Source organism: Empedobacter sp. UBA1574 (assembly GCF_002322895.1).
Taxonomy (GTDB): Bacteria; Bacteroidota; Bacteroidia; order Flavobacteriales; family Weeksellaceae; genus Empedobacter; species Empedobacter falsenii_B.
In genome coordinates this window covers 1-115,343 of record NZ_DCOI01000027.1, presented here as the reverse complement: position 1 = coordinate 115,343, position 115,343 = coordinate 1, and the positions used below count along the sequence as shown (strand labels likewise).

The following is a 115,343-nucleotide window of genomic DNA, read 5'->3' as shown; positions in this document are numbered from 1 at the left end:
GAAGCTTGATCGCAATCAAATGGACATGAATTTTCAGGAAGTAAATTTGAATGGTATTGTACAAAAAAGTGTTGAGCCGATAAGATTTATTGTAGAAGAAAGAAATGGTACAATATTTGAGGAATACAACGCAGAACAATCATTTGTAAAAGGAGATCCCTTCCATTTAGAGAATATCGTTATTAATGTATTGGATAATGCTCGAAAATACTCTCCAAACACACCAGAGATTAGAGTAAAAACATACAACAAAGACAACAATTTTTTAATTGAAATTTCTGATAAAGGAATGGGAATGTCGCAAAACGTTCTGAAAAAAATATTTGAACAATTTTATAGAGAAGAAACGGGAAATATACACAATGTAAAAGGTCATGGACTTGGGTTGGCTTATGTCAAAAAAATCGTTCAGCTTCACGGCGGACAGGTTTGGGCAGAAAGTTCAGCAGGAAAAGGAAGTACTTTTTTCATTAAAATCCCTCTAAAATCATAGATCAATGAGTGATAAACAACGATTACTTTTAGTAGAAGATGATCCAAGCTTCGGAAGTGTATTAAAGGATTATTTGGTTATAAACGATTTTGACGTAACGCACGCAATCGATGGTGAGGACGGTCTTACCAAATTTAAAGAAAGTGATTATGATCTATGCATCCTTGATGTAATGATGCCTAAAAAAGATGGTTTTACATTAGGAAAAGAGATCAAAGAACTAAAAAGTGAACAACCAATTATATTTTTAACAGCGAAAAACATGCGCGAGGATGTTTTGAATGGTTACAAAATTGGAGCAGACGATTATGTCTTAAAACCATTTGATTCAGAAGTTTTATTGTACAAAATAAAAGCTGTTTTACAACGTAATTCTGGCGAAGAAGAAAAATTTGAACAAGAAGATTTCAAAATTGGTAAGTTTACGTTCAATGCAAAATTGAGACAATTAATTTACGATGGTAAATCACAGAAACTTTCGCCAAAAGAAAACGAATTATTACGTTTATTGGCAGTTTACAAAAATGATTTAATGCCTCGTGAGATTGCCTTAACACGTATTTGGCACGATGATAATTACTTTACATCACGTTCTATGGACGTATATATTGCGAAATTACGTAAGTATTTGAAGAAAGATCCAGCAGTAGAAATCGTGAATATTCACGGTGAAGGATTCCGACTTTTAATTCAGGAATAAGATTAATCTTTATAGAAAAAAACCTCAACATAGTTGAGGTTTTTTTGTGGTATTGTACCGTCATTTACAATAATACATTTCCAATTTTGATAGGTTTGATCTAAGACTGATTGTAGACATTCGTCCATATAAATAGACTGATTGTAGCAAGGAACAATAACCGAAATAAGAGGTTGTTGCATGATGTGTATATTAAGTGTTTCTAATTTAGCTGTTTACAATGTTACTTCATTTGTAAGAATATACAAGTTATTATTTGATGGCATTGCTCTTCTATTTTTTAAGCGTATTTATTTATCATTATTTATTTTATACGATAATTAAGATATTCTTAATGAAAAGTAGATTTACTAATTATAGCTTATGCTTTCTTATTTATAGGAATGTGGTGAGTGTATAGTGAAAAGGATGAAAGAGTTTAGCTTGTTCGTTGTCTTGTGTCACAATGGATATGCCGACAAAAGGAAAAATTGTTGATGAGTTTTGTTGTTCTTGTATTTGTGGTGATAATTTAATTTCTGCAAGTGGTGTAGCAAGGTTATCTATTGGAACATAGAAATTTTGAAAATTGATAAGATTTAACTCTAATTCTTCGGTGCAAACCAACCATCCTATACTGATTTCTAAAAAAGCGTTTGGGAATTTGGATTTGTGTTGAAATACTAGGCCTGCTTGTATTTTTAATTCATTTGTTTGGGCATTATATTCCACATAAAACGGGGATAGTTTGCACTTTTTGTTGAGTGAACGATGTTGTAATTTACCATTTTTGTAGGCTTCTACTAGTGCTGTGTACATGGTAGATTGATTGGTTTCTTTTTTTATAGTAGAAAAAAATGAAACCAATTGGTTGTGAAAAGTTCCGTCTTTTTGTTTCCAGTTGAATGGTAGTATGTGTTTCTTGAATGATGCGGAAAACATCGATAATTCTTTGAAACGTCTCTTAACTTCTATTGTATTTGGATGTTGTTGTGCTGAACTATTAACAAATCCGCCTGCATATTTTTTGACAAAAGATTTACCATTACGTTGAAAAAAAATTAAATTTCCTAATTTACCATTTATATTAAATTCATTATCTGTTTTAGCCATAAATTTACTATATTTAACTATTGAAAATCAATTAATTAAATTTAGCGAATTTATTTCTATTTTTCTCCTTTTTAATTATTTTTTACTTCTTCAACTGTATTCCTAAGTTATTTTTATAGTAGTTCTATGCTACCTCTGTGCTACCTTTATGTCGCCTCTAAGCCGACTTAAAGAGGAGGTTTGTTATAGGAATTTGTGATGATACTTCATGTATATTAGCTATAATGATGCTGAATAAATTTGTGGATTGCTTAATTTTGATTTTGATTTGTTTTATACAAACAGATTGTTTAGTGTTTCTTGCTAAATGTAGATTAGTAGAGGTTAGCTATTAGGTTTTGTTGTAAAGTAAAGTTGTTACCGATTAATATGAGCTTTTTCTAATTATAGGTATTTATATCCTTTAAATAGTCCTAATTTATATAGTAATTTTAGTAATCTTGATTTTTTTAGTAACTCTAATTTAGTAGAAATGTTGTCATTTCCATTTTATTAGTTTTAAAGATGTTCTAAAGCCAATATCTTTAATATAATTTATATACGAAATATCAAACGTTGAGTATTTCAAAATAAAAAAAATATGATTTTTAATTCTTTTATGAATTAGTTTCTTTTGTGAATTATTTAGCTTTTTTTTTAAAGTTTCTTTAATTTGCTAACCTCCTTATTATTAATATTTATAAGATTTGAATGATTTTTTGCTAACTGTGAATATATTCGGAAAAAGTATAAACGGCAGTAATCTGATTGATATAATAAACTGGGATATTGTTGATAGCAAAGCTAAAAATTAAAAGTACCACCAATAGAAATGGAAAGTAGAGAAAATTAATATCTAAATTAACACCGAAATAAATTAAAAAGACGACTAACAAAATAAGTTTCAATCCTAGATTGAAACTTATTTTATACATACCAGCCATTAGAAGCGCTTCTTTAGGGAAATTAATTTTAGAAATAATTCCCTTTCCTGCGTTTACAGAAACCATAGAGCTTTGAACTGTATCAGCAAATACACTCCATAAAATTGTACCAATCACAACAAACAAAGGATAAGGAATACCAACTCCTTGTACTGAAACAACACCTGATCCATTTAAAAACAGCCACACTAATTAGTTAATAATAACTGGAGCAAATGCCAAAAAATACCCAAATAAGACTGTCTATACTGTGCTTGTATGTCCCTTTTAGCCATCTGAAAAGCTAAAAAGTGAGAATTTGATATATCTTTAAATATATTTTTTAATTCCTTGAGGAAATGTGTTTTTTTTGTCAGAAGAGTAAACTACTGTTTTTAAACTCATAAAAACTTTTTAGGTTAAGGTTTTAAGTTTATAGATTAATTTCTTCATTAACCTATAAAACCCTTTTTTAATTATATTGTTTTTCGTAATAATTTTGATAATCGCCAGATGTTACATTGTCCAGCCATTCTTTGTTTGATAAAAACCAATCAATTGTTAGGCTCAAACCTTGCTCAAACGTCACACTTGGTTTCCAGCCTAATTCTTCGTTGATTTTAGTCGCATCAATTGCATAACGTAAATCATGTCCTGGACGATCTTTCACAAAAGTGATTAATTGTTCTGAAGTTCCCGCTTCTTTACCTAATTTTTCGTCCATTTGTTTACACAATTCTTTTACCAAATCGATATTTTTCCATTCGTTGAAACCTCCTACATTGTAAGAATCTCCATTTTTTCCCTCGTGGAAAACCAAGTCAATCGCTTTTGCATGATCGATTACAAATAACCAATCGCGTGTATATTTTCCATCTCCATAAATAGGTAGCGGATTTCCGTTCAAAATATTATGAATACACAACGGAATTAATTTTTCTGGAAAATGATTTGGCCCATAATTATTCGAACAATTTGTCATCACAATTGGTAAACCATAGGTATCATGATAAGCTCTTACAAAATGATCCGAAGATGCTTTTGATGCCGAATATGGTGAATGCGGATCATACGATGTTTCTTCCGTAAAGAATCCTTCATCACCCAAAGCGCCAAAAACCTCATCTGTAGAAACATGATGAAAACGTTTTCCTTCGAAATTATTGTTCCAAATTGTTTTTGCAGCATTCAATAAGTTTACTGTTCCAATCACATTTGTCATCACAAAGTCTAATGGATTTGTGATCGAACGATCCACGTGAGATTCGGCAGCTAAATGAATAACACCATCTGGCTGATGTCTTTCAAAAACTTCTAATATATGTTTTGCGTCAGTAATATCAGCTTTTACGAATTCATAATTTGATTTACTTTCGATATCTTTCAAATTCTCTAAATTTCCTGCATATGTCAATGCATCAAGGTTGATAATCTTCGTTTCAGGATATTTTAAGACAAATTCTCTTACAACGTGAGAACCGATAAATCCAGCTCCACCTGTAATTAAAATAGTTTTCATAGTATTTTATAGTTGTTATTTTTAATCGTTTCCAAACAAATCGCGCGTATAAACTTTCTCTTTCACGTCAGCTAATTCAGGTGCATTTCGATTCGAGATAATCACATCACATTCTTGTTTAAAAGCTTCAAAATCATTCATCACTTTCGATCCAAAGAAAGAATCTTCTTTCAGAACTGGTTCATAAACCACCACTTCAATTCCTTTTGCTTTGATACGTTTCATTACTCCTTGAATTGCTGATGCTCTAAAATTATCTGAACCTGATTTCATAATTAAGCGGTAAACACCAACTTTTTTAGGATTTTTTGCAATGATAGAATCTGCAATAAAATCTTTTCGCGTTCTGTTTGCATCAACAATTGCTTGAATAATATTATTCGGAACTGCATCATAATTAGCCAATAATTGCTTCGTATCTTTTGGCAAACAATATCCTCCATAACCAAACGATGGATTGTTATAATGCGAACCGATACGAGGATCCAAACCAACTCCTTCGATAATTTGTTTACTATCCAAGTTGAATGTTTGTGCATAACTATCTAACTCATTAAAATAAGCGACACGCAACGCTAAATAGGTATTCGAAAATAATTTGATTGCTTCTGCTTCTGTTGAATGTGTAAACAATGTCGGAATATCTTTCTTAATTGCTCCTTCTTTTAACAAATTAGCAAAAACTTCTGCTCTTTCACTTTGTTCACCGATAATAATTCTTGATGGATACAAATTGTCGTATAAAGCTTTTCCTTCTCGCAAAAATTCGGGAGAAAAAATAATATTTTGATAGTCTAATCGTGATTTTAAATCTTCAACAAAACCAACCGGAACAGTTGATTTTATAATAACTACAGCATTCGGATTATATTGCTTGACATCCTTTATAACCGATTCTACGCTTGATGTATTAAAATAATTTGTTTTTGGATCATAGTCCGTAGGCGTTGCAACAACCACATATTCTGCATTTGCATACGCAGTTTCTTTGTCTAAAGTCGCAAGAAAATTAAGCTCCTTATTCTGCAAAAAATCTATAATTTCTTTATCTTCAATTGGAGATTTTTTTGCATTGAGCATTGCAATCTTTTCTGGAACAACATCTAACGCCACTACCTCATTACGCTGAGCTAATAAAATTGCGTTAGACAGACCAACGTAGCCTGTCCCCACTATTGCTATTTTCATTTATGGTTATTTAAAATTAGTTTAAGAGAACAAATTTAGTGAAATTCTCTCAATTCGAACACCAATTTACTAAAAATGAGCAAATAGACAAGTATATTTACTTTTACAAAATTGTGAAAATTGTTATTTCATTTTTAACTAACCGTTTATCTTATTCCTCATCTGTCAAACTGGAAAAAATATCAGTCAAAATTAGTTCTGTCTTAATATTCAAATTAACTTTACAAAAGTTAAAAATATAAACGTAATGTCTGTAAATAAAGAAATCAAACGTATCACTACCGAAACTGTGCGTAACATGAAATTTACCGGAGAAAAAATTTCGATGTTAACGGCTTACGATTTTACAATCGCTTCGCTTGTAGATGCGGCTGGAACTGAAGTTATTTTAGTTGGTGATTCTGCAGCGAATGTAATGGCTGGTCACGAAACTACTTTACCAATTACTTTGGATCAAATGATTTACCATGCTCAATGTGTCGTTCGAGGAGCTAAACGTGCTTTGGTTGTGGTTGATTTACCTTTCGGAACTTATCAATCTGATCCACAAAAAGCCTTAGAGTCTTCTGTTCGAATCATGAAAGAATCTGGTGCACATGCGATCAAATTAGAAGGTGGAAAAGAAATTGAAGAATCTATTCGTCGTATCGTAAATGCTGGTATTCCTGTTATGGGACACTTAGGTCTTACACCACAATCTATTTACCAATTTGGTTCATATAAAGTACGTGCAAAAGAAGATGCGGAAGCAGAAAAATTAATTAGCGATGCTAAATTATTAGAGGAATTAGGATGTTTTTCATTAGTAATGGAAAAAATTCCAGCTGATTTAGCTGCTAAAGTAACAGCCTCTGTTAATATCCCTACAATTGGAATTGGTGCAGGTGCAGGTTCCGACGGTCAAGTTTTAGTTGTACATGATATGTTGGGATTAAACAACGAATTCAAACCAAAATTTGTTCGTAAATATTTAAACTTAGAAGATCAAATTCACCAAGCAATTGGACAATATGTTCTGGATGTAAAATCGGGCGACTTTCCAAATGTGAATGAACAATATTAAATAAGTCATGAGTAATAAGTTTTGAGTAGTGAGTTTTTCAATAACAACTTGAGGAAATTCTAACTCAAAACTTTTATCTCACCACTCAAAACTCACTCATGAATCCAAAAATTTTATTCGAAGATAATCATTTGTTAATCATCAACAAAAAAGCAGGTGAATTAGCACAAGGAGACGAAACAGGCGATATTCCGCTTATCGATAGTCTGAAGAACTATATAAAAGAACGCGATAACAAACCTGGAAATGTTTTCTTAGGGTTGGTGCACCGTTTGGATCGTCCAACTTCTGGTGTGTTGATTTTTGCTAAAACTTCGAAAGCGTTAACACGAATGAACGAAATGTTTCAGAAACGAAATATTGACAAAGTTTACCGTGCAATTGTTCAAAGTAAACCGTCAAAAGACTTCGAAAGATTAGAACATTATCTAAAGAAAAATCCAAAAAATAATAAAACAACTGTTTATTCTAAACCAACGCCTGATGCTAAAAAAGCAATTTTAGAATACACCTATTTAGGTGCTTTGGATACTTTTCATTGTGTCGAAGTGAAGTTATTTACAGGTCGTTCACATCAAATTCGCGCGCAACTTTCTTCAGTTGGTTGTCCTATCAAAGGCGATTTGAAATACGGCGCTAAACGTTCTAATCCTGATGGAAGCATTTGTTTACATGCGCATCGCATCACGTTTGAGCATCCTGTCAAAAAAGAAGAATTGACAATTGTAGCTCCTGTTCCGAAAGATGCAATTTGGCAAGCAACGAACAAATTTAATTCGTAAATTTGTCGCTTATTTGTTTGTTAAATGAACAGCATTTTTTATTTCATAATTTTTCAAATTTCACGTTTACCACTTTCGGTTTTATACAGATTTTCGGACTTTCTGTTCTTTCTGTTGTACACGGTTATTGGTTATAGAAGACGTGTCATTAGAACAAATTTAGAAAACTCTTTTCCTGAAAAATCTCACGAAGAAATCAAAGCAATTCATAAAAAATTCTATGCAAATTTTTGTGATTATTTGGTCGAAACTTTAAAAAGTTTTTCTATTTCTCAAGAAGAATTGGACAAACGATTTACATATTCTAATCTCGACGTTTTTAATGAAATAAAAACTGAAAAACGAGATGTCATGTTGATGTGTGGGCATATTTTTAACTGGGAATGGTTTATTGGAACGGTGAAACATTTACCAACAAAAGAAAGTGCAGCTGTTTATCATAAAATTCGAAATCCATTTTGGAACGATAAAATCAACGCTATGCGTGGGCGTTTCGGAACAAAAGCATTGGACATGAAAGATGTGTTGCGTTTTATGATGAAAGCTCCAAATGATGGAGAATTAGCCTATTTATTTGTCGCAGATCAAAGTCCAAAACAATCGGCTGTTCATTATTTTATTGATTTTCTCAATCAGAGAACTCCCGTATTTAATGGTTTTGATAAAATTGCACGCCGCAAAGATATGGCTGTTGTCTTTTGTCAAACCGAAAAAATAAAACGCGGTCATTATCACACAACTTTTATTCGACTACAACCTCAACGAGATAAATTTGAAGAAAATGAAATTGTTCATCAATTTTTTCATCATTTAGAACAAACTATTCAACAACATCCAGATAATTGGCTTTGGAGCCACAAACGTTGGAAATATGCCGATTTGTAATTTTTAAATATTCATGAAAACAGCAATTGCAATCCTAAATTGGAATGGCGAAAAATTATTGCCTCAATTTTTACCTTCGGTTATTAACAATTCTAAAAACGCAACAATTTATGTAATTGATAATGCGTCGACTGACAACTCTATCGAATTGTTGACAACTCAATTTCCTTCTGTCAAAATCATTCAGAACAAAGGAAATTATGGTTTTGCACAAGGCTATAACGAAGGTTTAAAAGAAATTGATGCAGAATATTTCTGTTTATTAAATTCGGATGTCGAAGTAACTGAAAATTGGATAGAACCAATTGAAAAATTGTTTGACAACAATCCTGATATCGCCGCAATTCAACCCAAAATATTAGACTACAAAAACAAAGAATATTTTGAATATGCGGGTGCTGGAGGAGGTTTCATTGATAAATTTGGTTATCCATTTTGTCGCGGACGTGTTTTTTCAACTTTAGAAAAAGACAATGGGCAATACAACGATACCGCACAAATTTTTTGGGCAACCGGTGCAAGTTTATTCATCCGAAAAAAAGATTTCTTTGATCAAAATGGTTTTGATGAAGAATTCTTTGCACATATGGAAGAAATCGATTTGTGTTGGCGGTTAAACAATGCTGGGCGAAAAATTTATTATTGTGGAGAATCAACTGTTTATCATTTGGGCGGTGCAACTTTGGATAAATCCAATCCAAAAAAATGGTATTTAAATTACCGAAATAGTTTGTGGATGATGCTTAAAAATCTACCTGCAAACAAACTTTTTCCGATGCTTTTCACACGTCTTTCAATGGATGGAATTGCTGCTGTTGCCTTTTTACCCAAACAAGGACTTCCACATGTTTGGGCTGTTTTCTTATCACATATGCATTTTTATTTTGGTTTTATAAAAATGTATAAAAAGCGTCAACAAAATCAAATAAAAAATTATTCAGATAAAGAGTTATTGCCATTTCAATATTTCGTGCAAAAACGTCAGTACTTTAAGGATTTAAAATAATCTATCTTCAAATATTAAATCATTTCTTAAAATTTCTATAATTTTTTAAGTCTATTATTGTAGAAATAAAATCTTTTACTATCATTGTAGAACAAATCAAACTACAATGAAAAAATTATTTACATTATTTACTTATTGCGTTCTACTTACAACTTCGTCTTTTGCACAAAAACTTGAAGTGAATTATCAAGAAATTATTGATGTTAACGTAGATGAGCTAAAGAAAAATATGAAAGTTGAAACTTCTGGTTCTGTTAGTTTACCAAAAGACTTTTATGACAATATGTATAAGAGCCTGTCGGAACCTAAAGATTTTACACTAACAATTAATGATAATTTATCTACGTATAAAAAAGTTGAAAAAATTAGTAATGGTCAAGGTAATGGAGGCTTTTCTATGTCTGTGAGTTTTTCTGGTGGAGGAAATGGAATTGTAAAAGATCTATCAAAAAAGGAATATTCGAAAAGCGCTAATTTGATGGATAAATCGTATTTAATAAAAGATAAATTAACCGAGTACAAATGGCAATTGACACGTGAAACTAAAAAATTAATTGGTTTTGATGTCAAAAAAGCAACTGCAGTTATTGATAGTACAAAATCTGTTGTTGCTTGGTATACTCCGAGTATCGCTGTCAAAGACGGACCTTCTATGTACAATGGTTTACCTGGATTGATTTTAGAAATGGAAATTATCAACACTTCAAAATCTGATAAAAAATCTTTTGGAAATGTAACTATAAAAGCTACAGAAGTTAAAGAAGTTCCAGATATGAAACCGATAGAAAAGCCAAAAGAAAAAAATGTAATTACAGAGAAAGAATTCAAAGAATTATCTGATAAGCAAATGGAACGATTCAAATCGATGCGCTCAGAAACTATTGATAAAAAAGATTAATTTTTTTAATTACTCATTAAACATTTTATACTATTTCTTGTCTAAGAGCTATAATCACATTTAAAATGAAAAAAATAATTTCAGTTTTTATTTTTCTATTTAGTTTTTCTGCCTTTGCGCAACAAGAAAAAGTAGAAATTTCGTACACAACGCGTATTATTTTACCAGACGATTTTACGTTTCAACCTCCTGGTGGCGGTAATGGACGTACGATGCCAAAAGAAATGCAAGAGCAATTCAAGAAAAATATTCAAGAGCCGCAAGAAGCTAAGTTGACTATTTTGGGAGACGAATCCTTGTATAAAATGGTTGAAAAAATATCAAATGATCAAAGTCAAGGATTACGAGGTCCACGTGGTGGCGGAATGCGAATGATGTCGATGAATGGAGATAATATTTATAAAAATAGTACAAATCATTTGCTATTAAAAGAGCAAAGCATGATGGGAAAAAACTATGTTGTAAAAGATTCTTTGCAAAATTTTGATTGGAAATTAACACGAGAAACAAAAACAATCTTAGGGAATGAAGCTAAAAAAGCAACTGCTATTATTGATAGCGTTCAGACAACAGTTTGGTACATTCCAACATTAAAATATAAAACTGGTCCAGAAAATTATTGGGGATTACCAGGTTTGATTGCAGAAGTACAAACAGAAATTAACAGAGGCATGTTTAAAGGCTCTAAAATTATTTCTTTGACGGATATCAAAACATCAACAAATTCAAAACCAATCGAAAAACCAAAAGATAAAGGTGCTATTTCGCAAACAGAATTTGATAAATTGATGCAAGAACAACGCTCACGTTTTGAAGAAATGCGAAATTCTGGCGTAAATAAACGAGATTAAGATTTCTTAAAATTCGATTAATTTTCATAAAAAATTGGTTCAATTTCATATTATAAAACTTATATTTAATTCTAAATTAATCTTAAGAAATAAAATACTATGAAAGCTTTAATCATCGTAGATATGCAATACGATTTTTTACCAGAAGGTTCCTTAGCTGTGAATGATGGAGATAAAATTATCGAACGCATAAACAAATTACAAGAAAAGTATGATGTTGTTGTGGCAACGCAAGATTGGCATCCTGCAAATCACAAAAGTTTTGCTTCTCAACATACAGATAAACAACCTTTTGATGTAATCGAATTAGGTGGAAATCGTCAGGTTTTGTGGCCAGATCATTGTGTACAAGGCACTAAAGGAGCAGAAATACACAAAGATATCAAGCAAAATAAAATAAGTGCAATCATCCGAAAAGGTATGAATCCAGAAGTTGATTCGTATAGTGCTTTTTTTGATGTGAATAAAAAGAATCCAACAGGGCTAAATGGATTCTTAAAAGATCATAATATAACGAGTGTATACATTTGCGGCTTAGCAGCAGATTATTGTGTATATTACACAGCAAAAGATGCTTTAGCATTGGGATATACAACATATATTTTAGAAGGAACAACAAAGGCTATTAACCAAGAACTTTTTGATGAATTGAAAGAAGATTTTATCAAAAAAGGAGGAAATGTCTCGACGTATTTATTATAATATTATCAATAAATCGCTAGATAAAAATGTTATTTGAAAATCCTTAACTTTTTGAATGACATTTTATTTTTAAAATAAATTCAAAAATTATCTGTAACATTAGTCTACAAAAGCAGACTAATTAGACAAATACAACAATTATGAAAAAAGCAATCTTAACATTTGCCTTAGGAATTATTACAGCTACAATTTCTATCGCGCAAGACAATAAAACACAAAATATCGATGCAACTTATGTAATGGAAGTTAAAATGGACTACGAAAAAACCATGAAAACTATTCCAGAAGCATACAGAGCTCAAGTTGGAGGAATGCTAAAAGCTGAAATTGATGCAGGAATTTTTATGACTTACTTCTTTAAAAGTAATTCCAAAAATTCAACATTTACATTAGAAGAAAAAGTAAATAACGGACAAGGTGGATTAGGAATAATTGCTCAACAAATGGCTGCAATGGATAATAAACCAACTTATAAAGACTTTACTGTAACTCCAAATTTGTATTACAAAGAAGTTGATATGGGTGTAAAACAATATTTGATTAAAGATCAAATTCCAGATTACAAATGGAAAATCTCGCGTGAAAAAACTGATATAGCTGGTTACAAAGCGACAAAAGCAGAAGGCGTTATGATGGATTCTATTCCTGTGACAGCTTGGTATGCGCCAGAAATCCCTATAAAAGATGGACCAACTTCATTAGCTGGATTGCCAGGTTTGATTATAAAAGCTGAGTTTGAAATGAATGGAGCTAAATTAATTTACACATTGAAAGATTTAAAAATTTCTGAAAAAGAATTGAAAATTGCTTTACCTACAAAAGGAGAAGTTGTTACACAAGATCAATTTATGAAAATCGTAATGGATATTCAGAAAAAAATGCAAGAACAAATGAATGGAGGTCTAGACACTAAATAATTCATTCAAAACATATAAAAACACATCTGTTTCTAACACATAAACAGATGTGTTTTACAAAAAACTCTATTTGAGTCATCAACTAAAAAATACATATGAAGAAATTACTCTATCTAATTTTATTTACTTCTGCAGCTCAAATCTCGTTTGCGCAAGAATGTAAATTAAAAGGATCTGTTGCAAATGATGCTGGAATTCCTGTTACAGACGCTTCTGTCTCTATTTTTGATAGTAAAAACGAAGGCAAAGGTTTTGTTTTTACAAGCAATATGGGTGAATTTGAATTCAAATTGCCTTGTGGACAAAAATATGACATCGAAATTGAGCAAGCTGGTTACGAAACATATGTTGAGAATGTTGATTTGACTGAAAATGTCAACAAAAAAATAAAGCTTAAACAAGGAAAAGAAATTTCCTTAAAAGAAACAATTGTAAAAGCTCAACAAGCAATCAAAGTAAAAGGTGATACAATTGAGTTTGATGCAGATTCTTTCAAAGTTGGAAATGAGGAAACATTAGAAGATATTCTTAAAAAATTACCTGGAATTGAAGTTCAGAATGGTAAGGTAATGTACAAAGGTAAACCAATGTCGCAAGTAACAGTTGGTGGACGTGAAGTTTTGGGTGGTAACGAAAAATTATTGAACAAAAATTTACCTTCGGATGCGGTTTCTAAAATACAATTAAACACAAAGTTCAAATCAAATCCTTTTGCTTCTTCCTTACAAGAAGATGACGAACAATTCTCGTTAAACATCGAACTAAAAGATGATATGAAACGTCTTGCATTTGGTAATGTAACACTAGGTGGAGATGCAGACAAACATACAGATGCACAAGCAAAGATTTTCTATTTCTCAGAAAAAACAGACGGAACATTAATCAATGATTTTAATACATTCGGGAAACAAGTTTTTGATCAAGATGATTATATGAGCTTCTTTGGTGGATATTCTGAATTTAATTCTGAAGGAAGTATCTATTCATTAAGAGGAAATTCGAACAATCTAAACTTGATGACAAAAAATGATGCGCCGAGTATGAATACCTATAATGGTGCTGTCCATTTTGGTGTTGAACCAAATAAGAAACTAAAAATCTCTGGGTTTGGTTTACTTAATACAAATAACATTCGTTACAATTCTAAATCTGAGCGTTATTACAACAACATCGAAACACCTTATACAACTGTCGATCAGGAACAAAATAAGAGCAATATTTTTATGGGAATGTCGCGTTTGCGTTTAGATTATAATCCGAATGATAAAGGACAAATTAAATATCGCTTAAACTTTAATTATTTAGATAGCGAGAATGAGCAATTAGTTGATAGCTATTATAACGATCAAAAAAATAGCTTTAGAAATGTAAATTCTGAACAAAAGAATTACTCTTTATCACAAACTTTATCTTACATCCGTAAAGTTGGACGCGATGATAATGTTGGTTTATATTTCCGTCATCAATATCAAAAAGATACGCCAGATTACAATGTTTTATCAACAGCAAATCCGTTCTCGTCTTTTAATTTGTTCAAGAATTTATCTCAAGTAAATAATCAATATAATATCAATCAAGATCAAAACTTTGTTTTGAACACTGTTCAATTATACGGAATCTACAATCACTTGTTGACAAATACATCTAACCTTAAAATTAAAGTTGGAACAAATTTTAGTACGCAAGATTTTGAAAATAAAATCTATGATTTTCAGAAATTAATGAATGATAATTCATTAATCAGTAATACAGATTTAGATTACAACGAGACTTTTGCCGATGTAACATTGACAAAAAAATTAGGAAACTTTCAAGTAGATGCTGGAGCTGGAGTTTCGTTCTTTAATGAGAAATCGAAATACCAAGATGGTGAAAAATTAAATCGTTCGGAAACGAAATTTTTACCTCACCTGAATTTGCAATACAAGTTCAACAATGCAACAAGTGTTCGCGCTAGTTATACACAAAACTATAGCTATCCGTACACAAAAGATTTTAATGACTCGTATACCATTCAAAGTTATCAATCGATTTTCTATGGAAATAGAAACTTAAGACAAGCTTTGACACATACAGCAAGTCTTAATTTTAGTCATTTTAACTCGTTCACATTCTTTAATATTTTTGCGAATTTAAGTTATACGTTACAAGAAAAAAGTATACAAACACAATCTGTTTTAAACCGTGATTTTATCATCTCTGGAAACGATACAATTGTAAATAACTACCAGTTCAATACCTTAATTAATTCTGGTAATAACCAAGAAACTTATTCAGGATATTTCATGATTGGGAAGCGTTTTGCTAAATGGTACAATGCACGATTAACAGGTAATATTTCTACTTCTAATTATTATACCATTACACGAAATATTGAATACAAAAATGGTGTTGTAACAAATGATAAATTAAACAATGTTAACAACAAGAGTTTTAATCAAACTTATAATTTAGAGAACTCATTTACATTCAAAAAGAAATTTGAATTGAAGGCTGGGGTTAATTTAAACCTAAGTAAATATCAATCATTATCTGAACAGAAATTTACGAACTGGCGTCCATATGGAGAAGCTGCTTGGTCCGCTACAAGTAAATTATTAGTTCAGACCGATTTCTCTTATCGTTTACAATACCGCGATGGAGTAGAAATAAACACAGCAAAAGAATGGAATGCTTCTGCACGATATAATATTGCGAAGAAAACTTATTTAACTCTTACAGGTGGAAACTTATTAGGAAATAACGTAATTGTTTCGAATGGATTTAATGATAACTACATATCGACTACAACTAAAAATGTTTTGGGAAGGTATTTTATCGTGAGTTTACGATATAAGTTCTAAAATAAATGAATTAAATAGTAAAAGCCCTTCAATTGAAGGGCTTTTACTATTTAATCACTTGTGGATAATCAAACAAATTATTCGGATCATATTTCTTTTTCAACTTTTGTAATCGAACCAAATTATTCCCGAAATAAGCATTATTTGCATCAGGAAAATTGATATCTGGATAATTTCGGTATTGTTTTACATTTCCAAGATTTCTTAACAATTGTTGCACTTCTTCAAATGATTTTGTCAACTTTTCTTCTTGCGAAGGCAAATCCCAATATGCTTGTAATTCGCTCAAATAATTAATATCACGATGTGGATAAGCAGAATCTGAAGCTTTGACTTCATTTATTTTTCCTCCCAAAGTATTGATCTGATAAATCATTCCTTTAGAAGCAACAACTTTTGCAAAAATATCTTCCAAACCTTTTTCTATATCTTCAATTCCTGTGTACAAACCAGCCGAAGAATTTTTGAAATAAATTGGTTCTGTTACACCATAATAATTTTTGAGTGCAACAGCCAGATTTCTATTTTTCATCGGTTTGTAATCATTCGCTAGTGGAATTAAACTCGAAAATGTTTTCTCAAAATCAGTTTGATTTGTTGCAAAATTGGTAAATAAAATCGTTAAAAATTTTCCATTCAACACAAAAGCCGAAAAAGCATCGTTGGGTAACTTTTCCGTTGCTTGAAACCAAAGTAGAATTAATTTGACAAATTTATCAGAAGTCAAATTATTAAACTTCATGCGATATCCACTGAAAGATTGTGGTGCTGGATAAGTTTTGAAATGTAATTCCGTCACAACTCCAAAATTTCCATTTCCTCCTCCTTTACACGCCCAAAGTAAATCTGGATCTTTATCAGAGTCGATTGTATTTCCTTTGTAATCGATCATTTTTACACGAAGCAGATTATCACAAGTCAAACCATATTTCCGACTAAAAAAACCATAACCACCGCCCAAAGTCAAACCACCAATAGCGACAGTTCCACACGAACCAGCTGGAATAATTCTTTTCTTAGGTAAAAAATTCGCATAAATCTCTTGCAACAAACAAGCTGGTTGTAATTTCACTTTATTCTCTTGCAACCACGTAATTTTCTTCATCAATCCAAGATGAATCAACAATCCGTTATCAACATTCGAAAAACCTTCAAAACTATGTCCTCCACTTCGAATGGCAATTTTTAGTTTCTTTTCGTTTGCTAATGCAATTGCTTTTTTTATTCCAGTTTCAGATTTACAAACTGCTATAATTTTCGGAAACTTCTCAATTCTTTTGTTGAATGATTTTCGGTATTGATCATATTTTGCATCATCTTTTGTCAAGATTATTAAATCATCATCCAAAAAATCATCAAACGAATAAAAAGACATAAAAAAAATTCCTAAACTACCTGTACCAAGCAGTTTTAGGAATTCTCTTTTTGTATAATTTGGTTGTAACATAACTAAAATTGGTTTAGCTAAAGATACAACTATTTGATATTATTCTCTTTTAACCAATTTCTATAATTCTCAGCATTTTTCAAATGTTCCTGATAATCATTGGTATAAATGTGGTAACCTGGTTTTTTAGGATCTGCAACAAAGAAAATAAAATCGTGATTTGCTGGTGATAAAACCGCATCAATTGCTCCTAAATTTGGTAAACAAATTGGTGCTGGTGGCAAACCTTTGTTACGATATGTGTTGTACGCATTCGAAGACCACGTCCATTTTTTGTACACACGTTGTACTTTTTGATCCCAACCATTTTCCATTTTGTACGCATAAATAGATGTTGGATCGGCTTCTAAACGCATATCTTTCGCCAAACGATTCATATATGCACGTGCAACTTTTTGTTGTTCATCCATATTATCAGATGATTCCAACTGTACAATAGACGCCAAAGTTGTCACTTGCAAAGGTGTCATGTTGAGCGCTTTTGCTTTTGCCAAACGATCTGCATTCCACACTTTGTCGTGCTGCGCCACCATTTTGTCCACAAACTTTTCTGGTGTTAATCCCCAATACACGAAATACGTTTCTGGAATAAAATATTGTTTAACTGTTTCGTCGTTTAACGTTGTATCGTTTTTTTCTTTCACAAAATCGCGAATAGCTGTCAAAACTTCGATAGAGTCCATATCAATTTGTTTGGAAACTGAACCCGCCAAATGATAAATTGTTGGCTCATTTTTGATACGAAGCTTCACTTCTTCTTGCTCTCCCCCTTGCAAACGATCAATAATATCGCGGTTAGAATCTGAGCTTGATATTTTATATTTTCCAGATTTTATCGTTGCTGGATAATCTGCATCTTCTGCATATTGTTTGAACAATTTTACATCCTTCAAAAATGGTTTTAAAGAATCTAAAACTTGTTCAAATTTAGCTCCACGAGAAATATAGATATAACCATCTTTGGTTGCATTCCCTTTGAAACCGTCTATAAATGTACATCCTACAAATGCGAATGAACAGATTAATATTAATACTAAATTTAATTTTTTCATTGGATTGAATTAAATTTCAATTTCACCTTCAAAAACTTTTACTGCTGGTCCATTTAACCAAACATTGACAAAGTTATGATTATTTTCTTCAAAATTTACAGATAAATCTCCACCCATTGCTTTTACTTTGATATCTTTTTTGTCTACCAAATTTTTGACATAAGCAGAAATCGCAGCTGCCGTAATTCCTGTTCCACAAGCCAAGGTTTCGTCCTCTACTCCACGCTCATACGTACGAATTGCAAGACTATTATCTGGCATAACTTCAACAAAATTTACGTTAGAACCTTTCTCAAAATAAGGCGCACCATTACGAATTGCTTTTCCTTTTTTGTAGACATTAATATCTTTCAAATTCTCCACAAATTCTACGTGATGCGGGGAACCTGTGTTCATAAATAAATATTTGTCGTGATCTTCTACTTCATTTACATCAATCATCTGTAAACGAATAACTTCTTGATCTACGATACCATGATGCAAACCATCAATCGCATTAAATGTCATTTTGTCATTGGCAACATCCAAATCATTTGCAAATCGAATAATACAACGTCCTCCGTTTCCGCACATTGTACTTTCGTTTCCATCCGAATTGAAATACACCATTCTGAAGTCTGAATTTTCATCATTTTGTAACAAAATCAAACCATCAGCTCCTATACCAAAATTACGATCACATAGCCTATTAATCAATTCTGTAGAGATTGGAAACGTTTTTTCTCGATCATCAATCATGACAAAGTCATTCCCAGCTCCTTGATATTTATAAAATTTTAATTTCAACTTCTTTAATTTTAAACAAAGTAAAGACATTTTTGTCACTCTTAACTAATGTTATAAAAGATTTATAATATAGTGTTAACATGCGTTAAACGGTTTGAAATGTTAAAATTTTGGTCTTAAATTTGATTAAATCTAAAACATTAAAAACTTATATAATAAAGATGAAAAAATATACAGGATACTTATTAGTTGGATTAGTGAGTTCTATGACAACTATGGGAGGTTTTTATTTGATGAACGAAAATGGAAGTAATCCATTTATTACAAACGCAAGTCATCAGAAAAACGGAGACTTTGAATTTGTAGATTATAAAGGAAATTATGGCTATGATGCGCCAAACTTTGTGCAGGCATCTAACAAAGCAGTACATACGGTTGTGAGTATCAAAAATTATTCGAATCAAAGACAGCAACAACAGCAACAAATGTTTGATCCTTTTGATTTCTTTTTTGGTCAACCAGAACAACAACAAAGAAGAAGACAACAACAGCAACCAGATCAAGATCAACCATCCGGAATGGGTTCTGGTGTAATTATTTCTCAAGATGGATATATAGTTACAAATAATCACGTGATACAAGGTGCTTCTAAGATTGAAGTGACTTTGAATAATCAAAAAAGTTATATTGCTGAATTAGTTGGAACTGATCCAAGTACAGATATTGCCTTATTGAAAATTAGTGAAAAAGGTTTACCATTCACAAAATTTGTCGATTCTGATGCCATTAATGTTGGAGATTGGGTGTTAGCAGTTGGTAATCCATTTGGATTGACTTCTACTGTTACAGCAGGTATTGTTTCAGCAAAAGGGCGTAGCATTAATATTTTAGGTAAAAATTCTGAATCACCAATCGAATCGTTTATTCAAACCGATGCAGCGATTAATCCAGGAAACTCTGGTGGTGCTTTGGTGAATGCAAACGGAGATTTAATTGGTATTAATACAGCTATTTCTTCGCCAACAGGAGCTTATTCTGGTTACGGGTTTGCTGTTCCTGCAAACTTGGTAAAAAAAGTTGTTGAGGATATCAAATCGTACGGAATTGTACAACGTGGATATTTAGGTATCAAAGGTTTTGATTTATCGAATGAAGATGCTGTAAAACAATATAACAAACAGTTCAAAAAGAACATTAAAACCGATAATGGAGTAATGGTAACTGAATTGGTTGCGAAAGGATCAGCAATTGATTCTGGAATCGAAGAAGGAGACATCATTACAGCTGTTGATGGAAAACCAATTACATCTTTCTCTTCGTTATCATTCATCGTAGGTAGCAAACGTCCTGGTGACAATGTTGCACTTACTGTAAGACGTGGAAACTCTGAGAAAACATACAACATCACATTGAAAGATGCTAAAGGAAGCACTAAAGTGAGAAGCAAATCTGACTTAACGCCAACTGAAGTTCTTGGTGCAGAATTTGAGCCATTAACAGAACGTCAAAAAGATAGTTTCGGAATTAATTATGGTGTCATGGTAAAACATTTAGATAATGCAGGAAAATTAGCAGCAGCAGGTGTTCAAGAAGAATTTATTATCTTATCTATCAATGATAAAAATGTAAGTTCACAAGACGATATCGAAAAAATCTTAAAAAATTATAAAGGTCGCGTGTCAATTAAATTTGCAGATTATTACGGACGAATCTATACAAAAGGATTCACGATGGATTAAAATTTTGAGTAGATTTTAAATTTTAATAAATCATTATAAATAGCTACAACAAGATAAGTTGTAGCTATTTATATTTACATTATATTTGTTTAACGAAAAACTATCCCATATTTATTAAAAAAATTATTCTTTCACTCTTTCTTTTGTTTAGTTCTTTTTCTTATTAACAAGAAGTTCTATGGGGACCAACCTTAAGCTACTCTAATCAATCTGGAAACTTTGGTAAAGCAGGTTTATTTTTTCTTTTCGGCTTAGGTGATAATATGGTTGATTTTAAATTAGACTCAAATGCTAATATGGGATATATGCGAGATAATTTTCACGTAATTCCTGAAGTTGGCATTACAGGATATGTTGCCGCGAGCCAGTTGATGTATATTTTTCCATTTGTAGAAAGTGAATTTACACCTTATACAATTACTCCAAAAGCTGGTATTTCATTAGCTTCTTTTGTAGATTTTGGTTTTGGATATGGTTTTAAGATTAATAAAAAAGATAGTTTTAAACCTATCAAAGGTTTTCAATTTTCAATTGGAGTAAATATACCTCTCAATTTGAAATAAAAAATCATTAATGATGATGAAAATTTATTTTTTGGGAGAAAGCTAAATAATTCATTAATTTTATCACATGAAAAAGTTCATCGCAATCTTTGTTTTTATCATTAGTTTTCAAGCGAAAGCACAACAAAATTTATCCGATTATTTTACAATTAATCTTGGTTATGAATATTGGAACGGAAATTACGGAAAAGTTGGAACAGATTTGTTCTTAGTACAAGATAATAACAATATTTTGACGTTTAGCGCCAATGCTAATTTGGGTTATATGAAAGACAAATTTCGTGTAATTCCAGAAGTTGGAGCTGGATATATGTTCAATTTTCGCAACAATACTGGTGATCCATATAGCTCTAACTTTAACTCTGCTTTTTATGTTATCCGTACTGAAGTTTCTCCGTGGACAATTACTCCAAAAGCTGGTATCGCAGTTTTGAGCATTGTAGAGTTAAATGCTGGCTATTCTTTCGAGTTTAGAGAAAATAAGGATTTTAAAGATATGAGCGGTTTCCGAGCTGGATTAACTATTCACTTGCCGACTCAGCTTTTTTAGCATTTCTAATACTTTTACGCAATTCTTTCAAACGAATATATAAATCTGAAGTCGACGCATTTTCTTCAATTGCATTAAAAATAAAGACACCTTTATCAATATAAAAGAAGATGATAGCTTCGTGATCTGCTACTTTAAAAGCATTTGTAATCCCATTTATTTTGTTCTCAACCCAAGATAATTTGCATGTTTTCAAATCAAAAATATGATCTTCATTACCCAAAATATCTTTGAAGATTAATTGTTCTCCTTGCGCATACAACACACCACTTCCTTGAAAAGATTTCATTTTAAGAAATCTACCTTGCGGACGCCCAATATTATAACGTACAACAGCCTTTAGATCTACCTGATCTGGTAAACTTTTCAGCGTATGTTGTTCATTTTTCTCTCTGACTTTCGCATCAGATACGGCAATAACAAAGAATATCGAAACAAAAATTCCGAAAATCAAAAATATTATTAGGATTGATATGATTGGTGCCATAATATATTAAATGTTAAGTAAAGTTATAAAAAAGCTTGAATTAATATCTAAATAAACCTTTTTTTTTACCTTAGCTTCGCAAACTGATAAAAATTACGAATGAATAAATTAATTTGGTTGTTATTTCCCGCCACAATCTTTGCTCAAAAAGGAGAAACACAAATAAAAGTTAATGCGTTAACAATGCCACTTGCAATGGTAAATCTTGGTGTTGAACATGCAATCACAGATAGAATAACTTTACAAGCTGACGGTTTTATCTCTCCTTGGAAATCATTTGCAGGTAATCATTTACAAATGTATATGGCTTTTGGTGAAGGTAGATATTACTTTGATAAATCTTTTAGTAAATTTTATATAGGTCCAAACATTGGAGTTGGTTTCTTTGATATTCAAAAATGGAATTATTGGAACACTGATAAATATCAACGTGGAGTAGCAATCTTAACAGGAGCTACAATAGGTTATCAAGTAAAAATTAACGAACATTGGGGATTAGATGTTTTTGTTGGTGGAGGACACTCTCAAGGAAATTACAAAGGATATTATAAAGAAGATTCTCCTAATTTGGGACGATATGATTCTGCGCAATCATTTAATAAAAGTGGGGAGTGGCTGCTTTACAAAGGCGGTGTAATGCTTACTTATAAATTTAAACGAAAAAAATCCAACTAAAATTAGTTGGATTTTTTATATCTAGTATTATTTTACTCTTACACAGGCGTATTCATATCGAAAGCCTCTAGATATTCGGCAACACGTTTTACAAACATACCTCCTAAAGCTCCATCCACAACACGGTGATCGTAAGCATGAGATAAGTACATTTTATGACGAATTGCAATCATATCTCCTTGCGGAGTTTCGATAACAGCAGGTTTTTTCACAATTGCACCAACAGCCAAAATAGCTACTTGAGGTTGAGGAATAATTGGCGTTCCTAATGTATTTCCGAAAGAACCAATATTTGTAATTGTATACGTTCCTCCCTGTATTTCTGCTGGTTTCAATTTATTATTACGCGCACGATTTGCTAAATCATTAACCTGAGAAGCTAACCCCGCTAAATTAAATTGATCTGCATTTTTGATAACAGGAACAATTAAATTTCCACTTGGTAAAGCAGCCGCCATTCCAATATTGATATTTTTCTTCTTAATAATTTTATCTCCAACAACCGAAGCATTAATCATTGGGAAATCTTGAATTGCTTTTGCTACAGCTTCGATAAAAATTGGCATGAAGGTAATTTTCTCACCATGTTTTTTCTGAAATTCATTTTTATTTTTATCTCTCCACAACACAATATTCGTCATATCAACTTCTACGAAAGACGTTACGTGAGGAGCAATTTGTTTTGCTTGTAGCATATTTTGCGCAATAATTTTACGCATTCTATCCATTTCGATAATTTCGTCTCCTTCACCAACAGAAATTGGCGCAGATTGCACTTGCGGTGCTTGAGGTTGAGCAACTGGTGCAGCAACAGAAGTCGTAACAACTGTTTTCGCTGGTTGATTTCCTCTATTTTTAACGAAATCCAAAATATCATCTTTCGTTACACGTCCGTCTTTTCCTGAACCTAAAATTTGATCTAACTCAGCCTGAGAAACACCTTCTTCTTTCGCAATAGATTTTACTAAAGGAGAATAAAATTTATCATCTGACGAAGTAATAAGCGTTTCAGTTTTGATTGTTGCAACTTCAGCTTCGATAGATTTTGCTGCATCAGCAATTTCCTGATCGCTATTTGTATCTACTTCTTCTACCGAATCAGCTTGTTCTACAACTCTATCAACAGACAAAATTGCGATAGGCTCACCTACTTTTGCAATTTTGTCTACTGGAACTAAGATTTCTTTTAAAACTCCTGCAACTGGCGAAGGAACATCAGAATCTACTTTATCTGTTGCGATTTCTACAACCGATTCATCTTCACTAATCGAATCGCCAATATTTTTGATCCAATTTGTTACAGTAGCTTCCATTACACCTTCTCCCATAGAAGGTAGAATTAATTTATAGTCAGACATTCTTGTGTTATTTGCTAAATACAAATCTAAACATTTTTTCGATTCAAAAAAATACTGTTAAAAAGATTAATGTATTTTATTTTTAAATTATTCGCATTAATATCATAAATAATTATCAATTTAATAATTGATCTAACATTTATAAGATTATTTTTAATGATTTGATAGTTTTGATTGCATAAAAAAATCCCCCAATCTAAGATTGAGGGACTTTTTGAAATATTAAGAATGATTCTTAAGCTTCGTAAGTTGCAGTACCGTTGTTTACTTGAGGTTCTTTGATTACACCAAAGCTTTTCTCAAAGTTAGTTACGTTTTCTGCTAACGATTGAGATAATTGTTTTGCTTGTAATGGAGACAAAATAATTCTTGATTTTACTGATGGTCTAGCACCTGGTAAAAATTGAACGAAATCTACAACGAACTCAGATGGTGAGTGGTTGATGATTGCTCCTGTAGCATAAACACCTTGAGCTACTAATTCGTTTAACTCAATGTTTAATCCTTCGTTTTGTTGATTTTCTGACATTATAATTCTTGTTTTGCGTTTATTAATTCCTCGTATTCACGGTTAGATCCTACGATGATGTTTTGATACTCTTTTAATCCAGTTCCGGCAGGAATTAAGTGTCCAACAATAACGTTTTCTTTTAATCCTACTAAACCGTCTACTTTACCAGCTACAGCTGCTTCGTTAAGAACTTTTGTAGTTTCCTGGAACGATGCCGCAGACATGAAAGATTTAGTTTGTAAAGATGCTCTTGTAATACCTTGTAAAACGGCTTCTGCTGTTGCAGGTAAAGCCTCACGAGCTGTCACTAAGTTTTTGTCTTCACGTTTTAATTTAGAGTTTTCGTCACGTAATTCGCGAACTGTGATGATTTGTCCTGGACTTAATGTGTCAGAATCACCAGCATCTTCTACGACTTTCATTCCAAATAAACGATCGTTTTCTTGCATGAAATCGTCTTTGTGCTCTAAACTATCTTCTAAGAATCTTGAATCTCCTGAGTCTACAATACGAACTTTACGTAACATTTGACGTACGATAATTTCGAAGTGTTTGTCATCAATTTTTACCCCTTGTAAACGGTATACATCTTGAATCTCGTTTACTAAGTATTCTTGAACCGCTGTTGGCCCTAAGATTCTTAAAATATCTTCTGGTGTAATTGCTCCATCTGATAAAGGCTCACCTGCACGTACGAAGTCATTTTCTTGAACTAAGATCTGTGCTGATAATTTAACTAAGTAACGACGGATTTCACCATTTTTAGATTCAACGATGATTTCACGGTTACCACGTTTTATTTTACCAAAAGAAACAACTCCATCCATTTCACAAACAACTGCTGGATTAGATGGATTACGAGCCTCTAACAACTCTGTAATACGAGGTAAACCTCCTGTAATATCGCCAGATTTAGCTGACTTACGAGGAATCTTAACTAAGATTTTACCTGCATTAATTTTTTCACCATCATTTACCATTAAGTGTGCACCTACTGGTAAGTTATATGTTTTTTCTTCACCATCAATCGTGATAACTCTTAACGCTGGAACTAATTTTTTATTACGTGATTCAGAAATAACTTTTTCTTGGAATCCTGTTTGCTCATCGATTTCAATTTGGAAAGTTACCCCTTGCTCTAATTGTTCGTATTCGATTTTACCAGTAGATTCTGCGATGATTACCCCGTTATAAGGGTCCCAACTTGCAATCTCTTGACCTTTTTGAACTTTAGCTCCGTTTTTAACAGATAAGATAGTACCATAAGCGATGTTAGTTTGTTGACGAACGTTTCCTAAATCGTCAATTACTTTCATCTCTGTAGAACGAGAAACAACTGTATCTACTTTGTTACCTGCATCATCTGTCGATTCAACAGTACGTAAGTCATCAAACTCAATTGTACCATCAACTTTAGCATTAATTGTATTTTGCTCAGAAACGTTACCCGCAGTACCCCCAACGTGGAAAGTACGTAATGTTAACTGTGTACCAGGCTCACCAATAGATTGCGCAGCAACTACACCAACTGATTCACCTTTCTGAACACCTTTACCTGTAGCTAAGTTGCGTCCGTAACATTTAGCACAAATTCCAGTTTTTGCTTCACATGTTAATGGAGAACGAACTTCTACATTTTCAATACCAGCTGCTTCTAAGGCATCACCAATATCTTCTGTAATAATGTTACCAGCAGAAATGATTAATTCACCATTATCTGGGTTGTAAATATCATTTAATGAAGTACGACCTAATACACGAGAAGATAAACTTTCGATGATTTCTTCTTTTTTCTTAAGTGCAGATACTTCTAAACCTCTTAATGTACCACAATCTTCGTGCATTACGATAACGTCTTGCGCAACGTCAACTAAACGACGAGTCAAGTATCCAGCATCGGCAGTTTTTAAGGCAGTATCGGCAAGACCTTTACGCGCACCGTGCGAAGAAATAAAGTACTCTAAGATAGACAGACCTTCACGGAAGTTAGAGATAATTGGGTTTTCGATGATATCCCCACCAGTAGAACCAGCTTTTTGAGGTTTAGCCATCAATCCACGCATACCTGATAACTGACGAATTTGCTCTTTAGATCCACGTGCTCCAGAATCAAGCATCATGAATACAGAGTTAAATCCTTGTTGATCTTCTGTCATACGTTTCATTACAATTTCTGTTAATGTCGCGTTTGTTGTTGTCCAAACATCAATAACTTGGTTGTAACGTTCGTTATTTGTAATAAGACCCATGTTATAGTTCATCTTAATGTTCTCAACTTGGTTGATCGCACCTGAGATAAGGTCTTTCTTTTGTTCTGGGATTAAGATATCTCCTAATGAGAATGATAAACCACCCTCGAAGGCATTACGGTATCCTAATTGTTTCATATCATCTAAGAAAGCAGCCGTTGTAGGGAAATCTGTAATCTTGATAATTTTATTAATAATTGTACGTAACGATTTTTTCGTTAATACTTCATTAATATAACCTACTTGTTTCGGAACGATTTGGTTGAATAACACACGTCCTACAGAAGTTTCGATTAATTGATTTTCTATCAACTCCTCTCCTACACGAATTGTTCCTTTTACACGAATTGGCGCGTTTAAGTCAACAGCTCCTTCGTTGTATGCAATTTGAACTTCTTCATCTGAATAGAAAGTTAATCCTTCTCCTTTTACTGTAAATTGGTGGTCTGTACGACGAATTTTCGTCATGTAGTAAAGACCTAAAACCATATCCTGAGAAGGTACAGTAATTGGAGAACCATTTGCAGGATTCAAAATATTTTGAGAAGCCAACATTAATAATTGTGCTTCTAAAACAGCTTCTGGTCCTAATGGTAAGTGAACAGCCATCTGGTCACCATCGAAATCGGCATTGAAGGCAGTACACACTAATGGGTGTAAACGAATTGCTTTACCTTCGATTAATTTCGGTTGGAATGCTTGGATACCTAAACGGTGTAACGTAGGGGCACGGTTTAATAAAACTGGATGACCTTTGATTACATTTTCTAAAATATCCCAAACAACTGGCTCTTTTCTATCGATAATTTTCTTAGCCGATTTAACTGTTTTTACAATTCCACGCTCGATTAATTTACGAACTACGAATGGTTTGTATAATTCAGCTGCCATATCTTTTGGTAAACCACATTCGTGTAATTTAAGTGTTGGTCCAACAACAATTACAGAACGAGCAGAATAATCTACACGTTTACCTAATAAGTTTTGACGGAAACGACCTTGTTTACCTTTTAATGAATCAGATAATGATTTTAACGGACGGTTACCATCAGCTTTTACAGCAGATGCTTTACGCGTGTTATCAAATAATGAATCAACCGCTTCTTGTAACATACGTTTTTCATTACGTAAGATTACTTCTGGCGCTTTGATTTCCATTAATCGTTTCAAACGATTGTTACGGATAATTACACGACGATATAAATCATTTAAATCTGATGTTGCAAAACGACCACCATCTAATGGAACTAACGGACGTAATTCTGGTGGAATAACCGGAATAACGCGCATTACCATCCATTCTGGACGGTTTACGTGGTGCATATTTGACTCACGTAACGACTCAACAACTTGTAAACGTTTTAACGCTTCTGTACGACGTTGTTTAGAAGTTTCGTTGTGTGCTTTGTGTCTTAATTCGTAAGATAACTCATCTAAATTGATACGAGATAATAGGTCTTCTAATGCTTCAGCACCCATTTTCGCAACGAATTTATTAGGATCTGTATCTTCTAGATATTGATTCTCGATTGGAAGAGTTTCTAAGATATCTAAATACTCTTCTTCTGATAAGAAATCTAATCTATTTAATTCTTCACCTTCTGGTCCTTTTGCGATACCTGGTTGAATCACTACATATCTTTCATAGTAAATTACCATGTCTAATTTCTTAGATGGTAATCCTAAGATGTAACCAATTTTGTTTGGTAATGAACGGAAATACCAAATATGTGCAATTGGCACAACAAGATTGATGTGTCCAATACGCTCACGACGAACTTTCTTTTCAGTAACTTCAACCCCACAGCGGTCACAAACGATACCTTTATAACGGATTCTTTTATATTTTCCGCAGGCACATTCGTAATCTTTTACAGGTCCAAAGATACGCTCACAGAATAACCCGTCACGCTCTGGTTTGTGCGTTCTATAGTTAATCGTTTCAGGTTTTAAAACTTCACCTTTAGATTCTTGAAGAATCGATTCTGGAGAAGCTAACCCGATACGGATTTTTGAGAATTGACTTGTTTTATTTTTTGTTGACATATAGAAATGTATCTAACAATTATATTATTATAACGAAAAAGGTAGAATAATAGGTTGCCCTATTATTCTTCCAAGTTTATGTCTAATCCAAGACCTTGTAATTCATGTAACAATACGTTAAATGATTCTGGAATACCAGGTTCTGGCATTGGCTCTCCTTTTACGATTGCTTCGTAAGTTTTCGCACGTCCAATTACGTCATCCGACTTAACTGTTAAGATTTCGCGTAAGATATTAGATGCACCGAATGCTTCTAATGCCCAAACCTCCATCTCTCCGAAACGTTGTCCACCGAATTGTGCTTTACCTCCTAATGGTTGTTGAGTAATTAATGAGTATGGTCCGATAGAACGCGCGTGCATTTTGTCGTCAACCATGTGTCCTAATTTCAACATGTAAATCACCCCTACAGTAGCTTTTTGATCAAAACGTTCTCCAGTATTACCGTCATATAAATATGTTGTACCGTGTTTTGGAATACCTGCTTCTTCTGTGATGCGATCGATATCAGCGATTTCAGCACCATCGAAGATAGGTGTAGCAAATTTTTGACCCATTTTAAGTCCAGCCCATCCTAATACCGTTTCATAAATCTGACCGATATTCATACGAGATGGTACCCCAAGTGGATTAAGTACGATATTTACTGGCGTTCCGTCTTCTAAGAAAGGCATATCTTCGTCGCGAACGATACGTGCAACAATACCTTTGTTACCGTGACGTCCTGCCATTTTATCCCCTACTCTTAGTTTACGTTTTTTCGCAATGTAGATTTTTGCTAATTTAACGATACCTGCAGGTAACTCGTCTCCAACAGAGATTGTAAATCTTTCGCGGTTAAGTGCTCCTTGTAAATCATTGTACTTAATTTTGTAATTATGTAACAATTCTTTTACTAATTCGTTCTTATCCTCGTCTGTTGTCCAAAGAGACTCTGCTCCAGTTAAATTTAAGAAATCTTCAACATTAGATAAGATTTTTTGTGTGTATTTTACACCTTTCTTGATTACTTCTTCGTTCAAGTCGTTGTAAATACCTTGAGAAGTTTTTCCGTTTAATAAAACGTATAATTTCTCTAATAAAATCTCTCTTAATTCGTTGAATTTAACGTCGTACTCAGCTTCTACACTATCAATAATAGCTTTGTCTTGAGAACGTTTACGTTTATCCTTAATACTACGTGAGAATAATTTTTTGTCGATAACAACACCACGTAATGATGGAGAGGCTTTAAGAGAAGCATCTTTTACATCACCTGCTTTGTCACCAAAGATCGCACGTAATAATTTTTCTTCTGGAGTTGGATCAGATTCTCCTTTTGGAGTAATCTTACCAATCAAGATATCACCAGGTTTTACTTCTGCTCCAATACGGATCATACCGTTTTCGTCTAAGTCTTTTGTAGCCTCTTCCGAAACGTTAGGAATGTCTGAAGTTAATTCTTCCATACCTAATTTTGTATCACGTACATCTAATGAATACTCATCGATGTGGATAGATGTAAACCAGTCTTCGCGAACAGCTTTCTCAGAGATTACAATGGCATCCTCGAAGTTGTATCCTTGCCAAGGCATAAAGGCAACAACCATGTTACGACCAATTGCTAATTCTCCTCCTTCTGTTGCATAACCTTCAGATAAAACTTGTCCTTTCTCTACACGATCACCAACTTTTACAATTGGTTTCAACGTAATTGTAGTTCCTTGATTCGTTTTTCTGAATTTTGTTAAATTATATGTTTTCTCAGCAGTATCGAAGCTTACTAATTCTTCGTCTTCTGAGCGATCATATTTAATTGTTATAATGTCAGCATCAACATAAGTTACTGTACCTTCACGTTCTGCATTTACTAAGATTCTTGAATCTTTTGCAACTTGTTTTTCTAATCCAGTACCTACAATTGGTGCTTGAGGTTTTAATAATGGAACTGCCTGACGCATCATGTTCGATCCCATTAACGCACGGTTGGCGTCATCATGCTCCAAGAAAGGAATTAATGATGCTGAGATAGATGCAATCTGGTTAGGTGCAACGTCAATTAAATCAACTTCTGCTGGCGTTACAACAGGGAAATCCCCATCTTCACGAGCAGTTACACGTTCAGTAGCAATAGTACCATCGTCTGTCATGTCGATATTGGCTTGAGCAATTACTTTTGATTCCTCCTCTTCCGCAGTTAAATAGATTGGTGCTGATTCGACGTCCACTTTTCCATCTTCTACTTTTCTGTACGGTGTTTCGATGAACCCTAAGTTATTAACTTTAGCGAATACACATAATGACGAAATCAAACCAATGTTTGGTCCCTCAGGAGTTTCAATTGGACATAAACGTCCGTAATGAGTGTGGTGTACGTCACGTACCTCGAATCCCGCTCTTTCTCTTGATAAACCTCCAGGTCCTAATGCTGATAAACGACGTTTGTGTGTAATCTCTGATAATGGATTTGTTTGGTCCATGAACTGAGATAACTGGTTCGTTCCGAAGAATGAGTTGATAACAGATGATAATGTTTTAGCATTAATCAAATCGATTGGTGTAAACACCTCGTTGTCACGAACATTCATTCTTTCACGGATAGTTCTAGCCATACGAGCTAAACCTACTCCGAATTGGCTAGCCATTTGCTCACCTACCGTTCTTACACGACGGTTAGATAAGTGGTCGATATCATCCACCTCTGCTTTAGAGTTGATTAATTCGATTAAGTATTTAATAATCGAAATGATATCTTCACGAGTCAATACTTGTACGTCCTCGCTAATGCTTAAGCCTAATTTTTTATTTAATCTGTAACGACCTACTTCACCTAATGAATAACGTTGATCAGAGAAGAATAATTTGTCAATAATTCCTCTTGCTGTTTCCTCATCTGGTGGCTCAGCGTTACGTAATTGTCTATAGATATACTCTACTGCCTCTTTTTCAGTATTAGTAGGGTCTTTTTGTAAAGTATTATGGATAATTCCATAATCAGCAGAATTGATGTCTTCTTTGTGTAATAAAATCGTCTTAACACCAGAATCTACGATTTGATCGATGTGATCTTTCTCTAAGATTGTTTCACGGTCTAAGATAATTTCATTACGCTCGATAGATACAACTTCTCCTGTATCTTCATCTACGAAATCCTCGTGCCATGTATTTAATACACGTGCAGCAAGTTTACGACCTACAACTTTCTTTAAATTAGCTTTATTAACTTTTACTTCTTCTGCTAAGTCGAAAATTTCTAAGATATCTTTATCTCTTTCGTATCCGATAGCACGTAATAAGGTAGTTAATGGTAACTTTTTCTTACGATCGATGTAAGCGTACATTACGCTGTTGATGTCTGTTGCGAACTCAATCCAAGATCCTTTGAAAGGAATGATACGAGATGAGTACAATTTTGTACCATTCGCGTGGAAAGATTGTCCGAAGAATACCCCAGGAGAACGGTGTAATTGAGATACAATAACACGCTCTGCACCATTAATAATGAATGATCCTGAAGGAGACATATAAGGAATTGTTCCTAAGTATACGTCTTGCACTACAGTTTCGAAATCTTCGTGTTCTTCGTCCGTACAGTACAATTTAAGACGAGCTTTCAATGGTACGCTGTACGTTAATCCTCTTTCGATACACTCATCAATTGTGTAACGTGGTGGATCTACGAAATAATCTAAGAATTCTAAAACAAACTGATTGCGAGTATCCGTAATTGGAAAATTCTCAGCAAATGTTCGGTAAAGACCTTCATTTTTTCGTTGGTCAGGTCTTGTTTCCAACTGGAAAAAATCTTCAAACGATTTGATCTGAATGTCAAGGAAATCTGGGAACTGAGCGACTGCTTTTGCAGAAGAGAAGTTCAATCTTTCTTTTTTCTCAGTCGAGTTGCTTAATGTTGCTTTAGTGGCCAATTTCGAATGAATTTTGGTTTATATAATGACTTTATGCGTAAAAAGGTTTAGACCTAACACGTCCTGTGTTAGGTCCAAACCTATATTTTTGAGTAATAAAAATTACTTCAATTCTACTACTGCACCAGCTTCTTCTAGCTGTTTCTTTAAAGCTTCAGCTTCGTCTTTAGAAACTGCTTCTTTAACTGTTGCTGGAGTTGAATCTACTAAATCTTTAGCTTCTTTTAATCCTTTTCCAGTTAATTCTTTAACTAATTTAACAACTGCTAATTTAGATGCACCTGCTTCTTTTAAGATTACGTCGAATTCTGATTGCTCTTCAGCAGCTTCACCTGCTCCACCTGCAGCAACAACTACAGCAGCAGCAGCTGGTTCGATTCCGTATTCATCTTTTAAGATTGTAGATAATTCATTAACTTCTAAAACTGTTAAGTTTACTAACTCTTCAGCTAATTTTTTTAAATCTGCCATTTTAATGCTTTTTGTTTTTTAAACTTTTATTTGATATGAGTGTGTCTTATTCTTCTGAAGCTCCTTCTTCTGCTTTTGCAGCCTCTTTGTTCTCTAATTGAGAAACAACAGTTTTGATTGGAGATTGAAGTAACATGATGATGTCTGCGATTAATTCTTCGCGAGATTTCAATGCTACTAATTGTGGTAATTTGTCATCACCTACGAATGTATTATCTTCAATCCAAGCTCCTTTTAAAATAGGTTTTTCAGATTTTTTTCTGAAAGTATCGATTACTTTAGCTGGTGCATTACCAACTTCAGCAGTCATTAATGCTGTATTTCCTTTTAAAGATCCGTAAAGCTCTTCGAAGTTTTTGTCTTCGATTTGCTCCATAGCTTTCTTTAATAAAGTGTTTTTTACTACGCGTAAAGATACATTGCTTTTGAAGCAAGCTCTTCTTAATTCAGTAGTATTAACAGCGTTTAATCCGTCGATATCTGCTAAGTAGATGATTTTTGCTTCTGCTAATACAGCTTGCAATTCATCTATCATATTTGCTTTATCTTGTTTTGTCATTGCCATAATCTACTAATTTTAAGCGTTTACACTTTTTGGATCTACTGATACACCTACAGATTGAGTTGTAGAAAGCGTGATGCTTTTTACATATGTTCCTTTAGCAGCTGTTGGTTTTAATTTAATTAAAGTTTGAATTAACTCATTCGCATTTTCTTTAATTTTATCAGCATCGAAAGATACTTTACCAACTGCAGCGTGGATGATTCCGTAACGATCTACTTTGAAGTCGATTTTACCTGCTTTTACTTCAGAAACGGCTTTACCTACTTCTAAAGTTACAGTACCTGATTTTGGGTTAGGCATTAATCCACGAGGTCCTAAAACACGTCCTAATGGTCCTAATTTACCCATAACAGCTGGCATAGTAACGATAACGTCAACATCTGTCCAACCTTCTTTAATTTTTTGTAAGTATTCGTCTAATCCTACATAGTCTGCACCTGCTGCTTTAGCTTCTGCTTCTTTGTCTGGAGTAACTAATGCTAATACTTTTACATCTTTACCTGTTCCGTGTGGTAATGAAACTACACCACGAACCATTTGGTTAGCTTTCTTAGGATCTACACCTAAACGAACTGCTATATCTACAGAAGCATCAAACTTAGCGTAGTTAACTTCCTTTACTAATGATGATGCTTCATCAATAGAGTAAAGTTTGTTTTTTTCTACTTTAGCTAATACTTCTTTTTGTCTTTTTGTTAACTTTGCCATTTCCTAAAATGTTTTAATTATTCTGGAGCTTGCCCACCTTTTACAGTTATACCCATAGAACGTGCAGTTCCAGCAACCATTTTCATAGCAGATTCAACAGTAAAACAGTTCATGTCCGCTAATTTGTCTTCAGCAATAGCTCTAACTTGATCCCAAGTAACAGTACCAACTTTTTGACGGTTTGGTACACCTGATGCTTTTTTCAATTTCGCAGCTTCCATTAACTGAATAGCAGCTGGTGGAGTTTTAATTACGAAATCGAATGATTTGTCTTGATACACAGTAATAACAACTGGTAACACTGCACCTTGTTTTTCTTGTGTACGTCCATTAAATTGTTTACAAAACTCCATGATGTTAACACCTGCAGCACCTAAAGCTGGCCCTACTGGTGGCGAAGGATTTGCTTGTCCTCCTTTAACTTGAAGTTTTACAACTTTTTCAATTTTTTTTGCCATTTTTTTAATTCTTAAAATTAAGCGTTATGTGGAAGCAGCCTAAATTTCTACTTTTAATTTGTTGATAGATTGATTATGCAATCTTTTCAACTTGGTTAAAACTTAACTCTAGTGGTGTTTTACGTCCGAAGATTAAAACCATCACTTCAAGTTTACGTTTATCTTCAATGATTTTTTCAACTGTTCCGTTGAAGCCATTGAATGGTCCGTCGATTACTTTTACAGTTTCTCCTACGATGTAAGATATTCCTAAGTTTGTATCAACGTTTTCTGCTAATTCGTCAACTTTACCTAACATTCGGTTAACTTCCGATTGTCTCATTGGTACAGGATCACCTCCTTTCGTTGCACTCAAAAAGCTAATTACACCTGATGTATTCTTTACCATGTGAGGAATTTCCCCTACAAGTTCGGCTTCTATCATGATGTAACCAGGAAAGTGTACTTTTTCCTTTTGATATTTTTTACCGTTACGGATTTGAATCACTTTTTCCATAGGAACAACAATTTGTCCTACATAATCATTCAAATTTTGGTACTGAATTTCTCTTTCAATATAATCCTTAACTTTCAGCTCTTGTCCAGCTACAGTCTTGATTACATACCATTTCTTTTCACTCATGATTCTAATTACTAAACGGGATATTTTACAAACTAAAAAGCGCCGTAGATAAAGTTAAGCACTTGTGTGAATAATGTATCTACCGCATATAAAAATATAGCTAACAAAACTGTAGCTATTGCAACAATAATTGTGTCTCTTTGTAGATCTGAGAATGATGGCCATGTAACATGATCTTTAAATTCTACAAAGGAATCTTTAAAATATTGTACGACTTTCATATCGTTTTCATTTAGCACGGGCACAAGGATTCGAACCCTGATCAACGGTTTTGGAGACCGCTATTCTACCATTGAACTATGCCCGTAGATAAAAAGAGTGGTAATCATTGAAGATTACCACATCTTCTATATTATATTTTGACTAATTAGTCTAAAATTTCAGTTACCTGACCAGCACCAACTGTACGTCCACCTTCACGGATTGCGAAACGTAAACCTTCGTTTAATGCGATTGGTTGTAATAATTCAACTGTAATAGTTAAGTTATCTCCTGGTAAAACCATCTCAACTCCTTCTGGTAAGTTGATTTCCCCTGTTACGTCAGTTGTACGTACGTAGAACTGTGGACGGTAACGGTTATGGAATGGAGTGTGACGACCACCTTCTTCTTTAGTTAAGATATAAACCTCAGCTTTGAATTTTTTGTGTGGTTTAACAGATCCTTGTTTTGCGATAACCATACCACGACGGATGTCAGTTTTATCAACACCACGTAATAATAAACCTACGTTATCACCAGCTTCACCTCTATCTAAGATTTTACGGAACATTTCAACACCTGTTACAGTAGAAGTTAATTTTTCTTCTCCCATACCAACGATGTCAACTGGATCCCCAGAGTTAATTACACCAGCCTCGATACGTCCTGTAGCAACAGTACCACGACCTGTAATAGAGAATACATCCTCTACTGGCATTAAGAATGGTTTATCTTGATCACGAACTGGTTGCTCAATCCACTCATCAACATTGTTCATTAAGTTTAATACAGTTTCAACCCATTGAGGCTCACCGTTTAATGCACCTAAAGCAGATCCTTGGATAACTGGAGTGTTATCTCCGTCATATTCGTAAGAAGATAATAAATCTCTTACTTCCATTTCTACTAACTCTAATAACTCAGCATCGTCAACCATATCAACTTTGTTTAAGAAAACAACGATACGAGGAACGTTTACTTGGCGACATAATAAGATGTGCTCACGAGTTTGAGGCATTGGACCATCAGTAGCAGCTACTACTAAGATACCACCATCCATTTGAGCAGCTCCTGTAACCATGTTTTTTACGTAATCCGCGTGACCTGGACAGTCAACGTGTGCGTAGTGACGGTTAGCAGTTTCATACTCTACGTGAGATGTATTAATTGTAATACCACGCTCTTTTTCTTCTGGAGCATTATCGATTTGATCGAAAGCTTTTGCTTCTGAATAACCAGCATCAGCTAATACTTTAGTAATCGCTGCAGTCAAAGTTGTTTTACCGTGGTCAACGTGACCAATAGTACCAATATTTAAGTGCGGCTTATTACGGTTGAAAGTTTCCTTTGCCATTTTACTTTTTATTAATTTCTATTGTTATACTTAAATTAAAAAAATAACTTTAAATTATTTTCAAGTGTAAAAGTACACTTTTTGATTTATATAAAGATATTAATTTTTGACTCGCGTTAACCTTGGTTTAAATGAGTTTCAACAACTACTTAAAAGATTAACTATACTGGACGAACCAGAATTTGAGCGGGAAACGGGACTCGAACCCGCAACATTCAGCTTGGAAGGCTGACGCTCTACCAATTGAGCTATTCCCGCATTCACTTCTAAAAAGCTTTGCAAATTTAAAGATTAAATCCTAAACCACAAAAAATTTTAAAAATTAAGTTTGTGGGGAGAGCAGGATTCGAACCTGCGAAGGTTACCCAACGGATTTACAGTCCGTCCTCGTTGGCCGCTTGAGTATCTCCCCGCCTTATTTTTTTGTTCTTCTAAAAACCTTGAGCCGATAGAGGGACTCGAACCCACGACCTGCTGATTACAAATCAGCTGCTCTAGCCAGCTGAGCTACATCGGCATTTTTGTTTTTAAAAGCGTTATTTAAAAGAACAGTCCGTTAAATATGTTTGTTTAACGGACTGCAAATTTACGTTGTTTTTTGAATTAACCAAATTTTTAGGTTCTTTTTTTAGTCAATTCCCTATTTTTTATCTTTCGCTAATTTTTTCTTTTTTTCTGATAATTAATTTTTTTAATGTATCTACCGCTAAATCAATACATTCTTCAAAAGATTGTCCTGTTTTACTTACAACAATATCATCTCCTGGTACTTCTAACTTAATATCAACTGTCTTGTTATTTTTTTCTGCAGTATTCTCTAATTTAAAAGAAACATTCGCTGCAATGATTTTGTCTGACAAAGTTTCTAATTTTTCTAATTTTTTCTCTAAATACTCCTCTAAACCTGGTTTAGTATTGAAGTTTACTGCTTGAAAGTTAATTGTCATAATTACTCTTTTTTGTTCTCACGCGGGTGAGCTTTGTTAAACACTTTTTTTAAATTTTCTATACTCCCATGTGTATAAATTTGAGTCGATGACAAACTTGAATGCCCTAAAATATCTTTTACTGCATTCAGATCTGCTCCTGAATCTAACATATGAGTCGCAAATGAATGCCTCAACATATGAGGACTTTTTTTATGTTTTACACTTATAAGACTAAGATAGTATTTTACTTTCGAATAAACAAGATTATCGTACAAAGGTTTTCCTTTTTCTGTTACAAAAACATTCGTACATTGTAAAGTAATTTCGTTATGTTTTCTAGTGTTATAATTCGCCAAATCCTCTAACAGAAAGGTAGAAATAGGAATTATGCGTTCTTTATTTCTTTTTCCAAGAACTTTTATAGAAAGTGTATTCGGATCGATATCATTTTCTTTCAAACCAATTAATTCGGCACGTCGAATTCCTGTTTGATACATTACATCAATCATTAATCGATCACGTAAACCTTCGAATGTGTCAGGGAAAAATTCATCATTATTCAACAAATCATTCAATTCTGCTTCTGTAAAAGGTACTAAAACTTGTTTATTTTGTTTAAGTGAATGAATTTGCTCGATTGGATTAATGGAAAGATGATTTTCTTTGACCAAATATTTATAAAACGTTCGTAAAGCGCTTAATTTGCGATTAACTGTTTTCTCAGACTTTTCTAATTCTGATAAATGCATCACAAATGCACGAATATGATTTTTTGTTGCAAGTTGTATTTCTGACGAATTTTCTTCTTGTTGATAGAACTCAACAAAATCGTCCAAATCTCTTTTGTAGCTAGTAATTGTTAGCGTAGAATAGTTTTTCTCGAGCGCTAAATAATCTAAGAATAGTTGAATAAATTCCATAAAAAAACCTATTCATCAAAGTTACAACTTTAATAAATAGGTCAACAGAAATTAATTTCTTTATATCGTTTAAAACGGCAATTTATGCTTCCTCCTTTTCGATTAAGGCTTGTTTGTAGATTGCTCTACTCATCTTAATTCTATTTGTAACAGAAGGTTTTGTAAATTGTTGACGTGCTCTTAACTGACGTACAACACCTGTTTTATCAAATTTTCTTTTGTATTTTTTTAGAGCTCTTTCGATTGACTCTCCGTCTTTTACTGGTATAATCAACATAATTTTATCTATTTCTTTTTGAGATGGCAAATATACAACTCTTTAGTAATTAAACAAATCGTTTTGTATTAATCTTTCAAAATATTTCTTCCAATCACTAATTTTTGGATCTCAGTTGTTCCTTCACCGATTGTACACAACTTAGAATCACGGTAGAATTTCTCTACTGGAAAATCTTTTGTATATCCGTATCCACCAAATATTTGAACTGCTTCATTCGAGATTTTAACACACGCTTCCGATGCATAATATTTTGCCATTGCACCTTCTGTCGTCATTGGTTTTTTATGATTTTTTAAATAAGATGCTTTACGAATTAATAATTCTGAAGCTTCGATTTCTGTAATCATTTCAGCCAATTTAAAGTTAATTGCTTGGAAATTTGCAATTGCAGTTCCAAATTGATGACGCTCTTGTGCATATTTCAATGCTGCTTTGTATGCTCCTTTCGCGATTCCTAAAGATAAAGCTGCAATCGAGATACGACCACCATCTAAAATCTTAAGTGCTTGCTTGAAACCATCACCAACATTTCCTAAACGATTTGCATCCGAAACACGTACGTTATCGAAGATTAACTCTGCCGTTTCCGAAGCACGCATTCCTAATTTATTTTCTTTTTTACCCGATGTAAAACCTGGCGTTCCTTTTTCTATTACAAAAGCTGTCGCGTTATTTTTAGCTCCTTTCTCTCCTGTTCTTGTCATCACAACCGCAACATCACCAGAAATTGCATGTGTAATAAAGTTTTTTGCTCCGTTAATCACCCATTCATCTCCATCTTTTACAGCTGTTGTAGACATTCCTCCTGCATCAGATCCTGTGTTGTGCTCTGTTAATCCCCAAGCACCAATCCATTCTGCTGTTGCTAATTTTGGTAACCAACGTTGTTTTTGTTCTTCGTTACCGAATTCTAAAATATGATTTGTACAAAGTGAATTATGTGCCGCTACAGACAAACCAATAGAAGGATCAACTTGTGAAATTTCATCTACAATTGATACATATTCATCATATGACAAACCACTTCCTCCATATTCTTCTGGAACAACGATTCCCATGAATCCCATTTTTCCAAGTTCTTTGAAAACTTCAACTGGAAAAGTTTGAGCTTCATCCCACTCCATTATATTCGGTTGAATGTATTGTTTTGCAAAATCTCTTGCCGATTGCGCGATTAATGATAAATTTTCATTTTCTAAGAAATCCATTTTTTTGAGTTTTTTTGTTTTTTTATGACTTTCCTCCAAAAGTAATAAATTTCTATTAAGTGAAAAGTTTTTCTTTTACGATTATTTTTACTCATTAAAAATAATTGACTATCAGCGTGTTTAAGTTAATAATATCCTTAAAAAAAACAAATGTTTAAAGTCATTTTCGGAAATGATATTTGACATTTTAATTCGGATGAATTAATCCGAGTTTTGTTTCGAAAAATAAAATAAACATTATGAAAAAAGGACTATTAATATTAGGAGCAATCTTTGCATCAACAATTTCATTTGGACAAGAGGCTAGTGAATTACATATGCGTGTAAGAGCAACTGGTGTAGTTCCTATGGAAGATGCTAAAATAGAAGCAATAGGTGGAAATGTAGCAGTTACAAACAATCTTATTCCAGAAATTGACTTTACCTATTATATTACAAAAAATATCGCGGCCGAATTAATCTTAGGAACATCTAAACACGAAGTTGTAGCGGTAAATACTGCATTAGGAAATTTAGATTTGGGACGAGTAATGCTGTTACCTCCAACTCTTAATGTACAATATCATTTGTATCCAACCAAAAACCTAAAACCTTATGTTGGTGCTGGAATTAATTATACAATCTTCTATGATCAAGGGCAAGGAAAAGGGAGAAACGCAGCCGTAACTAGTGTAGATTACAAAAACAATGTAGGTTTCGGATTTCAATTAGGATTTGATTACAAAATCAATGATAAATTATACTGGAACGTAGATGTTAAAAAATTATACTTAAACACAGACGTTACAGTTGGTGCAGCTTTAGACAAACAAGTTTATGTACCAGCAGATGTAGATCTTAATCCTTGGTTAATCAGTACTGGTATTGGTTTCAAATTATTCTAAAATCGACCTTTTATATATATTATGATTTTTTATTAACCAACTAAAAGATCAAAAAGAGAAGCAATTGCTTCTCTTTTTTTATTTAATATAATTTATTTTTACTCCTCCACTCTTTTATCTTCGATGTGATTTGTTCGAAAATATTCTCGAACCGAGACAAAAGTAGGCTCTATATGCACTAATACATCTTTTACTTGTGGCATTTTAGCTTGTACAGCATCTTTCAGATCATGACTAATTTTATGTCCTTCCACCACCGAAATCGTTCCATCGACTATTGCATGTAAATCGACATAATAATTCATTCCATTCTTACGCACATTACATTTTTCAGTCGCCATAACACCCGGAACATGCGAAGCGATTTCTCTAATTTGTTCAATTTCATTTTCGTACAATTGCTCATCCATAATTTCTCCCAACGCAGGTCGAAGGATTTTGTACGCATTATATAAAATAAAACTTGATGCAAAAAGTGCTGCAACATCATCTGCTGCCTCCCAACCTGGTCCCATTACCAATGAAATCGAAATTCCGATAAACGCCATTAACGATGTAATTGCGTCCGAACGATGATGCCAAGCATCTGCTTTTAGAGAAGAACTATTGGTTTCAACACTTTTTCGCATTACATACTGAAACGATAATTCTTTGAATAAAATAATTCCTCCAAGAACTAATAAGGTAAATGGTTTGGGCTGATGATGTGGTGTAATAATATTGTTAATACTTTCTTTTGCAATGATAATCGCAGAAACAATAAGGAAAGTAACCACTAAAAATGTGATTAACGCTTCTGCTTTTCCGTGTCCATAAGGATGATTTTCATCTGCAGGTTTTGCAGAATACTTTAGTCCAAAGAAAACAAATATAGAAGAAAAAACATCTGCCGAAGACTCGATTGCATCTGCAATAAGTGCGTAAGAATTCCCAAAATAACCAGCCAAAAACTTAATTCCAGCCAAAGAAGCGTTTCCTACAATACTAAAAATTGAAGCTTTGATTGCTTTTTCCGAATTATCATTCATACCAAAAAAATAAGCCCTACAAATGTAAGGCTTATTCTAATTTTGTATCTCGAAAATATTATTTTTCTAAGAATGGGTATTTGTAATCTTTTGCAGGAACAAATGTTTCTTTGATTGTTTGAACAGAAGTCCAACGTAACAAGTTCATTGCAGAACCTGCTTTATCATTTGTACCAGAAGCACGCGCTCCACCAAATGGTTGTTGACCTACAACTGCACCTGTTGGTTTATCGTTGATGTAGAAATTTCCACAAGCATTTTTCAATGCTTTAGCAGCTAATTCTACAGCAGCACGATCTTTCGCGAAGATTGATCCTGTTAATGCGTAAGCAGAAGTTTCGTCAACTAATTTTAAAGTTGCTTCAAATTCATTTTCATCATAAACATAAACTGATAATACAGGTCCGAAGATTTCTTCTACCATTGATTCATATTTAGGATTCGTTGCTTTGATAACTGTTGGTTGAACAAAATATCCAACTGAATCATCATAAGTACCACCGATTACAACTTCAGCTTCAGAAGATGCTTGTGCACGATCGATATATGCTTTAGATTTTTCGAAAGAGTTTTTATCGATAACCGCTGTCATGAAATTAGAGAAATCCTCTGGAGATCCTAATCTAACAGTTGCTAACATTTCTTTCATTTGTTTCTCAACTTCGTTCCATAAGTTAGATGGAATATAAGCACGAGAAGCAGCAGAACATTTTTGTCCTTGGTATTCAAATGCTCCACGAACTAAACCTACAGCAACTTCTGTTGGACAAGCTGATTTGTGAACCATTACGAAATCTTTTCCTCCTGTTTCTCCTACGATACGTGGATAAGTTCTGTAATTGTTGATGTTATCTCCAATTTGTTTCCATAAAGTATTGAAAACTTTTGTAGAACCTGTGAAGTGTAAACCTGCGAAATCTTTGTGTTCTAAAACTGTTTTTGCAGTTTCTGCTCCATCAGTTAAGATCATGTTGATTACACCATCTGGTAAACCAGCTTTTTTGAACACTTCCATTGTTACTTTAGCAGCTAAAGTTTGTTTATCAGAAGGTTTCCAAACTACAACGTTCCCCATCAAAGCCATACAAGATGGTAAGTTACCAGCGATTGCAGTAAAATTGAATGGAGTAATTGCGAAAGTAAATCCTTCTAATGGACGATAATCTACACGATTCCAAATTCCAGGAGAAGAAATTGGTTGATCTGCATAAATTTCTGTCATGTATTGTACATTGAAACGTAAAAAGTCAATCAACTCACAAGCTGAATCAATTTCTGCTTGCATTGCATTTTTAGATTGACCAATCATTGTTGCAGCATTTATTTTTGCACGGTAAGGACCAGCAATCAAATCTGCAGCTTTCAAGAAAATTGCCGCTCTATCTTCCCAAGGCATTGCAACCCAAGCTTCTTTTGCAGCTAAAGCTGTATCAATCGCTTTTCTTACATCATCTTGTGTTCCTTCGTGGAAATAACCAACAACTTTTTGGTGGTCATGTGGAGGACGAATTTCTTTTTTATTTCCTGAAAAAATTTCTTCAGAACCAATGTATTGAGGAACTTCAGTTACCTCGTTAAACATTTTTTTGTAAGCGTCTAATAATTGCGCACGCTCTGGTGTTCCAGGAGCATATGATTTTACCTCTTCGTTAACAGCGTGAGGAATTTGAGCAAATGATTTTGACATTTTGATTATTTTGTTTGTTTATACTTTTCAAAGTTCAAATTTAAGAAAAATAAATGGAAATGTTTCAGTTCAGATAATTAAGTCTTTTACCACTTTAAACATAAAATCATCCATTATTCTTCCTTTTTATTTTCTTTTTTATCTTTTGTATGAAGAATTTGATTTTCGATATTCTCTAAATATTGGATTTGCATTTCCTGTATTTCTAATAATTTCTTATTCTGATGAACCAATAAATGATCTATTTTTTCGCTTAATAATTTTATTTCCAATTCAGCTTTCAAGTTAATTTTATAATCATGTTCGGCTCTATCACGGTCTTTATCTTCTTGACGATTTTGACTCATCATAATAATTGGAGCTTGTATTGCTGCTAAACAAGACAAAATCAAATTGAGTAAAATAAATGGATAGGGATCAAAACCTTTGTTGTGCAACATCCAAAAATTAAGAAACATCCAAACCAATAAGAAAATAAAAAACGAAATAATAAATGTCCAACTTCCTCCAAAAGACGCTACTTTATCTGCGATTCTATCGCCTGTTGTCAATGGCTTTGATGTATTTTCTTTTATATTTTCGGAAAGAATAGAATTATCACGAATTGCTTCTACTACATCTTGATCCAATTTTTCCATTTCACCTTTTTCTTGCGAAATCAAATTTGCAAAAAATTGACGACGATATTTGTTCAATATTTTTATCGAAACATAATCTTCTTCGGTAATTGCTGGATAATCTTGCTCAATCAATTTAAAAATCTCTTGCTGAATTTCTTTTCCTTTTACAGCTTCGTAGCGATTAATTGGTTCTTGAGTTACAAAACATTTCATAATAATCTATTTTAGTCAAAAATCACATCACAAAAAACGCTCCTAAAATTAGAAGCGTTTTAATTATTAAAAGTTATTTGTGTAATAATCGAAATATTTACAATTTGATTTTATTTCTTGATATGTTTTCGTGTCCGAATATTGTTTCAAATTTTTAAAATTAGAACGATAATTTGCCACTTTAAACGCTAAAATTTTATCTTCGTTGTCATATTGATTTTCGTACAAACGTTTCAACACAGGATCTTTTGCATTATAAAATCTTCCTTGTTCATTCTTAGACAATGCAAATAAAATTTGCGCTTTCATTTCTTTGTCTTTTGTCGAATCAAAAGCTTTTTTCAAATAATTTTCTGACGGCGTAAAATTATCTACGTAGTTTCCACCCCAACCGAAACTTTTGTAAAAGAAGTTGCTTGTCGCTTCATATTGATCACCATAATTATTAAATTTTGGTCCATTATCATTGTTTCGATCAAATGTCAACAAATAACGATAATAGCCTAAAGTCGTCGTATTGTAAAAGAAATTCCCCAACAAATAATTCGCTTTTGCAGCTTCTTCGGTATTCTTCTTTGCTATTTTATTCAATTCAATCATCGCATTTGTCAATTCTAATTTTGACATTTTTGGTTTGATAAATTTAAATTCATTCAAATAAGGAGTTGCGATCACTTGATTTTCGTCACAATTAAAACATTCAATCTTATTATATCCAAAGATTTTATTCGGAATATTATGATAACCATCAAACTGATTTTCTACCCAAGTTTTGCTTTCTTTTTCTGTTGTATAATCGTAATCATAAACAAAATAAGCACTTTCTGACGTGTGATATTTTTGATCAATCTTCTCAAATTCTTTTTTCGCCAAATCAAATTTCATTTCGCCTAAATACAATGTTCCTTTGAAATCGGCTAAATAATCTGATAATTTAAACTGAATTTCTTTTGATTTTTTTGTTCTCCAATCCCATGAACTCGATTTTACTTTTGCATTAATCAAATATTTTTCGAAAGCTGTTTTATTCGATTTTTTATCCAATTTATCTAAATCATTGATAATCGCCCAATCTGGATTTGAACCTAATTGTGTAATTTCATTATGAATCAAAAATGCTTTTCCTTTGTCACCTTGCAAAAAATATCGATTTGCTAAAACATCTAAAATCACATTTTTCAAGTTCATTTTTTGATCATCTTCATCCGAATAACCATAGACATCTTCTGGTAATTTTGGATATTCATAATTCAAAATCGACGCATATTTTTGCATCAATTGATTCTCAAAACTATCTGTAATTTTCTTTTGTTCGAAAATTTCTAATAAAATTTCAATCACTTTTTTCTGTTGTTGAAATTCTTTCGAAGTTGAATTTACTTTGGTTAAATACGTTTTTGTTTCCGCAAAATTTTTGTTCAATAAATTCAAATATGCCACCGATAATTTCCAATATTCTTTGTCGTCAGCTTTTATCGCTTGTGATTTTGCCAGAGCAATCAATTCATTAATCTGAACTTCATCTTTTGAATCTTCGGGGTTACTGTAATAATTGCCATTTGTTTTTACAGGTAAATATAAATCTGTATATTTTTTTCGTTCTTGAGAAGAATTCCAATAATAATCTTCAGGATTTTGTTGCAAATATTCGCGTTCAATTAAATTAATAGAACGTGCAAATAAAATTCTCGCTTGTGGCGCATTTACATCATTCGCAATAATTTTTTTCGCAGGAGCTAACGGATTCGAAAAATCATTATAACCAATCAATAAATACAAATCATTTTTTTCTTGAATCGTTTTGGCATTGGCTAACATTTTCTCATAATTCAAATCTTCTGTCACGCGCATCGATTGATAAGCACTCATTTTTCGATCATTCGAATGAGAAAAAACTTCGAAAAAGTCATAATTCGCCTGAATATAATTTCCAAGTGCACGCTCCGCTCCACCTTTTTGATCTAACGCATAATAATACATCGAATTTTTGAGTCCTTGCGACGCCACATACATATTAAAATAATTGATAGCGTCTTTATATTCGTGGAAATAATGCGCAAAACGCACCAATTGATAACCGTAACGAACTTTTAATTCTTTGTCCGTTTCTGCATTCCAACTTTTCTTTAGAACCTCAAGAACTTTTCTATAGTTTAGATTATTGACATTTTTTTCTGGACGATCTACATACGACCATTCACCATTATCGATATAATAAAAAGCCATATAAGGCTCTAAATACTTGGCATACGACAAGTAAAGTAAACTTTGCTTATTCTTTTTTACCCAATCTGTTGTCGCAAAATTATAGTTCGTATTGGACGATTTTCCATTCTTTACCATCAAATCAATTTCTTGTTTCGATACTTTAAAAACCAACTCAAACGCTTGCTGATAGCTAATTCCTAACGTTTTTTGCCAATCCAAAATATTCTCATTCTTTTGATTTGCATCCATCGTATAATATGGATTATCCAACGTCATCAAAAATGGCTGATATTGAGGCGCTTCGCTTAAAGTTTGCGAAAAAAGATTGTAGTAATAATAATCTTCTCCACCTCCATCAGCACACGCAAATACTTTGGTTAAACCAAAAGTTAAGCATAAAGTAAGTACTATTTTTTTCATAATTGTGTTGGTATTGTTTTCAAAAATTTTGAGTCTAAATGATAATAAATCAAGCGATAATTGTAAGATAATTTTGTATCGATAAATGATTTTGTTTCAATTAATAATTCAGGAGAAATCATTTCAACTTTTATTGTAAAACCTTTGCTCACATAAAAATTTCGTACAAAAAAATCATCTTCCACTTCATAAAATCCATTTCTGATTTTCTTTACAGGTTTTCCTATCAAATCTTGCTCCGAAAAAGAATTGATTAATTTTATTTTTCCTTGATGATTTGTCAAAATTGCCCACGAATAAATTGGCAAAGCAACATCTAATTTGATTGGATAATCGTTCAAGTTTTTTAAATAATCTTTTGCTATTTTCAAATCTAAAATCGAATTATTTTCAGATTGATCAGTTGGATTTTCGGTTGCATAACACATCAAAACCATTTTATCCAAAGGCGGAACTCCTTCTTTGTCTTTAAATTTGACTTGATGCAAACGCAAAGTTGCCGAAAGTTTTTTGCCCGAAATATGTTTCAATTCCGACAAAAACATAAAATAATTTTCGCGCGTAGATTTCGTCCAATCACAATCTATCTGAATTTCATTGAAACTTTTTAGATTTCCTCTTTCAGCCGTTTCACTCAAAAAATTATACACATCTTTTGCTAAAATTTTGATTTGATCTTTTGATGTATTCAGAAAAGTTTGATTGGTAATAAAAACCGTCGGAATATAATTGACATTGAGTTTCGTTGCATCAAAATTCTGAATAATTCCAACTGGAGAAATTTTATTCAACTTTTTATCCACATCAAAAAAACGAACATAAATATTTTCCACTTTTAGTGAATCAACCGCTTTTTTCTCTGTTTCATTCACCGAATAATTACTTCGCCAATAATAAAAATCAATTGGTGATTTTTTGGTTTCAGAAGTACATCCAACCAAACTAATTATCGTAAACAGTATTAAAAATCTAAATAAAAATTTCATACTCAAATTTAACTCAAAATCTATAAATCACAATCGATGAAAATAGTGAGATTTTATCAAATTAATTGTCGAAATTTATCCTCTATAATATTCTTAAAAAATGAATGATAAAAATTTTCAGCGTGTAATCGAAATGTCTTTTGCAAATGTTTATCCGCATTACATCACAAAAGCAGAAAAGAAAAACCGAACAAAAACGGAAGTTGATCAAATTATTTTTTGGTTAACAGGTTATACTGAAAAAGATTTGGAAGAAATTTTAACGAAGAAAACTAACTTTCATGATTTTTTTGAAAATGCACCAAAGTTTAATCCAAATGCAACTAAAATAAAAGGTGTGATTTGCGGTTATCGTGTGGAAGAAATTGAAAATCCATTGATGCAAAAAATTCGATATTTAGACAAATTAATCGATGAATTAGCCAAAGGAAAAATAATGGAAAAAATTTTGAGAAGTTAAGCTACTTATCTCCTCGAATTTCCAGTTCCATATCCCATCAACACATCGTATCGTTGTCCCCAAGGGCGATAGTAAAACAATGCTTGATATTGATTTTCGGTTTGCCAAAAACTTCCGCTCACATAACTTGGATCGATTTTGCCTGTTTTGGTATTTTTTACGACATATTGATAATTGTAATAACCTTGTTTCAAGAATAATTCGGTTACCCAAAATCCTGCATCGTCTTTTTCTAATTTCGAATTTTCATCAATTTCCCAATTATTAAAAGCACCTACAACATACGGAACGTATAATCCATTTTGATCTTCGAAAGCATCTAAGGCAAAATAAACCCATGAATAATCTGCTTCAGAATTTGCTGCATATTCGTTTCCATAACGGTTATTTCGGATATAAAAATTACCATTAATGTCTGGATAATCATCATAAGGTAAATTATATTTCGGAATATCTGCACGCAAAACAGTGTGATAAACACTATCTTTTCTGAATGTTTTTTCTGTTGTTAAACTCGGAACTTCTAAATTTTTGTTATCAAACCAATTGTATTCTGCACCACCGTCAAACAAAATATTAGTATCATTATATGTTAATTGATTTGGACGAGAAAAAGATGGTCGATTGACAAAATAACCTTCGTTCCAATTGTTATTTTTCATCAAAAATAATCTTGCACCATCAGGAACTTCAGTTAAATTTTGTGTTCCACTCGAAACTTGAACTTGCAAACGCTGATTCAATTCTTTTACGGTTGGATTATTGTAACGAGAAACCATCACTCCAACATCCGCAATTGGTTGATAAACGGCAAAACGTTTCGTGAAAATTGGGTTTGAATCATTTTCTAAATACACTTTTAACACATAATTTCCAGGTAATTTTACATTCATTTGATCATTCGGAAATTGAATTTGATAATTGGTATATTTTTGATACGTATTGAATGAATTCTTATATGTTCGCGCATAATCAGCATTAACACCATTTAAAAATTCGGTTTGAAAAATATTCGATTCTGACCAATCTGCATTTCTGTGTTCAATAGAATATTGATAACGCTTATAACCTGCACTGATATCATCAAAAAGAAAAATTAATCTTTCGCTAGAACCTAACTTGATAACGGGTGTATTATCGTTTGTTTGCGGATTAAAAACTTGAACCGTCTTGATATTCTTTGGAGGAATTACATCTTGAAATTGCCCAAAAAGAATTGAAGTCAATAGACAAAGTATAATCGAATAGAATTTCATTTTCATTATAATTTTGATTGTTAAAAATACAAAAAAAGCGCATGCCTTTTTGAAAAAGACATACGCTTATATAACTCTAAAATTTATTTTTTAGTACAAAGCAGGAAACTCGTTTGGTTTCGCTTCGCGCATTAGTTCATAGACTTGTTCTGTAATATCATCAACAGAAGGTTTTGAAAAATAATCTCCATCAGTCGCATACGCAGGACGGTGAGCTTTCGCTGTAATCGTCAATGGTGCGCTATCTAATGTAAAATATCCACCTTGTTTCTCGATAATTTCTTGTAACAAGAATGCACTTGCTCCACCTGGAACATCTTCGTCAACAATAACTAAACGATTCGTTTTGTTCAAACTTTTTGCAACATCTGCATTGATATCGAAAGGCAATAAAGATTGTGCATCAATTACTTCAACAGAAATACCTAGTTGCTCCAATTCTTTCGCAGCATCCATCACAATTCTCCAAGTAGAACCGTATGTTAATAACGTTACATCTTTTCCTTCTTTTGTAATTTCTACTTCACCTATTGGCGTTGTAAATTCTCCAATATTAGTTGGTGCAGGTTCTTTCAAACGATAACCATTCAAACTTTCTACAACAATTGCAGGCTCATCTGCTTGCATCAATGTATTGTAAAAACCTGCGGCTTTTGTTAAATCACGTGGAACTAAAACATTCACGCCACGAACCAAATTCAAAATTCCTCCCATTGGCGAACCTGAATGCCAAACACCTTCTAAACGGTGACCACGCGTTCTGATAATCACAGGCGCTTTTTGACCTCCATTCGAACGATAAAGCACAGTTGCCAAATCATCAGAAATTCCTTGTAAACAATAAAGGATATAATCTAAATATTGAATTTCTGCAATTGGACGTAAACCACGCATCGCTAATCCAATTCCTTGACCAAGAATTGTTGCTTCGCGAATACCTGTATCCGAAATACGATCGATACCATATTTTGCTTGAAGACCTTCTAAACCTTGGTTTACATCACCAATATTTCCAGCATCTTCACCAAAAACTAATGCCTTTGGATATTTTTCGAAGATTTTATCAAAGTTATCACGAACAATTACACGACCATCTTCTAACGCTGGATTTTCTCCAAACTCAGGTTTTACTTGTGGTACTTGAGTTGCCGTTCCTGAAACTAATTTAGTCGAATAGATTTCTTCTTCGCGCTTCATTTTGGCATCTAACCAAGAAATTAATTCAGCTTTTGTAACTAAATTTTCTGAACGTATTAAACGAATTACTTTACGAACAGCTCCATAAACATCACGTTTGAAAGGACTTTTCTTTGATTTTAGATTACTAATTTCAATGTTGATAAAAGCACCGTTTGCACTTTCTAAAGCAATTTTCGTTAATAATTCTAACGCTTCATTTTTCAAATCCAAAATTGGATTCAAATAATCGTCCCAACATTGTTTTTGAGAAGCTTTTACTTCAGCTTTTACTTCAGCTTCTAATTGATCCAACTCTTCCGCAGAAATAATTGCTTCTGAATGATCTGCAAATGCTAAAATATATTCACGGAATTTTGAGATTCCATCAAAATCTTTTTCCCATGTCAAACGCTCCTCTGATTTATAACGCTCGTGCGAACCAGAAGTCGAGTGACCTTGTGGTTGCGTACATTCTTGCACGTGTACAATACACGGAATGTGATGCTCACGCGCAAATCTTTCTGCACGTGTATACGCTTCAATCAAAGCAGGATAATCCCACGCTTTTACAGTAATAATTTCGTAACCTCTTTCCTCTTCCGTTCTTCCGAAACCTGATAATAATTCAGAAAGATTCGATTTTGTGCGTTGAAATTTAGCTGGTACAGAAATTCCGTAACCATCGTCCCAAATAGAAACAACCATTGGCACTTGCAAAACTCCACCTGCATTTATCGTTTCCCAAAAATGACCTTCAGAAGTACTTGCGTCACCAATTGTTCCGAAAGCAATTTCATTTCCGTTTACAGAAAATTGTTGATCTTCGTCTGATTGAGGAACATTTCTAAAATATTTTGAAGCTTGTGCTAAGCCTAACAAACGTGGCATTTGACCAGCTGTTGGCGAAATATCAGCACTCGAATTTTTTTGTTCTGTTAATTTTTTCCAAGAACCATCTTCATTTAAAGAACGTGTTCCGAAATGAGATGTCATTTGACGACCTCCTGATGAAGGTTCTTTCTCTAAATCTGTTAAAGCGTATAATTGTGCAAAAAATTGTTCAACAGTTAATTGACCAATTGCGAACATAAATGTTTGATCGCGATAGTATCCAGAACGGAAATCTCCATTTTTGAATACTTTTGCCATTGCAATTTGTGGTAATTCTTTTCCATCACCAAAAATCCCAAATTTTGCTTTCCCAGTAAGTACTTCTCTTCTTCCTAAAAGACTTGCTTCACGAGACATAAAAGCCGTCTTGTAATCATTAATGATTTGACTTTTAAACTCTTCGAAAGTAATTTTATTTACCTCTTTTGTTTCCATTTCTTTTGTTTGTTGCATCACAAATTTAACAAAAGATTTGTAACTTACACCATACAATTTGCGTCTAACGAATAGATTATAGAATTGTATCATCCAATTAATAACTATAAAAATAAATACATGAAAAAAACTTTACTGAGTATATGTCTGGTTTTTGCCTTTGCAAATTCACCATACTTAATGGCTCAAACGAAATCTGGAAACGCAACTTTTGTGACGCAAGTAGAAGGAATTAAGGAATACAAACTACCAAATGGATTACAAGTTTTATTAGTCTCTGATCAATCGCAAAGTAATGTTGTAGTAAATATTGTTTACAATGTTGGTTCTAAACACGAAGGTTACGGTGAAAAAGGAATGGCGCATTTGTTAGAACATATGTTGTTTAAATCAACAAAAAACTTAGGTGATATCAAGAAAATGTTATCTGACAAAGGTGGACGTGCAAATGGAACGACATATTATGATCGTACAAATTATTACGAAGTTTTCCCATCAAGCGACGAAAATTTACGTTGGAGTTTGGAAATGGAAGCTGATCGTATGATTAATGCAACCATTAAACAAGAAGATTTGGACAAAGAATTTTCGGTTGTACGTAATGAATTTGAAATTGGTGAAAATGATCCGTCAAGTGTTTTAATGGAACGCGTTATTTCTGCTGGCTATTTATGGCACAATTACGGAAAATCTACAATTGGATCTAAAGAAGATATTGAGCGTGTAAAAACACCACAGTTGCGCAAATTCTACGAAAAATATTATCAACCAGATAATGCAACCTTAATTATTGCTGGAAAATTTGACGAGAAAAAAACGATGGAATATGTGAATCAGTATTTTGCTTCGATTCCAAAACCAACTCGTGTTTTAGACGAAATTTTAACAGTTGAGCCAGCGCAAGATGGTGAAAAATTTGTTGAAGTAAAACGTGCAGGAGATTCCCAATCTGTTGGTGTAATGTATCACGTTGCAGCATATAGCGATAAAGATTATGCAGCAATTGATGTTTTAAATAATATTTTAACTTCAGATCCTTCGGGATATTTGTACAAATCTTTAGTTGACACACACAAAATTGCTTCAATTTGGGCGTATAGTCCAGAAGTTCGTGATGCAAGTTTCTTCTATATCGGAACTGAAATTCCAAAAGAGAAAAACATCGAACAAACGAAAAATGATATTCGTGCAGAATTAGACAAAGTTGCTACAATTAATTATACTGATCAAGATGTACAACGTGCGAAAGCAAGTATTGTGAAAAACATCGAAAATCAAAAAAATAATACGATTAATTATGCCATTGGTTTAACAGAAATTGTTGGTGCGGGTGATTATCGTTTAGGTTTCTTATACCGCGATAATATCGAAAAAGTAACCAAAGAAGATGTAAAACGTGTAGCTGAAAAATATTTTAAAGCGAATAATAGAACAGTTGGAACTTTTATTCCGACAAAAGATGAAATTCGTGTAAAACCAGCTGAATTAACGAATAAACAGATTACAGAATTAGTTTCGAATTACAAAGGTCGTGCAGTTGAGAAAGAAGCAAAACCATTTGAAGCTTCAATCAAAAACTTAAAAGCTCATTATGCAGAAGGAAAATTGAACAATGGTCTAAAATATGGAATCATCGACAAAGAAATTAAAGGTGAAAAAGTAATTCTTTCATTTAATTTACCTGTTTCGAATGAAAAAGATTTGGCAAACAAAGGAATGATCGGTCAATTAACGGCTGAATTGTTAATGTCTGGAACGAAGAATTTAACAAAAGAACAAATCAAAGATCAATTAGATGCTTTAAAATCTTCGGTTGGATTTAGATTTGGAGGACAAAATTTATCTGTAACAATTAATACGTACAAAAATTCATTAGACAAAACAATGGATATCGTGCGTCAAATCATTACAGAACCAACTTTTCCTGAAGCTGAATTAGCAAAATCTGTAAATGAATACACAACATATTTAGATGCAAATACAAACGATCCGCAAGCATTAGCCTTCAACGAAATTAGTCGTTTAACATCTAATTATCCTAAATCTTCTATTTTTTATACAGCTTCTTTTGCTGAAACAAAAGATGATTTAAAGAAAATCAAACAAGCTGATTTAGTTGATTTTTATAAAAATATTTTAGGTGCACAAAATGGTGTTGTTTCTATTATTGGAACAAATGACAAAGCGAAAGTTGAAAAATTATTAAACGATACTTTTGGTAAATGGAATAGCAAATCGAAGTACGAAAAAGCGTATCCAACTTTTACAGCAACGAAAAAAGAGGATAAACTTTATAACATTCCAGACAAAGAAAATGCTGCTGCAGTTGGATCAATTAACTTCAAAATGAATCGTGAAAGTGCTGATTACGCCGCAATGGTTATGGCAAATGAAATGATTGGAAGTGGAGGATTTTTATCTGCTCGTATTCCAATGCGATTAAGAGAAAAAGAAGGAATCAGCTATGGTGCAGGTTCATATGTTTCGATTCCAAACGATCCTAAAAACGATGTAGCTTCTTGGGGATATTATGCATTTTTAAACCCTACAAAACGTGAAGCAGTTGAAAAAGCATTGAAAGAAGAAGTTGCAAAAGCATTGAAAGATGGTTTCACAGCGGACGAATTGAAAACAAATATTGTAAGTTGGAAAAACGGTCGTACAACTTCTTTGGGAACTGACGGAACTTTGTTAGGCTTATCGAATGGTTATTTATTGAATGGAATTACGTTTGATGAATTTGATAATTTAGAGAAAAAAGTAGATGCTCTTAATGTAAACCAAGTAAACGAGGTTTTCAAAAAGTACATTTCTTTAGATAAATTAACTTCTGTTTACACAGGAACTTTTGATAAAAAGTAAATACAATTCATATTAATTAAAAAAAAGCTTCAGAATAATCTGAAGCTTTTTTTATGATTTATTTAGAATAAGAATCTGCATAATTATTCATTTTCGGTCTAAAATGTGAAAAAATTTGTTAAAAAATCCTCATTTTAACATCATACTAAGTTTTTGGCATCATAATTTCTTAACACTAAAAACAATAAAAAAACAATTAACCTTAAATAATAGTTCATATGCAAGGATTAGAAGAAAACAATCAACCAACAAACAAAGGAAAAAATGGTTTAGTAGTTCCTTTGGCATTAGTCGGAATCTTATTAGCAGGAAGTGTAGGATATAATATTTATCAAGCAAATCAGATCGGAAATCTTGAAAAAAATGAATCTTTAAATTCTCAAATCCTTAAAAACGAAACAGGTCAAAAGGATCAAATTCGTAAACAATATGATTCGATTTTAAACGACTATACACAATATAAAGCACGCATCGAAGATCGTAACAATTTATTGAGCGATAAAGAAAATATGATTCAGTTAAAGAATCAAGATATTCAAGAAATTTTAGATAAAGACAATCCAACTGCAGAGGAAATGAATCGTGCTCGTAAAATGATTAACGATTTAGAAGGAAGTGTAAAAAATTACAAATCTGAAGTTGCTCGTTTACAAAAAGAAAATGCAATTCTTGTACGTAGCGTTGACGAATTAAATAATAAAAATTCTGCTTTAACAACAGACAACAACAATTTAAGAGAAAACAATAAAGAGTTAACATATAACTACGAAACAGAAAAAAGTGTTCGTCAAAAAGACAATGCAATTTCGAAAGGAAAGATCAATGAATTAAGTTCAACTTTATCTGTTTCTAATCAACAAATCAAAGGAATTCGTGTAAGAAATAGCGGAAAAGAAGTTGAAAAAACACGTGCAAAACGTATTGATAAAATTCGTGTTTCTTTTGATGTAGATCGTAATTCGAGAACAGAATCTGGAGACAAAAAATTATATGTTGCTATCTATAATCCTGACGGAACATTAGGAAGATATGGAAATGCGCAAGGCGGACAAATTGAATTGAGATCTGGAGATACAGTTAATTTCTCTGATGCAATCAACTTTAATTACACAAACGGACAAACAAAAAATATTACGTTTGATTGGGAAAACGAGGAATTCCAAAAAGGAGTTTACACGTTCAATGTTTACGAAAATGGATTTAAGATTAGTCAAGCAAAAATAACCCTAAACTAATTATTGACACAAGACTAACCAAGAAAGCTCAGCAATTGCTGAGCTTTTTTTGATTTAATATATCTTTTAAATATTATCGTTTCAAAAGATTGATACTAACAGTTGCCAATTCACTGTTTGGATATTTTTTGAACAATGTTTTATCTGGAACTAAACCAGTTTCTTGACAAATTCGATGAAAAACATCGACTTCTACAATATATTGATCCGAAAATCCATGCGTTGCATCATACGCTGTTGCAGGTGTATTTCCTAAATTCTCCGCCGTTAAATCTGGAGCAATCGTATGTAATTCGATCAATAACAAACCAAATTTATCTACATAAGGCGCCCATTTTTTGAGATGATTCAATAAATTTTGTTCCACATCATTATTTGACAATCGTTTTCCTCTAAACGCAAAAGCTCCTGTAGAAGCACTAATTCGATTTGTTTTGATATCTTCTACATCTTCCCAAATTCGATTATGATCTAAAAATGTTCTAATGTTTAATAAATCACTCAACTCTATTGAATAATCATTTTTCAAATCTGTTGCCAAACGATCTGGATCACCAATATCACCCCAAATCACTTTTGCCCAAATATCATTTTTAATTAAATTGGCACGCGTTACTTTCAGCGCTGCTTGATTATAATCTGCACCAACCAAAAAAAGTGGATATTCGTCGAGATGTTTTCCCCGTAAGGTTTGACGTTCTATCACATCATACAAATGTTGTAAAAGCGCTCCATTCCCGCATCCCATATCCAAAATTCCTTTCGGTTGCTCTTCTATTGGACGATTAAAAATATCTACAATAAACTCATCAATCACTTTGAAATAAGTGGAATGCGCTCCTCCACTACCCCAAACATTCATTTCGCGATTCACGTGTTGTTCATCTTCGCCTTCGGTAATTTCACGCAATTTTGTTGGCGAACCAAAAAGCAAATCATTCAACTTCGCGAACATTGGTAAATAAGAAACTGTAACACCATAAGATGTTGCACGGCGCGCAAAAAATAATCCTATTTCTGTGAATTTATAGTTTTTTTCGTGTTTTGTAAACCAACCTAATTCGGTTAATCGTTCCAATATTTTCTCGAAAGTTTGTGGGTTTTTGTGAAATTCATCTGGATTGAAAGAAGCTTCCATAAAGTATTTATGAAACAAACCACTCATTCCCATTCGCACAATAATTGGTCCAACTAAAACGCCTTCGATATGTTTGGTAATTTGATAATGCAAAGGTTTTTCAAGAAACTCTTCGTCGTCAGCAGTCATCAAATAAGTTTTATATTTATCAAATAATTTAATCCATTTTTTACAAAATTCATCCGAAAAATCATGTTGATTAATTACTTCATTTTCTGCCAAAAAAACAGCTAAATCATGGTAAATATCAACATTAGTAAATGCGCGATCTGAATATTTATTGGTTTGAATCTCGACGCTATTTTCTGCATTATTCACTGAATATTCTAACATATTCTGCGAAGCCAACACACGCAAAGCAACATTTAGATAACCTTCGTTTGCCTGAAATTCGTTTGTCAATTCTTCTAACTGTATAGTTTTACGCTCGACGATATAATGCAAAGCTCCTTTTTTAGCCAAAGCACTTAATACCGGAGCCGTTACCAAACCATCGAGATGTCTAAAAATTAACGATCTCAAATATTTTTTATCCATTTTGGGCGATTTTTTCTACTATAAATATATTGAAAATTGCGAAAAGTTGATGTGAAGGTTATTGTAAAATTTTAAAAATTAGAAATTAAAAAAAACCTCATCTATTGACAAGGTTTTTGATGTATTTGATTAATCAATTTTGATAAAATTACCATTCAAATCAAATTTCAAATCGACATTATTTTGTAAAAATTCTACTTTTATTTCTTTGTCTTTTGTATCCATTTCAATTGATTTCGCATCGATTTTAGGATATTTTGATTGAAGATATTTTTGAATATTATCTGGGAAAAATTTAATCGGAATCGCTTTTCCTAAACCATTTTTCACCTCCTTCCAATCACCATTATCTGTAAATTCTATTTTTGTTCCGTCTTTCAACTGAATATTATATGTTGTGATATTGCGTTCAACTTCTTTTATCGCATTCACAAACTCCATATTACCAAAGTTTTTCGAAACAAAATTTTGTGCATTAATAGGTAAACTATTTGCTGAAATCACCGTTTCATTTGGATCAATATTTACCGTTTTTTGTTGACCATTATCTTGTAAAACCTCATAAGTATTTTGTGAAGTCGATGACTCTGGATGATTCGCAATATCACTTTCCGAAACAATTGGCTGTTCTGCAACTTCAGATTTACTTGTGATAACTTCTGAGTTTTCTGTTTTCTTCGATTCACACGAAGAGAAAACTAAGCTTAAAATGGCGGCTGTTGATAAAATTATTTTTCTCATGATTTGGATTTTAAACGTTTATCAACAAGCATTATACCATAAAAAAAGCTGATTAAAAATTTAACCAGCTTTTAAGAATTTATTTTTTCTTCTGAACTAAAATCAGGTATTCCCAAGGTTTTAATTTCAGTTTTGTTGTTGCATCAAATGTAACATCTTCGTTGTTCATAAAGTTTTTGTACACACCATTAATTGGAACTATAATTTCTTTATTTGCTTTCGTAAAATTCGCAATAAAATAAGCTTCTGTCGTATTTTTATGACGTTTGAACGCTAAGATAGATTTATCATCAGATGTTTTCAAACGTTCGTAAGAAGCCGCTTTTTTCGCTCCATTAAATGCTTCATTTGTGATTTTAAGTTCTCCTAACTTTTCATAAACGCCACGCATTTTTGCTGTTGGATTACGATCAATAGAATCTTTGACAAAGAATTTTAAACGACGATTAAAATCTTCTTCTTGTCCATTATAAATCAATGGAATTCCAGGTAAAGTATACGTTAATGCAGCAAATGTTTCTACCGCATCACCCATTCTTTCGTATTCAGTTCCAGCCCAAGAATTTTCGTCATGATTTGATGTGAATAATAATTTGTAATCATCTGCTTGCCATTTTTTCGGAATCGAATCCATGTACGCATCAATCGCAGAAACATTCTTTTTACCTTTTGCAATATCATTCATGATATGATGAATTTCCCATCCGTAAGCGGCGTCAAATGCATCATTTGCTAATAATTCTGGTTTCTCCGTTTCAGCTAACATAAAAATTTCGCGACCATTTGCCAATTGCGGTTTTGCTTCATTCCAAAAATCTGTCGGAACTTCGTGCGCCATATCACAACGGAAACCATCAATTTTGAAATCATCTAACCAATATTTCATATCGGCAATCATCTGTTTGCGCATTTCTTTGTTATCGAAATTTAATGCCACAACATCCGACCAATCGTAAGGAGAATGCATTTTTCCGTTCTTATCTTGTTCGTACCAATCGGGATGTTGTTTTACCCAAGGATGATCCCAAGCCGTGTGATTCGCAACCCAATCCAAAATCACATAGATTCCGTTTTTGTGCGCTTCATCAACTAATTTCTTAAAATCTTCGGCATTTCCAAATTCTGGATTGATTCCTCTATAATCTTTGATCGAATAATACGAACCTAAACCTTCTTTTCGATTTTCTTCTCCAATTGGATAAATAGGCATAATCCAAAGGATTTTAACACCTAATTTTTTGATATTCGAAATCTCATTTGTTACCGCAGCAAAAGTTCCTTCTGGCGAAAATTGACGAACATTCACTTCATAAATCACAGAAGTTTCCGCCATATCAGCCGTAAAAGGCAAAATACTTTGTTCTTTCCTTTCTTTTTTAACGTCTTCTGACTTTGTTTCCTTTTTGCTTTCACAACTTGTCAAAAACAAAGTTGTTATCAAGGTTAAACCAACTATTTTTTTTATCATTTTTCTTCTATTACTTCTCAAAAAATTAATTCACTTTTTCCAATAATACAATATCAGAAGTCGTATTCAATTCTAAATTTCCGTTCACAACTTTTCCTGAAAAACCTGAATAAGCATCGCGAATTTTAGTACCATCTTTCCAGATAGAACTTACATTAATTGTTTTTTTACCAATTGGCATTTCCAATCCAATCACCACTTCGTCTGTTTTATATTTTCTTGTAAAAATATACGGAGAATTTTGCAAATCTGTTTGATTTCCTGCTCCAACCGCTGGATGATCTCGTCTAAATTGTCCTAATTTTTGGTAATGATTCAATAATGATTCCGTTTCTGAATTTGGTTTAATAACTTCCCAGTTCATATTCGAACGAAGATTTGCATCTCCATCAACACCTTCAATCTCTAACGGACGAGCCGTTTCGTCTCCATAATAAATTTGCGAAATCCCTGGCGCCAATAACAATCGAGTTCCTGCATCCCAAGGATTTTGACGATTTTTATCAAAAGGCGAACCGTCATCGTGCGAGGTAATGTAGCTCATCACAGACTTTCCTTTCATCTTATTTTGAAGAATATCATTGTATCGATCAAAAACAGTTTGATTAGATTCTTTTTGAGTTGAACGCAAATCGAAATTGATTAATGCATCAAATCCATTCTCGAAATAATTAACTGTTTTATCAGGAAAATTATATTGCTGACCATCATTAATCGAATATCCATAAACTTCTCCTAACAAGAAAAACTTATTTTGATCCAATACTTTTGTAGGATTATTCGTTTTATATTCTGCGAAAGCATCTTGACAAATTTCTTCGAATTTCTTCCAAACATTTTCTTCCGTATGTTTCACCGTATCGACACGATAACCATCAATTCCATACTTTCTAATATAATCTGAAAGCCATTTCATAATATAATATTTCGGTGCTTTTGGAAGATTATATTTCGCGAAAAAAGCATTCAATTCAGCAACTTCTTTGTCTAAACGACCTTCTTGCGACCATTTTGCTAACAATTGCGGGGGCAACATCACATCATTTTCTGATTCCGTTAAAATGTCTGGAAGATTTTTTACCAACGTACATTCAATCGTCGTTTTGTAAGACTCATAAGTACATTGTGGCGAAACACGAACCCAATCAGCAGGAAACACACCATCCGAATTTGTAACTGGACCTGTGTGATTAATCACCGCGTCCAACATAATACGAATGCCTTTCGCATGTGCTTTGTCTACTAATTCCTGTAACTCTTTTTCAGTTCCCCAGTTTTTATCAATCGACGTCCAATCTTTTGTCCAATAACCGTGAAATCCATATGTTTTTCCTTGTCCTTCATCAACATATCCATGAATTTGCTCCACAATCGGTGTCATCCAAATCGCATTAACTCCTAAATCTGAAAAATAATTATCTTCGATTTTATTGATTACCCCACGAAAATCTCCTCCTTCAAAACCTCTTAATTTAGATGTTTTAGCAGTTCTCCCGTAATTAACATCATTCTTTTTATCTCCATTCTCGAAACGATCGGTCAATAAAAAATAAATATTTGCACCATTCCAAACAAATAGTTGTTTTTCTGAATGATTTGTCTGCGTAGCTTGTGTTGTTGTTTTTGAACAAGAGCTTAAAAACAATGAAGCTATTCCTAACGTGAAAAGTATTTTTTTCATACTAAAAAGTTTTGAGTAGTAAGTTTTGAGTATTGAGTAACAAGTTTCTCAATACTCATCACTCATTACTTATTTAATTTCTTTGATACTAATTGCAAAACCTCCACCAGCTTGAGATGTTAAATCTAAAACAGATTTTGAATCAACCTTTTTTGTTTCAATTTTATAGGCTTGTGGATTTGTTTTGTAATGCGCATCTTTTGCATCTGCATAAATTTTCGCTTCGTATTTTTTTCCTTTATCTAAGAAATCTAATTTAATTTTTGTTGAACGAGGCGTTTCACCATTTACATTTCCAACAAACCAATTGTTCGAATTTTTATCTTTACGCGCAATTGTTAAATATCTTCCTGGTTCAGCTTCCAAATAATTAGAATCTTGCCAATCTACAGGCACATCTTTGATGAATTGAAATGCATCAGAAAATTGTTTGTAATGCTCGATAATATCAGCAGCCATTTGTAAAGGAGAATACATTGTCACGTATAAAGCCAACTGATTTGCAATCGTAGAATTAACTTGAGAATGATTGTTTGGATTTAATTTTTTCACATCCATTTCGAAAATACCAGGCGTGTAATCCATTGGTCCACCTAATAGACGTGTGAAAGGTAAAACCGTTACGTGATTTGGTTTAGAACCACCGAAAGCTTGGTATTCTGTTCCACGTGCAGATTCGTTTCCGATTAAATTTGGCCATGTACGCGCAACTCCTGTAGGACGAACCGCTTCGTGTGCGTTGACCATTATTTTATAATCAGCCGCTTTTTCGATTGCATATTGATAATGATTAATTGTATTTTGGCTGTAATGATAATCTCCACGAGGAACGATATCACCAACATATCCACTTTTTACAGATGTATAACCATTATCGTTCATGAATTTATATGCTTTATCCAAATGTCTTTCGTAATTACGAATTGATCCCGAAGTTTCGTGATGCATCATAATTTTTACACCTTTTGATTTTGCATATTCATTTAATGCTTTTACATCAAAATCTGGATAAGGCGTTACAAAATCGAACACATAATCTTTGTGATTTCCGAACCAATCTTCCCAACCTTCGTTCCAACCTTCTACCAATACCGCATCGAAACCATGTTTTGCAGCAAAGTCAATGTAATTTTTTACATTTTCGTTATTAGCCGCATGTTTTCCATTTGGTTTTGCGTTTTTATAATCCGTTATTCCTAATTGCACTGTAGAAAAATCGTCTGTATAAGCCCAAGAACCACGACCTGTAATCATTTCCCACCAAATACCTACATACTTCACTGGTTTGATCCATGAAGTATCTTCAATCTTTGATGGTTCATTTAAATTATATACTAATTGTGGCCCTTTAAACGCAATATCTGCCGCATTATCACTTGCAATAACTGTTCTCCAAGGTGTATTAAAAGGCGCTTGTAAATATCCTTTATCACCTAATGCATCAGGCGTTAACCACGATTCAAATACTAAATTTTTATCGTTTAAATTTAGATTCATTGCTGGATAATTGATTAAAGCTGCTTCATGAATGTTGATGTATAATCCATTCTCAGCTTTCATCATTAATGAAGTCTGAACTCCTGTTTTAGAAAATGATTTTTGTGATGCATTTCCAGTATAGGCTTGATCAAATAATCCTCTAATTTCTGATAACTTTGATTCTGTGTAATCATATTCTTGCGTATCATAGTCACCCGGAATCCACCATGTTTTGTGATCTCCTGCCATAGCAAATTGAGAATGCTCTTCTTTTATCACAAAATATTTTAAATTCTTTTGCTCAGGAAATTCGTAACGGAATCCTAAACCATCATCAAATAATCGGAATCTAATCACCATTTGACGATCTGTTTTCGGTTGAGAAACTGTAACTGCTAATTCGTTAAAATTATTTCTGATTTTAGCTACTTCTCCCCAAACTGGTGTCCACGTTTCATCAAAAGTTGAAGTCTTTGTATCTACGATTTGAAAACCAGATACAAAATTTGTAAATGCATTTTTATCTCCGACTTGATTTTCCCATTCAAAACTCATTTGATTGTTCGCTTTAAATTCGAATCCTAAAGTTGAAGGTTTGATGACATCTTTCCCTTTGTATTTTAATTGATACGTTGGTTTTCCATCTTTCGATAAAGAAAAATCTAATTTGAAATTTCCATTTGGTGATTTCAATTCTTGACCGTAAACGACGCTCATCATTGAAATTCCTAACGCTATAATTGATTTTAAGTGTTTCATTATAATTTGTTTATTTTTTATATCTATATTTTTTTGTCTTTTTGAGATTGCCGAAGAATTAATTCTCCAATATTCTTTTCTTGATAAAAAAGTATTCAAATTGTCAAGCTAAATTTATTTCAGCTTCTCATCATCTTTAATTTGATCCTGCACTTCGACTTCGCTCAGTGACCTATTCAAGATTACTTTAAATAACATTCTAAGCTTATCAAAGAAGCTTAAAAATACACTTCGACAGCTCAGTGTGACAATTTATTAATGAGAATTGAAAGAAGTTCTACGTAAAACGTATCACGTAGAACTTAAAACATTTTCTACTTTATTGGAAAAATCGAAATTGCTGTTCCTCCACTCGCCGCTAAATTCAATTTCAGTTTTGATTTTGAATTTACTTTTACTTTTTTGATGTCGTATGCTTTTGGATTTTTATCCCAATGTGCATTTTTCGCATCTTGGTAAATTGTTGCTTCGTAAGTTACTCCAGGCGTTAAGAAATCTAATTTAATTTCAGTTTTTCGAGGATTTTCATCTGTAATCGCACCTACAAACCAATTCTCCCTTCCTTTTGCTTTACGCGCTACTGTTAAATAATCACCAGGCTCAGCTTCTAAGTATTTTGTATCGTCCCAATCCACTGCCACATCTTTGATGAATTGGAAAGCATCGGCATACTTCTCGTAGTTTTCTGGTAAATCGGCAGCCATTTGTAACGGAGAATATAACGTCACATATAAAGCCAATTGTTTCGCTAAAGTGGTATGCACTTTTGTATCACGACCAACATTATACACTTTCATTTCTGTTTCAAAAATACCAGGCGTATAATCCATAGGACCACCTAACTGACGTGTGAAGGGTAGAATGGTTTCGTGCGCTGGAGGATTTCCATAACTCCATGCATTAAACTCGTTTCCTCTCCCTGCCTCAGCAGCAATATAATTTGGATACGTACGGTGATAACCCGAAGGACGAGAACTCTCGTGTGTATTGACTAAAATTTTATTTTCAGCGAAACGCTCTACCGTCCAATTGAAATGATTGACCATTGTTTGTCCATCGTGATATTCTCCTCTTGGAATGATGCGACCAACATAACCTGTTTTTACTGCAGGATATTCGTAATGTTTCATTACCTCCATTGCACGGTCAAAACGACGTTCGTAGTTGGCTACTGAACCAGAAGTTTCGTGGTGCATAATCATTTTTACACCTTTTGATTTTGCATAAGCAGAAATTTCTTTGATATCGAAATCAGCATAAGGTGTTGTGAAATCGAAAACATCTTCTTTCCAGTTCCCATACCAATCTTCCCATCCTTCATTCCAACCTTCCACTAAAACTCCGTCGAATCCGTGTTTCGCTGCAAAGTCGATGTAACGTTTTGTATTTTCTGTAGTCGCTCCGTGAGGAAATTTAATTGCCTCCTGTCCGACTTGGTTTTGTGCGTTTTGAGTTCCTTGACGATCCCACGTTGATTTCCCAACGTGCATTTCCCACCAAATTCCGACATATTTCATTGGTTTAATCCAAGATGTATCTTCAATTTTTGATGGTTCATTTAAATTTAAAATCATTTGAGGACCTTTCCCTACGATATCTCGGGCATCATCTGATACCATTATTGTACGCCAAGGTGTGTTGAAAGGCGCTTGTAAATAAGCTAAATCTCCAATTGCGTTTGGTGCTAAATGCGATTTGAATTGATAGGAGTTTTTATCAAATTCTAAATGCATTACTGGATAATTAACCACTGCAGCTTCGAAAATATTTAAGTAAATATTATCCGAAGTTTTCATTTGTAATGGCGTTTGAACTGAATTTGGTTTCCCAATTGATTTCACTCCAATCCCATTATTCATATCAATTTTACTGTGATCGATTCCTGAAATCTTCGATTCGATGTATGTATATTCTTGTGTATCGAAATCACCAGGTAACCAAAATGTTTGATGATCTCCTGTTAAATTAAATTGTGTTTTTTCTTCTTTTACGACAAAGTAATTTAAGTTTTGTTGCTTCGGAAATTCATAGCGAAAAGCTACACCTTCATCAAAAACTCGAAACGTAACATTTACATTTCGGTTAGTAGAAGTTTGCGTTAATTGAAACGTACCTTCGTTATGAATATCTTTAATTTCTTTGTATTCTCCTAAAACAGGTTGCCAAGCATCATTTACTGATTTAGTCGTATAATTTGTAACTGTAAATCCGTTTTCTAAAGCTTCTGCATCTTTTAAAATGAAACCTAATGTTGAAGGTTTTACAATTTCTTTTCCTTTATAAGTTACCGAATACGATGGTTGACCATTAGCTGTTAATTCGAAGTTAACTTTTACTTCCTTTGATGGCGATTCAATGATTTGGGCATTTAATGCGCCTATGGCAAGTAAAGTAAATATAGTTGTTGTTAATTTTTTCATTTGCTTTTTACGTTGTACGTGATATGTTTTACGTTATACGATTTTGTTATTCTGAGCTTTTTAAGAATTATAAAAAACATTTCGACAAGCTCAGTGTGACAGTAATTCTATTTCATCAATTCAATAATCATCGAAGATTTTCCATCAATTGTGATTTCACCGTTTGGATGAATTGTGAAATCTTGATTCGATAAAATATCTTTTCCAGTATGATATCCTTTGATCGATTCTTCAAAACGATCCAATTGGAGGGTTTGCTTATCTAATTTATTATTTAAAATCACCATTACCGATTCGTTGTCATTGTATCGGAAATACACATAGACATCATTGATTGGTGCATAATGTTTGGTTTTACCGGAATGAATCACCTCTTTATTTTTACGCCAATTGAATACTTTCGCTGTAAAATCATAGAACGCTTTTTGCGTTGCTGTTCGTGAATTTGGATTAAATGCATTTTGTGTATCAGACTTCCAACCACCAAGAAAATCTTGACGAATTGCTGCATCTCCACCAGTATTTTTATCTCCAGCCATACCGATTTCAGTGCCGTAATAAATTTGTGGAATTCCACGAACCGTTCCGATTAAAGTCGTTGCTAGTTGATACGGCTTAATATCTCCTTTGTAGATTTCGTTCCAACGTTCGGTATCGTGATTTTCAAAAAAGACCAATAAATTATTGATGTCTGGATATAAGAAATCATTCGTGAATGATTCGTAGATTTTCACCAAACCTTTATCCCACGATTCTTCTTCCTGAAAAGCTTTCGTCATATTTGCATACAACGAAAAATCCATCACCGCTGGTAAATTCGAATTGTACCCCGCCATTTCACCGATTTTCGAATCTTTTTGCCAATACGATACATGAGCTGGCGAATGCATCCACGCCTCTCCTACTACATTTAGATTGGGATATTCATCTGTAATTGCTTTTACCCAAGTTGCCATTCCTTCTTTGTTATTGTAAGGATATGTATCTACACGTAAACCTCCTAATTCGGCATATTCTATCCACCAAATGGCATTTTGAGTGATGTACTTTAATACTAATGGATTTGCTTGATTGATGTCTGGCATCGTCGTATCGAACCAACCATTTAATGCGCCTATTTTATCAATCTCTGAAGCATTAGGATCAAATTGGGTTGTTGTTCTATAATTCGAACGACGGAATCCATTTTCTCCTTCTGGAAATGTATGGATCCAATCTTTTGAAGGTAAATCCTGAATCATCCAATGTGAGATTCCCCAGTGATTCGTGACATAATCTTGAATCAAATACATTCCACGTTGATTCAATTTCTGAGACAATTCACGGTATTCTTCGTTTGTCCCGTAACGACCATCAATTTTATATAAATCGGTTTGAGCATACCCGTGATACGAATATTCTTTTTCATTGTCTTCGTTTACTGGAGTTAACCAAACTGCAGTGGCTCCTAAATTTTGGATATAATCTAAGTTGTTGATAATTCCTCGTAAATCTCCTCCGTGACGACCACCTGGCAATTGACGATTAACTTTCTCACGCAATTCTTTTTTCGAATCATTGCTTTCATCTCCATTGGCGAAACGATCCGGCATAATTAAATACACCACATCTTTTGATGAAAACGATGAACGATTCGCTGAATTTGGTTGACGATCTTTTAACTCGTATGTATACGAATCAACGATTTTATTTTTGTTTTTGATGTTAATTTTGAATGATGATTTGTTTACTTCATTCGTATTAATCGTTACAAAAACATAATTTGGATTTTCAGTTTTCTGTAAATTTTGAATTTTTACATTATCCGATAATTCAATATTGTATTTACTAATATCTTTTCCATAAACCAGAATTTGAACTTCTGGATTTTTCATTCCTTTCCACCAAAACATTGGCTCTACTTTTTGAATCTGTGCAAAAGCAAATGTTGATAGGAAAGATGATAATAATAGTATTTTTTTCATGTGTTTTGTTTTTTAGATTCCTCCATTCTGCGGAATGACATTTACTTTATTGTCGTTAATGAACTTGTCATTCTGAGTTTATCAAAGAATCTTTTTAAATTCTCTGTCCAGCTGAACTTGTTTCAGCTTCTCATTCTCTTCTTCATGCGATCCTGAAATGAATTCAGGATGACTTTTTTAAAATACGTTTTCAGAATAAACTTAGAACTTAAAACATCTATTCTAAATAAAAATACCCTGAAAACCGAAGCCTTCAAGGTATTAGATTCCCTTTATTAAATCGAAGGCTGAACAACTACTTTCTGGTCGAAAACATAAACCTCTAACGGTTCTGTTCCTTCCAGTTCAAAAATTGTTTCTCCTTTATTTACAATAACTTTTAGGATTTGATGACGGAAATTGACTTTGAACGAAAAACCTTCCCATTGTTCTGGTAAACGCGGCTCAAAATACAATTGATCGTTTTTCACACGCATTCCACCAAATCCTTCTACAATCGACATCCAAGTTCCAGCCATAGATGTGATGTGTAATCCTTCGTGAACTTCTTTGTTATAATCATCTAAATCTAAACGAGAAGTTCTCAAATAAAATGTATATGCTTGCTCCATTCTTCCTAACGTTGCTGCTTGGATGGAATGAACACAAGGCGATAATGATGATTCGTGAACCGTTAATGGTTCGTAAAAATCAAAATGTTTTTCTAATTGATCTCTTGAGAATTGATCTTCAAAATAATAGAACGATTGTAAAACGTCAGCTTGTTTGATGTAAGCCGAACGTAAAATTCTGTCCCAAGACCATTTTTGATTAATTGGACGTTCTTCTTTTGGTAATTCAGAAACAGGTGTTAAATCTTTATCCAAGAAACCATCTTGCTGTAAATAAATTCCTAATTCTTCGCTAAAAGGAAAATAAATATTCGATGCAACTTCTTTCATCTCTGCTAATTCAGCATCAGTAATATTTCTCTTTGCAGCGATACGAGCAAAATCTTCTGGATAATTTGTTTTGACATTTTCAACTTGTTCCAACAAATAATTCATACACCATTGTGCACAATAATTAGAATGGAAATTGTTGTTAACGTTATTTTCGTATTCGTTAGGTCCCGTAACACCTAACATCACATATTGTTTTTTCTCGTTTGACCAATTCACACGCTGTTTCCAAAAACGTGCAATTCCTAATAAAACTTCTAAACCAGCTTCAGGAATGTAGGTTTGATCTCCCGTAAAACGAACATAATTGTAAATCGCAAATGCAATCGCTCCGTTTCGGTGAATTTCCTCGAATGTAATTTCCCATTCGTTGTGGCATTCTTCACCATTCATCGTAACCATCGGATACAAAGCTGCTCCTTTGTTGAAACCTAATTTCTCTCCATTTTCAATCGCTTTATCCAATTGATTAAAACGATACATTAATAAGTTTCGCGCAACTTCTTGATTTTTTGTTACCATATAAAATGGCAAACAATACGCTTCTGTATCCCAATAGGTAGAACCTCCGTATTTCTCTCCTGTAAAGCCTTTTGGACCGATATTTAAACGCGCATCTTTTCCAGAATACGTTTGATTTAATTGAAAAATATTAAAACGAATACCTTGTTGCGCTTTTGTATCACCTTCTATAGTGATATCAGCCATTTCCCAAATCTTTGCCCAAGCTTCTTTTTGGTTTATTAACAATTGTTCATAACCTTGTTCATTTGCTTGAGATAATACATTTTCGGCAGCGTTAATTAATTCATTTTTAGGATGATTTGTCGAAACAACATAACCTCCAAATTTCTCAATTGTCGCGGTATCATTCGCTTTTACCTCAACTTCATATGTAAATTCTACTTTTGTTTCAGTTTTAACATCACTTGTTGGTGTATTTTGTTGATAACTTCCATTTACCAAGATTTTATTCTGCATAAATGTTACGACTTCAAAATGAGTTTTGAACGTACGCCCTTGTACAAAACCTTGTTCACCTTTAATTTCAGAAAAAATTGGTTCCCAAAAAATCTCTTCCCAGTTCGCATCTTCGTTCTTTACAGCTGCATCAACATAAGGTTTGAAGACAATTTTCGCATCACCATTGATTGGTTTGATGTCATATTTAATTGCTCCTAATTCATCTAAATTAGCAGAAAGAAAACGTCGAACAAAAACCTCAATTTCTAATCCTGAAGGTAAAATCGCAATAAATGAACGATCCAATAAACCTTCTTTCATATTCAATTCGCGACGGAAATTTTTAACTTCTTTACAAGTGTTTAAATCAAATTTTTCACCGTTAATTTCGATGTCAATTCCAATCCAAACTGGCGCATTTAATACTTTTGCAAAATATTCTGGATAACCGTTTTTCCACCATCCCACTTTTGTCTTGTCAGGATAATAAACGCCGGCAATATAGCTTCCTTGAAATGTATCACCTGAATAAAATTCTTCGAAATTGGCACGTTGTCCCATTGCTCCATTACCAATAGAAAATAAACTTTCAGACGATTTTACACGATCTTTTTCAAACCCTTCTTCGATAATTGACCACGCATTCGGGATGATATAATCTTGATTCATTTTGTTAGTTGTATGTAGTTTGTATAATTATTGATTGATTAATTCGACCAAGAAATCCTCTGAGATTTCAGTAAAATTTTTAAAGTTGTATTTCGCTTCATTCAAAACCGAAGCTTCTCCAATTCCGATGCTTGTCATTCCTGCTACATTTGCTGCTTCAATTCCTGCAACAGAATCTTCAAATACAATTGAATTTTCGTTTGTTTGATTCGCTTTTTTCGCTCCAACGATAAAAACTTCTGGATCTGGTTTTGCGTTAGAAACATCGTTTCCATCTACGATATCATCGAAATAATTTAGAATATTAACTTTCTCTAAAATTGGACGTGCATTTTTAGAAGCTGATCCCAAAATAATTGGTTGATTGTTTTCTTTTAGAAAGTTTAAAACGTCCATAACGCCTGGTAAAATTTCAGAATCGTCCATCTTATCAATGTATTCTAAATATTCTTTGTTCTTCTGAATTAACCATTCGTTTTTCTGCTCATCAGAAGCTTCAACATTTCCCAATCCAAGAATAATTTCTAATGATCGCACACGAGAAACACCTTTCAATAATTCGTTATGTTCGTGCGTAAAATCGATGTTTAGATTATTCGCTAATTTTTTCCATGCTAAATAATGGTACTTTGCAGTGTCGACGATGACACCATCTAAATCAAAAATAAATGCTTTAGTTTTCAAAATGATTATGCTTTGATTGGTTCATCCACATCTTTTACGCGCGTTACAAAAAGTGCTGCAATAATTAGCGCAACACCGCTGGTAACAATGGCGAAAATTGGATTATCGTGATATAAATATTTTACAATTGGACCGCCTAACAATGCGTTGACGATTTGAGGCATACAAATGAAGAAATTGAAAATTCCCATGTAAACACCCATTTTTTTCGCTGGAATTGCTCCCGCTAAAATTGCATAAGGCATCGATAAGATACTTGCCCAAGCGATTCCTACTCCGATCATGGAAAGGATTAGTAATTTTGGATCGTGAATAAAATAGATTGAAATTAATCCTAATCCTCCACAAATTAATGAAATAGCATGTGTTGTTTTTCGACCAAATTTTAAGGCTATTGCTGGTAAAAAGAAGGCGAATATTGCAGAAATTCCGTTGTAAACTCCGAAGATAATTCCAACCCAATCCCCTGCTTTTTGGTACGTTTCTGAATGTGTATCACTCAAAGACAAACCGTACACATGATGAGCGATTGCAGGCGTAGCAAATACCCACATACCGAATAATGCAAACCACGTAAAGAACTGTACCAAACCTAATTGTTTCATCGTTTTTGGCATATTCCCAAAATCGGTAAAAATCTGTGTTAAGCTTGCTTTTTCTTCAACAATTGGTTCTCTACCTTCTGCTTTTTCGAAAGCGTCTAATTCTTCTGGCGAATATTCTTTTGTTGTAAAAATGGTAATTAAAACGGTTACAATAATTGCAATTGCTCCAATAATGAATGATAAAATTAAGTGAAACGGAACTTCTCCTTCCGCTGCAATACTTGAAACACCAAACCAGTTGCTCAAAATATAAGGCAACCACGAACCGACAACAGCTCCTAAACCAATAATTACAGTTTGAATTGAATATCCTAATGTACGTTGATCCGAAGGCAACATATCTGCTACAAATGCACGCATCGGTTCCATCGCGATATTGAATGAAGCATCCATTATCATCAAGAATCCAGCACCCATCCATAATGCAGGCATCAATGCCGTAAATGCACCTGCTTGTGGCATTAAGATTAATCCGAAAGAAGCCAATAAAGCTCCTACTAAAAAGTATGGTTTTCTTCGTCCAAATTTAGACCAAGTATTATCTGAATAATGACCAATAATAGGTTGAACAATCAATCCCATTAGCGGTGCAACAATCCAAAACCAAGACAATTCGTGCACATCGGCACCAAATGAACTTAGAATACGGCTCGCATTTGCGTTTTGCAAGGCGAAACCCATTTGAACTCCTAGATATCCGAAACTTAAATTCCAGATTTCAAGAAATCCTAATCTACGCTTTCTCATTATCGTAATTTTTTTATGTATTTTACGATAAGCGTTTTATGCTTATCAAAACTATATTTTTGTAATTTGAGAAGTAAAAATATGTTTTGATTTGTTTACAATGTTAAAACTTTTTTTTGGGATTATTGCAACTGTAACAATTATTTAACCAAAAAAAACTTACTAAATCGTTGTAGTTTCTCTGTGTAATAATTCTGTTCCGACAACTTCGGTAATGTAATGCTCATGCTCGTTTTCTGACTCTAATTTTTGAATCAATAAACGCGCTGCAATCTCACCCATTTTGAATGCATTTTGTTTGACTGTAGAAATGCTTGGAATTGAGTTCTTGGAAATTACACCATCTGTAAAAGCTATTAAATGTAATTCTTCTGGCACTTTGATTCCTTTTTTCAGTGCTGCTCTCAACACTTTTACGGCATATAATTCATTTACTGCCATTACTGCGTCAAATTTATTTTTTTCGAAAAACTCATCAATCATAGTGTCCAACTGACTCTCGTCTTCTACACGCAAAATCAAGTTTTCGTCAACTGCAATTCCATTCGCTTCTAATGTTCTTTTATATCCTTCGGTTCTTAAGCGTCCAACACTTATATAATCTGGCGTTGTGATAAAACCGATTTTCTTGCGTTCTTTACTTATAAAATACTGAATTGCTTCTTGTGTCGCAAGTACATCATCAATAATCACTTTATCAGTATAAACCTCACGCGTTACACGGTCGAACATCACAACTGGCATTCCTTGGTTGATGATTTCTTTGATATGATGATAATCTTTTTTGGCTTGAGTTTCTTTCGAAAGAGAAATCACAAATCCGTCTATACTACCCGCTGCAAGCATCTCCATATTAATCACTTCACGTTCGTACGATTCATTTGACAAACATATTAAGACATTATAACCATATTGATTGGCTAAATTTTCGATTCCACTAATTACCATCGCAAAAAAATCGTGAACGATTTCGGGAATAATCACGGCAATGGTTTTCGTTTTACGATTCTTTAGACTTAATGCTATATTATTCGGTTTGTAGTTGTATAATTTTGCAAATGCCTGAATCTTTTGTTTCGTTACAGCACTAATCTCTTCGCTATTTTTCAACGCCTTAGAAACCGTTGATATCGAAACATCTAACTCTTTTGCAATCTGTTTTAATGTCAAATTCTTTTTCATAATCTTCTTTCTACCTTAACCATCAATCTTATTCTACTAATTTCCGTCTTTTTTATTAAAAATTAACATGCTATAACAATTAATTTAATTATTTATTAACACGAAAACGTTTTCGTTTAACTAGTTAGTGTATTACATACACAATCAATCAATTAAACAACTTATATTTGGTAATGAGAAGTAAAAATATAAATTAATAATTAACGAAACAAAACAAAAAATATATGAGGATTTTAAAACAATCTCTTCTAGCATTAGTTTTATCAAGCCCTGCTATTTTATCTGCACAAACTGCGATAAAAGGAACAGTACAAGATAGCGCTAATAACACGGTTTTAGCTGGTGCAGATGTTTCGAACATTACAACAGGAGAATCGACAGTTTCTGATGAAAAAGGAAATTTTACATTAGAAGCGAACGATGGTGATATAATTGTTATCAGTTTTTTTGGTTATGACGATCAAGAAATAACTTTTGCGGGACAAACGCAATTACAACTTCGTATGTCTAAAACGACAGAAAACTTGAAAGAAGTAGTTGTAATTGGATATGGTACAGCTAAAAAAGAAGATGTCACAGGTTCTGTAAATCAATTAAATTCAGAAGATTTCAACAAAGGATCAATCACTTCTGCGCAAGAATTAATGACAGGGAAAATCGCTGGTGTTGTGGTAACATCTGCTGGTGGAGCTCCTGGTGACGGTCAAAACATTATCATTCGTGGTAATAGTTCGTTATCATTAAACTCTCAACCATTATATGTAGTTGATGGTGTTCCTTTATCTGAAGTAAATATTGGAGGTTCTCGAAATCCTTTGGATTTCTTAAATCCTAACGACATCGAAACGATGACTATTTTGAAAGATGCTTCTGCAACTGCCATTTATGGTTCTCGTGCTGCGAATGGGGTTGTAATGGTTACAACTAAAAAAGGAAAAGGAAAAAAATTCCGTTTTAATTATAATTCAATTACATCAATTTATCAACCAGAAGGTTATATTGATGTAATGAATGCAGATCAATTCCGTGAATTGGTAAAATCTGTAGGAACAGCTGACGAAATTTCTCGTTTAGGTAACGCAAATACAGATTGGCAAAAAGAAATTTATAGAACAGCTGTAGGTTTTGATCACAACTTTAGTGCAACAGGAAATATTGGAGGTAAAATGCCGTCTCGTTTTTCTATTTCTAACACAGATCAAGATGGTATTTTGAAAGGAGATAACATCAATCGTACAACAGCTTCTATGAACTTAAGTCCATCTTTCTTAGATGATCACTTAAAATTTGAATTGAATGCTCGAGGTTCTTATATCGAAAATCAATTTGCAAACAGAGGTGCAATTGGAGCTGCTTTAGAGTATGATCCAACTCAACCAGTTTATTCTGGAGCAAATATATTTGGAGGTTACCACACTTGGATGGACGGATCTGTTAAACACAATTTAGCGCCAACTAACCCAGTTGCATTAATCAACGAAAACAGAGATACATCAGAAGTTCGTCGTTTTGTAGGAAATGCAAAAATGGATTATAAATTACATTTCTTACCATCTGTTACTGCAACAGTTAATGTAGGTTATGATATTTCTAATGCGAATGGACGTAATGTAACAACTGCAAATATGCCAAACTCTTCTTTGACATGGGATGGTTCTAAAACAACATTTAGCGCACAATTCTACAACAAATTATTTGATGCATATTTAACATTCAACAAAGATTTTGGACAACACGGATTAACTGTTGTTGGAGGTTACAGTTATCAATACTTTAATACATACAACACCAATTACGATAGTGAATTAGAACAACAAGGTTCTGATCAATTTACATTCGTAGACCGTGATCACTATTCTTTACTATCATACTTCGGACGTTTAAACTATAATTTTGATAATCGTTACATCTTAACAGCTACTATGCGTGCAGATGCTTCATCAAAATTAAGCCATGACAACCAATGGGGTTATTTCCCTTCTGCAGCTATTGCATGGAATATCTCTAAAGAAGAATTCTTGAAAGGAAGTTCTGTTGTAAATGATTTGAAATTACGTGTTGGATATGGTAAAGTTGGTAATGTGAACGGATTAGGAAACTTCCAATTCTTAACGCGTTATCAAGGATCAGAATCAACTGCTTATTATCAATTTGGTTCAACATTCTATCAAACTTATCGTCCTCAACCATTTAATGGTGATTTAAAATGGGAAATTTCTAGTACATTAAATGCTGGTATTGATTACTCTTTATTCAAAAATAGAATCTATGGTACATTAGACGTTTACAAGAAAAAAACAAGTGATTTAATTGCGAGTGTTTATGTAGATCCATTTACAAACTTTGGAAATATGATCGATAAAAATATCGGTGATATGGAAAATAAAGGAATCGAATTTAGCATCAATGCTGATATCGTAAAAACAAAAGATTTTGATTGGTCTTTTGGATACAACATCGCTTTTAATGATAATAAAATTGTCAACTTACCTACTGATAATATAACAGGTGGTATCGATGGAGGAACTGGTAACAATATTCAAATTCAACGTGAAGGAGAAGAACCATTTAGTTTCTACGTATACAAACAAATTTATGATGCAAACGGAAAGCCTATCGAAGGAGCTTACGAAGATTTGAACAACGACGGAATCATCAACGAAAAAGACCGTTATATTCACAAAAGTCCTTTCGCAAAAGTAACAATGGGATTCAATACATTCTTCCGTTACAAAAATTGGGATTTAAGTGCAACTGCTCGTGCTAATATCGGAAACTATGCTTACAATAACATGGCTTCGTCTAAAGGTTACAGCAAAAAAGCGACAGGAAATGGTCAAAACTATTTATCTAATGTGCTTTCAAGCTACTACAACACAGGTTTCACAAGTATCACAGAAACTAATTTGTTAAGTGACCACTTTATAGAAGATGCATCTTTCTTCCGTATTGATAACATTACATTAGGTTACAACCTAAAACAAGCAATCAAAGGATTAGATATTCGTCTTTATGGAGCGGTTCAAAACGTAGCTGTATTCACAAATTACAGTGGTTTAGATCCTGAAATTTACCGCGGAATTGATAATAGTTTTTATCCAAGACCGAGAACGTATGTATTTGGTTTAAATGTTAATTTCTAAGAAAACTACAATGAAAAAGATTAAAATTTCAACATATATTTTAGCTGCGGCATTGGCTTTCTCTGTTTCTTCATGTCATGATGATTTAGATTTAATGCCAAATGATCCAGATACTTATACACAATTTGATGTATTCAAAGATGTTGCTACTGCAAAATCTGCTTTAGCAAAAGTATATTCTTCTTTAGCACTTACTGGACAAAAAGGTCCAGCGGGAAGTGGAGATATTCAAGGTATTGACGAAGGTGCTTCTCAATATACTCGTTTAATGTTCAACTTAAATGTATTAACAACAGACGAATCTATTGTTGGCTGGGGAGATCCAGGTTTACCAAACTTGCATGAGATTTCTTGGGGAGCAAGTAACAGTTTTGTTGAAGCGATGTATTATCGTTTAGCACAAACCGTTTCTTTCTCTAATTCATTTATTGCAAACGCTGAAGCTTTATCAAGCACAACTCCAGAAGTGAAAGAATATGTAGCTGAAGCGCGTTTCATTAGAGCATATGCTTATTATAGCTTAATGGATTTATATGCGAATGTTCCGTTAGTAACAGAAGTTTCTTCTGAATTACCGAAACAAAGCAATCGTAAAGAGATTTTCACTTTCGTTGAAAGCGAACTAAAAGCTATCGAAGCTGAATTAAAAGCTGGTCGTACAAACGAATACGGACGTGTAGACAAAGCAGCTGCCGAAGCATTATTATCTCGTTTATATCTAAATGCAGAAACTTGGATTGGTGAAGCAAAATATACAGAAGCCATCACTTATTCTAAATTGGCTATGCAAGCTGGATATACGCTTAACATAACTGATGGAAATAAAAATGGTTCTGCTTATGACGAATTATTTTTAGCTGATAACAATACGAATGGCGCGCAGAACGAAGCTATTTTCGTTTTAAATTTTGACGGAAATAATTCTCGTACATATGGAGGTTCTACTTTCTTAGTAAAAGCTGCAATTGGTGGAAAAATGACAGCTGCTGATTATGGTGTAAATGGTGGATGGGGAGGTCCTCGTTCTACAAAAGCATTGGTGAATCAATTTACAGATGCTGTAACAACGAAAGACAGTAACGGAAATCCAACTGCATGGAAAGATAAACGTGCGATGTTCTTTACAGATGGACAAACATTTGAAATTAACAACATAGGTACATTTGGAGAAGGTTATGCTGTTTACAAATGGTCAAATAAACGTTCAGACGGAAAAAGTGCAAACGACGCAACAGGAGAATATGTTGACACAGATGTTCCTATAATTCGTTTAGCAGAAGTTTATTTAAACTATGCCGAAGCTGTTTTACGTGGAGGAACTGGTGGTGATCGTGCAACTGCATTGAGCTTAATCAACGAATTAAGAACTCGTGCATACGGAAATACATCAGGTAATATTACTGACGGACAATTAAACTTAGATTTCATTTTAGCAGAAAGATCAAGAGAGTTGTACTGGGAAGGAACGCGTAGAACGGATTTAATTCGTTTCAGTAGATATACAAATAATTACAATTGGCCTTGGAAAGGAGGCGTTCAAAACGGAACTTCTGTAGATGCTACAAAAGCTATCTTCCCAATTCCAAACAATATTATTGTCATTAATCCAAACTTAACTCAAAACCCAGGTTATTAAGATGAAAAATTTTATAAAATATATTTCGTTAGCTTGTGCGAGTATTTTTGCCTTAAGCGCATGTAACGATGATGAAGATATCATCAAATTAGATCCCTCAAATTTTGTTGCACCGAAAGTAGAAACACCTGCTTCATCAACAATTGAATTATTAGAAGAAAATGCTGCAAATACAGCAATGACATTTAATTGGAGTGCCGCAAATTATGGAACAAATACTCCTCCTAAATATGAATTACAAATTGATGTAAAAGGAGATAATTTTGAAAATCATCAAGTTCTTACTTCAACTTCAACATTAACAGCTGATGTTACCGTAAAAGAATTGAATTTAGCAGTTATTGCTTTAGGATTAGAACCTTTTAAAGAAGGAGAAATAGAATATCGTATTGTCTCTACAGTTGGTACTCCTGGTTCTCAACAGTTAATTTCTAATGTCAATATATTAAAAATAACGCCATATCCAACAGATTTATCTACAAATTGGGGTGTTGTTGGTTCTGCTACTCCTAACGGTTGGGACGGGCCAGATGTTCAATTTTGGAAAACTGATGTTACAAATGTATTTGTAGCGTATACAGATTTAAAAGCTGGTGAAATCAAATTCCGTCAAGACAACAAATGGGAGTTAGATTATGGTGGATCTAATGGAAAACTTGAAAAAGGAGGTAAAAACATCGCAGTAGATGCCGGTACTTACAAGATAACTATGGACTTAACAAATCTAACTTATAAATTAGATAATTATTCTTGGGGATTAGTAGGTGACGCTACAGCAAACGGATGGGATGGTCCAGACCAAAAATTGTCTTATGATGGTACTTTAGATGCTTGGACTATTACTACAACATTAAAAGATGGAGAATTTAAATTCCGTTTAAATAATGATTGGGGAACAAATTTTGGTGGTACAAGTAATGCAGGAGAATTAACAGACAAAGACGGTACTAACATCAAAATAAAAGCTGGGAAATATAAAATCACAGCTAATTTCAACAAGAAAACTTATACAGTAGAAGCTCAATAAAATTTTTTCTCATCAACAAATAATTTTTTAAAAGCCATTAAAATTCAATTACGTTTTTTAATGGCTTTTTTCTAAAACTACACAAAACATGAAAAACATTCTATCTATTTTAATGCTTTTAATGGTAATATCTTTTACCAAAGCACAAATTACAACAACTCCTTCACCACCCGAAGCAAACCAAGCAGTTGTAATAAACTTCGATAAAACAGGAACAGGTCTTGCCAATTATTCAGGAGATATTTATGCGCATACAGGCGTAACTATTGATGGAAAACAATGGGAAAATATAATTGAAAGTTGGGGAAATAATACCACTCAACCCAAATTAACTTTCGTTTCTGGATCAACCTACAAATTAGAAATCCCTACATCTATTTATCAATTCTATGGAGTTGATACTTCTAAAAATATTACAGCAATAGATGTTGTTTTTAGAAGTGCAGATGGAAAACAACAAACTACGGATCTTTCTATTTCGGTAGGTTCTTTCAAAGTTACTTTAACTAATCCGCTCGAAAATTCAATTACAAATGTTTCTTCAGGATCAAGTTTTAACATCAAAGCGATAGCTACAAAATCTGCTAATTGGACATTATCTGCTAACGGAACTCAAATTGATGCATTAAATAATTCAACTTCTTTTGATAAAAATTATACCATTTTACAAAATCAGAATTATACATTAAATGCAACTTTTAATGGTCAAACAATAAGCAAATCTTTTACAATTAATATCAAACCAACGGTTAAAGATGTAGCCATTCCATCTAATTTACATGAAGGAATTAATTATTTGAATAATGATTTTACAAAAGCATATTTGGTTTTATACGCTCCACAAAAAGAGTTCATTCATGTAATCGGAAGTTTCAATAATTGGCAACTTTCTGATCAATATGTGATGAATCGAGATACAACTAACAAGGATTTATATTGGATTGAATTATCTAATCTTAAAGCAAGTGAAATCTATACGTTTCAATATCGAACAAGTGATGGAATCAAAACTGCAGATCCTTATTCGACTTTAGTTTTATCGCCTTATGATGATCCGTATATTACCGCAGCAACTTACCCAAATATGCCTGTATATCCTACTGGACAACAATTTGAAGTTTCGGTTTTACAAACAAATCAAGCAAAATACAATTGGAAAGTTTCAAATTTCAATCGCCCAAATAAAGAGAATTTGATGATTTACGAATTATTAATTCGTGATTTCAATTCGACAAAAACATGGCAATCTTTAATTGATGATTTTGATTATTTCAAAAAATTAAACATCAACGCAATCGAAGTTATGCCCGTAATGGAGTTTGAAGGAAATATTTCTTGGGGTTATAATACAGCTTATCATCTTGCTTTGGATAAAGCTTATGGACCAGCAGATAAAATGAAAGAGTTCATCGATTTGTGTCATCAAAATGGAATTTCAATCATTTTAGATGTTGCTTTAAATCATGTTTATGGTCGATCTCCGTTGGTTAGAATGTGGATGAATGATCCCGACAATGATGGTTTTGGAGAACCAACTACTACAAATCCTTATGTTAATCAAACCTCAAAACATAGTTACAATGTTGGATACGATTTAAATCATCAATTAACACCAACTCAAAATTATGTACAACGTACATTAAAACATTGGATTGAAGAGTTCAAAATTGATGGATTTAGATGGGATTTAACAAAAGGATTTACACAAAATTGTACACCTTCTGATGAAACTTGTACAAACGGATATCAGGCTGATCGTGTAGCAATTTTAAAAAAATATGCAGATATGCAATGGACAATTGATCCGAATTCCTACATCATTTTTGAACATTTAGGAAATAATGGTTCAGCACAAGAGGAAACAGAATGGGCGAATTATCGCATTAACGAAGGTAAAGGAATTATGCTTTGGGGTAAAGCGACTAATAATTTTAATCAAAATACAATGGGATATGCTTCGGATAGTAACTTTGATTGGTTGAAGCATACTGTAAAAGGTTTTACGAAAAAACATTTGGTTGCCTACGCAGAAAGTCATGATGAAGAAAGAATGATGTACAAGAATTTACAATATGGTGCATCATCAGGAACTTATAATGTAAAAGATTTAAAAACTTCTTTAGAAAGACAAAAAGCTTTAGGTGCCGTTCTATTTACGATTCCTGGTCCTAAAATGTTGTGGCAATTTGGAGAATTAGGATATGATTATTCGATCAATCATTGCGAAGATGGAACAAATAATGACGGATGTCGCACCAATCCAAAACCTATTCCAAGCGAAATTGGTTACTTAACAAATGCCGATAGAAAATCTGTTTATGAAGTTTGGTCAAAAATTATTGGTCTTAAATTAAACAACAAAGTTTTCGAAACTGATAATTATACAATTACATCTGGAGATTTAAAACCGCGTATTCAGATTACAAATAATTTATTATCGTCGTCTGATTTATATGAGGTAATTGTTATTGCAAACTTCACAACAAGCACTCAAGCAATTGCGCCACTTTTTCCATTTACAGGAAATTGGTACAATTTGATGGACGAAACAACGCTGAATGTCACCAATACAAATTCATCATTTACAGTTAATCTAAATCCAGGTGAATTTAGAATTTTCGGGAATGCAAAAGCAAATTTATCAACAGATAATATTGAGGTTAATTCAGAAAAAATCTCTGTAACTCCAAATCCAGTTTCTTCCTCTTTTTCATTAAATATTAATTCAGAAAAAGTAAAAATTTATGATTTATCAGGAAAGTTGGTCAAAGAATTTTCAGGAAAATTTTCAGCAATACATCAATTTAACATCAAAGAATTACCAAAAGGTATTTACATTCTTGACATTGAAGCTAAAAATCGAAAATCGTCGGCGAAACTGATTAAAAATTAATTTTAAAAAAAGCCATTAAAATTCGTTTTGATGGCTTTTCATTTTCACAAATCGTTGAAAAATCAATAACTTGTCGGTTAATTTACACCATGACAAAAAAGAAAAATTCTACTTGCCATTTTTTCCTTCGCTTATACGCTGGGATTTGCCCAAACCAACAAACAAGTTTTATTTACAATCAAAAATCAATCGGATGTCAAATGTTATCGCATTCAGAGTATCATTACATCAGCAAAAGGAATATTGATTGCGGCAATCGACGAGCGTGTTCCAAATTGTGGCGATTTACTTTACAATCCTAATATCAATATTGTGATTAGGAAAAGTGATGACAAGGGAAAAACATGGTCAGCAATCAAGCGAGTTATCGATTTTCCAGATCAAGAATCTGCTTCTGATGTATCGATGGTTTTGAATGAAAAGACAAAAGAAATTTATCTTTTTTACAATTACATGAATCAAAAAAATTGCGAAAAATGAATTTCGATTACATTTTGTAAAAAGTGCTGACAATGGAGAAACGTGGTCAAAACCTGTTGATATTACAGACCAAATTACGCCAACGGAATGGAAAAAAGATTTTAAATTCATTACTTCTGGTCGTGGCGCATACACAAAAGAAGGTTGGATTTTGAATACATTGGTTCGATTGAAAGACGGTGTTTACGTATTCGGAAGTAAAGATCATGGAAAAACGTGGGAACGAATTTCGAGTGTTGCAGATAAAGCAGACGAAACAAATATTGTACAACTTCCGAACAAAGATTGGATGTTAAATGCGCGCGTTCAAAATGCTGGTTTCCGTAAAATATTTATCTCAAAAGATCAAGGAAAAACGTGGGTTTCTAAAATGGAAGAACAATTAATTGATCCAATTTGTAATGCATCGACATTAGTTTTAGGAAAAAATATTGTGTTTAGTAATTTGCATGATTCAAAAGATCGTCAAAATCTGGGATTGAAAGTAAGTAAAGATCAAGCGAAAACATGGAATTTTATCAAAACTATTGAACCAAATTCTTCGGCTTATTCCGTTTTAACGAATATATCAAAAAATAAAGTTGGTATTTTTTATGAAGCTGATGATTACCAAGATATGTTTTTTGAAGTAGTTGATTTAAAATAAATTCAATCATAAAAATATAAAAAAACCTCATCAAATGATGAGGTTTTTTGTTGCTTAAAAATTAAGCTTAATATTATATTTTTCGTAGAAATTCTCGATGTGAGCAACTGCTTCTTCTGCTGTATCAACCAAACGGAAAAGATCCAAATCTTTCTCAGAAATATAACCTTCTCTCAAAACTGTTTCTTTGATCCAATCAATTAAACCTGACCAATATTCAGTTCCAACTAACACAATTGGGAAACGTCCTGTTTTCTTCGTTTGTACCAATGTCATCGACTCAAATAATTCGTCTAACGTCCCAAAACCTCCTGGCATTCCGATAAATCCTTGTGAATATTTCACAAACATTACTTTTCGTGCAAAGAAATAATCGAAATTAATTTCATATTCACGGTCGATATATTTGTTCAAGTCTGTTTCGAAAGGCAATGTAATTCCCAATCCAACAGAAGTTCCTCCACCCTTTTGCGCTCCTTTGTTTGCAGCTTCCATAATTGCCGGACCTCCACCAGTAATTACACCAAAACCTATTTGCGTTAATCGATACGCAATGTCCTCTGCTAATGCATAATATGGATGATCTGGAGAAGTACGTGCCGAACCAAAAATAGACACGCAAGGTCCTATTTTAGACATTACTTCGTAACCATTTACAAACTCTGCCATAATCTTGAACAACGCCCAAGAATCATTTATTCTAATCTCATTCCAATCTTTTGGTCGAAACGGAGATTGTATTCTATCGTCTTCTTTTTCTTTATCTGTCATAGTATCTTAAATAAAAAAACCGCAACAAAAATGCTACGGTTCAATATACAAATTTATTGTTTCTTCATGATTAATCTCTACTCATAAAAATTCTCGAAATATACCAAAACAATAACATTAATGAAGCAAATAACGACAATGCCGCTGCAACATACTGTTGTGTTCCGAACTCATATTTTAATTGGTGAGTGTTGTACAAAATTGCTCCACCAGCTAAGGCGCACATTCCAACTGAGAACCATAATCCTAGATCGAACCCGAATAACATCCCTGCAATAATCAATCCAATTGCTAAGAAAAATCCTATAGTTAATGCTCCTCGTAAAATAGAGAAATCTGCTTTTGTTAAAAATACAATAGCTGACAATCCTACAAATAATCCGCCTGTTACTACAGCTGCTTGTTTTATCACATAAGTTCCGCCATAATACAATGTGATGTAAAGCATTGGTACAAAAATTAAAGCTTCTGCAACTATATATAAAAAGTAGCCTAAATATTGTTTAGATTTTGAAATCGATCCGTACGCCATTTTTTGAGCAACCCATGTAATTCCCATGAAACCTGCTAATAAAATAAGCCAAAGATATCCAGAAGTTAAACTCAACATGAAGCTTACTAATGCTTCTGATTTTAACATCAAAGATTCGATTAAAACAAATACCAAAACTCCTCCAGCAACGTGTCCGTAAGTATGTTTATAGAAATTTGCCCTTTCTACGCTCGTTGCCTCTGCAACCAATTGGTTTTGTTGATATACGTGTTGATTTTCCATATTCGTAATTTTTATAGGTTTTTCAAATTCAATTTATAAGGCTAAAATACTAATTTTAAATTATTTCTTAGCTCACTATTTTTTGGGAGTTTTTTACTGATTTTATCCAATCGATTAATCCGATAAATGATAAAATCAATAAGACAATATATTGCACAGAAGTGATAACTGCTCCTTTGTAAATCATTAATGGAATCATGATTAAATCGCCGATAATCCAGAAATACCAGTTATCAATTTTTCGTCTCGCCATCATCCACATTCCAATCAAAAAGATAGCGGTCGTCGAAGCGTCTACAAAATCAATTTTGGAATAATGTAATTTACATTGGTTTATAAAACTGAAATCAAAACCATTTTGAATAACTGGACGAAAATAATAAATCGTCAAAATAAAGATAAAACTCAACGCGAAAAGTAAAGTTGCGTACAGATATTCTTTCTTCGTTGCCCACGAAACATCGACATGTTTATGATCTGCTTCGAGATTTTTTTGCCACAAAATCCAACCATAAATCGCCATTGAAGTATAGTAAACATTAATAATTGTTTCACCATATAATCCCCAATTAAAAAATAAATAAATGAAAATAAATGTTGAAATAATTGTAGTTGGATAAACCCAAATATTGCGTTTGTAGGTACAATAAACTGAAATAATTCCGAAAAAAGTTGCTATCGTTTCGAGCAAGATATTCAACGTAGAATAGGTTTTGTAAGGCGCAAGGATATAATCAATAAAATCGTTCATTCTTAAGTTGTGAGTTGTGAGTTGTGAGTTGTGAGTTGTGAGTTGTGAGTTAAAAATAATTCATTCTAAATCAAAAATCTAAATTCGTAATTCTAATTTTAAACTTCGACTTATTCATAATCCAACACCCAAACCAAATAATATTCACCAATCATTTTATAGAATGCATGATATTTTCGAGATTTTACATCATCCGAAATCCAACAAATAAATTGTTTATTTTCTATTAATTCAAATTCTTCTGCACGATAATGATTCAGAAAATTCCAAAGATTTCCACCATTCAATTTGTACAAACCTTCTTTCATTCCCCAAATTACATGCAAATATTCAGTTTCATGTTCTTGAGGTATCCAAGCTATTTCATCTGGACGGGCAAATTTATGTTTGATGTTCAAAATTTTTCTTGGTCGAGACAATTCAATATCTATCCCAATATTATATTCGCTCACGCCAACAGAAACTAATCCATAGGAATGTGTGATGGAAATTTCTTTATTTGTAGGTAAAAAAGGTTTTCCTCTTTCGTCATAATTTACATCATAATCCAAGTCCAATTTCTTTAGACAAGCGCGCAAACCAAGATATTCTCTGGCCTGTTTAGGTCGAAGATTATTATATTTTTCTATTCTATAGTCCTCTAAATGAAGATATTCTAATAATTCTTCATTCGATTCTGTTACATTCCACGTAATAATGCGGGTATGTTTAAAATCGTTAATATAATCGATAACGGGCATTTTATTAATCGAAATTTGTTTGTAAATTTGTTCCTTATAAACTTAAAAAAAAAGTTAGTTAAATATATCAATTGATGGATACAAAAACGCAATACATTCCATACAAAGTTAAAGATATTTCTTTAGCTGAGTGGGGAAGAAAGGAAATTACGTTGGCTGAGGCAGAAATGCCTGGGTTGATGGCTATCCGTGAAGAGTACAAAGCTGCTCAACCTTTGAAAGGTGCTCGCATTGCAGGTTGTCTACACATGACAATCCAAACTGCAGTATTAATCGAAACGTTGGTTGCTTTAGGAGCTGATGTTACATGGTCGTCATGTAATATTTTCTCTACACAAGATCACGCTGCTGCTGCAATAGCTGCTGCTGGGATTCCTGTGTATGCTTGGAAAGGGATGAACGAAGAGGAATTCGATTGGTGTATCGAGCAAACATTATTCTTCGGAGAAGATCGTAAACCATTAAACATGATTTTGGATGATGGTGGAGACTTAACGAATATGGTGATTGATCGTTACCCAGAATTGGTTGCTGAGATCAAAGGATTATCAGAAGAAACAACTACGGGTGTACACCGTCTTTACGAAAGAATGGAGAAAGGTACATTGCCTATGCCTGCAATTAACGTAAATGACTCTGTAACAAAATCTAAATTCGACAACAAATACGGATGTCGTGAATCTGCAGTAGATGCTATCAAACGTGCTACTGACTTGATGATCGCTGGTAAACGTGTTGTAGTTTGTGGATTTGGTGATGTTGGGAAAGGTACAGCGGCTTCTTTCCGCGGTGCTGGAGCAATTGTTACAGTAACAGAAATCGACCCTATTTGTGCTTTACAAGCATCTATGGAAGGTTACGAAGTAAAAAAATTAGATACAGTGGTTGCAAACGCTGATATCGTAATTACGACTACTGGTAACTTTGGAATTGTACGTGCAGAGCATTTCGAGAAAATGAAAGACAAAGTAGTTGTGTGTAACATTGGTCACTTCGATAACGAAATCGATATGGCTTGGTTAAACGGAAACTACGGAAACACGAAAGAAGAAATTAAACCACAAGTTGACAAATACAACATCAACGGAAATGACATCATCATTTTGGCTGAAGGACGTTTAGTTAACTTAGGTTGTGCAACAGGACACCCTTCTTTTGTGATGTCAAACTCTTTCTCTAACCAAACTTTAGCTCAAATCGAATTGTGGACAAATTCATCAGCTTACAAAAATGAAGTATATACTTTACCTAAGCATTTAGATGAAAAAGTTGCAGAATTGCATTTAGCTAAATTAGGAGTAGAATTAGAAGTTTTATCTCAAGAACAAGCAGAATACATTGGTGTAACGGTTGAAGGACCATTTAAACCAGAATATTATAGATATTAATTAATTTTAATTCAAAATTTTTATTTGAAAAAAGAAAAAAGCACTTAACTATATGCCCTCGCCCTGAACAAGCGAGGGCTTTTTTGTTAGTCATTTTCTACGCCAGAAATTGATTCAAGTTCATTATTCAATTTATTTAGCTCTTCCTTTGTTGTATATTTTTTAGGAATATTTTTCTTAAATTAAATGTCGCTTCTTTTTTATTTTTTATGATTGATTTTGAACATTTAAAATTTGTTAATCTTATTCTTCAAACTAATAAACTAATGCTTAATCATTTTTAAAATATTATCTTTAAATCACTATTGAATAATTTTATTACTGATTATGATTAAAAAATGTTTACAACTTGGATTCGTTTTAATTGGTTTTTCTTCACTTTTTGCACAAACTGAAAAACCTTCAGAAATATTCTGGAAAAATCTCGAAAAACATTGCGGTAAAGCTTACGAAGGCAAATTGCCCGAACATATTACGCGCGATGATTTTGCAGGTAAAAAATTAACCATGCATGTAAAAAGTTGTTCTACAAACGAAATTAAAATTCCGTTCAATGTTGGTGATAATTATTCGAGAACGTGGATTTTGACTAAAAAAGATGGAATCATCACGCTAAAACACGATCATCGTTACAAAAATGGAACTTCGGAAACAATTACATTTTATGGAGGAACAAATACAAATTATGGTTTCAAAGATTTTCAGATGTTTCCTGCCGATCAAGAAACTGCAACGTTAATAGATTATGCTTCGACAAATATTTGGTGGATTACCTTAGATGATAAAACGTTTAGTTACAATTTGCAAAAAGCTGGTTCTAAAACACCATTCCATGTCTATTTTGACTTGACAAAAGAAATTGAAACTCCGCCAGCACCTTGGGGGTGGGGAACACCACGATAATAAAAGAGCTGAAAAGCTCTTTTATCTTTTTATCAATAAATCAGCGTTTACAGATGGTTTTGCTCCCAAAGGATTTTTCTCAAAACCTCCATTTGTCGTTAAGTTTCTTGTAAATCCATTCGACAAAATAACACCACTTAAACAAACAAATTCATCAACCAATCTTTTTGTTATCAAAACACTTATATAAAATTCATCATTATAACTAATATTATCATCGGTTAAATCAAGTTTGTACGATTGATTTACAATATCACTTGGAGAAATCTCAATATTATTCTTTTCAAAAAATACATTATCAACAGGAGTATTTTTAGACGATTTATATAGTTTTAAATTTAATTTAAAACTTTCTTCTTTTGGAGGATATGAAAAATTAAAATTAATCGCTTTTACAATAAAATCTTTCTTAGGAGCATTCACCTGAATAAAACTTTCTATGATCGGTTTATTCCATTTTACACTATCTTTTATTGTAGAAAATTGAAGGCAAATACTTTTAGATTTTGTTTCTGGACCAACACGTTTCAAGCGAAATTTGCTTTTATCATACAAAATCGTTTCGTGTAATTCTATCGTATCTTTTTTATAATCTTGCGCATTTGCAAACGTTATAAAACATAAAAAAAAGAAGTAAATTTTTGTCATCTATTGGTTTTAAAATCATTTATCAATTTTATAAAATATAGATGTTCAAAATTCATAAAGGTTACACAATAACATGTTAAAGTTTCAATTTGGATATTAAGAATAATTTTATTATCACATCATTTTTTTGCATAATTTTAATAAAAACTGAAATTTGAATGAAAATTAGATTATTACTTTCAATAATTTTTGTGTTTACTTTTTTACAAATTCATGCACAAAAAAAGGAACTTTCTTTGTCTGAAAATGTAAATAAAGAAACTATCTCATTTCAATTTATCAAGAATTTAGTTGTTGTTCCAATTACATTTAATGGTCATCAAATGAATTTCATTGTAGATTCTGGACTTAAAGAAACTATTTTATTCAGCCAATATGACAAAACAATCAACAAAAACAATCTTCGCCAAATTAATTTAAAAGGTCTAGGAAAAGATAATGCTGATACAAAAGGATTTTTTTCATCAAAAAATCAAATCGTTTTAGGTCAAAATTATTCTTCAAACAATATGGATATTATCGTGATACAAGACGAGAATTTCAACCTCTTTTCTCGGTTAGGAATTGATGTTCATGGAATAATTGGTTCTGAATTTTTTAAAAACTATCCAATTCAAGTAGATTATGCAAAAAGAAAAATCACCATTTATAAATCTATTCTTGAAGTTAAAAAATTAAAGAAATTTCAATCAAATCCATTAGAAATAAGTCCAGAAATAAAACCTTTTACAACTGTTGATTTTACGCATCAAACAACTTACACAAATCAAAAAATGTTGATAGACATTGGAAATAGTGATGGTTTGTGGCTTTTCGAAAATCAAATTGAGAATTTAGCACCTTTACAACATGTATTTTCGGATGAATTGGGCAAAGGTTTTAATGGTTCTATTAATGGCAAACGTGGAGTTATAGATGCCGTAAACTTAGATAAATATAAACTTAATCAACCTTTAATTGCTATTCCAGACATCGAATCGATCCAATATCTTAACTTAAAAAATAATCGAAAAGGTTCTATCGGCAATGAAATTTTGAGAAGATTTACAATTATTTTAGATTATAAAAATCAGTTGTTTTATTATAAACCGAATCGAAATTTCAAAGATGCTTTCCACTACAATAGAAGCGGATTAACGATAATTCACGATCAATTTGAGTGAAAAAAAACATCGGTTAGAATGACATTCAACACAAACGATGTTGATAAAGACAATGGTACTACAACACAAAAGATGAATTACCAATTTGAAATGAAACCTGTTTATAAAATAGAAGCGGTTCGTAAAAAATCGAATGCAGATTTAGTAGGTTTGAAAGCAAATGATATACTTACAAAATTGGATGGAAAACAAGTGAATAAAATGAGTTTAAATGATATCGAAAAATTCATGATTAAAAATGAATTTCAGCAAATTTCTGTAGAAATTCTCCGAAATAATGTTCCAATGAAATTTAAGTTTGTACTTGATATTCCATATTAAAAAAAGAGTAACTTTTGGTTACTCTTCTAATTGATGTAATATATTTTCTAATTCTACCAGATTCTTTTTATAATAAGTAGAAATCCACCATTTTAATAATAAAACGCAAATTAAAACATAGAAAAATAGTGTAAGAAAAATATAAAGATAAAACTGAAATTTGTATTCAAATTGCAACGAGTTTGGATGCTGGATATACGAAATACCAATAACCATCAACACTAAAATAGAAATCAAGTACGAATAAATACTGTAAATATCAATCGCAGATTTGTAATTATAATAAAACCAATTGATGTTCTTTAGCGAATTATATTCCAAATGATAAGATCGTTTATAAAACTTGAAAATATAAATAAACGGTACCAAAAAAGACAACGAAATACACAACAATGTCCACCAAATTGTTGGCGTATTTGCATCAAATAAGAAAGGAAAAGCATATAAAAACAATAATCCTAATGATTGAAAATAAAATTCTTGTTTCAATGTTTTTCTTACTTTATCAATAATGGTATTTGCTTCTTGATTAAGTTCAAGATTTGGATCAATTTTCACTTCATCTGAAGATTGATTGTCCCATTGTTTTTGTAATTCATCAAAATTCATAACCGTATTTTTTTATGATGATTTGTATTTTTTCTTTCGTTCTGTTCAATTTCACACGTGCATTTACTTCCGAAATTCCCAAGTTGATACTAATTTCCTTGTGATTTTGCCCTTCCAAAAACAGAAAAATCAATGCTTTCTCTACTTTATTTAATTCATGAACTGCTTTGTAAAACAATTCGAGTTGCGTTTCTTTTTCACCAGAATCCACCTCATCTACTTGATCAATATTTTCTAAAAAAGTATGACGATCTGCTTTTCTCTTTTCTTTTCTAAAATAAGTTAACGCCGTATTCAACGAAACGCGGTACATCCATGTCGAAAATTGAGACTTACCTTCGAAACGATCAAAAGATTTCCATAACTGCAAAACAATCTCTTGTATCAAATCATTTTGATCTTCAGAATTATCCATATACATCATAGCGATTTTGTGTAAAATCCCTTTGTGCTGATCGATTAATTCTAAAAAAAGAGTTTGTTTAGCTTCCAAAATCGTTACTTTATTTTTTTCAACGCAACTTGTTCATCATCGATAAATAAAATACAATTGACTCCGAAAAATTCTTGCAAAATATTTACTTTGATATTTAACTTTTCATCTTTAGAATTTTTCAAATGCCCCGTTAAAATTGGCGCAGAAAAATAGTTAATTTGATAATCTTGTAATTTGTCATTTACAAAAAGTTTTTCGCCAGAAAACCAATTATTCTCGATTCTGATAACATTATTTTCAACTGTTGCTTCCCAAATAGATTTCATCGTTTAATTATTTTAGTGTTTACTAGTAAGTAGAAAAAAAATAAAAACGTTACAAACTTTTTTGAAAAATATTTAGAATAGAGAAAGAATTAATGCAGAAATGTATAAGCCAAAACCGAAAATAAAATGTGTGAGTAAACTGCGAAAACGCATTACATTTGGCGATGGAAGTTTGGAAGATGCAAGTCCGAGCCCAAATGCTGGTTGCATAATAAAAAAAGGTGCTACAATTGTAAACAATCCTACAAATAAAGCGGGAAAAACGGTCGGATGATTTAACCATTCTACCCCAAAAATCACGACTAATAAAATAGAAAATGTAATTCCGATTAAGTAATGCGCCAACCAACCGATAAAAATTTCATTTTGAATTGGTTTTGAATCAAATATTTTATCATGTGTAAACTTTCCATTTGCAAAATGTCCAATCCAACGTCCTACAAATCTATAATCCAAAGATTTAATATTGAATAATTTCAAAATAAAAGCCCAAATATCCATCACAATTGTTGCACCAACGCCAACCAATATTGTTTTTATAATTATCTCCATCGTTTATTTTTTTAATAAAGATAGATTATTTCTTAATTAATGCAACTTAATCGCATTAATATATTTCAAAATATTTCCTTAAAATTTCATTTCTAACCAAATCGGTAAACTGAATTCTTCTAATAAATGAGCCAATTGAAATTCTTTGTAGTTTTCTTTCGTTATCCACGCCATTTCTTCTATCTCAGAAGCGATTTTAAGCGTTTCTAATGATTTTAATTTAACATGAAATACATTTGCATAAACTTCGGTATTAACTTCATTAACGGCAATAGAAGTGTGTTGCCCTAAAAATGAAACATCGTGCTGTAGAATATCAACATTAATCTCTTCTAAAAATTCGCGTCGAAGTGTGGTTAATAATTCTTCATCTTGTTCTCGTTTTCCACCAACCATCTGAAAAAATTTCGATTTCTTTTTTCGGACAGCTAACATTCTACCCGTTTCATCTGTAACCAAGGCGTTCACCAAATAAATATGATTCATTGTTATGCGTTATGCGTTATGCAAAAATAAAAAGTTTGGAGCAAAAAAAAGCCTCACAATAAGTGAAGCTTATAAAAGTTGGCGATCCGGACGGGACTCGAACCCGCGACCACTTGCGTGACAGGCAAGTATTCTAACCAACTGAACTACCGGATCAGTCTGTTTTTTTATTTATAATTTTCGATCGCACTAAAATAGAAAAAGAAATAGATGCGATCCGGACGGGACTCGAACCCGCGACCACTTGCGTGACAGGCAAGTATTCTAACCAACTGAACTACCGGATCAGAAAATTATAAATTGATATATTTTTTATGAATTTTTATAAAAAATTGCGATCCGGACGGGACTCGAACCCGCGACCACTTGCGTGACAGGCAAGTATTCTAACCAACTGAACTACCGGATCAGAAATTATAAAAAATATATTGTGTAAAAGAACGAACTTTTTGCGATCCGGACGGGACTCGAACCCGCGACCACTTGCGTGACAGGCAAGTATTCTAACCAACTGAACTACCGGATCAAAATCTGTATCGATTTCGGATTGCAAATATAGGCGGTTTTCTGATAAAACCTAAACTTTTTTCAAAAAAAATCTCGGAAATTTTGCATCCGAGATTCTTTTATTTCAAAATCAGCGATTTAATTTATTATAAAATCGCGTTTAATTTTTCTACTAATTGCTCTTTTGGAACAACTCCAACAACTTTGTCTACTACTTCTCCGTCTTTGAAGAATAAAATTGTAGGAATGTTGCGAATTCCATATTTTGCTGCAACTTCTTGGTTTGTGTCTACATCAACTTTACCAATAACTGCTTTTCCTTGATATTCTGTAGCAAGCTCTTCCACAACTGGACCAACCATTCTACAAGGACCACACCAAACAGCCCAAAAATCAACCATTGCTGGTTTTCCTGACTCTATAATATCTGATGCAAATGATGCGTCTGTTACTTCTAATGCCATAATCTTATATTTTTTTTATCTAATCTTAAGTTTACAAATCTACATAAAATTTTATTCTTGAAAAATTTCGTTCATATTATCTATCAATTATTCAATAGATGAAACGAATAATTAATTCAGTTTGAATGTAATTTCCTGCAATTCATCTAATTCTTTCAACAAATCTCGACAAATGTTAATTTTGATTTTACTTGCTGGTAAATCTAAATTATTCAAATAATCTTTTGGATCAATTAATTGAATTTTTAATAATTTATCTCCTTGATATTTGAACATAATATCTGATAATTTGCTAAATGTTTCTTCCGAAAATTCTGGAACTTCAATCTTCACCGTCATTTTTTCGGCTTGTTTTTCAACAATTTCATTCAACAACAAAATATTTGTGATGTTTTTATACACACGACCTTGCGTTACATTTCCTTCTTTGTCTTTGAATTCTTTTTTCGAGATATTCAATTTCAAATTCAAGAACATATTTTCCTGCATAAAGTGTCTATATTTCATATAATCGCTACCAAAAACCATGATATCCATCGAATCGGTGTAATCACTAAACGTAAAAATACCAAATTCGTTTCCATTTTTGGCAATTCTATGTTGAATATTTGACATCATTCCACAAATTGAAACTTCTTTGTTGACAAAATTATCTTCATTCGCATTGATATCAGAAATACTACAATTTGAAGCCATTTTCAACTCATGTTTGAAATCATCCAAAGGATGCGAAGAAATATAAATTCCAACAACTTCTTTCTCTTTCGACAAACGTTGTAACATATTCCATTTCTCACAATCTGGCAACATCGGAACCACATCTTCTACAACAGAATCACCACCAAAATCGCCAAATAAAGAGGTTTGAGCAGAGTTTTTTTGCTCTTGAAAATTTGCTCCGTATTTGATTAGTTTTTCCAAATTAGTTGTCGTATTTTCGATATAAAAATAACGTCCACGATGAAATTCAAACGAATCAAAACCTCCAGCTAAAACTAAGTTTTCGATTGTTTTTTTGTTCACTGTTCGCAATTCGACACGTTTAACAAAGTCGTATATATCTTTGAACGGACCATTTGCTTCACGTTCAGAAATTATCGAGTTTACTGCGGCTTGCCCAACACCTTTTACAGCTCCCATTCCAAAACGAATCTCGTAATTTTCGTTTACATTAAATTTTGTAATGGATTCGTTGATATCTGGTCCAAGAACCGCCAATCCCATTCGCTTACACTCTTCCATAAAGAAGGTCACTTGCTTGATATCATTCATATTATTTGAAAGAACAGCCGCCATATATTCTGCTGGATAATGTGCTTTCAGATAAGCTGTTTGATACGCTACCCATGCATAACACGTCGAGTGCGATTTATTGAAGGCATAGGATGCAAAGGCTTCCCAGTCTGTCCAAACTTTTTCTAAAATCTTAGGATCATGCCCTTTTTCTGAAGCTTGCGCAACAAATTTTGGTTTCATTTTATCCAAGACAGCTTTTTGCTTTTTCCCCATTGCTTTACGCAAAACGTCGGCATCACCTTTCGAGAAACCTGCTAATTTTTGCGAAAGCAACATTACTTGCTCCTGATAAACCGTAATTCCGTAGGTTTCTGATAAATATTCTTCCATCGCATCCAAATCGTACTGAATTGGTTCTTCACCATTTTTACGGCGAACAAACGACGGAATATATTCGATAGGCCCAGGACGATAAAGGGCATTCATGGCAATTAAATCCGCGAAAACTGTCGGACGTAAATCCTTCATGTATTTTTGCATTCCGGGTGACTCGTATTGGAAAACCCCAACCGTTTCGCCACGCTGGAAAAGCTCATATGTTTTTTCGTCGTCAATCGGAATTTCATCCGGATTGATTTCGATTCCTGTTCTCGCTTTTACTAATTTGATGGTATCTTTAATCAAGGTTAAGGTTTTCAACCCCAAAAAGTCCATCTTCAATAATCCGGCACTTTCTGCAACCGAGTTATCAAACTGCGTTACATATAAATCTGAATCTTTAGCTGTTGTTACAGGTACGAAATTCGTAATATCATCTGGCGTAATAATTACCCCACACGCGTGAATTCCCGTGTTACGAACAGAACCTTCTAAGATTTTTGCTTGCTGAATAGTTTCCGCAGCTAAATCGTCTCCATTCGATAAACGTTTTAATTCGCTTACAGCATCAAACTCTTCTGGTTTTAAGGCTCCTTTTAATGCAGCTTCATCTAAATTGAAGATTTTAGATAACTTCATATTCGGAATCAAACCTGCAACACGGTTCGCATCAAACAATGGTAAATCCAATACACGCGCCGTATCTTTAATCGAAGATTTCGCCGCCATTGTACCATAAGTGATGATTTGCGCTACTTGATTTGCTCCATATTTATCAATCACATAATCCATTACCAACGATCGACCTTCGTCATCAAAGTCGATATCGATATCGGGCATAGATACACGATCAGGATTTAGGAATCGCTCAAAAAGTAAATCGTACTGAATTGGATCTAAATTGGTAATCCATAAACAATAAGCAACTGCTGATCCTGCCGCCGAACCACGACCTGGACCAACCGATACGCCCATTTTACGCGCCGCAGCAATAAAATCTTGTACAATCAAGAAATAACCAGGATAACCTGTTTTTTCAATTGTGGCTAATTCGAAATCCAAACGTTCTTTAATTTCGTCTGTCAATTCTGGATAACGAATTTTTGCACCTTCGTAGGTTAAATGTTTTAAATAAGCATTCTCACCTCTTTTCCCTCCATCTTCATCATCTTCTGCGTGATGAAATTCTTCGGGAATATCAAATTTTGGAAGTAATACATCTCGATAAAGCGTGTATTCTTCTATTTTATCAACAATTTCTTGAATATTAATAATTGCTTCGGGAATGTCTTGAAACAATTGTTTCATTTCTGCTTCCGACTTAAAATAATATTCTTGATTTGGCAAACCAAAACGGAATCCACGACCACGACCAATTGGCGTTGATTGTTTTTCTGCATCGCGCACACACAACAAAATATCGTGTGCATTCGAATCGTCTTGATTGATATAATACGTATTATTTGTCGCAACAACTTTTACATTGTGTTTACGCGCAAACGCAAGCAAAGTCTGATTAACACGATCTTCATCTTCTTGTCCGTGGCGCATCAATTCGATGTAAAAATCATCACCAAACTGCTCTTTCCACCAAAGTAAAGCTTCTTCGGCTTGCTTTTCACCAAGATTCAAAATTTTGTTTGGAACTTCACCTTGTAAGTTTCCAGACAAAACAATTAAATCTTCTTTATATTCTTCAATAATCGCTTTATCAATTCGAGGCACGTAGTAAAACCCATCAGTATAAGCCTTCGATGCCATTTTTGCTAAATGATGATAACCATTTTTGTTCTTTGCAAAAATTACAATTTGATAGCCATTATCCTTTTTTGTTTTGTCTAAATGATTTTCACAAACAAAGAATTCGGAACCAATAATAGGTTTTAAGATAACTTCCGTTGGTTCTGCTCCGTCAGCAATTAACTCTTCATTCTTTACTTTTGCAGCTTTATTATGATTTTGTACTTCTGCATTAAAATGAAAAGCTCCCATCATATTTCCATGATCGGTAATTGCAACTGCAGTCATTTTATTTTTTGCCGCAGCACTCACCAAATCGTTTACAGAAATAGTCGATTGAAGAATTGAAAATTGTGTGTGATTATGTAAATGTGCAAATTTTGCTTTCTCGAATTGTGCTAAAACTTCTTCCGAAATATCAATAACCTCATCTCCTCCATCTTCTTTGGCTTTAATTTTCGCAATTTCTTGTGAAGCTTTTTTAAGATTTACGTGATTTAGTCCAACTGGCTGAATATTTGTTTCATTAATTGCATTAAATCGAACAAAATATTCATCTTCAACTTCTAACTCGTTTTTTGTAAAAATACCTTTACGAATCAACTCGAAAAAACAACGCGTAGTTGCCTCCACATCGGCAGTTGCGTTATGCGCTTCGCCAAACGGAACACCAAAAAGATATTGATGCAATTCCGTTAACGTTGGTAATTTGTAACGACCTCCACGACCTCCAGGAAGTTTCAATAACTCAGCAGTCACCTCGGTACAGGTATCCAAAACAGGTTTTTCGGCTAAATTATTTTCATAATTCAGACGATAAAATTCGGCTCCCATAATGTTAATATCGAAACCTAAATTTTGTCCAACAATAAATTTAGCTTTACCTAAAGCTTCGTTGAATTTATCTAAAACTTCTTTTAATGGAACACCTTTTTCGGTTGCTAAATCAGTTGAAATTCCGTGAATACGTTCAGAATCATACGGAATATCAAAACCATCTGGACGCACCAAATAATCTTGATGTTCAATAATTTGCCCCATTTCATCGTGCAATTGCCAAGCGATTTGTATACAACGCGGCCAGTTGTCGGAGTCAGAAATCGGCGCATTCCAATCTTTCGGAAGACCAGTTGTCTCTGTATCGTATATTAAGTACATTGAGTTTTCGTTTGAATCTGTAAATTTACGAAATCTTAGCAGAAGATTTTCTTAAGATAAGTTAAGAATAATTATCTATTTTAGATGTTCAAATCAACGAAAATGAAAAATATTTTCATCATTAATGGAAGCACAAGCGAAAATTCATCTAATCAAAAAATCATAGAAAATTTTATTTCTTCTACATCTCAATATTTCAAATGTACTGTTTTTGATGAATTAAAAACTCTTCCTCATTTTGATCCAGAACGTTCTATCGAAAATACGCCGCAAGAAATACTTGGTTTTAGAACTGAAATAGAAAAAGCTGATGGAATAATTATTTGTACGCCCGAATATATTTTTAGTATTCCGAGTGGATTAAAAAATGTATTAGAATGGTGCGTTTCTACAACTATTTTTGATGGAAAACCTTTAGGAATTATCACTGCGTCTGCAAATGGAGAAAAAGGACATGAAGAATTGCAATTGATAATGAAAACGTTGATGACAAACTTCAATAATGAAACAACTTTACTCATTCAAGGTGTTAAAGGAAAAGTAAATTCGGAAGGAAAAATTATTGATAAAGTAACTTTACAACAATTGGAAGAGTTCATCGTAGCTTATAACCAACTATTAACCTAAAATATGTTTTACGTTTATACTATTGCAATACCACTTTTGATTATTTTGACTTTTTATTTCGTTGAACGAAAAATATTCAAAATAAATAACCTTCTCATTTTAGTTTTTTTATTCTGGCTTTACTTGATTAGCTTATTTTTTTTACAATATTTTAAAATTTTAAATGATTTTTGGAGTTTATACTCCATTTTACTCTTCTTACTTCCAATCACTATTATTGTATTAATTATAAAAATTGTAATGATTATTCTAAATAATTTTAAAAAATAAATGAAACAAAAACTAATCTATATACTTTATTGGTCAGCAATATTTACGGTTTCAATATCAATGTTTGTGTATGGAATTGTAAAACCTACTCAATTCACAAATATGGATAACAGCATTAATAATCATCTTTCTGAAGGTCATCGATTGATGTGGAATTTTTATAGTTTTACCAAAGGGTATCCAATAATCATCGGAATTTTTGAAGTGATTGGTGCAATCACATTACTTTTTAGAAGGACAAGAATTTTTGCATGCTTGTTATTAACTACAATTTTAATCAATATTATTCTACAAGATTATTTCTATGAAATTGTTGCGCTAAATTCTTCTATTTTTTATCAAGTTTTAGTCTTTGTTATCTTAATTATTGACAAAGAAAGAGTGATTGAAATTTTTTCGAAACTATTTGAATTAAAAACTAAACTAAAACCAAACTGGATTCTAATCATTATAAGTTTTATACTTGCAATTGGCTTTAAATTTATTGAAACAAAAGTTTTATAACCAAAAAAGATGAACTTAATTCAGTTCATCTTTTTCTAAAATTTCTTCCGACTCAAAACTCATTTTAAGTTTGATGAGTTCATCTTTTATATTTTCTAATCGCTTCACAACATCTATTTCATCTGTTGTTGTCGCAATTCCTTTTTTACCAATCGCTTGTTTTGCACCTTCTAACGTATAGCCTTTTATTTTTACCAAATAATAGATATTCTTGAAACAATCAATATCATTTTTGGTAAATAATCGATTTCCTTTTTTGTTCTTTTTGGGTTGAATAATTTCAAATTCTTTCTCCCAAAATCGAATCAACGATGCATTTACATCAAAGGCTTTGGCGACTTCGCCAATCGAGTAATATAGTTTATCAGGCAGGTCTACGTTCATTATCAGCGTTTAATCCAAAGATAATGACAATTTTTTAGAGTTTTGATAAATTTTAATGAAATCGTCTGGATCTACATCATTGTAGAAATACATAATTGGATCTACAGGTTCTCCATTCTTGTGAATTTCGTAATGCAAATGCGCTCCTGTCGACAATCCAGTCGTCCCAACATAACCAATTACATCGCCTCTTTTCACTTTTTGTCCACTACGAACTTTCGCACGAGACATGTGAGCATACAAACTTTCGTAACCATTTCCGTGTTTCAAGACCACCATATTTCCGTAACCCGAATTAAATTCAGAAACTTTTACAGAACCATCTCCAGTTGCATAAATTGGTGTTCCTGTAGAAGCTGCAAAATCTAAACCTTTGTGCATTTTATTCACTTTCAAAATTGGGTGAAAACGAGATCCATAACCAGAAGCTAATCTACTTACATATTTATCTGCAACAGGTTTTAGAACTGGCATTGATGATAAATTGGCATCTTTTACACCAGCAGAACGAAATACTTCGTCCAACGATTTTGATTCAATTTCGATTTTATCAATCAATTTTTCGATATCTTCTGCTGTATAATTATCAATTTCTTTGTTTACAGAATCGATATTTTCATTGACACGCATATCATAAATTGTACGATAAATATTGCGATCTTTTTCTTCGATTTCTGTCAAAGCCTCTTCAACTTCTTTGAATTTTTTATGTAATTGCTGATTTTCATTTTCCATTCTTTCCAACTCAGCCAATAATTTGCTTTTGTCGTCTTTGAATTTCCCTGCTCTCGATGCGTATTCAGAATCATTAAAATGATAACCAATCATTCCAGCAGATATTGTCGATAGACATAAAAATAGTAATACGTATAATGCTGTTTTAGGAGTTTTTTGGACTCTTTTCTTCGCCCAACTCATTAAAAATTTCACAGAATTATACTTATAGTTTTTATTTTCCATTACTTAACCAACCTTTTATTATCTTTGTAAAACGTTTGCAAAGTAACGAATATTGTACGAGTAAACTTGTTAATCAAATGATAAAAATAATTTAATTAAATGAAATCCAAAGATATAAGAAAAGAATTTCTGCATTTTTTTGAGACAAAAGGCCACTTAATAGTAGACTCTGCGCCGATTGTTTTGAAAGACGATCCGACATTAATGTTCAATAATTCGGGGATGGCACAATTCAAAGAATATTTTTTAGGAAACGGAACTCCAAAAAGTAATCGTATCGCGGATACACAAAAATGTCTTCGTGTTTCTGGTAAACATAATGATTTGGATGATGTAGGAAAAGATACTTACCACCACACGATGTTCGAAATGTTAGGAAACTGGTCTTTTGGTGATTATTTCAAAAAAGAAGCAATCGCTTGGGCGTGGGAATTACTAACAGAAAAATACGGAATCTCTAAAGATCAAATTTATGTAACAGTTTTTGAAGGTGATAAAGGTGACGGAACATCATTAGATGAAGAAGCATTAGAACTTTGGAAACAACATATTGCTGAAGACAGAATTCTTTACGGAAATAAAAAAGATAATTTCTGGGAAATGGGTGATATCGGACCATGTGGACCATGTTCTGAAATTCATGTTGATATTCGTCCAGAAGCTGATCGTTTAGCTGTTGATGGTAAAACATTGGTTAATATGGATCATCCACAAGTTATCGAAATTTGGAACTTGGTATTTATGCAATACCAACGTAAAGCTGATGGTTCTTTAGAATCTTTACCAGCGCGACACATCGATACAGGAATGGGATTTGAGCGTTTAGCAATGGTTTTACAAGGAAAATCATCAAATTATGATACAGATGTTTTTCAACCAACAATTCAAAAATTAGAAGAAATTTCTGGTGTAAAATATGGCGCAGCAGAAAAAACAGATATCGCGATTCGTGTTGTAGTTGACCATTTACGTGCAGTTTCTTTTGCAATTGCAGACGGACAATTACCATCAAACACAGGAGCTGGATATGTAATTCGTCGTATTTTACGTCGTGCTATTTCTTACGGATATCGTTTCTTAGGTCTTAAAGAGCCTTTTATCTATAAATTATATCCAATCTTGAAAGCTGAAATGGGCGATTTCTTCCCAGAATTAGTAAAACAAGAAACAATTGTAACTGGCGTTATTCGTGAAGAAGAAGCATCTTTCTTACGTACAATTGAACAAGGATTAAATCGATTAAATCAAATCATTGAGCAATTAGGAGATTCTAAAATTGTTCCTGGTGATGTGATTTTCGAATTATATGACACGTTTGGTTTCCCTGCAGATTTATCTCGTATTGTAGCAGAAGATCACGGTTTCACAATTGACGAAGCTGGTTTTGAAGCTGAAATGGCGAAACAAAAAGAACGTTCGAAAAAAGCAACTGCTTTATTAACGGATGACTGGGTTATTTTAGATGATAAAGGAAACGAAACCTCTATCGCTTATGATAACACAGAAGCTGAAGTAAAAATTACACGTTACAGAAAAGTAAAAAATAAAAAAGGAGAATTTTTCCAATTAGTATTCAATCAAACGCCATTCTATGCAGAATCTGGAGGACAAATTGGTGATACAGGATCAATTTCTACTTTGAATGAAACAATTGAAGTTGTTGACACGAAAAAAGAAAATAACTTAGTAATTCATTTCGTTGAAACTTTACCAGAAAATGTAAACGCTACATTCAATGCGAAAGTTGACACAGAAAAACGTAATGAGACAACTAAAAATCACTCTGCAACACACTTAATGCACGAAGCTTTACGCGAAGTTTTAGGAACGCACGTAGAACAAAAAGGTTCGTATGTTGGAGACGATTATTTACGTTTTGACTTTTCTCATTTCTCTAAAATGACAGATGAAGAATTGGCTATTGTTGAGCAAAAAGTAAACGATAAAATTGCAGAAGCTTTACCATTAATCGAAAAAAGAGATTGTGATATCAACGAAGCTATTGCTGATGGAGCTATGGCTCTATTTGGTGAAAAATATGGTGATAAAGTTCGTGTCATTCGTTTCGGATCTTCAATCGAATTATGTGGTGGTACGCACGTAAAAAACACAGCAGATATTCGTTTGTTCAGAATTTTATCTGAATCTTCTACTGCTGCTGGTATTCGTCGTATCGAAGCAATTACATCAAACAAAGCAATCGAAGCATACAAAGATGCTGAGAAAAATTACAATGATGTTTTAGCTGCACTTAAAACGAAAAATGATGCGGTAAAAGCGGTTCAACATTTATTAGATGAAAATGCAGAATTGAAAAAGCAATTAGAGTCTTTTGTTGCGCAACAAGCTGCTGCTGAGAAAGCGACTTGGAAAGCTGCGATTAAAGAGATTAATGGTGTTAATTTCTTAGCGGTTAAAACGAATTTAGATACAAATGCCGCAAAACAAAATGCAATTGATTTAACAAAAGAAATCGAAAATGCATTTATCGTTGTTGGTACGAATGATGCCGTAAAACCATCGATTACAATTTCTATCGCAAAAAACCTTGTAGATGAAAAAGGTTATAACGCAGGACAAATTGTAAAAGAAATCGCGAAGCACATCAATGGCGGCGGAGGTGGACAAGCTTTCTTAGCTACAGCAGGTGGTAAAGAGGTTTCTGGATTAGATGCTGCACTAAAACAAGCAGAGGATTTTGTTAAATAATAAATCTCTATTATAATACTTTAAAAGCGACTTGGTTTATCAAGTCGCTTTTTTTTTATTTTTATAATTCTATTTTAGAATTAACACTTTTAACTTTTTTATCTTGAAAGAGATCAAATTATTGATTGCCGTTAGTATAGTTGCAATTGTTTGGGGAACAACTTTCCTCGGAATTCGTATAGCTGTAGAAACTATTCCTGGTTGGTTTGTTGTTGAAATTCGTCAATTTTTGGCAGGACTAATTATGCTAATTATTTTACTATCTAAAAAGGAATTAAAATAGATTGGCTGGAAAAATTTGTCTTATCAACTTATATTTTCAAGTTTGATGTTAATCGCTGCAAATGGATTAACTACTGTTGCCGAAGAAAATTTATCGAGTAGTTTAGCTGCATTAATCAGCGCAACCTCTCCTATTTTAGTCTTTTCAGGAAGTATTTTTATTGGTTTACAAAAATTTAGTTACCGCGGATTATTAGGTGTTTTACTTTGTTTTTGCGGCGTAATATTTATTTTTTGGGATGGAATTAAAGAATTAGCAAATCCAGAATATAGAACCGGAATTATTTTACTTTTTTGTGCGATTACAGGTTGGGCAACAGGAACTATTTTCACCAAGAAAATGAATATTCAATCTAAAAATATTTCTCTCAATCTTTTTTACCAATTTATATTTGCTGGAATTGTTCAAATTATTTTTGCATTCGCTTTTACTAAAAATTATAATTTCGAGAATTGGAGTACAAAAAGTATTTCTGCCATGCTTTATTTAGCTGTTTTTGGTTCTGTGATTACGTTTTTCTCTTTTCATTATGCATTGACCAAAATTTCCCCTATACAAGTTTCTATTCTTTCTTATTTCAATACGATTATTGCAATTATTTTGGGTTGGTTAGTTCTTGACGAGCAGATTTCATCAAAGTTTATTGTCGCTACTATTCTAATTATTCTTGGTGTTTTTATTATTAACTATAAGCCAGAAATGTTCAAAACTAAACGTTTAAAAGCAGATTAAGAGTTGCGTAATAAAATTTATTTTAATATTTTTAACATAATTTAACAACTTAATCTATGATTGAAATATACAAACGAGTAATGTTTGACAATTACGCCAATTTCTCGGGAAGAGCCCGCAGAAGCGAATTTTGGTATACAACTTTAATTAATACTATATTTTTTATAATATCTTTCATTTGTTTATTTAAATTTATAAATATATCAGACATAGTTTCATATACTATTGGAGGAATAATAGTTTTATTTTTTTTTATAACTCTTATACCAAGATTAGCTTTAATAAGTAGAAGATTGCATGACACAGGAAAAAGTGGATGGTTCTATTTATTAACTTTTATACCTGGAGGAAATCTTATTTTATTAATATTTTTTATTATGGATAGTCAACCAGGTTCTAATCAATGGGGACCAAACCCAAAAGAAACTGATGATTCTATCAACGAAATAGGAAACGATTTAATCGAAAGATATTAAAATTAAAAAGCGAGATTAATTCTCGCTTTTTAATTGGATCAATTTTATCCATTGTTTTAGATTATATCGTCTAAAAATTCCGAAATAACGTTGATTAAAAGAGTTCACCCAAATCGAATTGTCTTCACAGTAAATCACAACTGTTTCGATATAATCTCTTCTTCGGTAATTGTATTTGTAAAAAATATTTCGTTCCGAATATTCAAAAAGAAACAAACCTTCTTCGTCCAATGATTGCGTAAAATTATGTTGACGCTGTGCTAATTCTTTGATTAAATTAATATTCTCACTCAACGATTTTGATGTTTTAATTTCTACAAAAAATCTGTCTTTAATTGTCGTTATTATTCGGATTCCAAAAATTACAATCATTGAAATAAAAATAATATTGATTTCACTTGATGCATAAGCGAAAAACAAAATAAGTAAAAACATTAAACCTAAATCTAAATAATTCCAAATTTCGAAAGGCAGAAAATATTTATCACCAACCTTTTTGAGTTTCGTTTTATGATGAAATGTGGAAAGATTATTTGTGTTCATAACTTTGGATTTACTTTAAAAATAAGAAATATTATCGAATTGAAATAATCGTAAATGAATAATAATTAATGCATTTTATTAAAACAAGAAATTTTAATCATAAAACATAAACATTCGAATCATTTTTGTAATTTTGCACCTCAAAAATTAAGTAATAAATACAATTCAATAAAATGGCAAACATTACATTCACAATGATTAAGCCTGATGCAGTTGCAAAAGGACACATCGGAGATATTTTAAAAGACATTACTGACGCTGGTTTCAAAATCAAAGCGGCTAAAATGACTCAGTTAGCAAAACAAGATGCTGAAGCATTTTACGCTATCCACGCAGAGCGTCCTTTCTTCAAGGATTTAGTAGAATTCATGACTTCTGGACCAATCGTTGCTGCAGTTTTAGAAAAAGACAACGCAGTTGCTGATTTCCGTACTTTAATCGGTGCTACTAACCCAGCTGAGGCTGCTGAAGGTACAATCCGTGCTAAATACGCTGAATCTATCGATGCTAACGCTGTTCACGGTTCTGATTCTGACGAAAATGCTGCTATTGAAGCTGCTTTCCACTTTGCTGCGAAAGAAATTTTCTAATCGAATAAGATTACAAAACATTATACAAATCCTTCTGAAAATATTCGGAAGGATTTTTTTTGGCTCAAAATTTACTTACCTTTAAATCAAATTCTAAAAAATGAAAAAAATAATTTTAGCCACATTTACAATCGCAGCTTTTGTTGTGTCAAGTTGTAAAAGCGAAACAGAACCTGTAAAAAATGATGTAGAAAATGTAGAAGATTCAGTAAAAGTTGAAGCAAAAACTGCCGAAGAATCTATTCAATACGAAGGAGCTTACAAAGGAATTTTGCCTTGTTATGAGAAAGATTGCAAAGAGGTTGAAATGGAAATAAAATTATTACCAAACAAAGGATATGTCTATTCTACAAAACGTCTGGGGTTAGATAAAATGGCAATTATGACAACTGGAACTTTTCAGTTTAAAGAAGATGGAAATACAATTGTTTTTCCTGAAATTGCCAATGTTCCGAATGCTTTTTTGGTTGAAGAGGGAAAAATTACTCAGTTAAATAAAAATCAGAAGAAAATAGAATCGGCCGATTCTGCTAAATTTGTTTTGACAAAAGAAAAATAGATAAAAAAAGGTTTCGATATGAAACCTTTTTTTATTGTAATAATTTTAGATTCTTTGATAAACTCAGAATAATTGTTTTCAAAACTCTGATAAAGTAAATGTCATTCCGACGAAAGGAGGAATCTGAGATTCTTCATTCCACTTACGTTGCATTCTGACTTATTATCCATAAGTCATGTTGAACTCATTTCTACATCGCATTATACAAAGTATTTTACCTCAACTCCAATCGACAAACGAAGTTTACTTTTTCTTGATTAACAACTTTAAACTGAATTAAATTCTTAGTTTCTAATTTCTGAATTTCTATTTTGTCATGTAAACTTAATTCTTTCAAGAAATTCATATCAATCGCTTTGATACGATGTTTGAATATTATTTCAGGATCAATAGTATTCAAACACCAATCCAAATATTTGGTATTATTTGCGTGTTTTACGATATCTAAATCAGAAAACTGAACTTTATATTGAATAACTTCTGTTGGTTCAAAATCGATGTTTAAAATCGAATTCTCGACTTCCGTTGGTTTCAGATCAGGAAAACGTTCAATGTGAGATGAATCAATTTGAAGAATATCAGGACGACGTTTTTCTGTATTGAAAACCGCCCACAAACTTGAAGCTCCAATTAATTTTTTTCCATTTTTCTCGATTGTAAAATCACGAATAGATTTTGCACCTTTCAATACTTCAATCCAAGTTTTTACATCAACAAAATCTGTCCAAGAAGGTAATTCATCAATCTCAATTCGAAGTCGATTCATTACCCAAGATTGATTAAATTCTTGTAAATCAAAGAAACCTAAACCTCCTTTTATCGCGTGTTCTGAAGCAGTTAATTGAAAAAGATTTGCCATTTCAGACAATTTCATCTTACCTGTCGGATCACATTGAGAAAAATAAATCTCCCAATTTTTCGTATAAATTGATTTAAAATCTTCTGCTATTGGCATCGATAAAGTTTTGAATCTATCATTCTAAAATTATTTACCTAATTTCTTTTTCATATCCGCCATCATAACCGCAGCTACACCAGCTTCAACTCCTTTATTTCCATGTTTTCCGCCAGAACGATCAATTGATTGCTGTTCATTTTCGTCTGTTAAAACACAAAAAATAATTGGCATATTGTGTTTGATATTCAAATCTTTTATACCTTGTGTCACACCTTGACAAACATAATCAAAATGCGCTGTTGCTCCACGAATCACACATCCAACAACGATAATTCCGTCCAAATCTGGATGAGTTTGTGCCACTTTATCCGCTCCATAAATCAACTCGAAACTACCCGGAACTTCGTATAAAGTAACATCATCAGGATTTGCACCCAAATCAATCAATGTATCTTTTGCTCCATCGCGCAAATTAAATGTGATATGATTATTCCATTCAGATGTAATAATTGCAAACTTAGAGCCCGCTACATTTGGTAATTCTGCTTTATTATATTGAGATAAATTTTTATTTTCTGTTGCCATTTTGTTTAAAATTTGAATGGTAAAATTACAAAAATGATTTAGGATAAACTTTGATTTGAATCAATAAAAAAAGCCGAACAACTTGTTCGGCTTGTAATTATCTTTTGAAGTGAATTATTTCGCAGTTTCAGAAGCGTATTTTAAACGCTCAATAAACTTCGCGGTTTCACCATTATTTGCATTTGGATATTTATCCTCTAAAGCTTGAAAATATTTTAAAGCATCAGCATTTTTACCTAATTCCATTGCAATTTCACCTGCTTTTGTGTAGTAAGTTGATTGTAAAGTTTCAACTTCTGTCGCTTCAGCAGCTTTTACATAGTAAGGTAAACCTTCTTCTAATTTGTTAGAAGCAACTAATGCATTTCCTAACATACCATATTTTTGCGCTAACATCACATTGTCATCTGTGTCAAAATCTTCTAATAATTTAACAGCAGACGCGTAATCTCCTAATTTATAATAAGAACTTGCCGCTTTGAAACGTGCTAAATTACCAGCATCAGTATTTCCATATTCATCAACAATTTGTTGTAAACCTTGGAAACTTCCTGCGCTACCATTAAGAGCGACGTTAATAGAATCTTGATCGAAAAGACGTTCTGCTTGTACCATTTCTTTGAAAGCGTCATCCGATTTAGGTTCTACGACTAATTTTAAGTAAGCAAAATAACCTAAAACAGCTACAATAATTACTCCTAAACCAATACCAATTGCTTTAGCATATTTTTCAACAAAGAACTCTACGTTGAAAGCTGTTCTATCTAATTTTTCTACGAATTGCTCTGTTGCGAATTCTTCTTTTTTATTATTTTTTGCCATTTTAATAATTTACGAGGTTGCAAAAATACAATTTGGAACAAATATATCCAATAAATTTATTTACAAACAACCTTTTAGAATAAATATGCTACTGATAAGTTCAACATTTGTGGACGATTTTCTGTTCTATATTGTCCATTTGATCCGTTCAAAATGTCAGATCCAACTTTTCCTAAACCGAATTCGTAACGTAAATCGAATAATAATTTAGAAACTTCTACACCTGCACCAATTTGCATTCCGACATTGAATTCGTCTTGTTTTGCAGTTGTAAAATCTTTTACAGATAATTTATCATCAAAATAGTAAGAGAAAACTGGACCAGCTTGAACGTGTCCGATTCCTAAAAATCTTTTTCCAACATTTACAGGAATATCTAAACGTTTTTTAGTTACATCAAGATTTTGTCCATCAACATCATATTCATTTTTGAATTGCGTATACAATAACTCTGGCTGAATGTAAATTCCTGCTAAAGAAACGCGCGCTAAAGCACCCGCTTGAAATCCAGCAGAAGCTTTTCCATCTCTCTTGAAAATATTTCCAGCATCTTGCCAAACTTTTCCTTTATCTGTATTGAAAACAGCTCCACCTTTGATACCAAAATCGATATTTTGTGCTGTAGCAAAATTTGCAGCTAAACCTACAATTGCAGTTAAAATTAATTTTTTCATAGAATTTTTATTTTTATTGATTTATTGTTGCTCTTTTAATAAGGCTTCTCTTAATTTCTTGAAAAGATTCGACGAATATACAAAATCAATTACATTTGGATTATCAGCCACCAAAATCTCCTCTTTTGTCCCTTCCCATTCCAAGAAACCATTTTTTAGGAAAACAATATGATCTCCAATTTCCATTACCGAGTTCATATCGTGTGTATTTACAACGGTTGTTGTGTTGTATTCTTTTGTGATATCATAAATTAATTGGTCAATAACTAACGCCGTTTTCGGGTCAAGACCAGAGTTTGGTTCATCAGCAAATAAATATTTTGGATTATTTACAATCGCGCGCGCAATCGCCACACGTTTTTGCATTCCTCCAGATATTTCTGACGGATATTTTTTAAGTGCTGTACGAGCTATTTCTACACGATCTAATACTTCACGCGCACGTTTTTCGGCATCAGCATTTGACATATCCGAAAACATTTGCAATGGAAATTTTACATTTTCTACAATATTCATCGTATCATACAAAGCCGAACCTTGGAAAACTACTCCAATTTCTGAACGTAAACGTTGTTTTTCTTTGTAATCAAACTCGATCATATTATCTCCTTCGTACAAAATTTGACCTGAAGTTGGTGTTAATAATCCAATCAAATTTTTCAAGAAAACTGTTTTTCCAGAACCACTTTGACCAATAATTAAACTAACTTTTCCTTTCTCGAAAGTGACAGAAAAACCTTTCAGTACTTCTACTGCATCAAATGATTTTCTGATATCTTTTACTTCAATCATTAGCTCAAAATTGTTTGTGTTAATATTAAATTGATCACAATAATTGCTACTGATGTCCATACAACAGCTGTTGTTGCAGAACGACCAACTTCTAACGAACCTCCTTTTACTTTATAACCATAATATGCCGGAATTGTTGCGATAACAAACGCGAATACCATTGTTTTAAGGAATGTATAGACAAACAATTTTGTTGCCATATTCATTTGTAAACCTGTAATAAAATCGGCCGCTGACCATAGTTTTGTAAAAACACCAATGTAGTAACCTCCTAATAATCCAAATCCAATAGAAATCATAATCAATAAAGGATTGAAAAATACACAGGCGATAATTTTTGGTAAAATCAAGAAGTTTGCAGAATTGATTCCCATAACATCTAACGCATCAATTTGTTCGGTAACACGCATGGTTCCAATACTCGAAGCGATGTACGAACCTACTTTACCAACTAAAATTAGCGACATAATGGTTGGAGCAAACTCTAATACCAAAACCACTTTGGTTGCATAACCAATGTAGGCATCTGGAACAGGAATAGAAGCTCCTTGAAAGTTTTGTGCCATTTGTATTGCTACAACTGCACCCATAAATGTTGAGATAAAGGTTACAATCCCTAAAGAGTTGACACCTAAATCATATATTTCTCTAACGGTCAATTTCCAGAAAACGCTCAATTTTTGAGGTTTGCTAAATACTTTACCCATAAGCATAAAGTATGACCCTAAATTTTCGATTAGTTTCATTACGACAAAATTAATATTTTTATTGGAAAGGCTTTTTATTTATCTTGCACAATGTGAATTTAGAACATTTAACTTCTTATCTCCCTCATAATGCAGACTTGTATGTAAAAAAGTGGTTAGAAAATCATTTTATAACGTTAAAAATTACAAGAAGACGTGAAACTAAATTGGGAGATTATCGCAAATTAGTCGAAAATAATCGTCATCAAATTACAGTGAATGGCGACTTAAATCAGTATGCTTTCTTTTTTGTTTTTACACATGAAGTGGCGCATCTCAAAACTTTTGTTCAGTTTGATTCTCGTAAAATAAATCCGCATGGAAAAGAATGGAAAACCATTTTTGGGCATTTATTATTAGAATCTCTTCACATTTATCCCGAAGAATTGCAACCGTATATTCTTCATCATGCCAAACATCCAAAGGCAAGTTTAGGAGCGGATATTAATATCTCAAAATATATTATAGATGATAAAAATCCTGCTCAAATTTATCTTGAAGATTTGGAGGATGGCACAATATTTTCGATTGGAAAAAGAATCTTTAAAAAAGAATCTAAACGAAAATTAAGGTATCTTTGTTTAGAGTTGAAAACCAAGAAAAAATATTTGATAAACGCAACTGCAACTGTAAATAAACTTTAAAAGACAATCATGAATAATAAAGATAACTACGCTGTTATCCTTGCCAGTGGTACAGGAGTGAGATTATGGCCTTTGAGTACAATTAAGAAACCAAAACAATTTCATGATTTATTAGGAATAGGAAAAACTTTTATTCAATTAACGTATAATCGCCTTAAAAAAATCGTTCCGCAAGAAAATATTTTCATTGTAACTATTCAAGATTATAAAGAGATTGTAAAAGAACAATTACCAGATTTTGAGGATAAAAATTTTATCATCGAACCAAGAGTCATGAATACCGCAGCTTGTAATTTATTGGCCGCAATGACAATCCAACAAGTTAATCCAAATGCAAAATTGATTATTTCTCCTTCAGATCATTTTATTTTTGATGAAGATGAATTTGTAGAAAAAGTAAATCTTGCTTTCGAGGATGCTGACAACGATCGATTGATTACTTTGGGAGTAGCTCCAACGCGTCCAGATGTTAATTACAGTTATATTCAGTTCATCGAAAATACAACACCTATAAAAAAAGTAAAATCTTATATCGATAAACCTGATTTAGAATTTGCTGAATCTTTTATAACGAGTGGTGAATTTATTTGGAATACAGGAATCCTTGTTTGGTCTGTAGATAGTATTGTAAAAGCTTTTCAACAACATTTACCTTCGATGAAAGAAACTTTAAAAAAATATTTTGATCTTGATCGTTCTTTACAAAATACAGAAACTTTAAAACCTATTTACACAACGTTAGACGTAACTTCTATCAACAAAGGAATTTTAGAACAAGCGGATAATGTTTATGTCATTCCAACAACTTTTGGCTGGAGTGATATTGGAACTTGGTCTGCAATCAACGAAAAGTATAAATATACAGGTGAAGATCAGGACGAAAATCACAATACATTATTATGTAAACATTTTTCTGGTTACAACGCCAAAAATAATTTTATTTATTCTACGCAAGATAAAGCTATTATTATTGATGGATTAGACAGTTATGTGGTTATTAATTCGGAGAAAGGATTACTCATTTGTCCTCGAAGCAATGTACAGTTTATAAAAACTTATGTGAGCGATTTAAAATTACAGAAAAACGGAGAAAAATATTGTTAATAAAAAAAACTCTTCAAGAATCTTGAAGAGTTTTTTAGGACTGTCTCTTAAAGTGTG

At 32.8% G+C, this 115,343-nt stretch carries 100 protein-coding genes, 8 tRNA genes and 1 pseudogene (1 of these 109 running past the window's edge); 38 read left to right on the top strand and 71 right to left on the bottom strand.

Annotation, left to right across the window (positions count from 1 at the left end):
- Together B3578_RS08160 and B3578_RS08155 are read left to right on the top strand one after the other, a co-directional pair.
- On the top strand, nt 1-493 hold the final stretch of the coding sequence (locus tag B3578_RS08160) for a sensor histidine kinase (protein WP_221853957.1). Its footprint begins 1,061 nt before the window's first position; only the last 493 of its 1,554 coding nucleotides appear in the window; its start codon lies off the left edge, out of view; the stop codon is at nt 491-493.
- Nucleotides 494-497: 4 nt separating this feature from the next.
- Nucleotides 498-1,193 carry a response regulator transcription factor gene (locus B3578_RS08155; protein WP_221853958.1) on the top strand — a complete coding sequence of 232 codons (696 nt, stop codon included), beginning with the start codon at nt 498-500 and terminating at the stop codon, nt 1,191-1,193.
- 2 nt (nt 1,194-1,195) lie between these two features.
- Here B3578_RS08155 and B3578_RS08150 read toward each other — a convergent pair whose 3' ends face one another.
- The 5 genes from B3578_RS08150 to B3578_RS08130 form a co-directional block, all read right to left on the bottom strand.
- Nucleotides 1,196-1,375, bottom strand: a complete 180-nt coding sequence (locus B3578_RS08150) for a glycosyltransferase family 2 protein (protein WP_221853959.1) — start codon at nt 1,373-1,375, stop codon at nt 1,196-1,198.
- A 193-nt stretch (nt 1,376-1,568) separates the two neighbouring features.
- Nucleotides 1,569-2,285 carry a hypothetical protein gene (locus tag B3578_RS08145; RefSeq protein WP_221853960.1) on the bottom strand — a complete coding sequence of 239 codons (717 nt, stop codon included), beginning with the start codon at nt 2,283-2,285 and terminating at the stop codon, nt 1,569-1,571.
- A 701-nt stretch (nt 2,286-2,986) separates the two neighbouring features.
- Nucleotides 2,987-3,397: an ABC transporter permease gene (locus B3578_RS08140; protein ID WP_221853961.1), complete on the bottom strand. Its 411-nt coding sequence runs from the start codon at nt 3,395-3,397 to the stop codon at nt 2,987-2,989.
- Nucleotides 3,398-3,659: 262 nt separating this feature from the next.
- The gene (gene rfbB, locus B3578_RS08135; RefSeq protein ID WP_221853962.1) at nt 3,660-4,706 is read right to left on the bottom strand and encodes a dTDP-glucose 4,6-dehydratase; all 1,047 of its coding nucleotides are present in this window, start codon (nt 4,704-4,706) and stop codon (nt 3,660-3,662) included.
- Between the two features lie 21 nt (nt 4,707-4,727).
- Complete coding sequence (locus B3578_RS08130; protein ID WP_221853963.1) at nt 4,728-5,894, bottom strand: nucleotide sugar dehydrogenase; 1,167 nt, start codon at nt 5,892-5,894, stop codon at nt 4,728-4,730.
- Between the two features lie 247 nt (nt 5,895-6,141).
- Here B3578_RS08130 and panB point away from each other — a divergent pair, with 247 nt between their 5' ends.
- The 9 genes from panB to B3578_RS08085 all read left to right on the top strand — a co-directional run bounded on the left by panB (nt 6,142) and on the right by B3578_RS08085 (nt 15,841).
- Nucleotides 6,142-6,957, top strand: a complete 816-nt coding sequence (gene panB / locus B3578_RS08125; RefSeq protein ID WP_291047763.1) for a 3-methyl-2-oxobutanoate hydroxymethyltransferase — start codon at nt 6,142-6,144, stop codon at nt 6,955-6,957.
- Nucleotides 6,958-7,055: 98 nt separating this feature from the next.
- Nucleotides 7,056-7,739 carry an RluA family pseudouridine synthase gene (locus B3578_RS08120; RefSeq protein ID WP_221853965.1) on the top strand — a complete coding sequence of 228 codons (684 nt, stop codon included), beginning with the start codon at nt 7,056-7,058 and terminating at the stop codon, nt 7,737-7,739.
- Between the two features lie 24 nt (nt 7,740-7,763).
- Nucleotides 7,764-8,624 (top strand): lysophospholipid acyltransferase family protein, encoded by an 861-nt coding sequence (locus tag B3578_RS08115; RefSeq protein ID WP_221853966.1) that lies wholly within the window; start codon nt 7,764-7,766, stop codon nt 8,622-8,624.
- Nucleotides 8,625-8,637: 13 nt separating this feature from the next.
- Complete coding sequence (locus B3578_RS08110; RefSeq protein WP_221853967.1) at nt 8,638-9,630, top strand: glycosyltransferase family 2 protein; 993 nt, start codon at nt 8,638-8,640, stop codon at nt 9,628-9,630.
- 106 nt (nt 9,631-9,736) lie between these two features.
- A complete protein-coding gene (locus B3578_RS08105; protein ID WP_291047759.1) occupies nt 9,737-10,528 on the top strand; it encodes a GLPGLI family protein in 792 nt (263 codons plus the stop codon).
- A gap of 65 nt (nt 10,529-10,593) precedes the next feature.
- On the top strand, nt 10,594-11,379 hold the full coding sequence (locus B3578_RS08100; protein WP_291047758.1) for a GLPGLI family protein: 786 nt from the start codon (nt 10,594-10,596) through the stop codon (nt 11,377-11,379).
- Nucleotides 11,380-11,478: 99 nt separating this feature from the next.
- Nucleotides 11,479-12,081: a bifunctional nicotinamidase/pyrazinamidase gene (pncA, locus tag B3578_RS08095; protein WP_038331088.1), complete on the top strand. Its 603-nt coding sequence runs from the start codon at nt 11,479-11,481 to the stop codon at nt 12,079-12,081.
- A gap of 140 nt (nt 12,082-12,221) precedes the next feature.
- Complete coding sequence (locus B3578_RS08090) at nt 12,222-12,998, top strand: GLPGLI family protein (RefSeq protein ID WP_291047757.1); 777 nt, start codon at nt 12,222-12,224, stop codon at nt 12,996-12,998.
- A 95-nt stretch (nt 12,999-13,093) separates the two neighbouring features.
- Entirely contained in the window at nt 13,094-15,841 is a 2,748-nt protein-coding gene (locus tag B3578_RS08085) for a TonB-dependent receptor (RefSeq protein ID WP_291047756.1), read from the top strand.
- A gap of 46 nt (nt 15,842-15,887) precedes the next feature.
- Here B3578_RS08085 and B3578_RS08080 read toward each other — a convergent pair whose 3' ends face one another.
- From B3578_RS08080 to dapF, 3 genes are read right to left on the bottom strand one after another with little or no spacing between them, the layout of a single operon-like run.
- On the bottom strand, nt 15,888-17,288 hold the full coding sequence (locus tag B3578_RS08080; protein WP_291047755.1) for an FAD-dependent oxidoreductase: 1,401 nt from the start codon (nt 17,286-17,288) through the stop codon (nt 15,888-15,890).
- A gap of 29 nt (nt 17,289-17,317) precedes the next feature.
- Nucleotides 17,318-18,340, bottom strand: a complete 1,023-nt coding sequence (gene mltG, locus B3578_RS08075; protein WP_038331083.1) for an endolytic transglycosylase MltG — start codon at nt 18,338-18,340, stop codon at nt 17,318-17,320.
- Between the two features lie 9 nt (nt 18,341-18,349).
- Nucleotides 18,350-19,126 (bottom strand): diaminopimelate epimerase, encoded by a 777-nt coding sequence (gene dapF, locus B3578_RS08070; protein ID WP_038331176.1) that lies wholly within the window; start codon nt 19,124-19,126, stop codon nt 18,350-18,352.
- A 161-nt stretch (nt 19,127-19,287) separates the two neighbouring features.
- Here dapF and B3578_RS08065 point away from each other — a divergent pair, with 161 nt between their 5' ends.
- The 3 genes from B3578_RS08065 to B3578_RS08055 all read left to right on the top strand — a co-directional run bounded on the left by B3578_RS08065 (nt 19,288) and on the right by B3578_RS08055 (nt 21,918).
- Nucleotides 19,288-20,805 (top strand): Do family serine endopeptidase, encoded by a 1,518-nt coding sequence (locus B3578_RS08065; protein WP_221853974.1) that lies wholly within the window; start codon nt 19,288-19,290, stop codon nt 20,803-20,805.
- 263 nt (nt 20,806-21,068) lie between these two features.
- The gene (locus tag B3578_RS08060) at nt 21,069-21,368 is read left to right on the top strand and encodes a hypothetical protein (protein WP_286495066.1); all 300 of its coding nucleotides are present in this window, start codon (nt 21,069-21,071) and stop codon (nt 21,366-21,368) included.
- A 67-nt stretch (nt 21,369-21,435) separates the two neighbouring features.
- The gene (locus B3578_RS08055) at nt 21,436-21,918 is read left to right on the top strand and encodes a hypothetical protein (RefSeq protein WP_286495068.1); all 483 of its coding nucleotides are present in this window, start codon (nt 21,436-21,438) and stop codon (nt 21,916-21,918) included.
- Here B3578_RS08055 and B3578_RS08050 read toward each other — a convergent pair.
- Nucleotides 21,890-22,405 carry a hypothetical protein gene (locus B3578_RS08050; protein ID WP_291047749.1) on the bottom strand — a complete coding sequence of 172 codons (516 nt, stop codon included), beginning with the start codon at nt 22,403-22,405 and terminating at the stop codon, nt 21,890-21,892. The two genes, B3578_RS08055 and B3578_RS08050, sit on opposite strands and share 29 nt — an antisense overlap.
- Before the next feature lie 99 nt (nt 22,406-22,504).
- Here B3578_RS08050 and B3578_RS08045 point away from each other — a divergent pair, with 99 nt between their 5' ends.
- A complete protein-coding gene (locus tag B3578_RS08045; protein ID WP_291047747.1) occupies nt 22,505-23,080 on the top strand; it encodes a DUF3575 domain-containing protein in 576 nt (191 codons plus the stop codon).
- Between the two features lie 38 nt (nt 23,081-23,118).
- Here the strand turns inward: B3578_RS08045 and B3578_RS08040 are convergent, their stop codons facing one another.
- The 19 genes from B3578_RS08040 to B3578_RS07950 all read right to left on the bottom strand — a co-directional run bounded on the left by B3578_RS08040 (nt 23,119) and on the right by B3578_RS07950 (nt 40,865).
- Nucleotides 23,119-24,438, bottom strand: coding sequence for a dihydrolipoamide acetyltransferase family protein (locus B3578_RS08040; protein WP_291047745.1), 1,320 nt, complete (start codon nt 24,436-24,438; stop codon nt 23,119-23,121).
- 235 nt (nt 24,439-24,673) lie between these two features.
- A complete protein-coding gene (locus B3578_RS08035) occupies nt 24,674-24,967 on the bottom strand; it encodes a DUF3467 domain-containing protein (RefSeq protein ID WP_291047743.1) in 294 nt (97 codons plus the stop codon).
- Complete coding sequence (rpoC, locus tag B3578_RS08030) at nt 24,967-29,244, bottom strand: DNA-directed RNA polymerase subunit beta' (RefSeq protein WP_291047741.1); 4,278 nt, start codon at nt 29,242-29,244, stop codon at nt 24,967-24,969. Before rpoC ends, B3578_RS08035 begins: the two co-directional genes overlap by 1 nt.
- A gap of 62 nt (nt 29,245-29,306) precedes the next feature.
- Complete coding sequence (gene rpoB / locus B3578_RS08025) at nt 29,307-33,149, bottom strand: DNA-directed RNA polymerase subunit beta (protein WP_125349434.1); 3,843 nt, start codon at nt 33,147-33,149, stop codon at nt 29,307-29,309.
- Between the two features lie 102 nt (nt 33,150-33,251).
- The gene (gene rplL / locus B3578_RS08020; RefSeq protein WP_019974307.1) at nt 33,252-33,620 is read right to left on the bottom strand and encodes a 50S ribosomal protein L7/L12; all 369 of its coding nucleotides are present in this window, start codon (nt 33,618-33,620) and stop codon (nt 33,252-33,254) included.
- 46 nt (nt 33,621-33,666) lie between these two features.
- On the bottom strand, nt 33,667-34,179 hold the full coding sequence (gene rplJ / locus B3578_RS08015; RefSeq protein ID WP_125349460.1) for a 50S ribosomal protein L10: 513 nt from the start codon (nt 34,177-34,179) through the stop codon (nt 33,667-33,669).
- A gap of 18 nt (nt 34,180-34,197) precedes the next feature.
- Nucleotides 34,198-34,893: a 50S ribosomal protein L1 gene (rplA, locus tag B3578_RS08010; protein ID WP_038331070.1), complete on the bottom strand. Its 696-nt coding sequence runs from the start codon at nt 34,891-34,893 to the stop codon at nt 34,198-34,200.
- 17 nt (nt 34,894-34,910) lie between these two features.
- On the bottom strand, nt 34,911-35,351 hold the full coding sequence (gene rplK / locus B3578_RS08005; protein WP_038331069.1) for a 50S ribosomal protein L11: 441 nt from the start codon (nt 35,349-35,351) through the stop codon (nt 34,911-34,913).
- A 73-nt stretch (nt 35,352-35,424) separates the two neighbouring features.
- Complete coding sequence (nusG, locus tag B3578_RS08000) at nt 35,425-35,973, bottom strand: transcription termination/antitermination protein NusG (RefSeq protein WP_219033762.1); 549 nt, start codon at nt 35,971-35,973, stop codon at nt 35,425-35,427.
- 32 nt (nt 35,974-36,005) lie between these two features.
- Nucleotides 36,006-36,194, bottom strand: a complete 189-nt coding sequence (gene secE / locus B3578_RS07995) for a preprotein translocase subunit SecE (protein ID WP_038331172.1) — start codon at nt 36,192-36,194, stop codon at nt 36,006-36,008.
- 15 nt (nt 36,195-36,209) lie between these two features.
- Nucleotides 36,210-36,280: transfer RNA gene (locus B3578_RS07990), tRNA-Trp, on the bottom strand.
- A 60-nt stretch (nt 36,281-36,340) separates the two neighbouring features.
- Nucleotides 36,341-37,528: an elongation factor Tu gene (tuf, locus tag B3578_RS07985; protein ID WP_038331067.1), complete on the bottom strand. Its 1,188-nt coding sequence runs from the start codon at nt 37,526-37,528 to the stop codon at nt 36,341-36,343.
- Nucleotides 37,529-37,713: 185 nt separating this feature from the next.
- Nucleotides 37,714-37,786 (bottom strand) — tRNA-Gly (locus B3578_RS07980).
- A gap of 73 nt (nt 37,787-37,859) precedes the next feature.
- Nucleotides 37,860-37,940 (bottom strand) — tRNA-Tyr (locus B3578_RS07975).
- Nucleotides 37,941-37,971: 31 nt separating this feature from the next.
- Nucleotides 37,972-38,045: transfer RNA gene (locus B3578_RS07970), tRNA-Thr, on the bottom strand.
- 130 nt (nt 38,046-38,175) lie between these two features.
- Nucleotides 38,176-38,475 carry a ribosome hibernation-promoting factor, HPF/YfiA family gene (gene hpf, locus B3578_RS07965; RefSeq protein WP_038331066.1) on the bottom strand — a complete coding sequence of 100 codons (300 nt, stop codon included), beginning with the start codon at nt 38,473-38,475 and terminating at the stop codon, nt 38,176-38,178.
- 2 nt (nt 38,476-38,477) lie between these two features.
- The gene (locus B3578_RS07960) at nt 38,478-39,377 is read right to left on the bottom strand and encodes a tyrosine-type recombinase/integrase (protein ID WP_125349436.1); all 900 of its coding nucleotides are present in this window, start codon (nt 39,375-39,377) and stop codon (nt 38,478-38,480) included.
- An 82-nt stretch (nt 39,378-39,459) separates the two neighbouring features.
- Nucleotides 39,460-39,654, bottom strand: a complete 195-nt coding sequence (gene rpsU, locus B3578_RS07955; protein ID WP_038331168.1) for a 30S ribosomal protein S21 — start codon at nt 39,652-39,654, stop codon at nt 39,460-39,462.
- Nucleotides 39,655-39,722: 68 nt separating this feature from the next.
- Nucleotides 39,723-40,865: an acyl-CoA dehydrogenase family protein gene (locus tag B3578_RS07950; protein WP_038331167.1), complete on the bottom strand. Its 1,143-nt coding sequence runs from the start codon at nt 40,863-40,865 to the stop codon at nt 39,723-39,725.
- 239 nt (nt 40,866-41,104) lie between these two features.
- Between B3578_RS07950 and B3578_RS07945 the strand changes: the two genes are divergently transcribed.
- Nucleotides 41,105-41,749: an OmpW/AlkL family protein gene (locus tag B3578_RS07945; protein ID WP_286495079.1), complete on the top strand. Its 645-nt coding sequence runs from the start codon at nt 41,105-41,107 to the stop codon at nt 41,747-41,749.
- 98 nt (nt 41,750-41,847) lie between these two features.
- Here the strand turns inward: B3578_RS07945 and B3578_RS07940 are convergent, their stop codons facing one another.
- The 5 genes from B3578_RS07940 to B3578_RS07920 form a co-directional block, all read right to left on the bottom strand.
- Nucleotides 41,848-42,777: a cation diffusion facilitator family transporter gene (locus B3578_RS07940; protein ID WP_125349438.1), complete on the bottom strand. Its 930-nt coding sequence runs from the start codon at nt 42,775-42,777 to the stop codon at nt 41,848-41,850.
- Nucleotides 42,778-42,835: 58 nt separating this feature from the next.
- Entirely contained in the window at nt 42,836-44,464 is a 1,629-nt protein-coding gene (gene pruA / locus B3578_RS07935; RefSeq protein ID WP_219033765.1) for an L-glutamate gamma-semialdehyde dehydrogenase, read from the bottom strand.
- Nucleotides 44,465-44,577: 113 nt separating this feature from the next.
- Nucleotides 44,578-45,297 carry a DUF1003 domain-containing protein gene (locus B3578_RS07930; protein ID WP_291047729.1) on the bottom strand — a complete coding sequence of 240 codons (720 nt, stop codon included), beginning with the start codon at nt 45,295-45,297 and terminating at the stop codon, nt 44,578-44,580.
- A 66-nt stretch (nt 45,298-45,363) separates the two neighbouring features.
- Nucleotides 45,364-47,925, bottom strand: coding sequence for a hypothetical protein (locus B3578_RS07925; RefSeq protein ID WP_291047727.1), 2,562 nt, complete (start codon nt 47,923-47,925; stop codon nt 45,364-45,366).
- Nucleotides 47,922-48,911, bottom strand: a complete 990-nt coding sequence (locus B3578_RS07920) for a hypothetical protein (protein WP_291047725.1) — start codon at nt 48,909-48,911, stop codon at nt 47,922-47,924. The genes B3578_RS07925 and B3578_RS07920 overlap by 4 nt, the downstream gene beginning before the upstream one ends.
- Before the next feature lie 100 nt (nt 48,912-49,011).
- Between B3578_RS07920 and B3578_RS07915 the strand changes: the two genes are divergently transcribed.
- Nucleotides 49,012-49,371, top strand: a complete 360-nt coding sequence (locus tag B3578_RS07915; RefSeq protein WP_291047723.1) for a DUF2200 domain-containing protein — start codon at nt 49,012-49,014, stop codon at nt 49,369-49,371.
- A gap of 5 nt (nt 49,372-49,376) precedes the next feature.
- Here B3578_RS07915 and B3578_RS07910 read toward each other — a convergent pair whose 3' ends face one another.
- Both B3578_RS07910 and B3578_RS07905 read right to left on the bottom strand, forming a co-directional pair.
- The gene (locus tag B3578_RS07910; RefSeq protein WP_286495085.1) at nt 49,377-50,633 is read right to left on the bottom strand and encodes a type IX secretion system plug protein domain-containing protein; all 1,257 of its coding nucleotides are present in this window, start codon (nt 50,631-50,633) and stop codon (nt 49,377-49,379) included.
- An 84-nt stretch (nt 50,634-50,717) separates the two neighbouring features.
- Entirely contained in the window at nt 50,718-53,132 is a 2,415-nt protein-coding gene (locus B3578_RS07905) for an alpha-ketoacid dehydrogenase subunit alpha/beta (protein ID WP_291047720.1), read from the bottom strand.
- 180 nt (nt 53,133-53,312) lie between these two features.
- Here B3578_RS07905 and B3578_RS07900 point away from each other — a divergent pair, with 180 nt between their 5' ends.
- Nucleotides 53,313-55,994, top strand: coding sequence for a M16 family metallopeptidase (locus B3578_RS07900; protein WP_257468010.1), 2,682 nt, complete (start codon nt 53,313-53,315; stop codon nt 55,992-55,994).
- Nucleotides 55,995-56,212: 218 nt separating this feature from the next.
- On the top strand, nt 56,213-57,229 hold the full coding sequence (locus B3578_RS07895; protein ID WP_038331054.1) for a hypothetical protein: 1,017 nt from the start codon (nt 56,213-56,215) through the stop codon (nt 57,227-57,229).
- Nucleotides 57,230-57,302: 73 nt separating this feature from the next.
- Here the strand turns inward: B3578_RS07895 and B3578_RS07890 are convergent, their stop codons facing one another.
- From B3578_RS07890 to B3578_RS07840, 11 genes are all read right to left on the bottom strand, one after another.
- On the bottom strand, nt 57,303-58,904 hold the full coding sequence (locus B3578_RS07890; RefSeq protein ID WP_221853989.1) for a class I SAM-dependent methyltransferase: 1,602 nt from the start codon (nt 58,902-58,904) through the stop codon (nt 57,303-57,305).
- 129 nt (nt 58,905-59,033) lie between these two features.
- Nucleotides 59,034-59,645: a PepSY-like domain-containing protein gene (locus tag B3578_RS07885; protein ID WP_291047718.1), complete on the bottom strand. Its 612-nt coding sequence runs from the start codon at nt 59,643-59,645 to the stop codon at nt 59,034-59,036.
- A gap of 79 nt (nt 59,646-59,724) precedes the next feature.
- Nucleotides 59,725-61,113, bottom strand: a complete 1,389-nt coding sequence (locus B3578_RS07880) for an alpha-amylase family glycosyl hydrolase (protein WP_291047717.1) — start codon at nt 61,111-61,113, stop codon at nt 59,725-59,727.
- A 25-nt stretch (nt 61,114-61,138) separates the two neighbouring features.
- Nucleotides 61,139-62,794 carry an alpha-amylase family glycosyl hydrolase gene (locus tag B3578_RS07875; protein ID WP_291047715.1) on the bottom strand — a complete coding sequence of 552 codons (1,656 nt, stop codon included), beginning with the start codon at nt 62,792-62,794 and terminating at the stop codon, nt 61,139-61,141.
- Nucleotides 62,795-62,863: 69 nt separating this feature from the next.
- Complete coding sequence (locus B3578_RS07870) at nt 62,864-65,032, bottom strand: glycoside hydrolase family 97 protein (RefSeq protein ID WP_291047713.1); 2,169 nt, start codon at nt 65,030-65,032, stop codon at nt 62,864-62,866.
- Nucleotides 65,033-65,346: 314 nt separating this feature from the next.
- Entirely contained in the window at nt 65,347-67,452 is a 2,106-nt protein-coding gene (locus B3578_RS07865) for a glycoside hydrolase family 97 protein (RefSeq protein WP_219033777.1), read from the bottom strand.
- Nucleotides 67,453-67,559: 107 nt separating this feature from the next.
- Complete coding sequence (locus B3578_RS07860) at nt 67,560-69,416, bottom strand: glycoside hydrolase family 13 protein (protein WP_291047710.1); 1,857 nt, start codon at nt 69,414-69,416, stop codon at nt 67,560-67,562.
- Between the two features lie 275 nt (nt 69,417-69,691).
- Complete coding sequence (locus B3578_RS07855) at nt 69,692-71,989, bottom strand: glycoside hydrolase family 65 protein (RefSeq protein WP_291047708.1); 2,298 nt, start codon at nt 71,987-71,989, stop codon at nt 69,692-69,694.
- A gap of 27 nt (nt 71,990-72,016) precedes the next feature.
- Complete coding sequence (gene pgmB, locus B3578_RS07850) at nt 72,017-72,673, bottom strand: beta-phosphoglucomutase (protein ID WP_221853995.1); 657 nt, start codon at nt 72,671-72,673, stop codon at nt 72,017-72,019.
- Between the two features lie 5 nt (nt 72,674-72,678).
- On the bottom strand, nt 72,679-74,025 hold the full coding sequence (locus B3578_RS07845) for an MFS transporter (RefSeq protein WP_038331042.1): 1,347 nt from the start codon (nt 74,023-74,025) through the stop codon (nt 72,679-72,681).
- A 162-nt stretch (nt 74,026-74,187) separates the two neighbouring features.
- Nucleotides 74,188-75,207, bottom strand: coding sequence for a LacI family DNA-binding transcriptional regulator (locus B3578_RS07840; RefSeq protein ID WP_038331040.1), 1,020 nt, complete (start codon nt 75,205-75,207; stop codon nt 74,188-74,190).
- 224 nt (nt 75,208-75,431) lie between these two features.
- Here B3578_RS07840 and B3578_RS07835 point away from each other — a divergent pair, with 224 nt between their 5' ends.
- The 6 genes from B3578_RS07835 (at nt 75,432) to B3578_RS07810 (ending at nt 85,032) form a co-directional block, all read left to right on the top strand.
- Nucleotides 75,432-78,350: a SusC/RagA family TonB-linked outer membrane protein gene (locus B3578_RS07835; protein ID WP_291047705.1), complete on the top strand. Its 2,919-nt coding sequence runs from the start codon at nt 75,432-75,434 to the stop codon at nt 78,348-78,350.
- Nucleotides 78,351-78,360: 10 nt separating this feature from the next.
- Nucleotides 78,361-79,986: a RagB/SusD family nutrient uptake outer membrane protein gene (locus tag B3578_RS07830; RefSeq protein WP_038331160.1), complete on the top strand. Its 1,626-nt coding sequence runs from the start codon at nt 78,361-78,363 to the stop codon at nt 79,984-79,986.
- Between the two features lies 1 nt (nt 79,987).
- Nucleotides 79,988-81,013: a SusE domain-containing protein gene (locus tag B3578_RS07825; RefSeq protein WP_125349454.1), complete on the top strand. Its 1,026-nt coding sequence runs from the start codon at nt 79,988-79,990 to the stop codon at nt 81,011-81,013.
- An 88-nt stretch (nt 81,014-81,101) separates the two neighbouring features.
- The gene (locus B3578_RS07820) at nt 81,102-83,906 is read left to right on the top strand and encodes an alpha-amylase family glycosyl hydrolase (protein ID WP_188319574.1); all 2,805 of its coding nucleotides are present in this window, start codon (nt 81,102-81,104) and stop codon (nt 83,904-83,906) included.
- Nucleotides 83,907-84,149: 243 nt separating this feature from the next.
- Complete coding sequence (locus B3578_RS07815; protein WP_257468011.1) at nt 84,150-84,386, top strand: sialidase family protein; 237 nt, start codon at nt 84,150-84,152, stop codon at nt 84,384-84,386.
- Nucleotides 84,364-85,032: a sialidase family protein gene (locus B3578_RS07810; protein WP_349676201.1), complete on the top strand. Its 669-nt coding sequence runs from the start codon at nt 84,364-84,366 to the stop codon at nt 85,030-85,032. The genes B3578_RS07815 and B3578_RS07810 overlap by 23 nt, the downstream gene beginning before the upstream one ends.
- A gap of 54 nt (nt 85,033-85,086) precedes the next feature.
- Here the strand turns inward: B3578_RS07810 and B3578_RS07805 are convergent, their stop codons facing one another.
- The 4 genes from B3578_RS07805 to B3578_RS07790 form a co-directional block, all read right to left on the bottom strand.
- Complete coding sequence (locus B3578_RS07805) at nt 85,087-85,803, bottom strand: TIGR00730 family Rossman fold protein (RefSeq protein ID WP_219033784.1); 717 nt, start codon at nt 85,801-85,803, stop codon at nt 85,087-85,089.
- Between the two features lie 70 nt (nt 85,804-85,873).
- Nucleotides 85,874-86,578 carry a Bax inhibitor-1/YccA family protein gene (locus B3578_RS07800; protein ID WP_291047699.1) on the bottom strand — a complete coding sequence of 235 codons (705 nt, stop codon included), beginning with the start codon at nt 86,576-86,578 and terminating at the stop codon, nt 85,874-85,876.
- 67 nt (nt 86,579-86,645) lie between these two features.
- Nucleotides 86,646-87,329: a nicotinamide riboside transporter PnuC gene (gene pnuC / locus B3578_RS07795; protein WP_291047696.1), complete on the bottom strand. Its 684-nt coding sequence runs from the start codon at nt 87,327-87,329 to the stop codon at nt 86,646-86,648.
- Between the two features lie 110 nt (nt 87,330-87,439).
- Entirely contained in the window at nt 87,440-88,069 is a 630-nt protein-coding gene (locus B3578_RS07790) for a 4'-phosphopantetheinyl transferase family protein (RefSeq protein ID WP_038331028.1), read from the bottom strand.
- A gap of 74 nt (nt 88,070-88,143) precedes the next feature.
- On the opposite strand from B3578_RS07790, the gene ahcY reads away from it, so the two are divergent.
- Nucleotides 88,144-89,457, top strand: a complete 1,314-nt coding sequence (ahcY, locus tag B3578_RS07785; RefSeq protein WP_038331025.1) for an adenosylhomocysteinase — start codon at nt 88,144-88,146, stop codon at nt 89,455-89,457.
- 327 nt (nt 89,458-89,784) lie between these two features.
- Complete coding sequence (locus tag B3578_RS07780) at nt 89,785-90,360, top strand: hypothetical protein (protein ID WP_291047693.1); 576 nt, start codon at nt 89,785-89,787, stop codon at nt 90,358-90,360.
- Between the two features lie 21 nt (nt 90,361-90,381).
- Here the strand turns inward: B3578_RS07780 and B3578_RS07775 are convergent, their stop codons facing one another.
- Nucleotides 90,382-91,008 (bottom strand): hypothetical protein, encoded by a 627-nt coding sequence (locus tag B3578_RS07775; RefSeq protein WP_291047691.1) that lies wholly within the window; start codon nt 91,006-91,008, stop codon nt 90,382-90,384.
- A gap of 158 nt (nt 91,009-91,166) precedes the next feature.
- On the opposite strand from B3578_RS07775, the gene B3578_RS07770 reads away from it, so the two are divergent.
- Together B3578_RS07770 and B3578_RS07765 are read left to right on the top strand one after the other, a co-directional pair.
- A complete protein-coding gene (locus B3578_RS07770; protein WP_291047689.1) occupies nt 91,167-92,171 on the top strand; it encodes an aspartyl protease family protein in 1,005 nt (334 codons plus the stop codon).
- Between the two features lie 18 nt (nt 92,172-92,189).
- Nucleotides 92,190-92,492 carry a PDZ domain-containing protein gene (locus B3578_RS07765; protein WP_291047687.1) on the top strand — a complete coding sequence of 101 codons (303 nt, stop codon included), beginning with the start codon at nt 92,190-92,192 and terminating at the stop codon, nt 92,490-92,492.
- Nucleotides 92,493-92,510: 18 nt separating this feature from the next.
- On the opposite strand, the gene B3578_RS07760 is transcribed toward B3578_RS07765, so the two are convergent.
- From B3578_RS07760 to dnaE, 11 genes are all read right to left on the bottom strand, one after another.
- Nucleotides 92,511-93,101, bottom strand: coding sequence for a hypothetical protein (locus B3578_RS07760; protein ID WP_291047685.1), 591 nt, complete (start codon nt 93,099-93,101; stop codon nt 92,511-92,513).
- On the bottom strand, nt 93,091-93,522 hold the full coding sequence (locus tag B3578_RS07755; protein WP_409410629.1) for an RNA polymerase sigma factor: 432 nt from the start codon (nt 93,520-93,522) through the stop codon (nt 93,091-93,093). Before B3578_RS07755 ends, B3578_RS07760 begins: the two co-directional genes overlap by 11 nt.
- Before the next feature lie 77 nt (nt 93,523-93,599).
- Entirely contained in the window at nt 93,600-93,863 is a 264-nt protein-coding gene (locus B3578_RS07750; RefSeq protein WP_291047683.1) for a hypothetical protein, read from the bottom strand.
- 72 nt (nt 93,864-93,935) lie between these two features.
- Entirely contained in the window at nt 93,936-94,415 is a 480-nt protein-coding gene (locus B3578_RS07745) for a DUF2938 domain-containing protein (RefSeq protein WP_291047682.1), read from the bottom strand.
- A gap of 78 nt (nt 94,416-94,493) precedes the next feature.
- Entirely contained in the window at nt 94,494-94,901 is a 408-nt protein-coding gene (locus B3578_RS07740) for an NUDIX hydrolase (RefSeq protein ID WP_291047681.1), read from the bottom strand.
- 79 nt (nt 94,902-94,980) lie between these two features.
- Nucleotides 94,981-95,057 (bottom strand) — tRNA-Asp (locus B3578_RS07735).
- A gap of 57 nt (nt 95,058-95,114) precedes the next feature.
- Nucleotides 95,115-95,188 (bottom strand) — tRNA-Asp (locus B3578_RS07730).
- 48 nt (nt 95,189-95,236) lie between these two features.
- Nucleotides 95,237-95,310 (bottom strand) — tRNA-Asp (locus B3578_RS07725).
- Nucleotides 95,311-95,353: 43 nt separating this feature from the next.
- Nucleotides 95,354-95,427 (bottom strand) — tRNA-Asp (locus B3578_RS07720).
- A 127-nt stretch (nt 95,428-95,554) separates the two neighbouring features.
- A complete protein-coding gene (gene trxA, locus B3578_RS07715; protein WP_038331009.1) occupies nt 95,555-95,872 on the bottom strand; it encodes a thioredoxin in 318 nt (105 codons plus the stop codon).
- A gap of 111 nt (nt 95,873-95,983) precedes the next feature.
- Nucleotides 95,984-100,384 (bottom strand): DNA polymerase III subunit alpha, encoded by a 4,401-nt coding sequence (dnaE, locus tag B3578_RS07710; RefSeq protein ID WP_291047679.1) that lies wholly within the window; start codon nt 100,382-100,384, stop codon nt 95,984-95,986.
- A 102-nt stretch (nt 100,385-100,486) separates the two neighbouring features.
- Between dnaE and B3578_RS07705 the strand changes: the two genes are divergently transcribed.
- On the top strand, nt 100,487-101,011 hold the full coding sequence (locus B3578_RS07705; RefSeq protein WP_115001941.1) for an NADPH-dependent FMN reductase: 525 nt from the start codon (nt 100,487-100,489) through the stop codon (nt 101,009-101,011).
- A 270-nt stretch (nt 101,012-101,281) separates the two neighbouring features.
- Nucleotides 101,282-101,785 carry a hypothetical protein gene (locus B3578_RS07700; RefSeq protein ID WP_038331001.1) on the top strand — a complete coding sequence of 168 codons (504 nt, stop codon included), beginning with the start codon at nt 101,282-101,284 and terminating at the stop codon, nt 101,783-101,785.
- A gap of 15 nt (nt 101,786-101,800) precedes the next feature.
- Here B3578_RS07700 and B3578_RS07695 read toward each other — a convergent pair whose 3' ends face one another.
- Together B3578_RS07695 and B3578_RS07690 are read right to left on the bottom strand one after the other, a co-directional pair.
- Nucleotides 101,801-102,169, bottom strand: coding sequence for a MerR family transcriptional regulator (locus tag B3578_RS07695; protein ID WP_038331000.1), 369 nt, complete (start codon nt 102,167-102,169; stop codon nt 101,801-101,803).
- A gap of 9 nt (nt 102,170-102,178) precedes the next feature.
- Nucleotides 102,179-103,129, bottom strand: a complete 951-nt coding sequence (locus tag B3578_RS07690; RefSeq protein WP_038330999.1) for a M23 family metallopeptidase — start codon at nt 103,127-103,129, stop codon at nt 102,179-102,181.
- Between the two features lie 99 nt (nt 103,130-103,228).
- On the opposite strand from B3578_RS07690, the gene alaS reads away from it, so the two are divergent.
- From alaS to B3578_RS07675, 3 genes and pseudogenes are all read left to right on the top strand, one after another.
- The gene (gene alaS / locus B3578_RS07685; protein ID WP_291047676.1) at nt 103,229-105,838 is read left to right on the top strand and encodes an alanine--tRNA ligase; all 2,610 of its coding nucleotides are present in this window, start codon (nt 103,229-103,231) and stop codon (nt 105,836-105,838) included.
- Between the two features lie 103 nt (nt 105,839-105,941).
- Nucleotides 105,942-106,853: pseudogene (locus tag B3578_RS07680) on the top strand (DMT family transporter).
- A gap of 56 nt (nt 106,854-106,909) precedes the next feature.
- Complete coding sequence (locus B3578_RS07675; RefSeq protein WP_180905777.1) at nt 106,910-107,329, top strand: DUF805 domain-containing protein; 420 nt, start codon at nt 106,910-106,912, stop codon at nt 107,327-107,329.
- A 15-nt stretch (nt 107,330-107,344) separates the two neighbouring features.
- Here the strand turns inward: B3578_RS07675 and B3578_RS07670 are convergent, their stop codons facing one another.
- The gene (locus tag B3578_RS07670; RefSeq protein ID WP_291047675.1) at nt 107,345-107,872 is read right to left on the bottom strand and encodes a hypothetical protein; all 528 of its coding nucleotides are present in this window, start codon (nt 107,870-107,872) and stop codon (nt 107,345-107,347) included.
- A 173-nt stretch (nt 107,873-108,045) separates the two neighbouring features.
- Between B3578_RS07670 and B3578_RS07665 the strand changes: the two genes are divergently transcribed.
- Nucleotides 108,046-108,462 (top strand): nucleoside-diphosphate kinase, encoded by a 417-nt coding sequence (locus B3578_RS07665; RefSeq protein WP_038330990.1) that lies wholly within the window; start codon nt 108,046-108,048, stop codon nt 108,460-108,462.
- 100 nt (nt 108,463-108,562) lie between these two features.
- Complete coding sequence (locus B3578_RS07660) at nt 108,563-109,021, top strand: copper resistance protein NlpE N-terminal domain-containing protein (RefSeq protein ID WP_180905775.1); 459 nt, start codon at nt 108,563-108,565, stop codon at nt 109,019-109,021.
- A 214-nt stretch (nt 109,022-109,235) separates the two neighbouring features.
- On the opposite strand, the gene B3578_RS07655 is transcribed toward B3578_RS07660, so the two are convergent.
- From B3578_RS07655 to B3578_RS07630, 6 genes are all read right to left on the bottom strand, one after another.
- Complete coding sequence (locus B3578_RS07655; protein WP_219033792.1) at nt 109,236-109,976, bottom strand: acyl-[acyl-carrier-protein] thioesterase; 741 nt, start codon at nt 109,974-109,976, stop codon at nt 109,236-109,238.
- Between the two features lie 30 nt (nt 109,977-110,006).
- A complete protein-coding gene (gene ribH / locus B3578_RS07650) occupies nt 110,007-110,504 on the bottom strand; it encodes a 6,7-dimethyl-8-ribityllumazine synthase (RefSeq protein WP_286479237.1) in 498 nt (165 codons plus the stop codon).
- 114 nt (nt 110,505-110,618) lie between these two features.
- Nucleotides 110,619-111,326 (bottom strand): tetratricopeptide repeat protein, encoded by a 708-nt coding sequence (locus B3578_RS07645; RefSeq protein WP_221856203.1) that lies wholly within the window; start codon nt 111,324-111,326, stop codon nt 110,619-110,621.
- A 74-nt stretch (nt 111,327-111,400) separates the two neighbouring features.
- On the bottom strand, nt 111,401-112,000 hold the full coding sequence (locus B3578_RS07640) for a porin family protein (RefSeq protein WP_286479239.1): 600 nt from the start codon (nt 111,998-112,000) through the stop codon (nt 111,401-111,403).
- Nucleotides 112,001-112,021: 21 nt separating this feature from the next.
- Nucleotides 112,022-112,792 carry an ABC transporter ATP-binding protein gene (locus B3578_RS07635; RefSeq protein WP_280045469.1) on the bottom strand — a complete coding sequence of 257 codons (771 nt, stop codon included), beginning with the start codon at nt 112,790-112,792 and terminating at the stop codon, nt 112,022-112,024.
- Nucleotides 112,792-113,538 (bottom strand): MlaE family ABC transporter permease, encoded by a 747-nt coding sequence (locus tag B3578_RS07630; RefSeq protein WP_291047668.1) that lies wholly within the window; start codon nt 113,536-113,538, stop codon nt 112,792-112,794. Before B3578_RS07630 ends, B3578_RS07635 begins: the two co-directional genes overlap by 1 nt.
- A 53-nt stretch (nt 113,539-113,591) precedes the next feature.
- Here B3578_RS07630 and B3578_RS07625 point away from each other — a divergent pair, with 53 nt between their 5' ends.
- Together B3578_RS07625 and B3578_RS07620 are read left to right on the top strand one after the other, a co-directional pair.
- Complete coding sequence (locus B3578_RS07625) at nt 113,592-114,182, top strand: SprT-like domain-containing protein (protein WP_180905771.1); 591 nt, start codon at nt 113,592-113,594, stop codon at nt 114,180-114,182.
- A gap of 9 nt (nt 114,183-114,191) precedes the next feature.
- Nucleotides 114,192-115,286: a mannose-1-phosphate guanylyltransferase gene (locus tag B3578_RS07620; RefSeq protein WP_286495130.1), complete on the top strand. Its 1,095-nt coding sequence runs from the start codon at nt 114,192-114,194 to the stop codon at nt 115,284-115,286.
- Nucleotides 115,287-115,343 lie beyond the last annotated feature (57 nt).

Bases quoted from the DNA above. Each gene is read 5' to 3' on its own strand.
- B3578_RS08155 (WP_221853958.1), top strand. From the start codon at position 498: ATGAGTGATAAACAACGATTACTTTTAGTAGAAGATGATCCAAGCTTC.
- B3578_RS08150 (WP_221853959.1), bottom strand. From the start codon at position 1,375: ATGCAACAACCTCTTATTTCGGTTATTGTTCCTTGCTACAATCAGTCT.
- B3578_RS08145 (WP_221853960.1), bottom strand. From the start codon at position 2,285: ATGGCTAAAACAGATAATGAATTTAATATAAATGGTAAATTAGGAAAT.
- rfbB (WP_221853962.1), bottom strand. From the start codon at position 4,706: ATGAAAACTATTTTAATTACAGGTGGAGCTGGATTTATCGGTTCTCAC.
- B3578_RS08130 (WP_221853963.1), bottom strand. From the start codon at position 5,894: ATGAAAATAGCAATAGTGGGGACAGGCTACGTTGGTCTGTCTAACGCA.
- panB (WP_291047763.1), top strand. From the start codon at position 6,142: ATGTCTGTAAATAAAGAAATCAAACGTATCACTACCGAAACTGTGCGT.
- B3578_RS08120 (WP_221853965.1), top strand. From the start codon at position 7,056: ATGAATCCAAAAATTTTATTCGAAGATAATCATTTGTTAATCATCAAC.
- B3578_RS08115 (WP_221853966.1), top strand. From the start codon at position 7,764: ATGAACAGCATTTTTTATTTCATAATTTTTCAAATTTCACGTTTACCA.
- B3578_RS08110 (WP_221853967.1), top strand. From the start codon at position 8,638: ATGAAAACAGCAATTGCAATCCTAAATTGGAATGGCGAAAAATTATTG.
- B3578_RS08105 (WP_291047759.1), top strand. From the start codon at position 9,737: ATGAAAAAATTATTTACATTATTTACTTATTGCGTTCTACTTACAACT.
- B3578_RS08100 (WP_291047758.1), top strand. From the start codon at position 10,594: ATGAAAAAAATAATTTCAGTTTTTATTTTTCTATTTAGTTTTTCTGCC.
- pncA (WP_038331088.1), top strand. From the start codon at position 11,479: ATGAAAGCTTTAATCATCGTAGATATGCAATACGATTTTTTACCAGAA.
- B3578_RS08090 (WP_291047757.1), top strand. From the start codon at position 12,222: ATGAAAAAAGCAATCTTAACATTTGCCTTAGGAATTATTACAGCTACA.
- B3578_RS08085 (WP_291047756.1), top strand. From the start codon at position 13,094: ATGAAGAAATTACTCTATCTAATTTTATTTACTTCTGCAGCTCAAATC.
- B3578_RS08080 (WP_291047755.1), bottom strand. From the start codon at position 17,288: ATGTTACAACCAAATTATACAAAAAGAGAATTCCTAAAACTGCTTGGT.
- mltG (WP_038331083.1), bottom strand. From the start codon at position 18,340: ATGAAAAAATTAAATTTAGTATTAATATTAATCTGTTCATTCGCATTT.
- B3578_RS08065 (WP_221853974.1), top strand. From the start codon at position 19,288: ATGAAAAAATATACAGGATACTTATTAGTTGGATTAGTGAGTTCTATG.
- B3578_RS08060 (WP_286495066.1), top strand. From the start codon at position 21,069: ATGGTTGATTTTAAATTAGACTCAAATGCTAATATGGGATATATGCGA.
- B3578_RS08055 (WP_286495068.1), top strand. From the start codon at position 21,436: ATGAAAAAGTTCATCGCAATCTTTGTTTTTATCATTAGTTTTCAAGCG.
- B3578_RS08050 (WP_291047749.1), bottom strand. From the start codon at position 22,405: ATGGCACCAATCATATCAATCCTAATAATATTTTTGATTTTCGGAATT.
- B3578_RS08045 (WP_291047747.1), top strand. From the start codon at position 22,505: ATGAATAAATTAATTTGGTTGTTATTTCCCGCCACAATCTTTGCTCAA.
- B3578_RS08040 (WP_291047745.1), bottom strand. From the start codon at position 24,438: ATGTCTGACTATAAATTAATTCTACCTTCTATGGGAGAAGGTGTAATG.
- B3578_RS08035 (WP_291047743.1), bottom strand. From the start codon at position 24,967: ATGTCAGAAAATCAACAAAACGAAGGATTAAACATTGAGTTAAACGAA.
- rpoC (WP_291047741.1), bottom strand. From the start codon at position 29,244: ATGTCAACAAAAAATAAAACAAGTCAATTCTCAAAAATCCGTATCGGG.
- rplL (WP_019974307.1), bottom strand. From the start codon at position 33,620: ATGGCAGATTTAAAAAAATTAGCTGAAGAGTTAGTAAACTTAACAGTT.
- rplJ (WP_125349460.1), bottom strand. From the start codon at position 34,179: ATGACAAAACAAGATAAAGCAAATATGATAGATGAATTGCAAGCTGTA.
- rplA (WP_038331070.1), bottom strand. From the start codon at position 34,893: ATGGCAAAGTTAACAAAAAGACAAAAAGAAGTATTAGCTAAAGTAGAA.
- rplK (WP_038331069.1), bottom strand. From the start codon at position 35,351: ATGGCAAAAAAAATTGAAAAAGTTGTAAAACTTCAAGTTAAAGGAGGA.
- nusG (WP_219033762.1), bottom strand. From the start codon at position 35,973: ATGAGTGAAAAGAAATGGTATGTAATCAAGACTGTAGCTGGACAAGAG.
- secE (WP_038331172.1), bottom strand. From the start codon at position 36,194: ATGAAAGTCGTACAATATTTTAAAGATTCCTTTGTAGAATTTAAAGAT.
- tuf (WP_038331067.1), bottom strand. From the start codon at position 37,528: ATGGCAAAGGAAACTTTCAACCGTAATAAGCCGCACTTAAATATTGGT.
- hpf (WP_038331066.1), bottom strand. From the start codon at position 38,475: ATGACAATTAACTTTCAAGCAGTAAACTTCAATACTAAACCAGGTTTA.
- B3578_RS07960 (WP_125349436.1), bottom strand. From the start codon at position 39,377: ATGGAATTTATTCAACTATTCTTAGATTATTTAGCGCTCGAGAAAAAC.
- rpsU (WP_038331168.1), bottom strand. From the start codon at position 39,654: ATGTTGATTATACCAGTAAAAGACGGAGAGTCAATCGAAAGAGCTCTA.
- B3578_RS07950 (WP_038331167.1), bottom strand. From the start codon at position 40,865: ATGGATTTCTTAGAAAATGAAAATTTATCATTAATCGCGCAATCGGCA.
- B3578_RS07945 (WP_286495079.1), top strand. From the start codon at position 41,105: ATGAAAAAAGGACTATTAATATTAGGAGCAATCTTTGCATCAACAATT.
- B3578_RS07940 (WP_125349438.1), bottom strand. From the start codon at position 42,777: ATGAATGATAATTCGGAAAAAGCAATCAAAGCTTCAATTTTTAGTATT.
- pruA (WP_219033765.1), bottom strand. From the start codon at position 44,464: ATGTCAAAATCATTTGCTCAAATTCCTCACGCTGTTAACGAAGAGGTA.
- B3578_RS07930 (WP_291047729.1), bottom strand. From the start codon at position 45,297: ATGAAATGTTTTGTAACTCAAGAACCAATTAATCGCTACGAAGCTGTA.
- B3578_RS07925 (WP_291047727.1), bottom strand. From the start codon at position 47,925: ATGAAAAAAATAGTACTTACTTTATGCTTAACTTTTGGTTTAACCAAA.
- B3578_RS07920 (WP_291047725.1), bottom strand. From the start codon at position 48,911: ATGAAATTTTTATTTAGATTTTTAATACTGTTTACGATAATTAGTTTG.
- B3578_RS07915 (WP_291047723.1), top strand. From the start codon at position 49,012: ATGAATGATAAAAATTTTCAGCGTGTAATCGAAATGTCTTTTGCAAAT.
- B3578_RS07910 (WP_286495085.1), bottom strand. From the start codon at position 50,633: ATGAAAATGAAATTCTATTCGATTATACTTTGTCTATTGACTTCAATT.
- B3578_RS07905 (WP_291047720.1), bottom strand. From the start codon at position 53,132: ATGGAAACAAAAGAGGTAAATAAAATTACTTTCGAAGAGTTTAAAAGT.
- B3578_RS07900 (WP_257468010.1), top strand. From the start codon at position 53,313: ATGGCTCAAACGAAATCTGGAAACGCAACTTTTGTGACGCAAGTAGAA.
- B3578_RS07895 (WP_038331054.1), top strand. From the start codon at position 56,213: ATGCAAGGATTAGAAGAAAACAATCAACCAACAAACAAAGGAAAAAAT.
- B3578_RS07890 (WP_221853989.1), bottom strand. From the start codon at position 58,904: ATGGATAAAAAATATTTGAGATCGTTAATTTTTAGACATCTCGATGGT.
- B3578_RS07885 (WP_291047718.1), bottom strand. From the start codon at position 59,645: ATGAGAAAAATAATTTTATCAACAGCCGCCATTTTAAGCTTAGTTTTC.
- B3578_RS07880 (WP_291047717.1), bottom strand. From the start codon at position 61,113: ATGATAAAAAAAATAGTTGGTTTAACCTTGATAACAACTTTGTTTTTG.
- B3578_RS07875 (WP_291047715.1), bottom strand. From the start codon at position 62,794: ATGAAAAAAATACTTTTCACGTTAGGAATAGCTTCATTGTTTTTAAGC.
- B3578_RS07870 (WP_291047713.1), bottom strand. From the start codon at position 65,032: ATGAAACACTTAAAATCAATTATAGCGTTAGGAATTTCAATGATGAGC.
- B3578_RS07865 (WP_219033777.1), bottom strand. From the start codon at position 67,452: ATGAAAAAATTAACAACAACTATATTTACTTTACTTGCCATAGGCGCA.
- B3578_RS07860 (WP_291047710.1), bottom strand. From the start codon at position 69,416: ATGAAAAAAATACTATTATTATCATCTTTCCTATCAACATTTGCTTTT.
- B3578_RS07855 (WP_291047708.1), bottom strand. From the start codon at position 71,989: ATGAATCAAGATTATATCATCCCGAATGCGTGGTCAATTATCGAAGAA.
- B3578_RS07845 (WP_038331042.1), bottom strand. From the start codon at position 74,025: ATGAGAAAGCGTAGATTAGGATTTCTTGAAATCTGGAATTTAAGTTTC.
- B3578_RS07840 (WP_038331040.1), bottom strand. From the start codon at position 75,207: ATGAAAAAGAATTTGACATTAAAACAGATTGCAAAAGAGTTAGATGTT.
- B3578_RS07835 (WP_291047705.1), top strand. From the start codon at position 75,432: ATGAGGATTTTAAAACAATCTCTTCTAGCATTAGTTTTATCAAGCCCT.
- B3578_RS07830 (WP_038331160.1), top strand. From the start codon at position 78,361: ATGAAAAAGATTAAAATTTCAACATATATTTTAGCTGCGGCATTGGCT.
- B3578_RS07825 (WP_125349454.1), top strand. From the start codon at position 79,988: ATGAAAAATTTTATAAAATATATTTCGTTAGCTTGTGCGAGTATTTTT.
- B3578_RS07820 (WP_188319574.1), top strand. From the start codon at position 81,102: ATGAAAAACATTCTATCTATTTTAATGCTTTTAATGGTAATATCTTTT.
- B3578_RS07805 (WP_219033784.1), bottom strand. From the start codon at position 85,803: ATGACAGATAAAGAAAAAGAAGACGATAGAATACAATCTCCGTTTCGA.
- B3578_RS07800 (WP_291047699.1), bottom strand. From the start codon at position 86,578: ATGGAAAATCAACACGTATATCAACAAAACCAATTGGTTGCAGAGGCA.
- pnuC (WP_291047696.1), bottom strand. From the start codon at position 87,329: ATGAACGATTTTATTGATTATATCCTTGCGCCTTACAAAACCTATTCT.
- B3578_RS07790 (WP_038331028.1), bottom strand. From the start codon at position 88,069: ATGCCCGTTATCGATTATATTAACGATTTTAAACATACCCGCATTATT.
- ahcY (WP_038331025.1), top strand. From the start codon at position 88,144: ATGGATACAAAAACGCAATACATTCCATACAAAGTTAAAGATATTTCT.
- B3578_RS07780 (WP_291047693.1), top strand. From the start codon at position 89,785: ATGATTAAAAAATGTTTACAACTTGGATTCGTTTTAATTGGTTTTTCT.
- B3578_RS07775 (WP_291047691.1), bottom strand. From the start codon at position 91,008: ATGACAAAAATTTACTTCTTTTTTTTATGTTTTATAACGTTTGCAAAT.
- B3578_RS07770 (WP_291047689.1), top strand. From the start codon at position 91,167: ATGAAAATTAGATTATTACTTTCAATAATTTTTGTGTTTACTTTTTTA.
- B3578_RS07765 (WP_291047687.1), top strand. From the start codon at position 92,190: ATGACATTCAACACAAACGATGTTGATAAAGACAATGGTACTACAACA.
- B3578_RS07760 (WP_291047685.1), bottom strand. From the start codon at position 93,101: ATGAATTTTGATGAATTACAAAAACAATGGGACAATCAATCTTCAGAT.
- B3578_RS07755 (WP_409410629.1), bottom strand. From the start codon at position 93,522: ATGTATATGGATAATTCTGAAGATCAAAATGATTTGATACAAGAGATT.
- B3578_RS07750 (WP_291047683.1), bottom strand. From the start codon at position 93,863: ATGAAATCTATTTGGGAAGCAACAGTTGAAAATAATGTTATCAGAATC.
- B3578_RS07745 (WP_291047682.1), bottom strand. From the start codon at position 94,415: ATGGAGATAATTATAAAAACAATATTGGTTGGCGTTGGTGCAACAATT.
- B3578_RS07740 (WP_291047681.1), bottom strand. From the start codon at position 94,901: ATGAATCATATTTATTTGGTGAACGCCTTGGTTACAGATGAAACGGGT.
- trxA (WP_038331009.1), bottom strand. From the start codon at position 95,872: ATGGCATTAGAAGTAACAGACGCATCATTTGCATCAGATATTATAGAG.
- dnaE (WP_291047679.1), bottom strand. From the start codon at position 100,384: ATGTACTTAATATACGATACAGAGACAACTGGTCTTCCGAAAGATTGG.
- B3578_RS07705 (WP_115001941.1), top strand. From the start codon at position 100,487: ATGAAAAATATTTTCATCATTAATGGAAGCACAAGCGAAAATTCATCT.
- B3578_RS07700 (WP_038331001.1), top strand. From the start codon at position 101,282: ATGAAACAAAAACTAATCTATATACTTTATTGGTCAGCAATATTTACG.
- B3578_RS07695 (WP_038331000.1), bottom strand. From the start codon at position 102,169: ATGAACGTAGACCTGCCTGATAAACTATATTACTCGATTGGCGAAGTC.
- B3578_RS07690 (WP_038330999.1), bottom strand. From the start codon at position 103,129: ATGGAAAATAAAAACTATAAGTATAATTCTGTGAAATTTTTAATGAGT.
- alaS (WP_291047676.1), top strand. From the start codon at position 103,229: ATGAAATCCAAAGATATAAGAAAAGAATTTCTGCATTTTTTTGAGACA.
- B3578_RS07675 (WP_180905777.1), top strand. From the start codon at position 106,910: ATGATTGAAATATACAAACGAGTAATGTTTGACAATTACGCCAATTTC.
- B3578_RS07670 (WP_291047675.1), bottom strand. From the start codon at position 107,872: ATGAACACAAATAATCTTTCCACATTTCATCATAAAACGAAACTCAAA.
- B3578_RS07665 (WP_038330990.1), top strand. From the start codon at position 108,046: ATGGCAAACATTACATTCACAATGATTAAGCCTGATGCAGTTGCAAAA.
- B3578_RS07660 (WP_180905775.1), top strand. From the start codon at position 108,563: ATGAAAAAAATAATTTTAGCCACATTTACAATCGCAGCTTTTGTTGTG.
- B3578_RS07655 (WP_219033792.1), bottom strand. From the start codon at position 109,976: ATGCCAATAGCAGAAGATTTTAAATCAATTTATACGAAAAATTGGGAG.
- ribH (WP_286479237.1), bottom strand. From the start codon at position 110,504: ATGGCAACAGAAAATAAAAATTTATCTCAATATAATAAAGCAGAATTA.
- B3578_RS07645 (WP_221856203.1), bottom strand. From the start codon at position 111,326: ATGGCAAAAAATAATAAAAAAGAAGAATTCGCAACAGAGCAATTCGTA.
- B3578_RS07640 (WP_286479239.1), bottom strand. From the start codon at position 112,000: ATGAAAAAATTAATTTTAACTGCAATTGTAGGTTTAGCTGCAAATTTT.
- B3578_RS07635 (WP_280045469.1), bottom strand. From the start codon at position 112,792: ATGATTGAAGTAAAAGATATCAGAAAATCATTTGATGCAGTAGAAGTA.
- B3578_RS07630 (WP_291047668.1), bottom strand. From the start codon at position 113,538: ATGAAACTAATCGAAAATTTAGGGTCATACTTTATGCTTATGGGTAAA.
- B3578_RS07620 (WP_286495130.1), top strand. From the start codon at position 114,192: ATGAATAATAAAGATAACTACGCTGTTATCCTTGCCAGTGGTACAGGA.